The organism is Pseudomonas sp. Arb-4-2C (assembly GCF_055755015.1).
This window is the reverse complement of the sequence record NZ_CM146899.1, coordinates 3,510,811-3,624,088: the sequence shown is the minus strand read 5'-3', so window position 1 is coordinate 3,624,088 and position 113,278 is coordinate 3,510,811. Positions and strand designations below refer to the sequence as shown.

Sequence of the window (113,278 nt, the reverse complement as noted above, 5' to 3'; positions counted from 1 at the left end):
TGGAGAGCCGCGAGCGCCGTTCCGGTGGTGTGACCGCGCATCCGTACGGGTTGTATCTGGTGCAGGTCGAGTACCACGACGAGTTCCCGTTGCCCGAGCGTTTCATCGGGCCACATTTCCTTACGGGTTTCTCTGGCCTTGACGGCTGACGCCCCTGAACGCTTTTGTTACCATCCGGGACTTTCCCGGTTTTTGCCTTGAGGTTTTTATCGACATGTCAGCCGTTCGCAGCAAGATTTGCGGGATTACCCGCATAGAAGATGCGTTGGCAGCGGTCGAAGCCGGGGCCGATGCAATCGGTTTCGTGTTTTATGCAAAAAGTCCACGGGCGGTGAGCGTGCAGCAGGCGAGGGCGATCATCCGCGCCTTGCCGCCGTTTGTGACCACCGTTGGCCTGTTCGTCAATGCCAGCCGCTGCGAGTTGGGGGAAATCCTCGATGCCGTGCCGCTGGATCTGCTGCAGTTCCATGGTGATGAAAGCGCAGAAGAATGCGAGGGCTGGCATCGGCCGTACATCAAGGCGCTGCGGGTCAAGGCCGGCGACGACATCGCCGCCGCCGTCGATGCCTATCCGAGCGCCAGTGGCGTGCTGCTCGACACCTATGTCGAAGGCGTGCCTGGCGGAACCGGCGAGGCGTTCGACTGGTCATTGATTCCACAGCGGTTGAGCAAGCCGCTGATCCTGGCCGGTGGTCTCACGCCGGAAAACGTCGCTGCCGCCGTGGCGCGGGTCAAACCGTACGCGGTCGACGTCAGCGGTGGGGTGGAGGCGAGCAAGGGCATCAAGGATCATGCGAAGATCCGTGCGTTCATCGATGCCGTACGCAGTAGCTCACCGGGAGCGTCTACTTCGATGTGACGGCTGGCAGTCTGCCGCCGTCCATCAATGCACTTGCACAAAGCAGGCGAGGCTGAGGGTTTTTGGAGTTGCACGCAGGTCATGTTTCGCGCTGACCGCGGCGTTCCACCGACCATCGCCACACACATGAATTTAGCTGAAGGGCATACGCGGGGCTGCGAACCAGAGCGTTCGGGCCGCCGGTACTGGAGAAAGAAAGCATGAGCAACTGGTTAGTAGACAAACTGATCCCTTCGATCATGCGTTCGGAGGTCAAGAAGAGCTCGGTGCCTGAAGGTCTGTGGCACAAATGCCCGTCCTGCGAGGCTGTGCTGTATCGCCCTGAGCTGGAAAAGACCCTGGACGTTTGCCCCAAGTGCAACCACCACATGCGCATCGGCGCACGTGCGCGCATCGACATCTTCCTCGATGCCGAAGGCCGCAACGAACTGGGTGCCGATCTGGAGCCGGTTGACCGTCTGAAATTCCGCGACGGCAAGAAGTACAAGGACCGTCTGGTCGCAGCACAGAAGCAGACCGGCGAAAAAGACGCGCTGATTTCCGTCAGCGGCACCCTGCTGGGCATGCCGGTAGTGGTTTCGGCATTCGAATTCAGCTTCATGGGTGGTTCCATGGGCGCCATCGTCGGTGAGCGCTTCGTGCGCGCCGCCAACTACGCTCTGGAAAACCGTTGCCCGATGATCTGCTTCGCCGCTTCCGGTGGTGCGCGGATGCAGGAAGCGCTGATCTCGCTGATGCAGATGGCCAAGACGTCCGCGGTGCTGGCGCGTCTGCGTGAAGAAGGCATTCCGTTCATCTCGGTACTGACCGACCCTGTCTACGGCGGCGTTTCCGCCAGTCTGGCGATGCTTGGCGACGTGATCGTCGGTGAGCCGAAAGCACTGATCGGCTTCGCCGGTCCGCGTGTGATCGAGCAGACCGTGCGGGAAAAACTGCCGGAAGGCTTCCAGCGCAGTGAGTTCCTGCTGGAGCACGGCGCAATCGACCTGATCATCGATCGTCGTGAGCTGCGTCCACGCCTGGGCAATCTGCTGGCGCAAATGACCGGTCAGCCGACACCGACCTACATTGCCGCTCCAGTCGAGCCAATCGTCGTTCCACCGGTGCCTGCCAACGTATGACCGAGCGTACCCTTGGCGAGTGGCTCGCCTACCTTGAGCAGTTGCATCCATCGGCCATCGACATGGGGCTGGAGCGTTCGCAACAGGTAGCGTCCCGCATGGGGCTGGGCCAGCCGGCGCCTCGGGTGATTACGGTCACCGGCACCAACGGCAAGGGTTCGACCTGCGCCTTCGTGGCTTCATTGCTGCGAGCGCAGGGCCTGAGCGTTGGTGTCTACAATTCTCCGCACCTGCTGCGCTATAACGAGCGGGTGCAGCTCAATGGCGTCGAAGCCACTGATGCACAGCTGTGCGAAGCCTTCGCTGCGGTCGAGACCGGGCGCGGCGAGACCTCCCTGACTTACTTCGAAATGGGCACCCTGGCGGCGTTCTGGCTGTTTCAGCAGGCCGGGCTCGATGCGGTGGTGTTGGAAGTCGGTCTGGGCGGACGCCTGGATACGGTCAACGTGGTGGATGCCGATATCGCGCTGGTCACCAGCATTGGTGTCGACCATGCCGAATACCTGGGTGATACCCGTGAATCCGTGGCTTTCGAAAAGGCCGGGATTTTCCGCCAGGGCAAGCCTGCCTTGTGCGGCGATCTGAATCCTCCGCAGCCCTTGCTCGACAAGGCGCTTGAACTGGCGTGTCCGTTTTTCCTGCGTGGGCGTGATTTCGATCTCGGTATCACCGACCAGCATTGGCAATGGCGCGGTACTGATGCACAGGGCCAGCAGGTCGAACTGCATGATGTGCCGCTGCTGGATCTGCCGATGGAGAACGCCGCGCTGGCATTGCAGGCGTATCTGCTGCTCGATTTGCCGTGGAATGCGCCGCAGATCATCGCGGCCTTGCAGGCGACTCGCGTGGTCGGGCGTCTGGACCGTCGTTCATTCCAGTTCAATGGCAAGCGCCTGAACCTGCTGCTGGATGTGGGGCATAACCCGCACGCGGCGGAGTATCTGAAGCGACGTCTGGCCAGTCGGCCGCCGGTGGGCAAGCGCCTGGCGGTATTCGGCTTGCTCGCAGACAAGGATCTGGATGGTGTTGTCGGCGAATTGAATGCTAGTGTCCAGCATTGGGCCGTCGCGCCGCTGGATTCGCCGCGTTCGCGTCCGGTCAGTGAGTTGCACGCCGGGTTGCAGAACCTTGGCGCATCCGTCACGTCCTATGACAGTGTCGCCGCCGCGCTGGAAGGGCAGTGCGCAGTGGCCACCAGTGACGACGAGATTCTGTTGTTCGGATCATTTTATTGTGTCGCCGAGGCCCTTGAATGGCTGGCCCGGCGCTCCACGGAGGAAGCGGCAAATGGCTTTGCTGGATAAAGCGTACAAGCAGCGCATGGTTGGTGCGCTGGTGCTGGTGGCGCTGGCGGTGATTTTCCTGCCGATGCTGTTTTCCCGTCAGGACGAACAGCGCCAGGTGACGGTCGAGGCGCCCGCCGCGCCGCAAGCACCTGCTGTGCCACAAGTGCAGCTGGAGCCGGTCGCTGTGCCTGAACCGCAAACGCTGCCGCAAGAACCGGTGCCGAGCGATGACGAGGTGGCCGAGCAATCGGCGCCGTCGGCGCCGATTGCACCGGCTCCAGCGCCAGTCGCCAAACCGGTTGCTCCAGCACCGGCGCCGGCGGCCAAGCCGACAGCGGCACCAGCGCAGCCGATTGCTGCGGCCCCGGCCAAGCCTGATACCACGCAAAGCCGTGTCGATGCCAACGGTCTGTCGGTCAGCTGGTCGGTGCAACTGGCCAGCCTGTCGAGCCGCGAGGGTGCGGAGTCTCTGCAGAAAACCCTGCGCAGTCAGGGTTACAACGCCTATATCCGCTCTGCCGATGGCAAGAATCGGGTGTTTGTCGGCCCGTTGATCGAGCGTGCGGAGGCGGATCGTCTGCGTGATGTTTTGAGTCGTCAGCAGAACCTCAAGGGTTTTGTCGTGCGTTTCCAGCCTGAGCGCGGCTAAAAACTATCACCCGGATTGAAATGCACTGACAATCGCAGCTTACCGACAGCGGTGCGCTCTGCTAAAATGCGCCGCCTTATCCGTCTGTAGGCTGCACTGTGCCATTTACCCTGGTTGACTGGGCGATCGTTGCAATCATCGCCATCTCCGCTTTGATCAGTTTGAGCCGCGGCTTCGTCAAGGAAGCATTATCGCTGGTGACCTGGATCATCGCAGGAGCCGTTGCCTGGATGTTCGGTGGCTCACTGTCCGAGTACCTCGCCGGATACATCGAAACCCCATCGGCTCGCGTGATCGCGGGCTGTGCCATCATGTTTGTCGCCACACTGATCGTGGGCGCAATGATCAATTATCTTATCGGCGAGTTGGTTCGCGTTACCGGATTGTCCGGCACCGACCGATTCCTGGGCATGGCCTTTGGCGCAGCGCGTGGCGTGTTGCTGGTGGTCGTGGCAGTCGGGCTGTTGAGCCTGGGGCCGGTACAGCAGGACGGGTGGTGGAAAGAATCACAGCTCGTGCCAAAGTTTCTATTGGTCGCTGACTGGTCCAAAAACCTGATTCTCGGGTGGAGCAGTCAGTGGCTTGCCAGCGGAATCAGCGTACCCGCTGATATTCCGTTCAAGGAGCAGCTCTTGCCGTCGGCCAAAACGCCACAGTGAGTGTTGCTCAGTTCAGATCCATTAAGTAGGGGTTGCGTCGCATGTGTGGCATCGTCGGTATCGTCGGTAAGTCGAACGTCAATCAGGCGCTGTATGACGCGCTAACCGTGCTCCAGCACCGCGGCCAGGACGCTGCCGGTATCGTGACCAGCCATGATGGCCGGTTGTTCTTGCGCAAGGACAATGGTCTGGTGCGTGACGTGTTCCAGCAGCGTCACATGCAGCGTCTGGTCGGCCACATGGGTATCGGCCATGTCCGTTACCCGACCGCCGGCAGCTCGACGTCGGCCGAAGCCCAGCCGTTTTACGTCAACTCGCCTTACGGCATCACCCTGGCGCACAACGGTAACCTGACCAACGTTGAACAGTTGGCCAAAGAGATCTATGAATCCGACCTGCGCCACGTCAACACCAGTTCCGACTCGGAAGTGCTGCTGAACGTGTTCGCTCACGAACTGGCCCAGCGCGGCAAGCTGCAGCCGACCGAAGAAGACGTATTTGCCGCCGTGACCGACGTGCACAACCGTTGCGTTGGCGGTTACGCGGTGGTGGCGATGGTCACCGGTTACGGCATCGTCGGTTTCCGTGACCCGCACGGCATTCGTCCTATCGTGTTCGGTCAGCGTCACACCGACGAAGGCGTCGAGTACATGATCGCGTCCGAAAGCGTTTCGCTGGATGTGCTCGGTTTCACCCTGATTCGCGATCTGGCCCCGGGCGAAGCGGTCTACATCACCGAAGACGGCAAGCTGCATACCCGTCAGTGCGCGACCAACCCGTCCCTGACCCCGTGCATCTTCGAACACGTTTACCTGGCGCGTCCGGACTCGATCATCGACGGTGTGTCGGTGTACAAGGCTCGTCTGCGCATGGGCGAGAAGCTCGCCGAGAAGATCCTGCGCGAGCGTCCGGAGCACGACATCGACGTGGTCATCCCGATTCCGGACACCAGCCGTACCGCTGCGCTGGAGCTGGCGAACCACCTGGGCGTGAAATTCCGCGAAGGTTTCGTCAAGAACCGTTACATCGGTCGTACCTTCATCATGCCGGGCCAGGCCGCGCGCAAGAAGTCGGTGCGTCAGAAGCTCAACGCCATCGAGCTGGAATTCCGCGGCAAGAACGTGATGCTGGTCGATGACTCGATCGTGCGCGGCACCACTTGCAAGCAGATCATCCAGATGGCTCGCGAAGCTGGCGCGAAAAACGTCTACTTCTGCTCGGCGGCTCCGGCAGTGCGCTTCCCGAACGTTTACGGGATCGACATGCCGAGCGCGCACGAGCTGATCGCACACAATCGTTCGACTCAGGACGTGGCGGATCTGATCGGCGCTGACTGGCTGATCTATCAGGACCTGCCTGACTTGATCGAAGCGGTCGGTGGCGGCAAGATCAAGATCGAGAACTTCGATTGCGCGGTGTTCGACGGCAAGTACGTCACCGGCGACGTCGACGAGGCCTACCTGAACAAGATCGAGCAGGCACGCAATGATGCCTCCAAGGTCAAGACCCAGGCGGTCAGTGCGATCATCGATCTGTACAACAACTGAGTTTCTACCGGCCCTGAGGGGCCGGTTTTGTATCTGGCAAAAGACTTTTACTTATTCAGAACAGGGCAAGGAGTGACAGCATGAGTCAGGAATGGGATGCCGGTCGGCTGGACAGCGACCTTGAAGGCGTAGCGTTCGATACCCTGGCCGTACGTGCCGGTCAGCACCGTACGCCGGAAGGCGAACACGGTGATCCGATGTTCTTCACCTCCAGCTACGTGTTCCGTACTGCGGCCGACGCGGCGGCGCGGTTTGCCGGGGAAGTGCCGGGCAACGTTTACTCGCGTTACACCAACCCGACCGTGCGCGCGTTCGAAGAGCGCATTGCCGCACTGGAAGGCGCCGAGCAAGCCGTTGCCACCGCCACTGGCATGGCCGCGATCATGGCGGTGGTGATGAGCCTTTGCAGCGCCGGCGATCACGTGCTGGTGTCGCGCAGTGTGTTCGGTTCGACCATCAGCCTGTTCGAGAAATACTTCAAGCGTTTCGGCGTGGAAGTCGATTACGTGCCGCTTGCCGATCTGTCGGCGTGGGATGCGGCAATCAAGCCGAACACCAAGCTGCTGTTCGTCGAGTCGCCGTCCAACCCGCTGGCTGAATTGGTGGACATCTCTGCGCTGGCAGAAATCGCTCACGCCAAAGGCGCGATGCTGGTGGTCGACAACTGCTTCTGCACGCCTGCGCTGCAGCAGCCGCTGAAAATGGGTGCGGACATCGTCGTGCACTCGGCGACCAAGTTCATCGACGGTCAGGGCCGTTGCATGGGTGGCGTGGTGGCCGGGCGCAGCGAGCAGATGAAAGAAATTGTCGGTTTCCTGCGTACCGCCGGCCCGACCCTGAGCCCGTTCAACGCGTGGATCTTCCTCAAGGGGCTGGAAACCCTCAACCTGCGGATGAAGGCGCACTGCGCCAACGCCCAGCAACTGGCTGAATGGCTGGAGCAGCAGGACGGTATCGAGAAAGTCCATTACGCCGGTCTCAAGAGCCATCCGCAGCACGAACTGGCCCAGCGTCAGCAGAAGGGCTTCGGTGCTGTGGTGAGTTTTGAGGTCAAGGGCGGCAAAGAGGGCGCCTGGCGCTTTATCGACGCCACCCGGTTGATTTCGATCACTGCCAACCTCGGTGACAGCAAAACCACCATTACCCACCCGAGCACCACCTCCCACGGCCGTCTGGCGCCACAGGAGCGTGAGGCGGCGGGCATTCGTGACAGCCTGATCCGCATTGCGGTCGGTCTGGAAGATGTGGCGGATCTGCAGGCCGATCTGGCGCGCGGTCTGGCGGCGTTGTGATCGAGTTGTCTACGCCGGTGGCAGGCACTCATGGCCGCGTTGCGTTGGTCACCGGTGCTGCGCGCGGCATCGGTCTGGGTATCGCGGCGTGGCTGATCAGCGAAGGCTGGCAAGTGGTGCTGACGGATCTGGATCGCGCGCGCGGTTCGAAAGTGGCGAAGGTGCTGGGCGAAAATGCCTGGTTCATCGCCATGGACGTCGCGGATGAAGGCCAGGTCGCGCTCGGCGTCGCTGAAGTGCTTGGGCAGTTTGGTCGTCTGGATGCACTGGTGTGCAACGCGGCAGTGGCCGATCCGCACAACATCACCCTGGAAAGTCTCGATCTGGCGTACTGGAATCGCGTGTTGGCGGTAAACCTCAGTGGGCCAATGTTGCTGGCCAAGCACTGTGCGCCGTATCTACGCGCGCACAACGGTTCGATCGTCAACCTGGCCTCGACCCGTGCACGGCAATCGGAGGCTGATTCCGAGGCATATGCGGCGAGCAAGGGCGGCCTGTTGGCGCTGACGCATGCGCTGGCTATCAGTCTTGGGCCGGAGATTCGCGTTAATGCGGTCAGTCCGGGCTGGATCGATGCGCGGGATCCTTCTGCGCGTCGAGCCGAGCCTTTGGCCGATGCCGATCATGCTCAGCACCCAGCGGGCAGGGTAGGGACGGTCGAGGACGTCGCAGCGATGGTTGCGTGGTTGCTGTCGAGGAATGCCGGGTTTGTCACCGGGCAGGAGTTTGTCGTCGATGGCGGCATGACCAAGAAGATGATTTACAGCGAATAAACCGCATAAGTATTCGGGCTTCTGCGCTGAATATGCCGCCGTCTTCGCGAGCAAGCCCGCTCCCACATTTGGAATGCATCCCCCTGTGGGAGCGGGCTTGCTCGCGAAGGCGGTCTTGCAGGATAGAAACAATTTCGTCTTTTTCAGAAAAACTTCAATCCTGCTATTGACTTAGGTTCGCTACCTGCGTAAATTTCGCGGCCTCGGAGATGCAAACGGGTGATTAGCTCAGCTGGGAGAGCGTCTGCCTTACAAGCAGAATGTCGGCGGTTCGATCCCGTCATCACCCACCACTCCCGAGAGACTTGCGAAAGCAAGAGCGTAGGCTGAAAGTGCCTGCACCGACGCGCAGCGGTAGTTCAGTCGGTTAGAATACCGGCCTGTCACGCCGGGGGTCGCGGGTTCGAGTCCCGTCCGCTGCGCCATATTTTACGAGTCAGGCCTTGCCTGGTTCGCGATTGAAAAGCACCGAAGCTTTCAATTAAACGAGTTACTTGAGCGCAAGCTCAAAGCGATACGCAGCGGTAGTTCAGTCGGTTAGAATACCGGCCTGTCACGCCGGGGGTCGCGGGTTCGAGTCCCGTCCGCTGCGCCATATCTGTTTCAAGGACCACTGAACGCCTTGAAGCACCGAAAACAGCCTCTGGTTGATTCGGATCCGATAGCAAAGACCCTGGTCGAAAGACCGGGGTTTTTTGTGTCTGAAATTTGGCTATTCCTTCTTATTTATCTTGTCTCCCTTCTGATCGCTGGCGCTACGTTTGGCGCATATCCCTGTGGCTGCGGGCTTGCTCGCGAAAGCGCTCTTTCAGTCAATGCAAGTGTTGAATGTTCCGATGCCTTCGCGAGCAAGCCCGCTCTCACAGGGGGGGCGGTAGGTTCAGGAATCTGCTGCGGTACCACGTCGCATTGATTTTTTGATTCTTTAGTCAAATTTTTGTAACTGGTTGTTTGCTGCGAGCCCAGAAACCTTTAAAGTTAACCTTTCGGTCAGCTTTGCACTGTCATCACGCCCTTTGTTTAGCCAAGAAGGGCTTCTGCAAGACTCGAGATTCCCAGTAGATAACCAGAAGGGCGGACACATAACCGCCCAGAGGATGATCCATGTCCAACCGTGATATATCCCGGCGCTCGTTCCTCCAGGGCGGGCTGGTGGCGGGTGTGAGCGTCACGCTCGCGCCGCTCAGCAGTCAGGCGCTGGCTGCCTTGATGGAAAACAGCGTCACCGTGCCGTCCGAGAAGTGGCTCGGCAACAACGGCAAGGCGCGCCAACGTAACGATGCATTGTCCAAGGTCTGCGGCAGCAAAGTCTTTGCCCGCGACATTCGCTCCAAGGACATGCCGGGCTGGCCTGAACAACAGGGTCACGCCATGCTGCTCAAAACCATCAAGGCCGACCGTATTTATGACGGTTACGACCTGTCGTGGCTCGGCGCCGAGCTGCAGCCCGACCGCATCGTCACCGCTGCCGATCTGGACAAGGACGGTATCGTTTTCCCGGAAGAGCACGCCCCGGATCCATTGCTGCCCGAAGGCAAAGTGCCGATGTTCATCGGTCATCCGGTAGCGATCCTGATCTGGAACGATTTCGAGCGTTTCCGCCAGGCCAAGAACAAGCTCAAATTCAATGACAAGGCGATTCGTTACGGTGCACAAGTGCCGTACTACGAAGGCGACCCCTATGGCAGCTTCCGTTACGTGCGCGTGGGTGGCCCGACCTCGGCCGACGAAGACGAATTCGCCAGCCTCAAGGATTCGATCCTGTTCCCGATGCTGAAAAACCGTCGCCCGGTGTGGAATTCCCAGCCGAACCTGCACGGCAACCTGACCGAGCGTGGTCTGTTCTACGCCGACCGCATGAAGAAAGAGATCGATACGCCGCCGGACAACTGGCTGGTGTTCGACGAACGTTACAAGACCCCGTCGATTGAACCTGCCGCGATGGAGCCGGACAACGGCAACGGCTGGTACGACCCAGCAACCAAAACCCTGCACTTCGTCGTGGCCACCCAGTGCCCATTGGAAGCTGCGACCGAGACCGCGAAAATGATCGCGCCGTCGCGCTTTGGCCTGGCCAACCTGAACATGCATCCGGGTTACACCGTGGGTTACGGTTCCAAAGACCACAACATCTTCGTCTACTACGCCGCCCTTGCGGCGCTGTACGGCGCCGGTGTACCGATCCGTTTGGCCAACGACCGCTACGAGCAGTTCCAGAGCGGCATCAAGCGTCACCCGTTCGACATCCGCTACCAGTTGGCGGTGGACAAGAACGACTACAGCTTCAAGATTTTCCGCGCAGAAATGAGCGTCGACGGCGGTGGTCGTATCAACTACAGCCCGTCGGTGGCAGCAGTGGGTGCCACGGCAGCACAGTCGATCTATTACATGCCGCAGAACGATCTGCAGGTCACCGCTTACCACTCCCGTGGTGTTGAGGCGGGTTCGATGCGCGGCTACGGCACGCTGCAAAGCATGGCCTCGACCGAAATGATGGTCGACGAAATTGCCAATCGACTCGGTGTCGACGCGATTGATCTGCGCCGCAAGAACGCCTTGCGTTCGGGCATGAAAAACACCCAGGGCGCGATTCCGGCCGGTGCCCTGCGCCTGCACGAGATTCTCGACAAGGCCTCGGTGCACGAAGTCTGGAAAAATCGTGACGCGATCAAGAAACAGCGCGAAGCGGCAGATCCGGACAACTGGTACGGCGTCGGTTTCGCCATTTGCCAGAAAGACTTCGGTACCGGTTCGGAAGCGCCGATGGCCAGCATCGAATTCACCGCTGAAGGTCGCATTACCCTGCGCCACATCGGTATCGAGATCGGCACCGGCATGTCCACTTCGCAAGCGCTGGTGGTGGCTGATTTCCTCGGCAGCCCGGCGCATGACGTGAAGACTGGCGAAACCGAATGGAAGGAGATGCAACTGATCACCAGCGGCAACCCTTACATCATGAGCCAGGCCGAACAGGACAACCTGCTGCGCAACCCGCGCTGGGTCGGCAAGCTGGCCTCGGCGTCGTCCGCGACCAACTCGGCTTACTACTTCAGTCACGCTACCCGTGAAGCAGCACGCGTGCTGTTCAACAACGGTCTGTGGCCGGCGGCCATGGAAATCTGGCGTCAGGGCCCTTACGGCGGTCAAGCCAACCCTTACGTCGTGCGTCGCGAAGATGCGCATTGGGTCGATGGCAAACTCACTGCCAACGGCATGCAGCCGTTGACCTTTGAAGAGCTGGCCAAGCGTGCTCACGAGCGTGGTCTGGTAACCGGCGCCACTGTTCACGCGTTCAACCGCTGGAGCTGGGCCGAGGCCGAATACAGCATTGACGGTGTGCGCGAGCGTCTGCCGCTCGACGGTCTGGCGGTGAAGTACGGCGATGGCGCGCCGAAGGCGAAGAAAGCGCTGATGAACACGGCGGGCTTCCATCTGCTGGATCGCCAGAACATCAACTACCCGGTTGTCCAGCTGAACAATGCAGCTGTGACTTACTACAGCCCGGTGGCGACGCTGGTAGAGCTGAAAGTCAACAAAGGTTCGGCGGAAGTCGAAGTGCTCAACCACCATTCGTGGGTCGAGTGCGGCCGGGTGCTGGTCGAAGAACTGGTCAAGGGCCAGCTCGAAGGCGGGATCGCCATGGGTATCGGTCACGCGCTGATGGAAGAGATGCCGCTGTACGAAGGCGGGCCGGGGGAGGGTGACTGGAACTTCAACCGTTATCGCCTGCCGATGGCCCGCCACGTGGCTGTGTGGAAGCAGACCGCGGAGATTCTGCCGCCGCTGTCGCCAAGCGATCCATCCAAAGGCATCGCCGAAGTGGTGATGATCCCGGTGGTCGGTGCCATCGGTAACGCCGTGGCGCACGCCATCGGTAAACGTGTTCGCGATCTGCCAATCACTGCTGCGCGCATCAAGGAGGCCCTCAATGGCTAACCGTCCGCTTCAACTGACCCTCAATGGTCAATCCGTCGGCCCGGTGGACATCCCTGATGACCTGCCGATGATCGACTACCTGCACGAATACAAGAACCTCACCGGTTCGCGCCTGGGCTGCGGCCAGGGCATCTGCCACGCCTGCGTGGTGATCGTCGACAACCCGGACGGCACCAGCGAAGAAGTGCGCACCTGCATCACCGGCGCGCATTACTTCGAAGGCAAGAAAGTGCGCACCATCGAAGCTCACGCCAAACGTGACGAGCAGGGTCAGGTCACTGAGCTGAACCCGATCCAGCAACGCTTCGTCGACGAATTCGCCTTCCAGTGCAGCTACTGCGCACCGGGCTTCGTCAACGCCGCGACGGTGTTGGTGGAGAAGCTGCAGCGCCAGCCGATCGCCAAGAGCAAGCTGGAACAGGTCATTGAGGACAGCCTCGGTCATCACGTCTGCCGTTGCACCGGGTACGTGCGTTACTACAACGCCACCCGCAACGTGCTGACCGATCTCGGCCTGGTCAAGGAGGGTTGAGCATGAAGCATCTACTGACCCGCCTGACCCTGGCGGTCGGGCTGGCTGCGCCGGTGTTGTTTGCCCACGCCGACGATCAGGTCAAGCGCGGCGAATACCTCGCCCGCGCGGCCGACTGCATGGCGTGCCACACCGCGCCGGGCGGCGCGCCGTTTGCTGGCGGGCTGCCGATCGTCTCACCGTTCGGCACGATCTACGGCACCAACATCACGCCGAGCAAAGAGCACGGCATCGGCCTGTACAGCGATGATGAATTCTTCGCTGCGCTGACCGAGGGCAAGCGTCGCGACGGCGCTAATCTGTACCCGGCGATGCCGTACACCTCGTATCACCTGGTGCCGCGTGAAGATTCCGACGCGATCCACGCGTACCTGAAAACCATCGAGCCGATCGAGCGCGCCGCGCCTGTCACCAGCCTGAGCTTTCCGTTCAACGTGCGTCTGGGCCTGATGGGCTGGAACATGATGTATGGCAAAGCCCTGAAACTGGAGTCGGCCGAAGGTAAAAGTGAATCCTGGAAGCGCGGCCAATACATGGTCGAGGTGCTCGGTCATTGCGGCGAATGCCACACGCCACGCGGCCTGCCGGGCGCGATGCAGCTGGACAAGCGCCTGACTGGCGGCATCCTCAACGGTTATCTCGCGCCAAGCCTGCTCGCCACCGATCTGGCGGCGCGCGGCTGGAATCAGCAGGACTTGAGTACGTTCCTCAAGCACGGCATGAGTGCTCAGGGCACGATGTTCAACGAGATGTTCCCGGTATTCCACAACAGCACCCAGGGCCTGAACGATCAGGATCTGGCAGCGATGGCGACGTTCCTGCTCGGCGACAAACCACCAGCAGCCAAAGAACTCGTCGAGGTGCCGGTGGACAAGCTCAGTCCGAGCGCCCAGCGCGGCCGTCAGGAATATTTGAACGTCTGCGCCGGTTGCCATGCGGCCGGTGGTGAAGGCAAGCCGCACATCGCCGTGGCCATGCGTGGCAATACCACGCTGCGTCTGGAGGATCCGCGCAACCTGGTGCGGGTGATCGAGGATGGTATCGGCGAGCAGAAATTCGCCGGGTTCGAACACATGCAGCCGATGCCGGGTTTTGCCGACAAGCTCAGCGCTGAACAACTGACCGATCTGCTGAACTACCTGCGTCAAGGCTGGGGTGGTCAATCGGCAGAGCTGGCGGTCAGCGATGTGCAGAAACTGCAGGCTGAAGTCCCGGCCATCGAGCACAAGGCGCACTGACATGCAGCATCTCGATCTGCAAGTGGTACGGCGGGCGCTGGAGTGGTCGGTGGCGGGGCAGCGCATCTGGCTCTGCACCGTGCTGACCACCTACGGCTCGGCGCCGCGTGCGCCGGGTTCACTGTTGGCAGTGAACGATGGTGGGCAGTGGATCGGGTCGCTGTCCGGTGGCTGCGTCGAGGAAGACTTTCTAGAGCGCGTGGCGCAAGGCGCGTTTCTCGATGCGGTCAATGTGGTGCGTTACGGCGAAGGGGATGATCCGCGCTCGCGGGTCAGCCTGCCCTGTGGCGGCATTCTCGACGTACTGGTAGAGAAATTTGACGCCGACTGCGAGGTGCAGGCGCATCTGCGTGAGCTCGAATCGGCGTTGCTCGGACAGCGTCGTCTGATTCGCGAAGTCGATCTGGCCAGTGGTGCGCGCAGTCTGTTCGCTGATCGCGAGCAGGGTGTGCGCATTGAGCGTGAGATCGACCGGGTGCGTATTCGCATGGGAGCCGCTCAGCGTTTGTTGCTGGCCGGATACTCCAGCGTGGCACAGGCGTGCGCCGAATTTGCGGTTGGTCTGGGCTTTGAAGTGATTCTCTGCGACCCGCGTGATGAAGTGCTTGAGGGCGTGGTGTTGAATGGTGTGGAGATTCGCCGGCAACTGCCGTCGGTGTTCATTGCCGACGGTGGCTGTCACCGCGATACCGCGGTGGTGGCGTTGACCCACGATCCGCGTATCGATGACCTGGCGATGATGGAAGCGGTGCGCACCGAAGCGTTTTACATCGGTGTCATGGGCTCGCAGCAAACCTCGCAGAAACGCTTCGAGCGCTTGCGCAGGATCGGTGGGCTGGGCGAGGTCGAGCTGGCGCGGATTCATGCGCCGATCGGCTTGAACCTGGGCAGCAAGACACCGGCGGAGATCGCCTTGGCAGTGCTCGCTGACATCTTGCGGATCCGTAGCGGGATTGCTCGGGATCAACTCTGAAACAAGCTGGTAGCGTACTTTTTGTGGCGAGGGGATAAATCCCCTCGCCACATGTGTTTTTGCAGTCAGAATCCGAATTTGTCGCGCAACCCGTAATACCACGCGCCCAGCGCGGCAAACGGCGTACGCAGCAACTGCCCTCCCGGGAACGGGTAGTGCGGCAGGTCGGCAAACGCATCAAAACGCTCGGCCTGGCCGCGCAATGCTTCGGCCAGCACCTTGCCGGCCAGGTGCGTGTAGGTCACGCCGTGGCCGCTGCAGCCCTGCGAGTAATAGATGTTGTCGTCCAGGCGGCCAACCTGCGGCAAGCGCGACAGGGTCAGCAGGAAGTTGCCCGTCCACGCGTAGTCGATCTTCACATCCTTCAGTTGCGGGAAGGCCTTGAGCATTTTCGGGCGGATGATCGCTTCGATGTTCGCCGGATCGCGCGCGCCATAAACCACTCCGCCGCCGAAGATCAGGCGCTTGTCGCCCGTCAGGCGGTAGTAGTCGAGCAGGTAATTGCAGTCTTCGACGCAGTAATCCTGTGGCAGCAATGATTTCGCCAGTTCTTCGCCCAGTGGTTCGGTGGTGATCACCTGCGTGCCGCACGGCATGGACTTGGCTGCCAGTTCCGGCACCAGATTGCCGAGGTAGGCGTTGCCGGCGACGATGATGAACTTGGCCCTGACCTTGCCCTGTGGCGTGTGCACCACCGGGTTGGCGCCGCGCTCGATGCGTATGGCCGGCGATTGCTCGTAGATCGTACCGCCGAGGGATTCCACGGCGGCGGCCTCACCCAGCGCCAGGTTCAGCGGGTGGATGTGGCCGCCGCTCATGTCGAGCATGCCGCCGACGTACTGATCGCAGGCCACCACTTCGCGAATGCGGCGCTCGTCCAGCAACTCCAGTTGCGTATGGCCGAAGCGTTCCCACAGGCGCTTCTGCGATTCCAGGTGGCCCATCTGCCTGACGGAGAGGGCGGCGAACACGCCGCCGTCCTTCAGGTCGCACTGGATGTTGTACTTGGCGACGCGCTCACGAATGATCCGTCCGCCCTCGAATGCCATCTGCCCGAGCAATTGCGCCTGCTTGGGTCCGACAGTGCGTTCAATGACGTCGATGTCGCGGCTATAGCTGTTGACGATCTGCCCGCCATTACGCCCAGACGCCCCGAAACCGACCCTGGCCGCTTCCAGCACCGTCACGCGAAAACCGTTCTCCAGCAGAAACAGCGCCGAGGACAGCCCGGTATACCCGGCGCCAATCACACAGACATCCGTCTCCACATCATCCTGCAAGGCTGGACGTGGCGGTACGGCATTGGCCGACGCAGCGTAATAAGACTCTGGGTAAGGGGTGTTCGCCATCCTGCAGCCTCTGTTTAATATATTTTACGAGTGCGCCGATGCTACCCGAGTTGAAAAACCTCCGCCAGCCACCGAAAAAATCTTCTTCACTGGGCCGAAATTAAATATTTTGCATATTCATAGGGTTAGGTGAAAAAAAGGTGTTGACACCCCTCCGGAATTCCGTAGAATGCCGCCTCACAGCAGGCACGTAGCTCAGTTGGTTAGAGCACCACCTTGACATGGTGGGGGTCGTTGGTTCGAGTCCAATCGCGCCTACCAAACAAAATCCGCTCTGCTGGGCGGTCTAGAAGGGCCCACCGAAAGGTGGGCCCTTTTTTGTTGTCTGCGATTTGCAAAACCCACCCCTCAGAACGCCAGTGCGGCGTTAACCTCAATGAGTTCGCCCTGTCTTTCTATTTGCTCCAGGCGCGGGCCCGTCATCAAAAACCGGCTATTTGCCGAGACGTGCTTGATCAACTACTCAATAACAGGTGGGACAAGGCGAATGTGGCGGATCGCTTTACGGGCGCTCGAGATCCCTGGCGTCAATGATCAGGTCTGCTGCCCCTACACCTAAGTCGTGATGCCGAGGCATTGCTTGCTTCTCTCGCTGGGTTTCCAGCCGTGCTTGAGTAGTGCTTCCCGTGCAGGTAAAAAAGGCATTCCTTCCTTGATGGGAATTTCATGATGTCGGCCGACAAAAATACCGTTCGTCGCCAGCGACCTTTAAAATTGTGTGGATATTGAATGGCTTACGAGCGTTACGAACTAACCGGTTATCAAAAAAACGTTGTTACCTGGGGTGGATTTCAGTAACATTCGCCCCGCGTTCACCACCACGGTTTATGCATTTTTAAATCCCAAGCTTCCATCAGCTGCTTGGGATTTTTTTTGCCTGCGATTTGGCAAATCGCGCTTTCTGCCTCCCTGCTTCCTGCGCGAAGCTTTCTGGCCCCACGATGGTGTGTGGGCGCAACTGACTTTTTTCGACTACTACTGACTGGCGTTTTCCAGCGCTTTCTCAAAGGAGTTCGTCGAATGCTGGTTCACTGGTTTCTTGCCGCTATTCATCTATTGGCCTTTGCCTTGGGCTTCTGGGCCGTATTGACCCGTGGCACGGCGTTCTGTCAGCTGGCGGCTGGCGTCGGCGAGGCCAAGCGCGTTTTGCTTGCCGATAATCTGTGGGGGATTGCTGCGCTGGTGCTGCTGGTGACCGGTGGCATGCGCGCCTTCGGCGGCCTTGAAAAGGGCACTGACTACTATCTGCACCAGCCGTTGTTTCATTTGAAAATGACGCTGTTCGTGCTGATTCTGCTGATAGAGCTGGCGCCGATGATCACGCTGGTGAAGTGGCGGATCGCATCATCGCGAGGCAAGGCGCTCGATACCGGACGTGCAAAGCTGTATGCGCGGATCAGTCACGTCGAGGCGCTGCTGTTGGTGCTGATGGTTATTGCAGCCACTGGCATGGCGCGAGGCGTGACGTTCAGCTAACAGGGAAATTCTCTGTGTTCTCTCGGAAATGTCTGACAGCCAGGCTGGGCCGTCGCAGGTAGTATCGCGCTGCAAGAGAGAAGGGGGCGGATGAAGCGGAGGGGATGAATGTGTCAGGCGCCGTGCCCAGTGGACTGGGGAGCGGATGGCAATACGGCGCGTGAATCTCTAGCCAGTCATTACGCAGAGCAAACGAACTGGCTACTGACTGCGATGCGGCTCAGGGAGTTTGTGGCTTGTCCGGCGCGGTCAGGCCAGCCTGAATGCGCTGATAAATCTCTTCACGGTGTACGGCAACGTTTTTCGGGGCGTTGATGCCGATGCGGACTTGCTGACCGCTTACGCCGAGGATGGTGATCGTAATGTCATCACCAATGTTTATGCTTTCACCGACTTTGCGGGTGAGTATCAGCATGGTCTTCTCCTTGATTGCTTTGTAGGGCACCTGATTCAGACAGTGCAGAGGTCGGTGGTACGTATAGATTAGTGCGAAGTCTCACGGTTTGGGTGCCTCTTTCTGACGCGCAGATACGGCATTAATTCCCAGGGCGTAACTATACAGAGGCTGCAATCATCAATCTCGTTGTTTTGTGCCCATTTTGCGGGCCTCGCGAAGTATTTATGAATGTTAAGATCGCCGCTTTGAGATTTTCGAGGAAAGCGTTGTGCGCAAATTGGTCTGGATGGTCGCGGCACTGGCATTGGCAGGATGTGGTGAAGGCAAGAGTGTAGACGTGCAGAAGCCGAAAACCGCAGTGGTGGCCGCACCTGCAGCGGTGTCGGCCCCGCAGTGGGACCTCGAAGTACGCGGTGAAACGCCCCAGGCTGTCAGTGACCTGAGTGGCTGGTTGATCGAGCATGCTTTTGTGCCGACCGTGATCAAGGACAGCAGCGGCAAGACGCGGATCCTGATTGGCCCGTTCAACTCCCAGGCCGAGGCTGAAGCGCGCAAGGTACAAGTGGATGCGGCATTGGTGAAGGCCAAGAAGCAGAACGTCGAATCGGTGATTGTGGAGCATCCGCTCGCGCCGTAAGCAGCACTTTCAGCGGAGCGGCCTAAAGGACATCGCAGGCGACTCGTCTTATACGAGTCAATCACGATTTTCTGCAGGAGCTCCGCATGGCCTCCACCGCTCCCTATAAACTCTTCAATGCGGTTCTGCACCGCAAGACGCTGGTAAGTCCGCACATGATGCGGATCACGCTCGCCGACCCCTCGATCCGCGGCATGGCCACCTGGGCGCCGGACCAGCGCGTCAAACTGTTCTTCCCTTCTGAAGATGGAACCCCCGCAACGCTCGCGCAGGAGGAGGGCTGGTACGCGCGCTTTCGGTCGATGCTCGCGAGCCGTCAACCGGCGATGCGCACTTACACCATTCGTCATTTGCGCGCTGATCTAGGCGAGGTCGACATCGACTTCGTCCTGCACGGCGAGACCGGTCCTGCTTCGCGTTGGGCGTTGCATGCGCAGCCGGGCGCCTCGATGCAGATTCTCGCTCCCGACAGCGGGTTTTCGGCGCTGGAGGCCGGAGGGTTCGAATGGAAGCCGCCGCAGGTGCTCAGGCAGGTTTTGCTGGTGGCCGATGCGACGGCATTGCCGGCGGCCATGGGCATTCTCGAAGCGTTGGCCGCCATGGCCGAACCGCCCCAGGTTCAAGCGTATTTTGAAGTGGACAGCGCGCCAGACATGCTTTCGGTGCCGGACTGGCCCGGGCTGTCGGTGCAGTGGCTGGTTCGTGATCAGGCGCCGGCAGGGGTTGCTGGTGCGTTGATGGCAGACGCAGTGCAACAGGCGTTCCTGCCGGCAGATGATTCCCCGGCCGGGCAAGCTACCGAACTGGCTGAGGTCGATATCGACCAGGACATCCTCTGGGAGATTGCCAACACCGCGCCTGAAGGATTCTATGGCTGGATTGCCGGCGAAAGCGCAGCGGTCATGCGCTTGCGCAAGCATCTGATCAAGGCATGCGGCATCTCGCGTGAATCGCTCAATTTGATGGGGTACTGGCGCTACAACAAGGCTGGCAGCTAGGCACAAAAAAGGCCTCGAACACCACGTTCGAGGCCTTTTCTTTTGGGCTGGAGGATCAGCCGCAGGCTTTCAGGTTCACCGGGCCGACAAATTCATTGCCGCGCCCCATCACACACGCCACGCTCTGGTTGCGTTGGCGTTCCCAGTCTTGCACCGGGTAAGTCTTGTCCCACGCCTCGTACAGCTGTCGATCCTGTTTCGACAGACGCAAGCCGTACTGCTTGCTCATGTAGAAGTAGGTGCGAGCGATCATGCCGCGAATCGACGGGCGCGGCATGACCTTCTTGGCCTTGAAGTCGACCTGGGTCAGGCACGAGCCGTACTGGCCGGATTGCACCGGCAGCCAGCCGTAACTGAAGTTGCTGCGATCACCGTTGACCTCGCCAATGCTCGGCACCAGATTGTGCAGATCGGCTTCGGCTTTCTGATAGCTCGGGTCATAGCGCGTGCAGTTCTTGCGCCCGCCCGACTGCCAGCATTGACGCTGATGGCCGAACTCCCACGCCGGCATGATGTGCTCCCACTCGATGCGCGAGGCGCGCTTGGCATTTTTGCGCGGCACGTAGCCACAAGCCTTCAAGTCCACCTTGTTGCCGGTGTACTTGCACCCGCAGTAAAACTCGGTGGACTGCGGTGCATAGAGTTTCCAGGCGACCTTCTTGGCTTCGGTAAACGTGCGGGGCGCGCCAGCCTGGGCACCACACGCGATGAACAGCAACAGTAAAGCAAAACAGCGGACACTCATTGAATCAATCTTCCTTCGGCACAACCCAAAAAATCTGCACGCCACCATCGTCGCGATAGGCGAGTGTGACGTTGTCGTTCTCGTCGATTTCCTCGAGCAGTTGCTCCCAGGCATCCATCGGCTCGTCCGGCAGACGGAAGATCAATGCGGCTTTGGCTTTTTGTGCGGTGGGAGAATTGATGATTTTCTGAACGCGCATGCCCATGCGTTCGTAAGCGTCAGGAGCATCAGGAGAGGTGGCCACGAGGTTATCCTTGTTAAGCTGTACGTGCATACAGTATTTAACTGTAAGCATTTTCGCAACTGCTTAAAATTCAAGAAAATCCTCTGACAGCGCTTTTCCGGTTTTGGTGTAAGTGGGGTCGATTATTTTGTGCGAAAAGGCCGCGCTCGGCGTAGGTGGCAGCACCACCCGCCGCGCGGGCGAGTGGTGAGCAAGCTACCCGACCTGGAAAGGGTCAGGCGAGGGTCAATCAATATTCCCAGAACATCCGTTGCAGCTCTTTACTGTCGTTGGTTTTGGTCAGGGCGACCATGGCCAGGATGCGGGCTTTTTGCGGGTTCAGGTCGTGGGCGACAACCCAGTCGTACTTGTCGTCAGGCTGTTCGGCGTTGCGCAGGACGAAACCGCCGGCGTTGACGTGGGACGAGCGGATGATCTGCACGCCATCTTTGCGCAGGGCTTGCAGGGATGGCACGACGCGGGAGGACACCGAGCCATTGCCGGTACCGGCATGGATGATGGCCTTGGCGCCGGCCTGGGCCAGAGCCTTGTAGGCGGTGTCGTCGACGTTGCCGTAGGAGTAGGCGATTTCTACGTCAGGCAGGCTCTTGATGTTCTTGATGTCGAATTCCGAATCCATGGTGTGGCGCTTGGCTGGCAGGCGGAACCAGTAGGATTTGCCTTCAACCACCATGCCCAGCGGACCCCAAGGGCTTTTGAACGCTTCGGTCTTGATGTTGATCATCTTGCTGACGTCGCGACCGGACTGGATCTCGTCGTTCATGGTCACCAGCACGCCTTTGCCGCGCGCGTCTTTGCTGCTGGCAACGGCAACGGCGTTGTACAGGTTGAGCATGCCGTCCGCCGACATGGCGGTGCCCGGACGCATCGAGCCAACCACGATGATCGGCTTGTCGGTCTTCTCGACCAGGTTCAGGAAGTAGGCGGTTTCTTCCAGGGTGTCGGTGCCGTGGGTGATGACGATGCCGTCGACGTCCTTGCTGTCGGCCAGTTCGGACACGCGGCGGCCCAGTTGCAGCAGGTTTTCGTTGGTGATGCTTTCGGAGGCGATCTGCATGACTTGTTCGCCGCGCACATTCGCCAGTTTGTTCAACTCGGGAATGCCGGCAATCAGTTGTTCAATGCCGACCTTGGCTGCCTGATAAGTGGCGCTGTTGGCAGCGCTGGCGCCAGCACCGGCAATGGTGCCGCCGGTCGCGAGTACCACGACGTTGGCGAGTTTGGTCTGGGTTTCGACTTCTTTTGCCTGGAGAGCGGTCGGCAGGAGCAGGAGGAGGGCCAAAGCGCCCGGTACCAAGGTGTTGAAAGCAGATTTCATTATTTTTCTCTCTAGTAGTGAGACGGTGCTGATGCAGGTTCATCTAGATGCGCCCCAGGCCGATCTGAATGCCCGGGGTGCAGGCTAGGGAGCAGGATCTGTACCAGCCGTACTTTGCTTTAGAGAAATGTTTAACCTGATGATTTACATCAATATTTTGTAGATTGGAAAGTCGCGCAGCAGATCGTTTATCCGGGTTTCCGAACATTTGAAGCTTTCGCGTTCGGCTCACCGAAAGGGACTACGAGTGCTGTCGAACGAATCGTCTTGCTTTTCTGCTAAAGAAACCCATCCGCAAGCCGATGGGTGTTCAAGGAAACGCTAATTTAGGGAGTTCACATGTCACTGACGATCGGCTTTTCAAATCCCGGTGCAGTCACCATCGGCGGTAAAACCGCAGCGACGATCAACGCCATGAACCAGGCGGAGGCGGACGCTTCTGACGCGGCGCTGGGCGTTGAAAAAGAACCGAGCAATCAGGTCAGAACCGGTGGTCCCGCGCAAGAAGCCAGCAAGGCTGACAGCGCAGACAGCGGCGATAACCTGAGCGTCACGGTCAAAATGCTGTTGAAGCGGATGCAGGAATTGCAGAAGCAGCTGCAGGAGCAGCAACAGCAACTGGCGGCCGCTCAGGCTGCGAGCTATCCGACACCTGAAGCCAAGTCGCAGGCGGTGATGTCGGTGCAGGGCCAGATCGCGCAAACCAGTGGGGAACTGATGGAAGTTGCGGCGGCGCTCGTCAAGGAAATGACCAAGAACTCCACCAGCGGCAGCATGGTCAACACTACGGCCTGAGCATCGAAGGGCGAATCAGTGGATTCGCCCGGCACTCGATACCGATTTCTGAATGTTGACAAATGTCGGCGGGATTCGCATAGTTCGGTCTACGCAAACGTTTGCGCGGCTTTCTCGGTGCACTGTTGCCCGGAAGATAGCGATCCAGCTTACGCCAGCGCGAGCGTTGCTCACAATAATCATAAGATCGGAGTGAACCCATGAAGCTGCCATTTGCTGGACGTCTTCTTGCTGTCGCTATGCTGGCTGCCGCCGCCGCACTACCTGTCTCTTCGGCCTTCGCCGAGTCCCCGGAAAAACCCAAAGTCGCGCTGGTCATGAAATCCCTGGCCAACGAATTCTTCCTGACCATGGAAGACGGCGCCAAGGCCTACCAGAAAGAACACTCCGCCGATTTCGATCTGATTTCCAACGGCATCAAGGACGAGACCGATACCGCTGGCCAGACCCGCATCGTCGAGCAGATGATTCTGGCGAAGGTCAACGCGCTGGTCATCGCGCCTTCCGATTCCAAGGCCATGGTGCCGGTGATCAAGAAAGCCGTCGATGCCGGTATCACCGTGATCAACATCGATAATCAGCTTGATCCGCAAATCGTCAAAAGCAAGAACATCAGCGTGCCATTCGTAGGTCCGGACAACCGCAAGGGTGCGCGTCTGGTCGGCGAGTATCTGGCCAAGCAACTGAAGGCCGGTGACGAAGTAGGCATTATCGAAGGCGTGTCCACCACCACCAACGCCCAGCAGCGCACCGCCGGCTTCAAGGATGCGATGGACGCGGCGCAGATCAAGGTCGTCTCGCTGCAATCCGGTGACTGGGAGATCGACAAGGGCAACAAGGTTGCTGCGTCGATTCTCAGCGAATACCCGGATGTCAAAGCCTTGCTGGCGGGTAACGACAGCATGGCCGTCGGCGCCGTTTCCGCTGTGCGTGCTGCCGGCAAGGCCGGGCAGGTACAGGTTGTCGGCTACGACAATATCAACGCCATCAAACCGATGCTCAAGGACGGTCGTGTGCTGGCGACTGCCGATCAGTTCGCCGCCAAGCAGGCCGTGTTCGGTATCCAGACCGCGCTGAAAATCCTCAAGGGCGAGAAAGTCGACAGCGGCGTCAATGGCGTGATCGAAACGCCGGTCGAGCTGGTCACCAAGTAAGTCTTCTGGCGACACAACGGCGCTCGTCCGTCCGGGCGAGCGCATGGAGAGTTTTTTATGTCAGTTTCCGCCCCGAACGCTGTCCTCTCGGTCAGCGGTATCGGTAAGACCTATGCGCAGCCGGTGCTCACAGGCATCGACTTGACGCTGATGCGCGGTGAAGTGCTGGCGCTGACCGGCGAAAATGGTGCCGGTAAAAGCACGTTGTCCAAGATCATTGGTGGTCTGGTCACGCCGACCACAGGCCAGATGCAATTCCAGGGCAAGGACTACCGCCCGGGCAGCCGCACCCAAGCCGAAGAGCTGGGCGTGCGAATGGTCATGCAAGAACTCAATCTGTTGCCGACCCTGTCGGTGGCGGAAAACCTGTTTCTCGACAACCTGCCGAGCAACGGTGGCTGGATCAGTCGCAAGCAATTGCGCAAAGCTGCCATCGAAGCCATGGCTCAGGTCGGCCTCGATGCCATTGATCCGGACACCCTGGTCGGCGAGCTGGGTATCGGGCATCAGCAAATGGTCGAGATCGCGCGCAACCTGATCGGCGATTGCCATGTGCTGATTCTCGATGAGCCGACGGCCATGCTCACTGCCCGTGAAGTGGAAATGCTCTTCGAACAGATCACTCGCTTGCAGGCGCGCGGCGTCTCGATCATCTATATCTCCCACCGTCTCGAAGAACTGGCGCGGGTTGCGCAACGCATTGCCGTGCTGCGTGACGGCAATCTGGTCTGCGTCGAACCGATGGCCAATTACAACAGTGAGCAACTGGTCACCTTGATGGTCGGTCGCGAGCTGGGCGAACACATCGACATGGGGCCGCGCAAGATTGGCGCGCCGGCACTGACGGTCAAGGGCCTGACCCGTTCCGACAAGGTGCGCGATGTTTCCTTCGAAGTGCGTGCCGGCGAGATCTTCGGGATTTCCGGGCTGATCGGAGCCGGGCGCACGGAATTGCTGCGGCTGATTTTCGGCGCCGATCTGGCCGACAGCGGCACGATTGCGCTGGGTTCGCCGGCGCGGGCGGTCAGCGTGCGCTCCCCGGTTGACGCGGTGAACCATGGCATTGCCCTGATTACCGAAGACCGCAAGGGCGAAGGCCTGCTGCTCAGCCAGTCGATCAGCGCCAACATTGCGCTGGGCAACATGCCGGAAATTTCCAGGGGTGGTGTCGTCAATAACAGCGATGAAATCGCCTTGGCAAAGCGTCAGATCGACGCCATGCGCATTCGCAGTTCGAGCCCGACACAATTGGTCTCCGAGCTGTCCGGCGGCAATCAGCAGAAAGTGGTGATCGGCCGCTGGCTCGAGCGCGATTGTTCGGTGCTGTTGTTCGATGAGCCGACCCGCGGCATCGACGTCGGTGCCAAATTCGATATTTATGCCTTGCTTGGCGACCTGACTCGCCAGGGCAAAGCGCTGGTGGTGGTTTCCAGTGACCTGCGCGAGCTGATGCTGATCTGCGACCGGATCGGTGTGTTGTCGGCAGGGCGTTTGATCGACACCTTCGAGCGCGACAGCTGGACTCAGGATGATTTGCTTGCCGCCGCGTTCGCCGGCTACCAAAAACGTGATGCGTTGCTCAATGAAGCGGCGCCTAGGGAACTCCCATGAAAACTGCATCTTCTGCCGGCAAACGTAGTGGCAATTTCTACGGTCTGGGCACCTATCTGGGCCTGGCCGGTGCCTTGTTGGCGATGGTGGCGCTGTTCTCGGTGATGAGCAGCCACTTTCTGTCCTATAACACCTTCAGCACCCTGGCCAACCAGATCCCCGATCTGATGGTGCTGGCAGTGGGCATGACCTTCGTGTTGATCATCGGTGGCATCGACCTGTCGGTGGGTTCGGTGCTGGCGCTTGCCGCTTCGACGGTCAGCGTGGCGATTCTCGGTTGGGGCTGGAGCGTGTTGCCGGCGGCGTTGCTCGGCATGGCGGTGGCGGCACTGGCCGGCACGGTCACCGGGTCGATCACCGTGGCGTGGCGAATTCCGTCGTTCATCGTTTCGCTCGGCGTGCTGGAAATGGCGCGCGGTCTGGCGTACCAGATGACCGGTTCGCGTACCGCCTACATCGGTGACTCGTTTGCCTGGCTGTCGAACCCGATTGCGTTCGGCATTTCGCCATCGTTCATCATTGCCTTGCTGGTGATCTTCATTGCGCAAGCGGTTCTGACGCGCACGGTGTTCGGTCGCTATCTGATCGGTATCGGCACCAATGAAGAAGCGGTGCGTCTGGCCGGGATCAATCCCAAGCCGTACAAGATTCTGGTGTTCAGCCTGATGGGGCTGCTGGCGGGGATCGCGGCGCTGTTCCAGATCTCTCGTCTGGAAGCGGCCGATCCCAATGCCGGCTCCGGTCTGGAGTTGCAAGTGATCGCCGCCGTGGTGATCGGTGGCACCAGCCTGATGGGTGGTCGCGGTTCGGTGATCAGTACCTTCTTCGGCGTGTTGATCATCTCGGTGCTGGCCGCCGGTCTGGCGCAGATCGGTGCGACCGAGCCGACCAAGCGCATCATCACTGGTGCTGTGATCGTCATCGCGGTCGTACTCGATACCTATCGCAGTCAACGCGCCAGTCGACGGGGCTAAGTCATGGCAACGATCAAGGATGTGGCGGCGCTCGCGGGCATTTCCTACACCACCGTTTCTCATGTGGTGAACAACACGCGCCCGGTCAGCCAGGAGGTGCGGTTGAAAGTCGAGGCGGCCATCAAAAGCCTCGACTACGTGCCCAGTGCCGTGGCGCGCTCACTAAAAGCCAAGACCACTGCGACTATTGGCTTATTGGTGCCCAACAGCCTCAACCCGTATTTTGCCGAGTTGGCGCGGGGCATCGAGGATTACTGCGAGCGTAACGGTTACTGCGTGATCCTCTGCAACTCTGACGACAACCCGGAAAAACAGCGCAGCTATTTGCGTGTGCTGCTGGAAAAGCGCATCGACGGCCTGATCGTCGCGTCCGCCGGTGGCGACACCGGGCTTGCGCAAGGGCTGGCCGGCGTGAAAACGCCGATGGTCATTGTCGACCGGGGGCTCGATGGCGTGGATGCGGATCTGGTGCGCATTGACCATGAATATGGCGCCTATCTGGCGACCCGGCACCTCCTGGAACTGGGGCATCGAGACATTGCTACCATCGGCGGTCCGTCGAGCACCAGCGTGGCGCAAATGCGTCAGGCCGGTTTTTGCCGGGCATTGAAGGAGGCGGGCATCAAGGTTCGGCCAGAGCGTCTGCTGGAAAGCGATTTCACCAGCACCGGCGGCTACAACGCGGCAGCGATCCTGCTCGAAAACAATCCGCCAAGTGCGATTTTCGCCGGTAACGACATGATCGGTATTGGCGTGCTTCGCGCGGCGGCCGAGCGCAATGTGCGGGTGCCGAGCGAGCTGTCGGTGATCGGCTTCGACGATATCCAGATGAGCCGTTATGTGTACCCCGCGCTGACCACGGTCGGTCAATCGATCCTGCAGTTGGGCGAGATGGCTGCCGAAGTATTGTTGCGAAGGATTGCCACCCCGAGCCTGGACACCGATCAACGGATCGTGACTCCGAGTATTGTCTTGCGCGAATCGACTGCGCCGCTGTCCGGCGTGTTCACTGAGTACCGCTGAAACCGAATTGACGAGTAGTGATGTATGCCAGCAAATGTAGTGGTAATAGGCAGCCTGAACATGGATCTGGTGACCCGGGCGCCACGGCTGCCCGTGGGCGGTGAAACGCTGATCGGTCATTCCTTTGCCACCGTGTCCGGCGGCAAGGGCGCCAATCAGGCGGTGGCTGCTGCGCGCCTGGGTGCACGGGTTGCCATGGTTGGCTGTGTTGGCAACGATGACTACGGTGTGCAATTGCGTGACGCATTGCTGGCCGAGCAGATCGATTGCCAGGCAGTGAGCACGGTGGAGAATTCCAGTGGGGTGGCACTGATCGTGGTGGATGACAACAGTCAGAACGCCATCGTGATTGTCGCTGGCGCCAACGGTGCCATGACGCCTGCGGTGATTGACCGCTTTGATGCGGTGCTGCAGGCCGCCGATGTTGTGATCTGCCAGCTCGAGATCCCGGATGCGACGGTGGGGCATGCGCTCAAACGTGCGCGTGAGCTGGGCAAGACCGTGATTCTCAATCCGGCACCGGCCAGTCGTCCGTTGCCGGCAGACTGGTTTGCGGCAATCGACTACCTGATTCCCAACGAAAGCGAAGCCACCGCACTGAGCGGGCTGCCGGTGGATTCGCTGGACACCGCAGAAAGCGCGGCCAGCCATCTGATCGCGATGGGCGCAGGCAAGGTCATCATCACCCTCGGCGCGCAAGGTTCGCTGTTCGCCAATGGTCAGGGTTTCGAGCATTTTCCGGCCCCGAAAGTGCAGGCTGTCGATACCACGGCAGCGGGGGATACCTTTGTTGGCGGGTTTGCGGCGGCGCTCGCCAGTGGCAAGTCTGAAGCCGAAGCGATCCGTTACGGACAGATCGCGGCCGCGTTGTCTGTGACTCGGGCTGGCGCGCAACCTTCCATTCCAACCATGTCCGACGTACAGGCGTTCAAACCCGCATGAAAAAGACTCCTTTGCTCAATGTCGCGTTGTCGCGACTGATCGCCTCCCTCGGGCATGGCGACATGGTGGTCATCGGTGATGCCGGTCTGCCGGTGCCGCCGGGTGTCGAACTGATCGATCTGGCGCTGACCCACGGTGTTCCGGATTTCGTCAGCACCCTGAAAGTCGTGCTCAGCGAGATGCAGGTGGAAAGCCATGTGCTGGCCAACGAAATTCTCGACAAGCAGCCAACGGCCTTGACCACCCTGGATGAATTGCAGGAAGAAGGCGCCCTCGGTCGGCGCGACCTGCTGACTCATGAGCAATTCAAGGTGCTCAGCCGACAGGCGCGGGCGATTGTTCGTACAGGCGAATGTCAGCCGTACTGCAACATCGTGCTGGTCGCCGGCGTCACGTTTTAACCGGGTTTTCGACCCTTACATTTTCATCAGCACAAGGAATGCGCCATGCACCGCTATGCTACAAAACTGCACCAATTGCTTCGGAGTCTGCTGCTTTTGTCTTTTATCTCCGCCACCGGCGCTCAGGCCGCTGAAAAGATCGACCTGATCATCGACACCGATCCCGGTGCCGACGACGTGGTTGCGTTGCTGTTCGCCCTGGCCTCGCCGGACGAACTGAACATCCGTGCCTTGACCACCGTGGCCGGCAACGTGCGCCTCGACAAGACTTCGCGTAACGCGCGTCTGGCCCGCGAGTGGGCGGGGCGCGAGGACGTTCCGGTATACGCAGGTGCGCCGAAGCCACTGATGCGCACGCCGATCTACGCCGAGAACATCCATGGCAAGGAAGGCCTGTCGGGTGTCACCGTGCATGAGCCGAAAAAAGGCCTGGCCGAAGGCAATGCGGTCAACTACCTGATCGACACCCTGAAAAAGGCCAAACCGCACAGCATCACCATCGCCATGCTCGGTCCGCAGACCAACCTGGCGCTGGCGCTGATCCAGGAGCCGGAGATCGTTCAGGGCATCAAGGAAGTGGTGATCATGGGCGGTGCGCACTTTAATGGCGGCAACATCACCCCGGTAGCCGAGTTCAACCTGTTCGCCGACCCGCAGGCTGCAGAAGTAGTGCTCAAGAGCGGCGTGAAACTGACTTACCTGCCGCTGGATGTGACCCACAAGATCCTCACCAGCGACGCTCGCCTGAAGCAGATTGCCGCGCTCAACAACAACGCAAGCAAGATTGTTGGCGACATCCTCAATGAGTACATCAAGGGAGACATGGAGCATTACGGTATCCCGGGCGGCCCGGTGCATGACGCTACCGTCATCGCTTACCTGCTCAAGCCTGAGCTGTTTACCGGCCGTTCGGTGAACGTGGCTATCGATAGCCGTGAAGGGATCACCTTCGGTCAGACCGTCGTTGATTGGTACGACGGCCTGAAGCAACCGAAAAATGCATTCTGGGTCGAGAACGGCGACGCCCAGGGCTTCTTCGATCTGCTGACCGAGCGTCTGAAGCGCTTGAAGTAAGGCTTAAGACCCGCAGGCGCCGACCTGCGGGTTTTTACTCTCTCTCGGTGTCCTGCGTGCTTTTCTGATCATGCTGAAACCGTTCGAACACTTGAGCGATAAACGTTTGTGCGCCTTGGGTTCCCATCGTCTTGACCAGCAGATCGATGCTGATCAATGCCAGCTCCTCCGAACTGCCCGGGCTATACGAGCTGTGCCCTTTTGGCCACAGGACTTTGATGTCGGCGGTGATGCTTACGGTACTCATGAGTGCGCTCGAAAAGTCGGGAATGTCTGAGGGCGAGTTAACCACTTTGTCGGGCGTTTGGCACTGCGACTTAGGCATGAGCGTGATGCTATGCGACACTTGGTCTTTTCCGGCAGATCCAAGGAATGCGCTGTGCAGATTGATTTGAACACCCCCGATGGCCTGACAGTCGAGGCTGTGCGCCAGTTACTGGCTTCGGCCAGCGATGATGTGCACACACAATTGCGTGTGACCAAGGGTGGGATTGCCTACATTTCTTGCGGCGTGACGGGTGGTCAGGACATCGATGGCCTGCTGTTTCGGCTGGAGACCTGGGCCAAGGGTTCGGGGTATGTCGGCAACGTGGCGGCCAGCGATGAAGTCTGGGTCATGCAGATTTTCAATGCGCTCAAGGACAACTGGCCGAATCCGCCACACGATTACATCGACATCTACTGAGCTTCGTTAATATTCGGTGACGATTGTCTGAGGATGCGTTGCCCGTTCTTGAGGCAGACTCGACGTTTTTCCGGATCGTGGGGCAGGGTGATGGCACTTGCTGTGAAACCAAACGCCGGATTGGCGGTCGCACGATCTCAGCTTAACCATTTGAAAGAAGGAGGCTTCATGCCTTTGAAGTTCGCGTCTCTGGGTGCACTTATGGCCGTTGCCATGTTGGCCGGTTGCAGCACAACTTCCAGCGAGTCGGCAAAGGATCCTGTGGCGACCGATGCCGGTCATAGCCGCTGTGAAGCAACGGCAGCGGAATTTGCCATTGGTAAAAAAGCTTCGCCGCAGCTGCTGGATCAGGCGCGTGCCAAGTCTGGTGCGCAAAATGCCCGCTTTCTCAAGCCGACGGACATGATCACCCTGGAATATCGCTCCGATCGCCTGAACCTGAACACGGACGCCAATCTGGTGGTCACCCGCGTCAACTGCGGCTGATCACAGACAGCTTTTGTTGCAGGCATAAAAAACCCCGTCACATGGACGGGGTTTTTTTAGTGCGCCGAGAAATTACTCTGGGCGAACTTGTGCAGCTTGCATACCCTTTTGGCCTTTCTCAGCCACGAAGGAGACGGTCTGGCCTTCTTTCAGGCTTTTGAAACCGTCGGATTCGATAGCTTTGAAGTGTACGAACAGGTCGTCACCGCCACCTTGAGGAGTGATGAAGCCGAAGCCTTTTTCATCGTTGAACCATTTAACGGTGCCGGTTTGGCGATTAGACATGGTGTATCTCCAAGAAACATATATTTTCAGTAGTACTGTGCTGCTCAGGCCAACTGGGCACACCCGGGTATCATAGTCGAAATGTTCGCTTTGGTAGCCCCCCGGACGTGCTGTTTGCTTTCATATTGCATTCATTTCAACCTTTGAAATGTCTGCAGGCCCCGGTTTCAGAGGCTTTTGTCCGAAAATTCAGGGCGTAAAAAAAGCTATAAAACCTGCGTAAATTATCCAAATCAGGGGCTTTTTGGCGGTTTTAAGACTGCCGCAGGCCCGAAAAATCATTCGTCAGTGCTTATTTCTGCACTCGGCAAACCGAGATTTCCTTGAGTGCGCGCTGGCCCAGTTCACCACTTGGCGGAGTGTTCTTGTCCATCAACTGCGCGATTTCCTGCGTGGTGAATTTTTTCTCCAGGACATCGGCACCGCACGTGCAGTGCTGTTTTGCCACAGTTGGATTGACACTTTGGGCAGCAGCTTTGGTGCAGTCATTCATGTACTGGTCTTTGACGCCAGCAGGCCATGCCGCGTTGGCGCTCAGCGGCAGCAGCAGGGCCAGCGGGGCCGCGAAAGCAAAAAGACGGATAAGGCGCATGTCTGAAACTCCTTGGTTTGATATCGGCGACGATTCTCAGCCTATTTGAGGCAAAGCGTATATCCCAAGTTCACTTTGCGCCGCAAAAATGCACAAATCTTCATCGCTGCAAATCGTGCGAGTCGATGACCGCTCATCTGTGCTAGCATGCCGGGCTCAAGCGTTCTCAGGCTCCGGACGGCCTTCAGCCCCGGCAGCGGTCAGCGTGCGAACATTCTGATTTGAATCCCAGTCACTCTGGTTCGGTTTTCCGGTTGGCCGCAAGGCTCCTGCCGCTGTAAGGCAGGCGTTCGTCATTGAATGGCCTGGATCGGATCTTGTACTGGCTCATCCCAACCCACGTGACCTTTGGTAGGGGTCACCACTAGGAGAGGAGGCGCCATGCCAACTATTACTCTTCCCGACGGCAGTCAACGTTCATTCGATCACCCGGTTTCCGTAGCCGAGGTCGCCGCATCCATTGGTGCCGGTCTGGCCAAGGCCACCGTGGCCGGCAAGGTCAACGGCAAGCTGGTCGATGCCTGCGACATCATCGACAGCGACGCGACGCTGCAAATCATCACGCCAAAGGATGAAGAGGGGCTGGAGATCATTCGCCACTCTTGCGCGCACCTGGTTGGTCATGCGGTCAAGCAGCTGTACCCGACGGCCAGGATGGTCATCGGTCCGGTCATCGACGAAGGCTTCTATTACGACATCGCCTTCGAACGTCCTTTCACTCCGGACGACATGGCCGCCATCGAACAGCGCATGCATCAGCTGATCGACAAAGATTACGACGTCATCAAGAAAGTCACTCCGCGCGCCGAAGTGATCGAAGTGTTCAAGGCTCGCGGTGAAGACTACAAGCTGCGCCTGGTCGAGGACATGCCGAACGAACAGGCCATGGGCCTGTACTACCACGAAGAATACGTCGACATGTGCCGCGGTCCGCACGTGCCGAACACTCGCTTCCTGAAATCCTTCAAGCTGACCAAGTTGTCCGGCGCCTACTGGCGCGGCGATGCCAAAAACGAGCAGTTGCAGCGCGTTTATGGTACTGCCTGGGCTGACAAGAAGCAGCTGGCGGCTTACATCCAGCGCATTGAAGAAGCGGAAAAACGCGATCACCGCAAGATCGGCAAACGCCTGGGTCTGTTCCACACCCAGGAAGAAGCGCCGGGCATGGTGTTCTGGCACCCGAATGGCTGGACCCTGTACCAGGTGCTCGAGCAGTACATGCGCAAGGTGCAGCGTGACAACGGCTACCTCGAGATCAAGACCCCGCAAGTGGTCGATCGCAGCCTGTGGGAGAAATCCGGGCACTGGGCCAACTACGCCGACAACATGTTCACTACCGAGTCGGAAAGCCGCGACTACGCCATCAAGCCGATGAACTGCCCATGCCACGTGCAGGTGTTCAATCAGGGCCTGAAGAGCTACCGCGAGCTGCCGATGCGTCTGGCCGAATTCGGTGCCTGCCACCGTAACGAGCCGTCGGGTGCGTTGCACGGCATCATGCGTGTTCGTGCGTTCACCCAGGACGACGCCCACATCTTCTGCACCGAAGAGCAGATGCAGGCTGAGTCCGCTGCGTTCATCAAGCTGACCATGGACGTTTACCGCGACTTCGGCTTTACAGATGTCGAGATGAAACTGTCCACTCGTCCGGAAAAACGCGTGGGTTCCGACGAACTGTGGGATCGCGCTGAAGCCGCACTGGCTGCAGCCCTTGATTCTGCGGGCCTGCCTTACGACCTGCAGCCGGGTGAGGGTGCGTTCTACGGTCCGAAGATCGAGTTCTCGCTGAAAGATTGCCTCGGTCGCGTCTGGCAATGTGGTACCTTGCAGCTCGATTTTAACCTGCCTGTCCGTTTGGGCGCTGAATACGTCTCCGAAGACAACAGCCGCAAGCATCCGGTGATGTTGCACCGGGCGATCCTCGGTTCCTTCGAACGTTTCGTCGGGATTCTGATCGAGCACTACGAAGGTGCGTTCCCTGCGTGGCTTGCGCCAACCCAGGCAGTGATCATGAATATCACTGATAAACAGGCAGATTTCGTCGCCCAGGTTGAAAAAACTCTCAACGAAAGCGGATTTCGTGCCAAGTCCGACTTGAGAAATGAAAAGATCGGCTTTAAAATCCGCGAGCATACTTTGCTCAAGGTTCCCTATCTTTTGGTTATCGGAGATAAGGAAGTCGAGATGCAGACTGTCGCTGTGCGTACTCGTGAAGGTGCTGACCTGGGCTCGATGCCCGTCGCCCAGTTCGCTGAGTTTCTCGCGCAAGCGGTTTCCCGGCGTGGTCGCCCAGATTCGGAGTAATTATTATTAAGCGTGAAATGAGACAAGATAAACGAGCTGCACCGAAAGCCCCGATCAACGAGAATATCTCGGCACGCGAGGTTCGGTTAATTGGCGCTGATGGCGAGCAGATTGGCATCGTCTCGATTGATGAAGCGCTTCGTATTGCTGAAGAAGCAAAGCTTGATCTGGTAGAAATCTCTGCTGACGCAGTCCCACCGGTTTGCCGGGTGATGGACTACGGCAAATCGATCTTCGAAAAGAAGAAGCAGATTGCAGCGGCGAAGAAAAACCAGAAGCAGATTCAGGTAAAAGAAATCAAGTTTCGTCCAGGGACGGAGGAAGGGGATTACCAGGTAAAACTGCGCAACCTGGTACGTTTCCTGAGTGACGGGGACAGGGCCAAGGTATCCTTGCGATTCCGCGGCCGTGAGATGGCCCACCAGGAGCTGGGGATGGAACTCCTCAAGCGGGTTGAAGCTGACCTGCTCGAGTACGGTTCGGTCGAACAGCATCCTAAGATGGAAGGACGCCAGCTGATCATGGTCATCGCCCCGAAAAAGAAGAAGTAATCAACAGGGCACGGCAGGCCTTCTGATTATGTTTATCAACTGAATGCGGAGTATCCGAACATGCCAAAAATGAAAACCAAAAGTGGTGCTGCTAAGCGGTTTCTGAAAACTGCTAACGGTATCAAGCACAAGCACGCTTTCAAGAGCCACATCCTGACCAAAATGTCGACCAAGCGTAAGCGTCAACTGCGCGGTAGCAGCTTGCTGCATCCGTCTGACGTGGCAAAAGTCGAGCGCATGCTGCGCCTTCGTTAATTTTAGTCAAGAATAGAGGAAGTAACTCATGGCTCGTGTAAAGCGTGGCGTCATTGCCCGTAAGCGTCACAAAAAAATTCTGAAACTTGCTAAAGGCTACTACGGCGCACGCTCCCGCGTATTCCGTGTTGCCAAGCAAGCGGTAATCAAGGCAGGCCAATACGCCTACCGTGACCGTCGTCAGAAAAAACGTCAGTTCCGCGCTCTGTGGATCGCTCGTATCAACGCTGGTGCTCGTGTTAACGGTCTGTCCTACAGCCGTTTCATCGCTGGCCTGAAAAAAGCGTCCATCGAGATCGACCGTAAGGTTCTGGCTGATCTGGCAGTGAACGAAAAAGCGGCGTTTGCTGCGATTGTCGAGAAAGCTAAAGCCACCTTGGCTTAAGTACCCCCGACAGTCACCCGGCCTCACCTCTGTGGGGCCAGGTGTTAAACGTCATAAATAGGGGAAGAGCCTTCAAGCTCTTCCCCTATTTTGTATCTGGAGTCTGTACATGGAAAACCTGGATGCGCTGGTCTCTCAAGCACTAGAGGCTGTGCAAAGCGCTGAAGATATCAATGCCCTGGAGCAAATCCGGGTTCAATACCTTGGCAAAAAGGGTGAATTGACTCAGGTGATGAAGACCCTGGGGAATTTGCCGGCAGAAGAGCGTCCGCAAGTCGGTGCGCTCATCAACGTTGCCAAGGAACGTGTCACAGGCGTTCTCAATGCGCGCATGGCGCTGTTTGAAGAAGCCGAACTGGCTGCCAAACTGTCTGCCGAATCCATTGATGTGACGTTGCCGGGCCGTGGCCAGACCTCCGGTGGTCTGCATCCGGTTACCCGGACTCTGGAACGTGTCGAACAGTTCTTCACCCGCATTGGCTACGGCATCGCCGAAGGCCCTGAGGTCGAAGACGACTATCACAACTTTGAAGCGCTCAACATCCCAGGCCACCACCCGGCCCGGTCGATGCATGACACCTTCTACTTCAATGCAAACATGCTGCTGCGCACCCATACCTCGCCGGTACAGGTCCGCACCATGGAATCGAAACAGCCGCCGATCCGCATCGTCTGCCCAGGCCGCGTGTATCGCAGCGACTCCGATATTACCCACTCGCCGATGTTCCACCAGGTCGAAGGCCTGCTGGTTGATCGCGACATCAATTTTGCCGATCTCAAAGGCACCATCGAAGAGTTCCTGCGGGTGTTCTTCGAGAAAGAGCTGGCTGTTCGTTTCCGTCCTTCGTACTTCCCGTTCACCGAGCCATCCGCTGAAGTCGACATGGAATGCGTGATGTGCAGCGGTAAAGGCTGCCGCGTCTGCAAGCAGACCGGCTGGCTGGAAGTGATGGGCTGCGGCATGGTGCACCCGAATGTGCTGCGCATGTCCGGCATTGATCCGGAAGAGTTCTCCGGCTTTGCCTTCGGCATGGGCGTCGAGCGTCTGGCCATGCTCCGTTACGGCGTGAACGACTTGCGTCTGTTCTTCGACAACGACTTGCGGTTCCTCGCGCAATTTCGCTAGTCGTAACGAATTCTTAGGAGAGCAGGATGAAATTCAGTGAACAATGGCTGCGTGGCTGGGTTAGCCCGCAGGTAAATCGCGACGAGCTGGTTGCTCGCCTGTCGATGGCCGGTCTTGAGGTCGATAGCGTTACGCCGGCCGCCGGTGTATTCAGCGGCGTGGTGGTGGGTGAGGTGCTGAGCACCGAGCAACACCCTGATGCCGACAAATTGCGCGTTTGCCAGGTGAGCAATGGCGCGGAAACCTTCCAGGTCGTGTGCGGTGCGCCAAACGTGCGTCCGGGCCTGAAGATTCCGTTTGCCATGATCGGTGCCGAGTTGCCGGGCGACTTCAAGATCAAGAAGGCCAAGCTGCGTGGCGTTGAGTCCAACGGCATGCTCTGCTCGCAAGCCGAGTTGCAGGTTGGCGAGGGCAACGACGGTCTGATGGAACTGCCGGTCGATGCGCCGGTGGGCGAAGATTTCCGTGTGTACCTGGATCTGGAAGACGCCAGCATCGAGGTCGACCTGACCCCGAACCGCGGCGACTGCCTGTCCCTGGCCGGTCTGGCCCGTGAAGTCGGCGCGCTGTATGCCGCTCCGGTCACGCGTCCGGTGGTCATGGCCATTCCTGCCGTGCACGATGAAGTGCGCTCGGTAGAAGTGCTGGCTCCAGCGGCATGCCCGCGTTACCTGGGCCGTGTTGTCCGTAACGTTGACCTGTCCAAACCGACGCCGCTGTGGATGGTTGAGCGTCTGCGCCGCGCCGACGTGCGCAGCATCGACGCTGCCGTCGACATCACCAACTACGTGATGCTTGAACTTGGCCAGCCGCTGCACGCCTTCGATCTCGCCGAAATCAATGGCGGCATCCGCGTACGCATGGCGGAAGAGGGCGAGAAGCTGGTACTGCTCGACGGTCAGGAAGTCAGCCTGCGTAGCGATACGCTAGTGATTGCCGACCATACTCGCGCTCTGGCGATTGCCGGCGTGATGGGTGGCGAGCACAGCGGCGTGTCCGCGACCACTCGCGACGTGTTCCTGGAAAGCGCATTCTTCGACCAGATCGCTGTCGCTGGCAAAGCCCGTTCCTATGGCTTGCACACCGACGCATCGCACCGTTACGAGCGCGGCGTGGACTGGCAGCTGGCCCGTGAAGCCATGGAGCGCGCCACTGGCCTGCTGCTGGAAATCACGGGTGGCGAAGCCGGCCCGATCATCGAGACCGTCAGCGAGCAGCACCTGCCGTCAATCGCGCCGATCACCCTGCGTGCGCAGCGCATCACCCAGATGCTGGGTATGGAAATGGATTCGGCGCAGGTCGAGCGTCTGCTCAGCGGCTTGGGTCTGAACATTTCCGCTGACGGAGCCGGGCAGTGGCGCGTAGAAGTACCAAGCCACCGCTTCGACATCAGCCTGGAAGTCGATCTGATCGAAGAACTGGCGCGTCTGTACGGCTACAACCGCCTGCCGGTTCGTTACCCACAAGCGCGTCTGGCGCCACAAGCCAAGGCTGAAGCACGTAGCGATCTGCCTGAACTGCGTCGTCTGCTGGTGGCTCGCGGTTACCAGGAAGCGATCACTTACAGCTTCATTGATCCGAAGCAGTTCGAGCTGTTCAATCCAGGTGTCGAGCCGCTGTTGCTGGCCAACCCGATCTCCAATGACATGGCTGCCATGCGTTCCTCGCTGTGGCCGGGTCTGGTCAAGGCGCTGCAGCACAACCTGAACCGTCAACAGGATCGCGTGCGCCTGTTCGAGAGCGGTCTGCGCTTCGTCGGTCAGTTGGAAGGCCTTAAGCAAGAGCCGATGCTGTCCGGTGTGGTTTGCGGCAGCCGTCTGCCGGAAGGCTGGGCGCAAGGTCGCGACACCGTCGATTTCTTCGACGTCAAGGCTGATGTTGAAGCGGTGCTGGGCTTCGCTGGTGCACTGGAGACCTTCACTTTCGCCCCGGGCAAACACCCGGCGCTGCACCCGGGTCAAACCGCGCGCATCGAACGCGAAGGCCGTGAAGTCGGCTTTATCGGCGCGATCCACCCGGAATTGTCCAAAGCCTTGGGGCTGGATCGTCCGGTCTTCGTTTTCGAGCTGGTTCTGGCTGAAGTGGCGCTCGGTAAAATGCCGAAATTCCACGAGTTGTCGCGCTTTCCTGAAGTGCGTCGTGACCTTGCACTGATTGCGCACAAAGACGTCGCGGCCTCGGCGGTGTTGGACGTAATCCGTGAAAATGCAGGCGAATGGCTCACGGATCTCAGGCTGTTTGACGTGTATCAGGGTAAAGGTATTGATCCTGATAGAAAAAGCCTTGCAGTTGGCTTGACCTGGCAGCATCCATCGCGCACTCTTAATGACGATGAGGTGAATTCGACGACGCAAAATATCCTCACCTCGCTCGAACAAAGGTTGAACGCCACGTTAAGGAAGTGACGTATGGGGGCTTTGACGAAAGCTGAGATGGCGGAACGTCTGTATGAAGAGCTGGGCCTGAACAAGCGGGAAGCCAAGGAATTGGTTGAACTGTTTTTCGAGGAAATCAGGCACGCTCTTGAGGACAACGAGCAGGTCAAATTGTCGGGTTTCGGCAATTTCGACCTTCGGGACAAACGCCAGCGGCCTGGCCGCAACCCGAAAACGGGGGAAGAAATCCCGATCACGGCTCGCCGTGTGGTCACCTTTCGTCCAGGGCAGAAGTTGAAGGCCCGAGTTGAGGCTTATGCTGGAACCAAGTCATAACGACGAACTACCCGTCATCCCGGGCAAACGCTACTTCACCATTGGTGAAGTCAGCGAGCTGTGTGCGGTAAAACCACACGTGCTGCGCTACTGGGAGCAGGAGTTTCCTCAACTCAACCCCGTCAAACGCCGCGGAAACCGCCGGTATTATCAGCGCCAGGACGTGCTGATGATCCGGCAGATCCGCGCGCTCCTTTACGATCAGGGGTTCACCATCGGCGGCGCGCGCCTGCGTTTGTCCGGCGATGAAGCCAAAGACGACACCACCCAATACAAGCAAATGATCCGCCAGATGATTGCCGAGCTTGAAGATGTACTGGTGGTGCTCAAGAAATAAAAAGCGGCTTTTAAATACTTCCAGTTTTCAAAAGCTTGCGATATATTCTTGAGCGCTCTTCGAGACGAAGGGCAGATTTCAAACCAGTCGGGGCGTAGCGCAGTCCGGTAGCGCACTAGCATGGGGTGCTAGGGGTCGAGTGTTCGAATCACTCCGTCCCGACCATATAATTCAATGACTTAGGCCAATGTTTACGACATTGGCCTTTTTCATGCGCGTGAGTTTTGCCCGGCGGCTAAGAAGTCGCTGCGCGCAGGCAGGACTCAATGCAGAACCCTGCGACTCTCACCGATCCTGATCCGGTCCAGTGCCCGGTTCAAAGCGTCCAGTGCATCGAGAAGTGCCTTTGCTTCAGCTTCTCGGCCATCGCCCCAAAGGCGTTCCGCCATTTTGTTAAGCGCCTGGATCGAGCGTTCGATGTCTGCGGCGGTGGTCGCGGCTGAGGTTTGTGCTGGTCTTTTGGGCATTCGGTTCATCTGCAGGAAATTGAAAACTTCTCCAGCATGATCGGCGTTCACAAGCGTTCAATCCAGAGGCTATTGTTTTGGCTTGCTCTGAATGTCTTCCGAGTCGCTGGAGGTCGCCGCGTCTTTCTCGGTTTCTTTCGATGCGGCGCCGGAGTTCGAACCAGAGGCTTCTTCACCTTTCTTGTTGGCCTTTTCTTCATTGGATTCAGGCTTGTTGCTGGACTGATTGACGCCCGGAATGGCAGTAGGCGGCGCGGCGGATCCTGCCTTATCGGTTGCCAGTGAGATGCCCGAGGCCGTCAACATCAGGCTTGCCAGTACCAGGGTCGCAATCTTCTTGTTCATTTCCAGGCCTTCCGTACGAGGGATGTACCGCATTGGAGGTGCGGGCAGGGCCAAGGTGCTTTTCGTTGGACGAGCGGTAGGAAATGAAACCAGGCGGCAAATTGCTGGCCCCCAGGTTTCCCGAGACCGGGCAAACTCGCCTTTTTTCAAAAGGTTAGGTTGGCTATATGCGGACGATTGTCATAACCGTTGCAACGCTTTCCCTGGCTGCATTTGCCATGGGAGCCCAGGCAAAAGAGTTGAGCAAGAGTCATCGGTTTGCCTGTACCTGGGGTTCAGACATTGCTGCCGGTGCCCAGCAGTCGAAGCTGTCGGGGATTTCCCTGTATGGCGCGCGCAAGCAATTGCAGGTGCGCAAGTTCCAGCAGCCGTGGATGCGCATGACGGCGATGGGGATTACCGAGCAGACCTACAACAGCACGTCAAAGCTCAAGCCAGCGGCGGTCAAGCAGACCTATTACGAACAATGCGTACGGCATGAACTGGCCCAGCGATAAATCAAAAGCCCAACCCGAAGAGGTTGGGCTTTTTCATGCCTGCCGAAACGTCAGCGTCACTTGTCGCTCTCGCAATTGACCATCCACGACACGCCAAAGCGGTCCACCAGCATGCCGAAACGGGCGGCCCAGAACGTGGTTTCAAGCGGCATGTCGACGCGACCGTCCTTTGCCAGCGCATTGAACACCCGCTCGGCTTCGGCAATGCTGTCGACGTTGAGGGAGATCGAGCAACCGCTCATGCCCCCGGTTGGCCGGTCTGGCGTGGTGTCTGAGGCCATGATCATCTGGTCGCCGACTTTCAGGCAAGTGTGGATGACCAGGTGGTGATGCTCTGTCGGTACATGTTCGGCGGCAGGTGTTTCGCCGAAGGTCATCATCGCTTCGAGTTTTCCTTGCAAGGCTTGCTCGTAGAAGATGAAGGCCTCGCGGCAGTCGCCGTTGAAGATCAGGTAGGGATTGATTCTCATGGTGGTGGTCCTGGCAGTAGGCGCGGAGTGAGGCGATTTTCGCCAGGTTCCGCGAAAGGCGGTTAAAACATAGCAGAGCATTGGACGCCGGAATGGGCAGAGTTTTTCCAGATGTTTTTCTCATGAAAAGGCCCGGTTTCAGCACGGATCACACCTGCGGAGTACCATGGCAGGCTCTATCAGTTGTCGAGTTCACTGATCCATGCCTTTGATTTCCCGCTTCCACGCTTTGTTCGATCAGGCCCGGCGCGCCTTGTTGCTGGTCTGGGCGACATCTCGCGGATTGTTTCTGGGCTTGGTGCTGGCGACATTGATTGCCGGTGTACTGCCGGCGCTGGCCGCATGGCTGGGTCAGCGCATTGTCGATGCGGTGGTGACGGCGATGCAGTTACACGCACAGCACGGCGATGCGCCGCTGTGGCCGGTGTTGCGTTATGTGTTGATGGAAGCGGGAGTGTTGGCGCTGTTGTCCGGTACGCAACGGGCGTTGTCGGTCCAGCAGTCGCTGTTGCGGGTGCAATTGGGACAGAAGGTCAACACGCTGATTCTGGAAAAGGCGCAGACCCTGTCACTGGTGCAGTTCGAGAACTCCGAGTTCTACGACAAACTGGTCCGCGTGCGCCGTGAGGCCTCGACCCGGCCGCTGGCGCTGGTGATGAAGTCGCTGGGGTTGATCCAGAACCTGATCATGCTGATCAGCTTCGGTGTGTTGCTGGTGCATTTTTCGCCGTGGGCACTGGTGCTGCTGGTGGTCGGTGCGTTACCGGTATTCTTTGCCGAGGCACACTTTTCCGGCGACGCTTTCCGCCTGTTCACCCGCCGTGCGCCAGAGAGCCGGCAGCAAAGCTATATCGAAACCTTGCTGTCCCATGAGGCCTATATCAAAGAGGTCAAACTGTTCGGTTTCGCGCCGTTGCTGCTGCAACGCTACCGGGACACCTTCGCCAGGCTCTACGCTGAAGACCGGCGCCTGACCTTGCGTCGCGATGGCTGGGGTTTTGGTCTTGGATTGCTCGGCACCGGGGCTTTCTATCTAGCTTATGCCTGGGTGGTGATCGACGCGGTGCATGGCAATATCAGTCTAGGCCAGATGACCATGTACCTGGTGCTGTTCAAGCAGGGGCAAAGCGCGGTCAGCAGCAGCTTGAGCGCGATCAGCGGCTTGTATGAAGACGGTTTGTACCTGTCGAACCTTTACGAGTATCTGGCCGAACCGGTGCTGGCCGCTTCCGGTCATCTCACTGTCGGCGCGCAGCCGGGCGATGGCCTGCGCTTTGAAAACGTCGGTTTCCGTTATCCGGGAGCCAACCGTGCGGCGCTGGAAGGCATCGACCTGCATCTGGTGCCGGGCAAGAGCCTGGCGCTGGTAGGGGAGAATGGCTCAGGCAAGACCACCATGATCAAACTGCTGACCCGCCTGTATCGGCCCGATCAAGGACGTATCCTGCTCGATGGCAGTGACTTGCAGGATTGGGAAGAGACCACGTTGCGCCGGCGTATCGGCGTGATTTTCCAGGACTACATTCGCTACCAGTTCAGCGTGGGGGAGAACATCGGCGTCGGTGATACTTCAGCGTTCAATGAAGAGCCACGCTGGAAGGCTGCGGCGATCGAAGGCATGGCCGCACCGTTCATTGAAGGGCTCGACCGCGGTTACGCCACACAGTTGGGTCGCTGGTTTGCCGGTGGTCAGGAGTTGTCCGGTGGGCAATGGCAGAAGATTGCCCTGTCCCGGGCCTACATGCGCCGCGATGCCGACATCCTGATCCTCGACGAACCGACTTCGGCTCTGGATCCGGCTGCGGAAGCGGCGGTGTTCGAGCACTTCAGCCAGCACACCGAAAATCGCATGACCTTGCTGATCTCCCACCGTTTTTCCAGTGTGCGCAACGCCGATCAGATCATCGTGCTGGCGGCCGGTCGAATACTGGAGCAGGGCGATCACGAATGGCTGATCGCGGCCAACGGACACTACGCCAAACTGTTCGATCTGCAGGCCCGTGGCTATCGCTAGGAGTCCTGTGCGCTACGTGCCAATGCCGGACCGGCCACATGGGGCGCAGGTTTGGACTGGATCAGCGCATCGATCGCCTTGCGATAATTCAGCCCGCCCAGCGCCATGCTGTTGTTGTGGGTGGCACCCGGTACCAGCAGCAATCGCTTGGGCTGTTGAGCGGCGTTGAACAGTTGCTCGCTGAAGCGTGGCGGCACGAACGCGTCGGCCATGCCGTGTACGACGAGTAATGGCATGTGAATCTCGGCGATCTTGTCGATCGAGTCGAACTTCTGCGACAGCAGCCAGCGCACCGGTAACGAGGTGTTGGCCACGGCAGCCGCTACGTCGGCGAGGGAGGTAAACGTCGATTCGATCACCAGGCCCTTGACTGGCAGCGGTGTATGGTCGCGTGCGGCGTCCTGGCCGAGCTCGGCCGCCAGATCAATGGCCACGGCGCCTCCCAGGGAGTGGCCGTAGATCAGTCGTTTGCTCGGGTCGGGCTGCAGCAGTTTGAAGCGCTCCCATGCCACGCGGGCGTCTTCGTACACGCTGCTTTCAGAGGGCAGATCGCCCTTGCTCTGGCCGAAACCACGGTAGTCGATGGCCAGTACCGAGTAGCCTGCCGCGCGCAATTGCTCGATGCGGAACAACTGCCCGGTGAGGTTCCAGCGCACGCCGTGCAGATAGAGGATCGCCGGGGCGTTCGGCCGTTCCGCCGGCCACCACCAGGCATGAATATTCTGCCCGGCCTTGAAACTCCTGGGCTGCAAGTCGAGTTCCTGCACGCTGCCCGGCAAACCGTGGTACCAGCCGGCCGTGCCCGGTTCGATGCGAAACAGCAGTTTGCGCTCGGTGTGTTCGAGGACGGCACAACTCGTCGGCACGCCAATGATCAGCGCAGCCATGCAGGCAAACGCCAGACGACGGCGACGCAAACGAGTCATGAAGGAAAGGAACATTAAACGGTTCACCACAGCGCAGACGAAGAAGGCTTTTTACCAGAACCCGTGGTCTGCGCGTGGCTTTTTCGACCGCCGTGTGCCCGCAACAATTACAAAATGCTGCGGTTCAATCGACCCGCAGAACGATTTTGCCGATGTGATCACCGCTTTCCATGTGCGCGTGCGCCCGTGCCGCATCGTGCAGCGAATAGACCTTGTCGATGATCGGCAGGCAGCGCCCGGCGGCCAGCACCGGCCAGACGTATTGGCGCAGGTGGTCGGCGATTTCGGCCTTTTCCTCAGAGGTGCGCGCACGCAGCAGCGAACCGGTGATCACCGCGCGCTTGGCCATGATCGCCAGCAAGTCGATGTCGTCGGCCTTGCCACCACCGAGAAAGCCCAGCATCACCAGCCGGCCATCCATCGCCAACGCGCTGACATTAGCGTTGAGGTACGAGGCGCCCATGATGTCTAGAATCGCGTTAACGCCTTTGCCGGCGGTTTTTTCCGCGATGACGGCAGCGAAATCCTGCTCGTGATAATTGATCGGCTGCCCACCCAGCTCGCTGATCGCCGCACATTTTTCCGTACTGCCGGCGGTGGCGAAGGCTTCGATGCCGAACTCACGGCAGAGCATCAGCGCGGTCGTTCCGATGCCACTGGTGCCACCGTGAATCAGCACCCGCTGACCACGCTGGGCGCCGCCGAGGCCGAACAGGTTGGCCCACACGGTAAAGAAGGTTTCCGGGACGGCGGCAGCCTGCACCCAATCCAGCCCCTCCGGGATCGGCAGGGTTTGCCCGGCGGGCACCGTGCAGTATTCGGCGTAACCGCCACCGTTGGTCAATGCACAGACTTTGTCACCCACGGCAAACTCACTGACACCGTCCCCCAGCGCCACGACTTCGCCAGCCACTTCCAGACCGGGAATCGGGTTCATGCCGGGTTTCATCGGGTACTTGCCAGCACGTTGCAACGCGTCCGGCCGGTTGATCCCGGCGGCATGCACGCGGATCAGCACTTCGCCGGCAGCAGCGACGGGTAGCGGCACACGCTTGGGTTGCAAGACGTCGGGGCCACCGGGTTGAGTGATTTCGATGCGGGTCATTTCGCTGGGCAGTGTCATATCCGGTCCTGTTGCGTAGGGGGGCTGTAGGTGGGAGTTCAAGTGGTTGGCAATGATTCCCTTCAAAAGCCCTTCAGGCTTGAGAACAGTGGCGAGGATATCGGCTATTGTTGCTGCTTTCGCGCAGCGATTTGGCAGTACAGTGATGCAAATCTGCATCAACAGGAGAAGCGATGAATTGGGATGACGCACGGGTGTTTCTCGCGGTCTGCCGCGAGTCGACGCTGCGGGGGGCGGCGCGGGTGCTTGGCGTGGACCAGGCAACGGTCGGACGGCGGATCACCGCGCTGGAAAAGTCCCTGAGCGCGACGTTGTTCCTGCGTACCTCCGACGGTTATGCACTGACTGCGGTGGGTGAAGCAGCACTCAGGTCTGTCGAGAAAATGGAGCATTCTGCGCTTGAACTCGAGCGCCAGATCGAGGGCCTGGATGATCGCCTGACCGGCACGGTGCGGGTCAGCACCACCGATTCGCTGGCCATCGACTTCCTGATCCCGGCCATCGCCCGTTTGCACGCACAGCATCCGGACGTGCGCGTGCAACTGGATGCCTCCACGCAGATGCTCAGCCTGGCCAAGCGCGAAGCGGACATCGCCGTGCGCAATGCCCGGCCGGACAATCCGGGCCTGATCGCCCGACGCATCGCTCGCTGGCCCACCGGGCTGTTCGCCACGCAGGCTTACATTGATGCCCACGGGGTACCCGAGCAGGGTAGTGCGTTCGCGGGGCATGATCTGGTGGTCTATCAACCGTACCTGCAGAGCCACAAAGACCTGACGCTGGTGGGCGAGCCGATCAGTCGCGGGCGTATTGTCGCCAGTCTCGGCTCCAGCCTGCTGATACGGCGCTCGATTGCGGCGGGCATTGGTGTAGGAGAAATCCCGCTGTACATGGGCGAGCGCGACGGGCTGGTCAGGCTCTGGCCGCAGCGTACCCGGCCGCAGCCCTATGAAGTGTGGCTTGTGACCCATGCGGATCTGCGCCACACCGCAAGGGTGAGGGCGGTGATTGAACAGATCGTCGAGGTGTTTGCCTCGGAAAATGAGTAGCGCACACTGGCATCGGCGAGCTCACAGAGCCTGACGAAACGGCCTACGCCGATAGCAGAAACCGCTGGCTTGTAGGCCGAAGGACCGAGGGCTATCGTTTCAAAGGCTGGTGCAAGGCAGCACGCTTGCACTGGCGTGACATACCACGGACGGTATCGGTAGCCCGATAAAGGTGTCGAATTGGAAGCCAGGGAATTCAGTCACGTTCAAAGCAGTGACACAACGAGTAAAGGCCAGGGAACGCAAGTCATGGGCGCCATCAGTCGCGAAGAATTCAATGCCAGGATCGAGACCATCGAGACACGAATGGATGCTCGACTGGACGCGGTATCAATGAAAATCGACGGGTTTTTATCTGTTCAGGTAGAGCGAGACAAACGCTACGACCTGATTACGCAAGAAATGCGCAGGATTGCCGACGGCGCGCAGGACGCAGCAAGGCAAGGGGCGACCGTCAAAGCCAACGTCTGGGCAGCAACGGCCGTCCAGTTACTGGGAATAGTCGCCATCGTCGTCGGGGCCTATTACGCCAATCAAGCCAACATGTATGTCGCCATACAAACCACCCTCGCCGCAGTTCAAGCAGGCAAGGACGTTCACGCACCAAAACCGTCGATGCTGCCAACGCCTTTACCGCCACAATAAAAAACGGCCTTCAAACGAAGGCCGTTTTTGCAGGCGACAACCCCCTGCCTCATGGCATTTGCGGCAACTCCTGCGGCCGCAGATCAAACACCAGCACCTCGGCATCCACGCCATTGCCCAAGGTCAGGGCCTGTTCTTCACGCACCCGCACGCCGTCGCCCTCCTGCAACTGCACGCCGTTGAGTTCAACGCTGCCACGCGCCACATGCACGTAGGCATAACGGTTGGCCGGCAGTTCCAGTGTCGCGCTTTCCTTGCCGTCGAACAGGCCGGCGAAGACCCGTGCGTCCTGACGTACTTTCAGTGAGCCATCAGCGCCGTCTGGCGAGATGATCAGTTGCAGGCGACCGCGTTTCTTCTGCGCGCTGAAGTGCTCCTGCTGGTAGCGCGGTTTGGCCCCAGCCACTTCCGGCACGATCCAGATTTGCAGAAAGTGCACAGGCCGGGTGGCCGAATGGTTGAACTCGCTGTGGGCCACGCCGCTGCCGGCACTCATCAGTTGCACGTCACCGGGGCGAATCACCGAGCCGGTGCCGAGGGTGTCCTTGTGTTCCAGCGCGCCTTCCAGCACGTAGGAAAAGATCTCCATGTCGCGGTGCGGGTGCTGGCCGAAACCCTTGCCGGCCGCCACGCTGTCGTCGTTGATCACCAGCAGGTCGGAAAAACCCTGCTCACGCGGGTCGCGGTAGCTGGCGAAGGAAAAGGTGTGGAAGGACTTCAGCCAGCCATGATTGGCGAGGCCGCGGTCGGAAGCTTTGCGCAGAGTCAGCATGATGAAATCTCCTGGCGGGACGTTGATTCGTCCGAGTGAGGAGAAGGTTACTGTTAATCGCCCTGTGCAATAAGTAGATGGAAATTGAAATACTGTCCCTTTCAGGTTGACAGTTTTGCGTACTCGATCACGCATTCTTTTCGCTGCTCGCCACGCACTTGGCCATAATGCGAGCTCTGGCTACTTTTCCTTGATTTCAGCGATGTTCACCCATGAAAACCGTGGCAATGGTGCTGTTTCCCGAATTTTTACTGCTCGACATGGCCGGTCCCATGGAGGTGTTTTCGGTCGCCAACCGCTACTTGAAGGCCGACGATCATTACCAGTTGATCACCCTGGGCACCGAGCGCGGGATGCTCCGCGCCTCCAATGGCGTGCAAGTACAAACCGACCGCCATATCGACGACCCGATCCCGGCCTGTGACTTGCTGCTGGTACCGGGTGGCCCGGGGGCCTACAGCGAAAGGCACCCACCATTGCTTGCCTGGCTGCAACGGGCGGCGGGGCAGGCTGGCCGCTATGGTTCGATCTGCACCGGGGCCTTTGTGCTGGGCCATGCCGGTCTGCTCGATGGCTATCGCGTGACCACCCACTGGAACTACACCGAACGGCTGATCAAGGCTTTCCCCAAGGCGCAGGTGGAGACTGATCAGATCTACACCGAAGACCGCAATCTGATCACCTCGGGAGGCGTGACCGCCGGTATCGATCTGGCATTGGCGGTGGTCGCGCAGGATCACGGGAAAAAAGTCGCCCAGGACGTGGCCAAGGTTCTGCTGGTGGTGATGAAGCGTCAGGGCGGGCAAGCGCAGTTCAGCCCGTTGATGGCGGCGGTGGCCCCGCAGGAAACCGCCATTACCCGCGTGCAGAACCACGTGCTGGAACACCTCGACGAGGCGTTTACGGTCGAGCGCATGGCCGGTCTGGCGAACATGAGCACCCGGCACTTTGCGCGAGTGTTCGCGCGGGATGTGGACATGACGCCGATGGCGTTTTTACAGAACGCCCGTATCGATTGCGCGCGTAATCTTCTGGAAACCACCGAGCTGCCCTTGAAGACCGTGGCTTATAAAAGCGGTTTCGGCAGCGTGCGCCACATGCGTCTGCTGTTCGCTGAAAAGCTCGGCCTGACCCCGGCGCAATACCGCAAACAGTTCAGCTAGAGCGGTTGTGTCCGTCCGGTGCATCCGGATGTCCGTGCTGCGCCCCGCACGGAGGTTGTGCCGTCACCTGCGCCTGCCAAGATAACTGCAACGCTTGGAAGGGAGAGGCGCCGGAGGCCGGAGGCATGATGCTCACGACCGCTGGCACTGGAAAACGGCATGCACAGCCACGAAGATTTGCCCGCTGCATCGGTCCTGTATTTTGGGCCCTACGCGTTTCATCTGCGCCAACGGCTGGTCCTCGACGGTGACCGGCAGTTGCGCATGGGCGGTCGCGCCCTGGACATTCTGCAGATGCTGGTCGAACGCGCCGGTCGGGTGGTGCGCAAAGAGCAGTTGATCGCCTGGGTGTGGCCAGACAGCGTGGTCGAGGAGATCAACCTGCGGGTGCACATCGCCGCGTTGCGTCGGGCGTTGGGTGATGGCGAGAACGGTCAGCGCTACATCGTCAACGTGCCGCAATGCGGCTACTGCTTCATTGCCCCGGTGCACGCTCAAAGCGTTGCGCAAGTGGTGTTCGAAACCCTGCAAGCCCCGCAGCATAATTTACCCGCTCGCTTGACTCCGGTCATCGGCCGCGATTCGCTGGTCGGCAGCCTGGTGCGACAAATGCCGCTGTGCCGGTTGATGACGCTGACAGGCCCGGCCGGGATCGGCAAATCCACGGTGGCGCTGCGCGTGGCCGAGTTGCTGCTACAGCATTATCGCGATGGCGTCTGGTACGTCGATCTGTCCCTTGCCAATGACGCTCCATCGTTGCTCGACCACCTGCTGCACACCCTCGACACCTCGTTCGAGGCGTTAGTGTCACGTCATGCCTTGCTGGTGCTGGACAATGCTGATCGTCGTCGCGAACCGGGCCGGGCGCTGGTCGAGCGATTGCAACTGGCTGCGCCCCGGCTGGCGCTGCTGGTCACCAGTCGCGAACCGTTGCACGCCCATCTCGAGACCCTGCAACCGGTTGCGCCATTGAGTTTTCCCAAAGCGTTGGCAGTGGACAGTGTTGAAGAACTCATGGGCTATTCGGCGGTGCAATTGCTGGTCAGCCGCGCTCGCGCCCGTCAGCATGATTTCCGCCTGCGCGAGCAGGATCTGCCCACCGTGTGTGACATCTGTCGTCGGCTCGACGGTTTGCCGCTGGCCATCGAACTGGCGGCGGCGCAGATCGATTCACTGGCGCTGGTGGGGCTGCAGACACAACTGGATAACGGTCTGCGCCTGCTCAGTCATGGTCGACGCACCGCGGTAGCGCGGCTCCAGTCGATGAGCGCCGCGCTGGACTGGAGCTATCAGGACCTGAAGGCCAGCGAGCAACGGGTATTGCAGCGCCTGTCGGTGTTCAAAGCGACTTTTACCGAGGCGGCGGCGCTGCAGGTGATTGACGGTGCGCACCTGAGGGCGATGATCGAGCGTCTGGCCGCCAAGTCATGGCTGACGGTGGAGCGGGGCGCAGACCCGGTGCGCTACCGGATGCTTAACACCATTCGCTGTTATGTGCGTGAGCAGCTCGAAACCAGTGCTGAACTGAGCGACATCGTGCACCGCCATGCCCGGTACCACGGACAGAGTCGATCCGGCTCAGTCGTGCAACCGGGCGCGCAGCGTGTCGAGCAGTAAGCGCACATTACGCAGGTCCGGGGTGGCGTAACCTTCGCTGAAGCGTTGGTAGATCGGGGTCAGCAAGTCCAGTGCTTCGCGGTCACGTGATTGGCGCTGCCACAGCTGTGCCAGGGACGTTGCACTGCGCAGTTCCCAGGCCAGGGCGCCCTGGGACCGGGCGATGGCGAGGGCGTCTTGCAGAAGTTCTTCTGCCTGGTTGACGGTGCAGGCGGTGCCTGGGTGATCGCTTTCGCAAGCTGGCGGGCTCTTGTGGGAGCGAGCCTGCTCGCGAAGGCCTCCCTGCGGACAACCCGACTCATCAGCCAATAACCGCTCGGCTTCGGCCCGCAACACCTCCGCCGTGCTCCAGCCCGCCGCGCCACTGCGTGCGCGCTCCAGCAAGGCGGCATCGATGTAGCGAGCATCGAGTGTGACCATCAGCTCCTTGATCAGGCCGCTTTGCGCAGGGGCGTCGGGCTGGGCCAGACGCTCATCGATAACCTGCGCATAGTGCCGCCCCCAGCTGTAGAACAGCAGCACCGAATGCTTCTGCGCCTGCTCCAGCAGCAGTTGCAACAGCGCTCGTGCGGTCTTTGGATCGCCGTTGTAGTGCGCGATCAGGCAACTGGCCAAGGCCAGGGTGTAACAGATCGAGGTGCCGTGGTTGATCTGCACGGCGATGTCCAGCGCCTGTCGCGCGGTGCGCCACGCCTGTTCGGGAAACCCTTGCAGCCATAGCACCCGGGCGAGAATGGTCAGCGACGCCACGCTCTGGTCGTACTGCACGCCGAAGCCGTGGGTGAACCGGTTGCGATAGCCGCTGTGGGCCATGCGCTGGATCACTTGCTCGGCGCTGATCCGGGCTTGCGGTTGGTCGCCGGCAAAGTGCAGGGCCAGGACACGCAGGCGGTGAGTACTCAACGACAGCAGAGGATCGTCGTGGTCACCGAGGCTGTCGAAATGTGCGCTTTGCTGCAGTGCTGCCTGGTAATGGCCGCAACTGAGGTTGACCGCCAGGTGTCCGGATATCGCGCGCAATTGCCCGGCGACGTCGCGGTGCTGTTGCGCCAGCGCGTTGGCTTGAGTGAACGCTGCGATGGTCTCCGGCGAACCGCCCCAGGTGTGGTAGCAGGCGCTGCCGAGCGCCAGTTGCAGGGCGATTTCCAGACGTGGGCAAGGTTGTTCGGCAGCTGCGAGCAAGGTCAGCGCCTGGCGTACATGCGCGCCATACTCCTTGAGTAATGACAGCTCCTGCCACAACGCGGCCGACGTTGCCGTCAGACGGATTCCGAGTGAACGCGAGCCAGCACCCTGCAAACTCCAGTCGAGGGCGGCGCGCAGATCCTCCAACGCTCGGGCATAGCGCTCGATCCATTGCGTGGTTGGCGTGTGCTCCCAGTCGGCTTGCGCCTGTTCCATCAACGTCAGATAGCGCTCGGCGTGGCGTTCGCGCAGGGTTTCGCGTTCACCGCTGTGTTCAAGTTTTGCCAGCGCGTAATGGCGCGTGGTGTCGAGCAGGCGATAGAACACTTGTTCATCGCCGACATCCACATTGAGCAGTGATTTGGCCACCAGTTGCGTGATCGCCGCGAGTACCTGGGTGGGCTCGATGTGCTGCCCGACGATCACCGCTGCGGCCGACGCCAGGCTGAAGCTGCCGCGAAATGCCCCGAGGCGGCGCAGGCAGGTCTGCTCGCAGGGGGTGAGCAGGTTGAAACTCCAGTCCAGCGTGGCATGCAACGTCTGGTGCCGTGCATGGCGCTGGTGGTTGCCTGCCGCCAGTGGATGCAGATGATCCTGCCACTGCTGCAGCAAACCGCTCAGGCCGAGGCTTTCGACCTGCGCTGCCGCCAGTTCCAGGGCCAGCGGAATACCGTCCAGGCGCCGGCAGATTTCAATGGCCAGCGGCAACTCGGCGTCGCTCAATTCAAAGTGTTCGTGGGCGACCATGGCCCGTTCGACGAACAGTTGCAGCGCGGCAAACGCCATCGCCTGTTCGCGATCGAGACCGCTTGTCGCCGGCGGGCAGTCGAGTGAATCCAGACGCTGCACGAACTCGCCTTCAGCGCGCAGGCTTTCACGGCTGGTGGCCAGAATGTGCACGTGCGGTGCGCCGCGCAGGATGCTTTCGGCGAGCAGCGCCACGGCATCGATCAGGTGCTCGCAGTTGTCGATCACCAGCAGCATCTGCCGCTCGCGCAAAGCGCTGAGCACTGCTGCCAGCGGCTCGCCGTCGTGCACTGACAGATTGAGCAGGGTCGCCAGTTGCGAGGCGATCAGCGCCGGGTCGTTGAGCGGCGCCAGATCCAGCAGGCGGATGCCGTCGCGGTAGCGTCCGATCAGTTGTTCGGCGACACGCAGGGCGACCGTGGTCTTGCCGATCCCGCCGGGGCCGACCAGGGTGATGCAACGTTGCAGCGGCAGTTGCTGCATCAGGCTGTCGACCAGCGCCTGGCGGCCGATCATCCGGGTGTGGCGCAACGGCAGATTGTGCCGCCCCGGAGCCGCTTCGCGCAGGCGTTGTTCGCTGGACTGTACCGTCAGCGGCGCAACGAAACTGTAACCGCGCTGGGCCACGGTGACGATAAAGCGCTGGCCGGCCTGACCGTCGCCCAATGCTTTGCGCAGGGCAGCCATGTGTACCCGCAAATTGATGTCTTCGACGACGCTGTCCGGCCACACGCCGGCGAGCAACTGCTGTTTGCTCACCACTTCACCGGCATGTGCCAGCAGCATCAACAGAATATCCATGGCACGCCGGCCCAGACGCAGCGGCTGGTCGCCTTCCATGACCAGTCGCTGCCCGGTGTAGATCCGATAAGGGCCGAAGCCGATGGCCTGGTTCGGGGAAAGACTCAACAGCACACTCCTGCGGTGATGCGGCGATCCCGGCACGGGCGCGCTGCGTGAAGACGCAGCCCGTCTGGTGCAAGGTATCGCAGCATATTCCTCAGGTTTGGCCATCAGTGCAACGGCAGGCTCTCGGGTAATGCTCAAAAGCTCATGGGCCGTGTTCGGGGGTCTTTGCCTTCGCGCATGACCTGGCAGCGCCAGGCGAACGGGTTGATCCCTTCGCTGCGGGTGAACATGTGACAGAAGTGCGCTTGATCGCAGAAGCCGCATTCCAGGCTGATTTGCGTCAGGCTCAGGCCGGTGTGGCGGATCAGCAGCTTGGCGCGGGCGAGGCGCTGCTCGCGGATCCAGTCCTGCGGTGCCAGGCCTGTGCTGGCCTTGAACGCCCGGGAGAAATGGCTGCGCGACAGCGAGCAGGCACGTGCCAGCTCGGCCACTTCCAGGCTTTCTCCGAGGCGTTCGAGGATCAGTTGTTTGACCTGCCGCTCGCGTTGCGGGCTGAGGCCGCCGAGGGGCGGCTTGCGGGGTTCGCAGGCAGGGGCGAGGGCAACGGATTGCTGTAGATGAGCCATGGCCAAAGTCCGTGTCGTGGGAGGGGACACCCGCCGGGTGCGTTCCCTCAGGGCAAAAAACAACGCTGCGCAGAGGCCTTCATTGTTAAGACAGGCCGCGCAGACTGACGAGTTAATCGTTGTTAATTCGCAGACCTGACCCGGGCGCAAACCCGCGATGATCGCGTAAAGTGCACAGCACTTGCGCCTGGTCATCGAAGGAATTGGAGCCCATGAACCGTAACGATCTACGCCGCGTCGACATGAACCTGCTGGTGATTTTCGAAGCGCTGATGTTCGAAAAGAACCTGACCCGCGTCGCCGAAAAACTGTTCATGGGCCAACCGGCGGTGAGTGCCGCGCTGGGCCGTTTGCGCGATTTGTTCGACGACCCGTTGCTGCTGCGCAACGGCCGTGGCATGGAGCCGACCGCCCGAGCGCTGGCGATTCTGCAAGAGCTGCAACCGGCGATGGACGTGATTTCCGGCGCGGTCAGCCGGGCCAAGGAATTCGATCCGGCGAGCAGTTGCGACGTGTTCCGCATTGGCCTGTCGGACGACGCCGAGTTCGGCCTGTTTCCACCGCTGCTGCGCAAGCTTCAGCAAGAGGCGCCGGGGATCGTCGTCGTGGTGCGGCGCGCCAACTACCTGCTGATGCCGGCGCTGCTGGCGTCCGGGGAAATCTCCGTCGGTGTGAGCTACACCACCGATCTGCCGGCCAACGCCAAGCGCAAGAAACTGCGCGACATCCCCTGCAAGGTGCTGCGCGGCGATGACCGCCCGGGGCCGCTGACCCTCGATGAATACTGCGAGCGCCCGCATGCGATGGTGTCGTTTTCCGGTGACTTGAGCGGCAACATCGACCTGGACCTGGCCAAGCTCGGTCGCCGGCGGCGCGTGGTGCTCGGTGTGCCGCAGTTCAGTGGCTTGCGCGCCTTGCTCGCTGGCACTGAAATGATCGCCACCGTGCCGGATTACGCCGCTTGTGCGTTGGTCGAAGGTTGCACATTGCGCGCCGAAGATCCGCCGTTCCCGATCGATGCGGCGCAGCTGTCGATGGCCTGGAGCGGGGTGCATGACAACGATCCGGCGGAGCGCTGGCTGCGTTCGCGGATCAGTCAGTTCATGGCGGCGCCGCTGGACATCCCACCCGTGTGAAAACACCACAATCCCCTTGTGGGAGGCTTGCTCGCGAAAGCGATGTGTCATTCAACAATCATGCGGGTTGACCCGACGCCATCGTCGGATCACCACCCGGAGCAAGCCCGCTCCCACAGGAATCCGGCGCGTCTGAAAGAGAGCACATCCATCCAATTTCCCCCCGCCCGCACCGAGCATGATTGACCCCGATAAGAAATAAAGGGTGAGGTCATGAACGCTTTGCAACGGGATGAACAGGCGCACGACGTCGGCTTGCTGTTTCTGCGGGTCAGCGGCGGACTGTTTCTGCTGTGGGTTCACGGTTTGCCCAAGCTGTTGAACTTCAACGCGCAATTGCAGCAGATCGAAGACCCGTTCCACCTCGGTGCCCATCTGACCTTGTGTCTGGCGATTTTTGCCGAAGTCCTGTGTCCGCTACTGATCGTCGGCGGGGTGCTGGCGCGATTGGCCTGCTTGCCTATTCTCTTTGTGCTGCTGGTGGCGCTGCTGGTCGTGCATCCGCAATGGAGTGTGGCCGAGGGGCAGTTCGGCTGGTTGCTGTTGATCCTGTTCACCACTGTGTTCATCGCCGGGCCGGGACGGCTGGCGCTCAATGTTCGCCTGTCCGGAGTGCTGCGTTATGCCTGAAGCCCTGAGTCCACAAGCACCGGGGTCTGATGAGACCGTCACCCTGATCGTCAAGCACCGGGTCAAGGCCGGATTTGAACAACCCTATGAGGCATGGCTGCGCAACATCGTGCGGGTCGCCGGGCAACGCGAAGGCCACCTCGGGGTGGACGTGGTGCGCGGCAAGCTTGGCGGCCTCGACACCTACACGTGTGTACTGCGTTTTTGCTCCACCGCGGCCATGCAGCTGTGGCTGGAGTCGCCACAGCGTCAGGCGCTGGTCGATGAAGCGACGCCGATGCTTGCCGACGGTGATCAGACCGAAGTCGCGCCGATCAATGAATTCTGGTTTGCCCCGTTGGCCGATGCCGCCCGGCCACCGCCGCGCTGGAAACAAGCGGTAATCACGCTGCTGGTGATTCTGCCGCATACCTTGCTGGTGCCACTGATCTGGGCGCCGCTGCTAAAGCTGCATCCGCTGCTTTCCAACTACGTGGTTGCCACGTTTCTGATCACCCTGACCATCGTCCTGTCGGTGGTGTACGTGTTCATGCCCCGCGTGACCCGGTTGTTTGCGCCGTGGCTGGAAGCCGGTCAGGCCCATGCCCACATCGAACCGGCCAAACAGCCGTCACGCTGAACCCCATTCATTTACTCGGAAGGAACTGCGATGAACGCCGATCTGATTCTGTTCAATGGTCAATTTCATACCGTCGACCGCAGCAAACCGCTGGCCAGTGCCGTGGCGATCAAGGACGGGCGCTTTGTCGTCGTCGGTAACGACACCCAGGCCATGGCCCTGCGCGGTTCGGCCACGCAAGTGATCGACCTGCACGGCCGCTGCGTGATCCCCGGCCTCAATGACTCGCACTTGCACCTGATCCGTGGCGGCCTGAACTACAACCTCGAGCTGCGCTGGGAAGGCGTGCCGTCGCTGGCCGATGCGCTGCGCATGCTCAAGGAACAGGCCGACCGCACGCCAACCCCGCAGTGGGTGCGCGTGGTCGGTGGCTGGAACGAATTCCAGTTCGCCGAAAAACGCATGCCGACCCTCGAAGAACTCAACCAGGCCGCGCCGGATACGCCGGTGTTCGTCCTGCACCTGTATGACCGCGCGCTGCTCAACCGTGCCGCACTGCGGGTTGCCGGTTACACCCGCGACACACCAAACCCGCCGGGTGGCGAGATCGTCCGGGATACCAATGGCAACCCGACCGGGATGCTGGTGGCGCGGCCGAACGCGATGATTCTGTATTCGACACTGGCCAAGGGGCCGAAACTGCCGCTGGAATATCAGGTCAACTCGACCCGTCAGTTCATGCGTGAACTCAATCGCCTCGGCCTGACCAGTGCGATCGATGCCGGCGGTGGTTTCCAGAACTATCCGGACGACTATCAAGTGATCGAGCAACTGGCCAAGGACGACCAGTTGACCGTGCGCATCGCCTACAACCTGTTCACCCAGAAACCGAAAGAAGAACTCAGCGATTTCCAGAACTGGACCGGCAGCGTCACCCTGCACCAGGGCGACGATTACCTGCGGCACAACGGCGCCGGCGAGATGCTGGTGTTCTCCGCCGCCGACTTCGAAGACTTCCTCGAACCGCGCCCGGACCTGCCGCAGACCATGGAACAGGAGCTGGAGCCGGTGGTGCGCCACTTGGTCGAGCAGCGCTGGCCGTTCCGTTTGCACGCCACGTACAACGAGTCGATCAGCCGCATGCTCGACGTGTTCGAGAAGGTCAACCGTGACATTCCGTTCAACGGTCTGCCGTGGTTCTTCGACCACGCCGAAACCATCACCCCGCAGAACATCGAGCGGGTGAGGGCGCTGGGCGGTGGTATCGCGATTCAGGACCGCATGGCGTTCCAGGGTGAGTACTTTGTCGATCGTTACGGCAAGCAGGCCGCTGAGGCCACGCCGCCGATCAAACGCATGCTCGCCGAAGGTGTGCCAGTGGGCGCCGGCACCGACGCCACGCGGGTTTCCAGCTATAACCCGTGGACGTCGATGTACTGGATGGTCAGCGGCCGTACCGTCGGTGGCCTGGCGTTGTACGAAGAAGGTCTGCCGCGCACCACCGCGCTGGAACTGTTCACTCACGGCAGTGCGTGGTTCTCCTCCGAGCAGGGCAAGAAGGGCCAGATCAAGGTCGGGCAACTGGCGGATCTGGCGGCGCTGAGCGCGGATTTCTTCCACGTCGAGGAAGAAGCGATCAAGTGGATCGAGTCGGTGCTGACCGTGGTCGGCGGCAAGATCGTCTACGCCGCCGGCGATTTCGAAGACCTCGGCCCACGCTCGATTCCAGTGCTGCCGGACTGGTCGCCGGTGGTCAAGGTCCCGGGCCACTGGCGGCCGAATTCGCCGTTGCAGGCGCAGGTGCACCAGTGTGTCGGGGCCTGCGCGGTGCACTCGCACAGCCACGAAAAAGCGCGCCTGTCGAACGCACCGGTCAGCGACTTTGCCGGGTTCTGGGGCGCCTTCGGCTGTTCCTGTTTCGCCTTCTGACGAATACAAAAAAAGCGCCGGCCAACTGGTACGGCGCTTCCTGCAACATCCATCCCAAGGAGTTTCCCATGAGCGTTCCCTACAAGCGTCTGAACAAAGATGATGCGGTCGTGTTGCTGGTCGATCACCAGACCGGTCTGATCTCGCTGGTGCAGGATTTCACGCCCAACGAATTCAAGAACAACGTGCTGGCGCTGGGCGACATCGCCAAGTTCTTCAAACTGCCGACCATCCTCACCACCAGCTTCGACGCCGGTCCCAACGGCCCGATCGTGCCTGAGCTGCGTGAGCAGTTTCCGGATGCGCCGTTCATTCAGCGCCCAGGCCAGATCAATGCCTGGGACAACGAAGACTTCGTCAAGGCGATCAAGGCCACCGGCCGCAAGCAACTGATCATCGCCGGTGTGGTGACGGACGTCTGCGTGGCGTTCCCGACCCTGTCGGCCATCGCCGAAGGCTATGACGTGTTCGTGGTCACCGACTCGTCCGGCACCTTCAACACCACCGTGCAACAAGCCGCGTGGGCGCGGATGTCGGCCGCCGGTGCACAACTGTTGAACTGGTTCTCGGTGGCGTGCGAGCTGCAGGGCGACTGGCGCAACGACATGGAAGGCCTGGCGCACCTGCTGTCGGAACGCCTGCCGAACTATCGCAACCTGATCAACAGCTACACCAAGTTCACTGCCAAGTAAGAAAATCAAAAGATCGCAGCCTGCGGCAGCTCCCTGGAGACCGCATGGCTGCGATTTTTTGCTGTCAGCGCTTCTGCAGCCAACCGAGAAACCCACCCTTGCGCATTGGCGCCGGTTTCGCCATCAACGCGAGGCGGCTGTTCTGCTGCCGCACGGCCTGCAGTTTGTTCAGCGCCTGGCCGACTGCGCTGCGTTGCTCCATGCATTGGCGGGTCAGGGCTTTATCGAGGCGATAGATGATGCTCGACGTCAACGCCGTGAACGTGGCCTGCGACGGCGTGTCGGCGAGGATGCTCTGTTCGCCCATGACCTCGCTCGGCCCCATGCGCCCGGCTTCGGTCTGGCCATTGCCATCGGGCACGGTCGCGCTGACCACGCCAGTGGCGATCACAAACAGACTCTCGGGAACCTCATCCAGACCCAGCACCACCTGACCGGCGGCGTACTGTTGCGCGACCATCGATTCAGCAAGGCGATCGCGTTCCTCATGACTCAACGAGCGGAAGACTTTCACTTCATCGAGCAGCGCCCGGGCGCGGGTCGAAGGCTCGATCACGCCATCGGGGTGTCGGGAAATACCCGCGGCTTCGAGATGACGGTGGGCGAGGTCGAACAGTTGATTACGCACCTCGGCTTTCTTGCCCAGTTCACTGATGAAGCCGCTGGCGACGTACTCCGACGTCTCTTCACCGGCCTCTTTCAACACGGCTTTGGGCGGCGGGTTCAACAGCAGGCTGCTGCTGCCTTGCAGTGTGCGGTCGAGGGCGTCGAGCACCCGCCGTGGGCGGATATGATTCGGCACCTTGATGCTGATCGAGACGCCGTGCAGGTTGGTCGGACGACTGAGATTGACGATCTTCGCCTTGGCCGCCACCGAGTTCGGCACCACGGCCAGAGTGCCGGTGCTGGTCAGCAGGTGCGTGGCGCGCCAGTCGATGTCGAGTACCTTGCCCTCGACGCCGTCGATCACTACGAAATCGTCCACCTGATACGGCTTGGTGGTGTTGAGCACGATTCCGGAGAACACGTCGCTCAGGGTGCTTTGCAGTGCCAGGCCGACGACGATCGCCACCACCCCGGAAGTCGCCAGCAAACCCTTGACCGGCAGCTCCAGCACATAACCGGCGGCCGCGACGATCGCTGCCAGAAACACCAGCGCGCCAATCACGTCCTGCAACAGCCGACCGCTGTGGCCGATACGCCGCATCAGTGCCAGGCCGATCACTTCAGTCAATACGCGCGCGGCGTACAGCCACCAGACAATCCCCAGCGCGGTCGCGCCAAGTTGCGCGACGCGGTCATCGGCAAACACCGGCGCCACCAACGGGCTGATGCCGGCATTGATGATCAGTGCACTGAAACCAAGAAACAGCACCAGCCGCATGCCGACTCTCGGTGCGCGATGTTTGAACGGCGCGAGGTGCCAGAGCAGGGCATCGAGCAGGAGCAAGGCGGCGCTCCAGGACAGTGGATGGGTAAGGAGGAAAGACATGGCATGCTCCGGCAAGACGTGGATGGGCGGTCTGGCAAGGCAAAAGCGTGGCGAAGGCGCTTGCCCCCGTTGGGTTTTGAAACAACCCCAAAATGCCTTCGCGACTGCTGTGCAGTCGAACGGGGGCAAGCGCCCTCGCCACAGTTGAATGGATTCGCCACACAAGGTTGTGTGGCGAAGGCATCAGTTCAGATGTGTCTTCAGCTCAGCCGCCGCCTGCCGCACAGCCGCTTTGACTTCCGGAATCTGACTCAGCGGATTGAGCAAGCCAAAGTCATGAATCATCCCGTTGTACCGCACCGAGGTCACCGGCACACCCGCCGAATCCAGATGCCGCGCATAGCCTTCACCTTCATCACGCAGCACGTCGAACTCGGCGGTCTGCACCAGCGTCGCGGGCAAGCCCTTGAGCTGTTCGCTGCTGGCGTTGAGCGGCGAGGCGTGGATCTGCGCACGCTCCGCAGCGTTGGTGGTGTAGCTGTCCCAGAACCACTGCATCATGCCTTTGGTGAGGAAATGCCCTTCGGCAAACTGCTGGTACGAGCCGTCGTCGAACTGTGCGTTGGTCACGGGCCACATCAGCAGCTGGAAGCGCAGGGCCGGGGTTTTCTGTTCCTTGGCCATCAGCGCCACGACCGCCGCCATGTTGCCGCCGACGCTGTTGCCGGCCACCGCCAGACGCTTGCCATCGACGCCAATGTCCTTGCCATGTTCAGCCACCCATTGGGTCGCGGCGTAAGCCTGATTGACCGCCGTCGGGTACTGCGCTTCCGGCGATGGCGTGTAATCCACGTACACCGCGACCGCTCCAGAACCCACCACCAGATCGCGAATCAAGCGCTGGTGCGTCGGGTAATCGCCCAACACCCAACCGCCACCGTGGAAGAACATGAACACCGGCAACTCGCCTTTGACCTTGGCCGGACGCACCACTTTGAGGTTGATCACCTGGCCATCGACGGTGATCGCCTTGTCGCTGACTTCAACCCCGGACAGGTCGACTTTTACCGACGCTTGCGCACAGGTCAGCACCGCGCGGGCATCCTTCGGGCTCAGCTGTTCCAGCGGTTTGCCACCGCCGGCGGCGAGGGCTTCGAGGAACGCCTGGGTGTGGTGTTCGACACCCGGGCTGCCGGCGGCAAAAGCGTTGCCGATGGACAGGGCGAGGAGGGACGCAGTCAGGGTCTTGGTGAGGTTCATGCTCAATTCCTTTTTTCGAGAGTTTGTTGTGTGGTGGCGGGCTGTTTTCAAACCGTGAGCACAGATTAATGAGCTGTCGAAAAGTGAAAAAGCGGCTATAAAGCGTTTGACTGTCTACCAGAGAGTGACAATGAACCCGTTCGAAGACATGCGTATTTTTTGTCAGGTCATGGACTCCGGCAGCTTTACTGCGGCGGCTGATCAGTTGGGCCTGTCCAAGCAGTTCGTCAGCCGCCGTTTGATGCAGCTTGAAGAGCGTCTCGGTGTACGGCTGTTGAACCGCTCCACGCGGCGTCTCGACGTCACGCCACTGGGCCAGAGTTATTACGAATCGGCATTGCGCCTGCTGGGCGAAGTCGAGCAGGTCGAACAAGGCATCGCCGGCCAGACCGCCGAGCCACGCGGGACCATTCGCGTCAGTGCGCCGCTGTCGTTTGCCGTGGCGCATCTGGGCTGTCTGTTGCCACTGTTCCTGCAGCGCTATCGCGAGGTCACGGTGGAGGTGGATTTGAGCGACCGCCCGGTGGACCTGCTCGGCGAAGGCTACGACCTGGCGTTGCGTATCGGTGTGCTGGAGGACTCGACGCTGATTGCCCGGCGCATCGCATCCATCGAGCGGGTGTACTGCGCGAGCCCAGCGTACCTGGCCGAACGCGGCACACCGCTCAAACCCGAAGACCTGCACAGCCACGACTGCCTGCCTTACGGACACGGTCGTTCGGTGCAGTGGCGTTTCAACGCGGGGCAGGGCAAGCCGTTGCTGGTGAACGTCACCGGGCGCATGCGGGTGAACAACGGCGAGTTGCTGCGCGATGCGGCGGTGCAGGGGATGGGGATCACTTATCTGCCGACGTTCATCGTTGGCGCGGCGCTGAACGACGGGCTGCTGCTGCCGGTCCTTGATGACTACAGGCCTGAGCCGCTGACCCTGTCGGCGGTGTATCCGCAACATCGCCAGGCCTCGCGGCCGGTGCAGGCGCTTGTCGAATTCCTGCGCGAACGCCTGAATCAGATGTGACCACGCCAAAAATGTGGGAGCGAGCCTGCTCGCGAAAGCGGTGGTTCAGACGATGAAAATGTTGGCTGGACCGACGCCTTCGCGAGCAAGCCCGCTCCCACAAGATTTCAGCCAGAACGCAAGATTTGCCTACTCCACAAAACCTGTGGGAGCGGGCCTGCTCGCGAAAGCGGTGGTTCAGGCGATGAAGATGTTGGCTGTGCCGACGCCTTCGCGAGCAAGCCCGCTCCCACAAGAGTTCAGCCAGAACGCAAGATTTGCCTACTCCACAAAACCTGTGGGAGCGAGCCTGCTCGCGAACGCGGTGGTTCAGGCGATGAAGATGTTGGCTGTGCCGGCGCCTTCGCGAGCAAGCCCGCTCCCACAAGATTTCAGCCAGAACGCAAGATTTGCCTACTCCACAAAACCTGTGGGAGCGGGCCTGCTCGCGAAAGCGGTGGTTCAGGCGATGAAGATGTTGGCTGGACCGACGCCTTCGCGAGCAAGCCCGCTCCCACAAGAGTTCAGCCAGAACGCAAGATTTGCACACTCCACAAAACCTGTGGGAGCGAGCCTGCTCGCGAAAGCGGTGGTTCAGGCGATGAAGATGTTGGCTGTGCCGACGCCTTCGCGAGCAAGCCCGCTCCCACAAGAGTTCAGCCAGAACGCAAGATTTGCACACTCCACAAAACCTGTGGGAGCGAGCCTGCTCGCGAAAGCGGTGGTTCAGGCGATGAAGATGTTGGCTGTGCCGACGCCTTCGCGAGCAAGCCCGCTCCCACAAGATTTCAGCTAGACCGCAAGATTTGCATACTGCACAAAACCTGTGGGAGCGAGCCTGCTCGCGAAAACGGCGGCTCAGTCGATGAAGATGTTGGCTGTGCCGACCCCTTCGCGAGCAAGCCCGCTCCCACAAGAGTTCAGCTAGACCGCCAGATTTGCCTACTCCACAAAACCTGTGGGAGCGGGCTTGCTCGCGAAAGCGGTGGTTCAGTCGATGAAGATGTTGGCTGTGCCGACCCCTTCGCGAGCAAGCCCCCTCCCACAGGGGGCGTGCGACGGCTTACAAGTTCGTAACAACCCGCATTGTCAGGCTGATCTAGACTCGACACCGCTCAATCACGAGCAGTACCCGGAGTGCGTCATGGAAGTGCCCAACAATAAAACCGCCATCGACAGCAATCGACAGGCGTGGAACGACTCTGCTCGCCATCACCGTGAGTCGGTGGAATGGCAAGCGCTGTTGAACGACGTGTCACGGGCTGATTTTTCCTGCCTCGACGACACCTTGCGCGGCCTGCTGGAACAGGTCGGTGTGGACGGTAAAGCGGTGATTCAACTGGGTTGCAACAACGGCCGCGAAAGCCTGTCGCTGTTTGCTCTCGGCGCGCGAGCGGTGGTCGGGGTCGATCAGTCGAGTGCCTTCCTCGAACAGGCCCGCGAGTTGAATCAGCGCTCGCCGTACGACGCCGAATTTATCGAAGCCGATGTCCATCATCTGCCGGCCTCACTGCACCGCCGCTTTGACGTGGCGCTGATCACGATCGGCGTCCTCAACTGGATGCCCGATATCGGCGAGTTCTTCCGCCATGTCGCCTCGACCCTCAAGCCGGGCGGCAAACTGGTGATCTACGAAACCCATCCGTTTCTGGAAATGGTCGACCCCGACGGCGAAGACCCGTACCGCCTCGCCACTTCTTACTTCCGCGCCGAGCCGTTCGTGCAGCAAGCGCCGATCGTCTACGTCGGCAAGGTCGAGCAGCAGGCGGCCAAGTCCTACTGGTTCGTGCACACCCTCGGCGCGATCTTCAGCGGCGCCATCGCGGCCGGGCTGAACATCGCGCATTTCAAGGAATACCCGCATTCGAACCGGGAAGAGGTGTATGACCAGTACCTGAATCAGCCAGCGCAGATGCCGCTGTGCTTCACTCTGGTCGCGAGCAAGGCCTGAAGCTTTCCATCGCTCTAACCGGCCTCATCGCGAGCAGGCTCGCTCCCACAGGGATTTGTGTACGACACCGCTCCAATGTGGGAGCGAGCCTGCTCGCGATGGCGGCCGAATGGCCGTCATCGCTTTACGATTGATTCAAGCCTGCGCCGCTGCACTCACCCCCGGCCGCTCCGGTTTGCGCAGCGGTTCCAGCCGAGAGCCGTCATAGCGGCTTTCGCGGTAGAAGCGCCAGCGGCCGAACAGGCCGTAGACGTGGGTGATGCGCCCCTGTTCGTGGTAGCCCATGCGGATGTGCAGTTTCATTGCCGGGATGTTGCGGGTTTCGCAGGTGTCCACGACGGTGTGGCAGCCTTGGGCGGCCATGGCTTCCCAGAGGGCGACCTGCACGTCCACCGACAGACTGGTGCCGAAATACGGCCGGGCCATCTCGCCGCCGAACTCGAAGAATTCACCGGGTTTGACCGGGAACCAGCAGCCGTAATAGTGACGGTCGTGGTAGTCGCGAATACTGCCCCAGATGAACGCCACCGCATGACCATCGGCATCCAGGTACATGTGTCCGGTGTGGCCCTCGGCAGCGAGTTCGGCCATGGTTTCGACGCGGTCTCCGAAATGCTTGGCGAAGGCTGCGGTGTTCAACGGCGTGATATCGACTTTGCGCAAACCTTCGTACGGACGCAGTTTGTGCGGCGGCACCGGGGTCACCAGATCGCGCTCCATCCACAGCAGTTTCCAGTGGAAGAACACGTAGCGCTTCCACAGACTGGCGAAGAAATGGCGAAAGCCTTTTTGACGGATACGATCACGCAGTTTTCCGATGACGTTCATGTTGCCCTCCGTGGCCGAGGCCCGGTCTGGTGGATGTTGCTGTTGTGGGGATGAATCAATCGAGTGCCGCCGCACCCCGTAAAAAGTCCTTGTTCAGATCGGCATAGGACACCCGTGGCACACCCGTCAGCCGCTGCTCCAGCACGCGGCTCAGGGACTCTGCGGGGTTGAGGTAGGCATCACCGAAATCGCTCCCGAGCTGATTGGGGTGCGCGACGATTTCCAGCACGCCGTCGGTCGGCGCGGGGTCGTTGCGCAAGTCCACTGGCGTACAGACGTAGTCCGCCGTGGCACCGGCCAGACTCTGCAAGCGCCAGTTGAGCAAACCTTTGAACACGCGTTTGGGCAGGCCGAGGTTTTGCCCCAGGTTGCGCGCCAGGCGAATCGGCACGCCTTGGTGGGCGGCAAACCGCGCGACGATCTCGCCGATCGGCCAGATGTTGTGTACGTGCTGATGCGAGTCGATGTGGCTCGGGCGCACGCCATGCTCGACACAACGCTGCCACTGCGCCTGCAACTCTTCGCGCACCGCGTCACGATCTTCACGGTTCAGCCACAGGCTGTGGCGCGGCAGGCTGAGGTCGAACACGCCGTGGCCGTCGCAGAAGGTGCGACTGCGCAGGATCGACGCACTCAGCGGCCGGCCGTATGTCAGGTTGAAATGCAACCCGACCCGCCCCTGCAGCGACGCGTGCCGGGCCATGGCGCAGGCCGCTTCGAATGCGGGCATGTTGGCCATGGCCGTGGCACTGCTGATGACCCCGGCCTGAAACGCCGCGAAGATCACCGCGTTTTCATTCGGGCTGAGACCGAAGTCGTCAGCGTTGACTATGACTTGGCGAGGCATGATCGCCCTCCGTGGTGATGACGACAGGTTCGGGCGCCACGGCGGGTTTGGCCGCCCGCCGCGCCCGCCATTGCTGCACCGTCGGTTTCAGGCGATGCCAGAGGCGCAACCCCAGCCCCAGCAGCAGACCGCTGGGGCGCCAGGAATAGAAGCTCCAGCGCCAGTGGTCGATTTGTCCGGTCAGGCGTTCGTGCAGTTGGTGGCTGGAGTTTTCCAGGCTGACCCGCGAGGCATCGATCCAGCGCCAGTGCTCGTCCAGCCCCCAGCGAATCCATTCCTCCAGCAGCACCCGGCCGCTGCCCAGATCGGCGTATGGCGGCAGGAACGCGAGGTTGTAATCGTACAATCGGCCTTGTTCGAGCAGGCCGAGGCGATAGCTGATGCAACGCCCGTTGAGTTCCAGCGTTACCACGCGCACCAGGCCTTGGGCGGCGAGGGCGGTGAAGGCATTTTCGATGCATTGCCGGCTGCGCTCGCTGGCAAAAATTCCCACGCCTTCGTCACCTTTCCAGCTCACCGCTTCGACTTCGCCGAGTATCTTCAGCAGCGGTGGCATGCTCAACGCGTCGGGGGTGATCCGCCGCACCTCGGCGCCACACGCGGCAATCCGTTTGCGCGCGCGGCGCAGCTTGTAGCGCGGGTCACCGGAGACTTCCTGCTGATCGGCCTCGCTGATCAGGTGCACCGGCACTCGGCAACTCAAACGTCGCTCGCCGGTGGAGCTGGCAGCCATCCATTGAGTGAGCGCGCTTTCTTCCCCCGACGGCTCGGACAATTCATTGAGTTGAAGAAGCGCGTGGGGCAGCCGTTGGCGGATCAGCCGCAAGGCCTTGCGCATGTCGTTGCCATCGAGCAGCGACAGCAGCGCCAGGCGGTCGGCCAGTGGATAGCCCAGATGATGCAGGACCCGCAACGGCACCCCGGCAAAGCGCTCATGACCCGCCACCAGCGGCAGGCACAGGCGCAATTCATCCGCTTCCCAACCCAGCAGAATGTGCAACCGTTCTCCCTCGCCGAGGGTCAACTGCGCCGCACGCAACCAGCCGAGGTTGTTGAATGGCGTGTGGTCCGTCACCCGCAAGCGCAGCGCTTCATACGCTGCTGCCGGGAAGTCGGCGGCGCACAGCGAGGTGCGCCATTCGAATCGCGCCGTCATGGGCTCAGGCCGCCGTTGCTTGGATAGGTGGACGGGATGGTTTGCGCAATGCATCGAGGCGCGAGCCGCTGTAACGGCTTTCGCGGTAGAAATGCCAGCGACCGAACAGGGTATAGACGTTCATGATCCGCCCTTGCTCGGTGTAACCCATGCGCAGGTGCAGTTTGAGCGCCGGGACGTTGTGGAACTCGCAGACGTCCACGACCTTGTCGCAGCCCTGTTGCGCCATGGCTTTCCACAGCTCCAGTTGCAGGTCCACCGAGAGTTCGGTGCCCCAGTAGGCGCGGGTCAGTTCGCCGCCGAATTCGAAGAACTCGCCGGTTTTTACCGGGAACATGCAGCCGTAGTAGTGCCGGTCGAAATAGTCCCGCGCGCTGCCCCAGATGAACGCCACGGCATCGCCCTGATCGTCCAGGTGCATGTGCCCGGTGTGCCCTTCGTTGGCCAGCTCGGCCATAGTCGCGACGCGGTCGCCGAAGTAGCGGGAGAATGCGCTGGCGTTGTCGGCGCTGATCTTCACCACCCGCAGCGGCGCATAGGGTTTGAGGCTGTGCGGCGGCACCGGGCTGACCAGGTCGCGCTCCATCCACAGCAGTTCCTGATGGAAAAACACGTAGTGCTTCCACGCTTTGCCAAGGGTGGCGCGCAGGCCTTTTTGTTTGATGTGCTGGCTGAGTTTGCTGACGATACCCATGTTCTGTACTCCGGCGTTCCGGCAGACAAACTCTGTGGCAAGCCCCTTTGCCACAGAATCGGTGTTTGCCTGACGTTGCTCATGACTGATCGGGATTGGGTTCATGACGCGCTCCAGCTCAGCGCAAACAGGGTTTCCCCTGGCAAGTCGAAACTGACGCGTCCGTCGTGGCAGGCAAATGGCGCGTCGCGGCTGCGGTTATCCGCACCGAAATAACGCAACGCACCGTTGTTCAGCGGGCACTTGGCGCCGCTCAGGTCGACACGCTGCAACCGCGTGCCTTTGTTCACGCCGAGCAGGCCACGCTGGTCGTCACCGGCCATCGCCAGTACATCGACTTCAAACGCATCGTTTTCCAGCCACAACACCTGATGCAGCCAGTGCTGCGCGATGAACTGCTGGGCCAGACCGACCGGTTTCAGCGCGAAGTGGTCGTCGCCCGACACCCGTATCATGCCCTTGGGGTACTGCGGCTCGTCGGCGGCCAGAAACCAGTTGAGCATGCTCAGCAAACCGTCCTGCGAGGCGTTGATCACCACCGAGGCCCACCATAGCGAGGCGTAGTGGGTTTCCTGATCGTAGGGGCTGAGGCTGGAGCCGCTGGACAGATTGGTCTGGTCCAGCAGCAAGGCCTTGCGCGGCTGGCCGTGGGCGTCGAGACCAACCAGTTCGGCGGCGCGGCGCACGCTGTCGCGGTAGACGCGGGTGGCGAGCAGGTCGCGGATCATCCATTCGTGCCACGCCAGCGCGTCAATCTGATCGGCCGATTCGCTCAGCAGGCGCCGCGCCCAGTCGATGCCGCGCTTGTCTGCCGCGTTGTCGGCGAACGGCCCGTTGACCAGCCGCGAACTGGCCGGCATGGCGATGCGCACGCCGGCCCTGGCGTTTGCCGGATCGCTGCGCACTTGCCGGGCCATGCTGGCGAAAATCGCCCGGTATTGCTCGAAGCTCGAATAGTTGAGGTTCGGCTCGTCGGCGAAGCCAATGTAGTGGGTGCCTTTACCGCCCAATGCCCGGGTAGCGGCAAGCCAGGCATCGAGGCCGTTGTTGCTTTGCACGTCGGCGCGCAAGTCGGCCTGGCGCTGACTGCCGGCGAGCAGGGTGATGTCCTGTCGGATGCCGAAGCGATCCTGATAAACCTTGCGGAACGCGTCTTCGAAATGCGGGTTCTTCGCCGTGACATCGACAAAGCTGTAGTAACTGGCCGCCGTCGGTTTCAGTGCATCCAGCGCGGCATGGCTGGCGGAGGGCGGCAGCACGTAGGGCAGGGCGATGCCCAGGTCCGGCGTGCGCCCGAGCACTTTGTCGTGCAGGGTCAAACGGGTCTGCCCGGCGTCCTCGCGCAGGGGTTGCAGTTGCTGCGGGTTCTGCGCGAACCGGTTGGCCGTGCCGTCGAGCCAGAACGCCGCTTTGCCGCTGCCTTGCAGGCGCAGGCGCCAGACCTGTTCGCGTTCGCTGACCGGCAACGCCACTTGGTCGAACTGCCAATAGGCGCGATAGGGTTTGAGTGTCAGCGTCAGGGGTTGGTCATCGCCAACCCGCTGCGCCTGCAGGGCGTTGACCCCGCCGTGAAACTTGCCGGCCAACACCGCATGTTCCCCCGGCGCGACCTTGAAATACAACTCGTCGCCCTGCTGTGTCTGGGCGCTGAAATGCACCTTGGCCGGCTCGAACAGCGCCACGGTGTGGTCATCGTGTTCGACGCGGTAATTGCGGAAGCTGTAGCCGGGGATTTCCAGGCGATAACTGGCGGCACCCGGCAGCAGCGGCCAGCGTTGCGTGCCACGGGTTTCGCTGGCCTTGATCACGCGCTCGCCCTGCAATTTGCCCTGGCCATCGAGCAGGTACAGGTGCTCTTCGTTGGCGTCGGCCTGCCACGCGGGCGTCCAGCGCACGGTCACGGTGTCCGGGCGATCGGTTTGCAGGTACAGGCTGCCGTCGCGGATCTCGCCCCAGCGCATCGACGCGGCAAAGGCGTCCAGCGACAGGCCGAGACCGAGCATCAGGAGCAGGCGTTTCATGCGGCCTTTCGTTGCAACATCTGCCACATTGGCGCGACATCGCTGGGCAGGATGATCAGGGTTTGCCAGAACGCCACACCGCTCAAACGGCAGTACAACACCAGCATCGCAACCGTCACCGCCAGATAGGCAATCGACGAAGCCGCTGCCGCGCCGACGATGCCGTAGGCCGGAATCAATACCAGGTTCAGCGCCAGATTGAGCAGGGCACCCAGGCCCATCAACAGCGACACCGTGCCGGGACGGTTTTTCCCCAGCAGATCCAGACGCAGGATGCTTGCATAGCACAGCCCGAGCAGCCCCGGCAGCAACGCGAGCAGCGCCGGATACGCCGGTTGGTAGGCGATGCCGAACAGGGTGACGATCAGCCAGTTGCCGATCAACGCCATGCACAGGCACGCGCCGAGCATCACCGTGGCCGTCAGGCGCAGCGCCAGCGGGGTGACCTTGTCCATGCCTTCATCCTGTTGCAGCAGGCGTTTCATCAGCGGCGTGGTCACCGCTTCCGGAACGATCAGCAGCAGTTCGGCGGCGGCGCTGGCCATCGCGTAATGACCGAGCGCGGTGCTGCCGAGCAGGGCGCCGATGAACAGGTAATCCGAACGCAGAATCACTTGCTGGAACAGCAGGTCCGGATGGCTGCGGGCACTGTAGCGCAGCAGTTCGTTCTGGCTGGCGCGGTCCCATTGCAGGCGCAGTGGTTGTGCGCGTTTGAGCCAGACCCAACCGGCCAGCACCACCAGGCTGATCCCGGTCAGCCAACTGATCAGTGCCGCTTCCAGTGCGGCGCTTTTCCACATCCAGAACAGCGCAAGAAACAGCAACAGCGGTGCCAGCGATTCGGTCAGGCGCAAGGCGTTGAAGGCGACCACGCCGCCGGACGCATTGTGCAGGGTCAGCAGGCCGCTTTTCAGTACAGTCAGCGGCACCGCCAGCAGCAACAGCCAGGCCAGCAGCCCGAGTTGCACGGTCACATCCAGCTCGCTACCGAATTCGCGCACCAGCGCCACCACCAGCAAGGTCAGCAGCGCGGCGAGCAGACACCCGAACACCAGCACCTGACTCAGCAGCAGGCCCATCGGCCGTTGTTTGGCCGCCTGATAGCCGACGGCTGAATTCAGCCCGCCGCTGGTCGCGGCGCTGATCAAGTCCGGCAGGGTGCTGAGCAGCGCGAACAGCCCGCGTTCGCTGGGGCCGAGGATCCGAGCCAGCAGCACGTTGCGCAGCAAACGCAGGGCGATCATCGCCAGTTTGGTGCCCATGCTCAGCGCCAAATGCTTGAGGTAGTGGCTGCGGCTCATGGCCGGTTTCCACGAAAGATGCGCCACGACAGCAGCTCCGGATTGCGCGCGGTGCGCTGGCTGACGCCGAAACGCGGCAGGTTCAACGGATCGCCTTCGCCGCGATAGATACCGGTGGCGGTACCCAGGGCGAACGGGTAGTCGTGTTCGGCTATCTGCTTGCGTACCCGTTCGTCGTTGTTACCGTTGGGGTAGCAGTAGACCGGCAGCGGCCGATTGCAGCCGTTGTTCAAGGCATCACGGCTGCGGCTGATTTCCTCGTTCAGACGCACGTCGTCCAGCCCGGTGAGGATCGCGTGACTGGCGCCGTGCGGGCCGAAACGCACCAACCCCGAGGCTTCCAGCGCCCGCACCTGATGCCAGTCCAGTGCTTGCGGCTGCGCTTCGGGCGGGCATTCGTCGGTCAGCCGTTCGAGCATCGCCGGCTCCAGATCTTTGAGGCTTTGCAGGTAATGCAGCAGCGACAGGCTGCGCCGGTCGACATCAATGTCGTCCAGCAGTACCGGCAGCGGGTGGTGGATCACGTGCAGGCACTCGATCAAGTGCATGCGCGCTTTCTCGCCATGGCTGCCCCACAAGGTTTCGCCAAGACTTTCCCACCAGAAACGCTGGCGGCTGCCGATGAAATCGGTGGAGAGGAAAATGCTCGCCGGCACCTGGTGTTTTTGCAGCAACGGGAAGGCGTTGACCGCGTTGTCGCGCCAGCCGTCGTCGAAGGTCAGCGCTACCCGTGGGCGTTCGCTGCGCAGTGAGGTGGGTGCAAGGATGTCCATCAGCGGCACGCAGTCGAAATGCCGACGCAGCCACACCAGCAAGTGCTCGAAGGCTTTTGGCCCGACGCACAGTTCATTGCGGTGCGGCAGGTCGGCGGCGCGGTCATTGGCCAGCACCCGGTGCAACATCAGGATCACCCCGGCACCGTGCAACTGATTTCGTCCCACGGGGGAGTTGAGGTAAAGCCAGCCACTGGTGCGTTTTATTAGTTGTTTGATCGCCATGGCTTGAGTCCTCTCAACGGTTTTGTTCAGGGTTCCATTGGGCGTAACGGTGGCCGCGCAGGAACTGCCACAGGCCGATGCTCATGCCTGCCAGTGTCACCAGCAGGAAGGCCGCAAGGCGGAACGGTTTGGGTAACCGGTGTTGTGAATCCAGCAGTCCGGCAATCGCCACGGCGTAGCCGAACAGCTGTGCGATCAGGGCCAGTCGATAGAAACCGTGGTCGTCCCACAGCCAGAAGTTACTCAGCAGCAACGGCAGCAACAGGATCGGCGCCAGGCGGCGGATCAGCTTGTGGCTGATCAGCGCAATCGAATACAGGCCATGCTTGAGTGGGTTGAGCAGCTCACTGCGCTGGGCGAGGCTTTGCAGGCCACCGACGGTCACGCGTTGACGGCGGCGGAACTGTTTGTCCGCTTCGTCGACTCCGTGGTCGATCACTTGCGCCTCGGGCACATACACAATGCGCTTGAAGGCGACCGGTGCGCAGGTACTCAGAAAGAAATCGTCGTTGACCTCCGCCGGCACGCTCTGGAACAACTCGCGGCGCAGGGCGAGCAGGGCACCGTCGGCCGAGACCATGCAACCGGTGCGATTCTCGACCCGGCGCAGCCAGCCTTCGTAATGCCGGTACAGGCTGTCGCCGACGCTCAAGCCGGTGCCGGTCACCGGAATCACCATGTGTCCGGCACAGGCGCCGACGCCGGGATCGCCCAGTGGCGCCAGCAGGTAGCCGAGGGTTTCGCGCGACCATTGATTGTCGGCGTCGGTGAACACCAGGATGTCGCCGGTGGCCAGTGCCACACCGGCGTTCAGCGTCGCCGCCTTGCCCTGACGCGGCAGGTCGAGCACGGTGATCCGCGAATCAATCACCTTGCGCGCGCAGGCCACGGTGTCGTCGGTGGAGCCGTCGCTGGCGAGAATGATCTGCAACGTGGCCGGCTGATAATCCTGCGCCAGCAGTGTGCGCAACTTGTGCTCGATGTGCCGCGCCTCGTTGTGCGCAGCGATCACGATGCTGATGTTCAGCGGCGGCGCCGGGGCATGGCGCCAGGCCGGGAACAACGGCGCCAGCAGGCTCAGCAGCAGCGGGTAGCCCAGATAGGCGTACACCGGCAGCAGCAGGCACATCCAGAAAATGAATTCAGCCACGGGCAGGCCTCCTGGCGTTCCAATGACACAGATTGAGAATGAATGCCGCACCCGCGAGATGCAGGCGCACCCAGTGCAGGCCCCACAGTTGCAGGGTCAGGCTCAGGTCGTGATGGCGTGAACTCTGACGAATGCTCAGCACCAGCGCCGGTATCGTCGTCAACAGCACCATGACTGCTGCGTGATGCGGGAAACCGTTGAGCAGCGCAGAAATGGCCAGCAAGTCGAGCAGCCATGCGCCGAGCGAGAGCATCGGAAACCGCAGCAGGCGCAGGCTGAAACCGTGGGTGCGCAGCAGCTGCAGATGACTGCCCTGACGCCACATCTCCTTGCCCATCCACTCGCGCCAGTTCATTTCGTAGCCCCAGTGCAGGGCCACGTTGCTGTTCACCGCCAGCAGCCGCGCGCCTTGTTCACTCAGGCGCAGGGTGAACTCCTTGTCTTCGCCGGTGCGCAGGTGTTCGTTGAAGCCGCCGACCTTGTCGAACCAGCGCCGCCGCATCAGCAGGTTGGAGCTGGGCAGCCAGTCCACCGTGTGCGACGCCTGGCTCGACGGCCGCAGCGTGCGCCGTTGCCAGGCGGTGGCGTACCACGGCGCGGCGGCGGGGGTATGCAGGTCAAGGCCGAACACGTCGGCCTGAGCACCGGCTTCCAGTTCGAACAATGGCTTGAGCCAGTCTTCGGGCATCTCGACGTCGGCATCGATGAACGCGATCCACTGGCCGCTCGCCAGCAGTACGCCGCGATTGCGCAAGGCGCCGATCAACAAGCCCGGCAGCACCAGCACTTGCGCGCCGAACTGGCGGGCGATGTGCGGCCCGTCGTCGCTGGAACCGTTGTCGACCACAATCAACTCGCACTCGATGTTGGCGGCATGTGCGGCTTTTTGCGCGGCCAGCAGCGTGCGGGCGATGTGCCGGGCCTCGTTGTACATCGGGATGATGATGCTGATCCGATTCATGCGCGGGCCTCGGTCAGGGGTGCTTGTTCGGCTTTGAGGCGCAGGACGCTGGTCAGCGCGAGCATGATCCACACGTATTTCTGGTTGGGTGCGCTGAGGAACATCAAAAACAGGGTCAGCGACAGGAAACTCACGCCCAGGTGGGTCATCAGGTCTGCCTGCTGCCAGTCGCGCCGTTGCAGCCACGCGGCGCGTGCGCGGATCAGGTTGTACAGGCCCAGGCCGAGCATGCCGACGAACAGCAGACCGGCAGGAATCCCCAGTTCGCTGAAGATTTCCAGGTAGGTGTTGTGGGCACGGCGGTACAGGTCACCGATCTTGCGGTTGGCGGAAAACGCCTTGGCGTAACCGGTGGTTGCGTAGTGCAGCGGGAAGGTGCCGGGGCCGGAGCCGAGCAGCGGGTTCTCGCGGATCATCTGCCCGCCGACCACGATGTACGAAGCACGGCGACCGAGGGATTCATCGTCGTGGCCCTTGGCCCCGGCGCTGAGCACGCTCAGGGATTGAATGCGTGCGATGTAACCGGCAGGCATTGCGTAGATCGCCAGCGGTATCACGATGGCCGCACCCAGCATGGCAAAACCCAGGTGCCGTGGGCGGATCCGGGTCAGTTGGGCGCGGTAGTGCCAGCAGCCGATCAACAGACTCAAGGCCACCACCACCAGCCCGGAGCGCGACTCGGTCTTGGTCATGCCGCCGAGCAGCAACAGGCAGCAGGCGCCCCAGAACAAACGATGCAACAGATTCGGGCCGCGAATCACCAGCAGCAGCCCCAGCGGAATGGCGAAAGCGATCAGCAGGGCGAAGGCGTTGGGGTCTTCGAGCAGCCCGGCAGCGCGGCCTTGATCCTGAAATCTGGTCGAGAACATGGCCATGACGCAGGTGGCGCTGACGCTCAGGGTCACCAGTCTGGCGAACAGGTCGAGGTTCAGTTCGCGGCCGATCAGCAGGGTGATGACAAACAGGATCAGCCCGACGCTCAGTTCACGTAGATGCCCCAGCGACATGCCCATGTCATCGGTGTTGAGCAGGCTGAGGAAATACAGAACCAGAAACCACGCCAGAAAACGCCAGAGGTTACTGCGCAGGCGTTCGCCGGGAATCTGGTGCATGGCCAGTTGCAGCATCAGGATCACCGCCAGTGACGCGCCGATCAGTTTGCTTCCGGACAGCGTGCTGTCCTTGAAGAAACCTTCGAATGGCACCAGCGCGGCAATGCCCAGCAGGCCCCAGGTTGGCTTGCGGTACAACACCGAGAAACCCACCAGCCCCAACACCGCGCCTGGTGCCAGAAACGGATAAGGGCTGGCGAGCAGACCGATGCACACCAGGCCGAGCAGAGTGACGATCGAGAGCGGGAAAATCATGCGCGTGCCTCCCGTGCCGTGCGGATGTACAGCTGCGACCAGCGTTCGGCCAGGGCCTTGAGGTCGTAGCGATCCTGTTGTGTACGCTTTGCGTTGTCGCACAATTGCCGGGCCAGGTCTGGCTCGTTCAGCAGATTGTCGAGCTGACGGGCGAGGGCGCTGCTGTCGGCGGGGGGCGCCAGCAGGCCGTTGTGCCGGTGCTCGAGCACATCGGGAATACCGCCGACAGCGAACGCCACCACCGGCACGCCGGCCTGCATCGCTTCGAGCAGAATCATTGGCGTGCCTTCGGTGCGCGAGCTGATCACCAGCGCATCCAGTTGCTGCCACCACGCTTGCATGGCGGTCTGGTAACCGGGCAGGCGTATGCGTGGTGACAGTCCGGCGGCGTCGATCCGTGCCTGCAGGGCTTCGCGTTCCGGGCCATCGCCGAGCATCACCGCATCCAGTTGCGGATGCTGGTGACACAACGGAATCAGAGCATCGAGAAAAAGATCCGGGCCTTTTTCGCTGCTCAAGCGCCCGACGTAACCGGCCAGCCAGCGCTGGCGGTCAACGTTGCAAACCAGCGCGGCGGCGGCCGGCAAGCCGTTGGGGATCACCTGCAGCTTTGCCGCCTGCACGCTGGCCTGACGATGCAGCACGGCAATACTCTCGGCCACGCACACCACCCGATCCACTGACGCGGTGCGGCACAGCTGCAGACTCAGCCAGGTGTAGAACTTCTGTTTGCGGCTGCGCGGGGTGAAGCCGTGCTGGGTAATGACCAGCGGCAAACGCAACAGCGTCGCCCCGACCCAGCCGAACAACAGCCCCTTGAAGTTGTGGGTGTTGATCAGTGGCTGCTCGCTGCGCCGGGCGCGCAGATGGCGCAACAATTCGCCGAGCCCGGCACAACCACGACAGTCCACCCCGGCCTCGCGAAAGCGCGCGATCAACGCCGGCGGTGCATCGAGAAACAGCACTTGGTGCTGCCCCGGTGTCGCCAGGCAGTGATCGAGCAACATCCGCTCGGCCCCATAGAAGCCACCGCTGCTGAGCAAATGAATGATCGGCAGCGCGGCGTTCGGGGTGGACAGCGTGTTCAATTGCGCACCCAGTGCACGAAGCTTGGCACGGTCCAGTTCTTGTGCGGATTGCGTGGCAGCACGTTCTCGTCGTTGATCACCAGCAACACGGGCAGGCCCAGTTCGTGGGTGATTTGCGCAGGGTGTTTGAAACGGTGATCGAAGAACTCACGCACATAGACCAGGGCAATCGCCAGCAGCAGCCCGGTGAACAGCCCGAACGGGATGATCAGCAGCGGTTTGGGGAAGGCCGGCTCCGTCGGTTCAAACGGTGGGCTGAGGACCTTGGCGTTCGACAGGTCGTCGTTGAGCGAACCGGCGGTGCTGCTTTCGGCAAAGCGCTGTGCGTAGGTCGAGAACGCCGTGTGCAGCGCGTCGATTTCGGTGTCCATCTGCCGCAGCTTGCTCTGGGTCTGCTGCAGGGTATGGATGCGGTTCTTGAAGTCGGCGATGCGCGCGGTTTTCTGGTCGATCACCTGTTGCACCACGGCCAGGTCGTTGGTGCGTTCCTGAATGCGGTTGCTCACCACTTTGAGGAACTGCTGACGGGTGCGGGCAATCTGCTCGCGAGTCAGCAGCATCGGCTCGCTGCCGGGCTGGAACACCGCGAGGTCATTCATGTAGCGGCTGACCTGGGTGGTCAGTTGTTCGCCCAACTGTTTGACTTCCCGGTCCTCGAACGCCACGTTGTCGACAGTGGTGGTGAAGGTGTAGGGGAAGGTGTAGTCGTTGAGCTTGTTGGTGCTGGCAGCGGCCAGTGCGGTTTTCAGGTATTCGAGCCAGCGCTGGCTCTGCAACAGACGATCCTGGTACAGGTTCAGGGCTTGCTCTTCGGTGTTGATCGCGTTCAGGCGGAAGGTGATTTCTTCCTTCGGATCGGACGAACCGACACTTTCCAGCAACGCCTGGCGATTGCCTTCCAGCCCATCAAGGCGCACCTGATACAGGTGCTTCTTGGTTTCGTAGAAGGATTGCGGCAGGTCGATCGATTGCAACGCCTGACGGCTGACCAGATAGTTTTGCAGCAGGGAGGCGACAAACGTCGTGCCCTGGTGCGGATCCGGGAAGCTGTAAATGATCGAGATCACGTTGGAACCGGGCAGGGTCTCGATCTTCAGGCTGTCGAGGGCCTGTTGGGTGAGGCCGTCGAGCACGGTGTCACGCACCGGATCGGTTTGCAGCCCGAGCAGGTTACGCAGCGGATTGATCACGTACTGGCGCAGCGGCGAGGAGACGTAGCGCCGGAACGGGTCGCTCACCAGTTTGGCGAACACGCCCACCGGTGGGTTGTACTCGCCCTTGTCGCGCAACTCGCTGATGGTCTGGCGGATCAGCGCCGGCGACCGCAGGATGTTGCTTTCGGTTTCCATGTCCGCCAGTGACGGCGGAATGAAGGTGGCGTTATCGACCGTCAGTGACGTGGTGGCGTCACCCTGGGAAAGTTTTTTCGACTGCACGATCACCTGGGCGGTGATATCGAAGCTCTGTTTGAGCACCAGCGGCAGTACCAACGCGATGACTGCAAAGATCAGGAAGACCCGTTTCACCAATTGCTTGTTGGCGAAGAAGATCCTGAAGAACTCATGCAGGTAGTTTTCCTTTGGATTCATGATCGTTCACCTGAGAGTCAGTTACTGCTGCTGCTTTTGTTGTCGACGCGGTAGCCGAAGCTGAAGCCCACGCCCTGGAACAACACCACGTCTGCCAGTTGCCGAGCCAGATCGCCGGCACTCGCCAGTTTGGTTTTCGGCACGAACAGCATGTCGTCCGGTTGCAGGTAGGCGATCTGCGACGCGTCGCCCGCCAGGGCTTTTTCCACGTCGTAGTGCACGGCCTGCACCTGATTGCCGTTGCGGCGCATGATCACCACCGAATCCAGACGCGCCTTGACGTTGGTGCCACGGGCCAGGGTCAACGCTTCAAGCACCGAGACCGGGCGGCGGATCGGGTAGGAACCGGGCTGACCGACTTCGCCGAGCACGTAGATCTCGTTGCCGGCGGTGGATTTGAGCATCACATCGACGCTCATCTTCCCGGGCAACTGCGCGTATTTCTGGTTGAGGAAGGTTTCCAGTTGGTTGATGGTCATGCCTTGCAGCGGCACCGCGCCGATTTCCGGGAAACTCGCATAACCGTCGTTGCCCACAGTGATCTCGCGGCTCATGCCGGTGGCTGGGTGATTCAGCGCGCTTTTGAGGTTCTGTTCATTGGTCAGCGGGCTGATGACCTGCACCGTCAGCTGATTGCGGTTGGGCTGGAACAGTTGCTTGCGCTGATAGGCGCGCTGGATTTCTTCGCGCGCCTCGTCGCCGGTCAGCCCGGCGATTTTCACCGAGGTGTTGGCGCCAGGCAGGTTGATGGTGCCGTCGGGCAACACCAGTTGGTTGCCGTTGAGCTGGCTGGCCGCGGTGAAGTTCAGGCCAATCTGGTCACCCGACTGCACGCGGTAGGCGTCCGAACCGCTGGTGCTGATATGGAAGATCACATCCAGTACATCTTGCGGGCGCAGGGTCTGTTCGACCTTGGGCATGTCGGTCGCCTGGGCATTGGCCGGCGTGGCGGTGAGGATATTCACCGGCATGTTCTGGGTTTCGGGGGTGCTGGAGCAGCCTGCAAGCGGCAGCATCAGCAGAACAAGTATCTTGGCGTTCATGGCGTCATCCTTCGCGTTTGCTTACAGGTTTTTGTAAAGCCACTTGGGCATGTAGTACTTGCGCCGGTTGAACACGCTGCCGACCACTTTTGCCCCGGCCTGGGTCAGGCGTTGCACAGCGGCCTGGGCGACTTCCCAGCGGGTGTCTTCAGCACGGACCACGAACACCACACCGTCGACCTGGGTCCCGAGCACCAGCGTGTCGGCGGCGGAGTACACCGCGTCACCGTCGATCACCACAAAGCGGTACTGGCTGCCCAATTGGTCGAGCAACGGGCTCAGGCGCTCGGCGGTCAGGTGCTCCATGGTGCGGATCGGCCGGCCGTTGGGCAGGATGTGAAACGGCAAGCTCGACACCTGCACCACACAGTCCTGCAACAGCGGCGGGCTGTCGGGGTTGAACAACAGGTCGCGCAGGCCGCGCTCCTTGCTCAGGTTCAGTTGTTGCGTGAGGTTGCTGGCCGACTGGCTGGCATCGACCAGCAGCACCTGGCCGCTGCTCATCTGCGCCAGTTGGCTGGCCAGTGCCAGGGCACTGGTGGTGGTGCCCGCGCCGGGGTTGGCGGCGGTCAGAAACAGGATCCGCAGATCCAGATCCAGCACGGTCGAGATCAGGTTCGATTCGCTGGGGTTGGCAATGCTCAGGCTTTTGTTGGTTGAACCGTCCATTAGCTTGCTCCGTGGCCGCTGAATACTTTGAAGGGGGTTTTCAACAGGATCTTCAGATCAAGCAAAAGGCTTTGCTCGGCGATGTAACTGAGGTCCAACTCAACGCGCTGGTCGAAGTCGATGTTGCTGCGCCCGGAGATCTGCCACAGGCCGGTCATGCCGGGGTAGATGCTCAGGCGGGCGAGGTGGTTGTCCTTGTAGCGGTAGGCGTTGAACGAAGTCGGCCGTGGGCCGACCAGGCGCATGTCACCACTGACCACGTTGATCAGATTGGGCAGTTCGTCGAGGCTGGTGCGCCGCAGGAAACCGCCGATCCCGGTGATGCGTGGGTCCTTGTCGATCTTGAAATCGATGGCGTCGGCCCCGTGCTTGTTGAGGTGGCGCAGCGATTCCTTCAGCTCTTCGGCGTTGCAGACCATGGTGCGGAACTTGTACATGCCGAATTTGCGGCCGCGATAGCCGGTGCGTTTTTGCACGAACATCACCGGCCCCGGGCTGGTGAGCTTGATGGCCAGCGCCAGGCCCAGCAGCAGCGGTGAAAACACCACCAGAATCACCAGCGCCCCGACGCAGGCCATCACACGGTTGGTGCGTGACAGCGTCCATGGCCGGCCACCGTCGCGGCCGGTCAACCAGCCACGGCCCTGCATGTGGATGGCGGTATCGAGGCGCATTCGGTGCTCGGGGTCCATGCGCTTGTCGCGGCGCATCTGATTGATCGGTACACCTTGCTCATGTCCAGTCATGGGGTCCTCCGCTGATGTTCAGCCGCGAGCGGCGCGTGGGCGATAGACAGTGGGGTAGTAGTCGCGAAACCAGGCGATGAAACGCCCCAGTCCTTCATCCAGCTCGATCCGGGGCTGGAACCCGGTGGCCTGGGCCAGATCATCGGTCTCGGCACAGGTGTTGAGCACATCGCCCGGTTGCAGGGGCAAGAGCTCGACAATGGCTTTCTGGCCGAGGTGTTTTTCCATCAGCGCCAGATAGGTTTTCAGCTCCACCGGGTGGTGGCCGCCGATGTTGAACAGGCACCACGGCGCCATGCTGCTGCCCGCATCGGGGTGTTCGCGGTCCCACTCCGGGTGGTTATGCGGCGGGTGGTCGGTGAGACGGGCGATGCTTTCGACGATGTCGTCGATGTAGGTGAAATCGCGCTGGTGCTCGCCGTAGTTGAATAGCTTCAGCGGCGTGCCTTCGGTGATCGCCCGGGCGAACTGGATCGGCGACATGTCCGGCCGGCCCCAAGGGCCGTACACGGTAAAGAAACGCAGGCCGGTGCTGGGAATCCCGAACAGGTGGCTGTAACTGTGGGCCATCAGCTCGTTGGCTTTTTTGGTGGCGGCGTACAGCGACAGCGGGTGATTGACGCCGTCGTGCACCGAATACGGGATGTGCTGGTTGGCGCCGTACACCGAACTCGACGAGGCGTAGATCAAATGCTCGACCGGGTGATGCCGGCAGCCTTCTAGGATGTTCAAAAAGCCGCAAAGGTTGCTGTCCAGATAGGCTTTCGGGTTTTCCAGCGAGTAGCGCACCCCGGCCTGCGCCGCGAGGTGAATCACCACTTGCGGTTGCTCGCGGACAAACAGTGCTTCAATCGCGGCGGCATCGGCCAGATCAATCCGCGCCAACGGGAAATGCCCGACCTGATCGCGCACCCATTGCACGCGATCGTGTTTGAGCTGCGGGTCGTAGTAGCCGTTGAAGTTGTCCAGGCCGACCACCGCATGCCCGTCGCGCATCAGCCGCAACACACAATGGGCGCCAATGAAGCCGGCTGCGCCGGTGACCAGGATTTTCATGGGCGCAGTCCTTCCGGAGCGATATGGCGCAGGCCGATGCCGCTGTAATGCAAGCCGGCGGCGGCCACGTGTTCCGGGTTGTAGAGGTTGCGACCGTCGACAATCACCTTCGAGCGCAGCTTGCTCGCCAGCAGCTCGAAATCGACCACGCGAAAGTTCTTCCACTCGGTGCAGATCACCAGCGCATCGGCATCTTCCAGGGTGTCATCGCGGGTGGCGCACAGGTGCAGATCGTCGCGATAGCCGTACAGCCGCCGGCACTCGGACATGGCTTCCGGATCGTAGGCCTGCACGCTGGCGCCTTCGGCCCACAATGCGTCCATCAGGTAGCGGCTGGGGGCTTCGCGCATGTCATCGGTATTGGGTTTGAATGCCAGGCCCCAGATCGCGATCGACTTGCCGGCCAGGCCTTGCGGAAACTGTGCCTGGAGTTTGCTGAACAGGATGTGCCGCTGGCTGTCATTGACGTCGGTGACGCTGCGCAGCAGTTTCAGTGGCATGCCGTTGTGTTCGGCGGTGTGCAGCAGGGCGCGCAGATCCTTGGGGAAGCACGAACCGCCAAAGCCGCAACCGGGGTAGATGAAGTGGTAGCCGATGCGTGGGTCGGAGCCGATGCCTTTGCGCACGGCTTCGATGTCGGCGCCCAGCAGTTCGGTGAGGTTGGCCAGTTCGTTCATGAAGCTGATACGCGTGGCGAGCATCGCGTTGGCGGCGTACTTGGTCAGCTCGGCGCTGCGGTTGTCCATGAACATCAGTTTTTCGTGGTTGCGGCAGAACGGCGCGTACAGCTCGCTCATCTGTTCGCGGGCCGCGTCGTCACGGGTGCCGACGATGATCCGGTCCGGGCGCATGCAGTCGGCGAGGGCGCTGCCTTCCTTGAGAAACTCGGGGTTGGACACCACCCGTACCTTGAGGCTGCTGCGACCACGGCGCTGCAACTCTTCGTTGGCCTTGGCGGCCACCTGGTCCGCCGTGCCGACCGGCACCGTGGACTTGATGATCAGGGTGCGATCGGCCTCCATGTGCGAGGCGATCTGCCGGGCGACGTTGAGCACGTGGGTCAGGTCGGCAGAGCCGTCCTCATCGGCCGGGGTGCCCACGGCGATGAAAATCAGCTCGGCATGCGCCACCGCGTCACTGGCCTGGGTACTGAACAGCAAGCGGCCGGCCTTGATGTTTTCCTCCAGTGCTGCGGATAAACCGGGCTCACTAATAGGCGGAACAGCCTGTTGCAGTTGTTTAATCTTGTTCGGGTCAATGTCCACACATAAAACCCGATGTCCGACATCGGCAAGTGCGGCTGCTTGTATAAGGCCAACATAGCCCGTACCAAATACGCTCACGTCCATATTGGCGTGCCTCGTAAGACGGTGGAGGAAGATCGAAAGTGAACTGTCAAAAGGGGTATAGCGCAGGAAGGGAAAAGCGTGTCAGCAAAATGACATGTTGCATGTGTATAACACCGGGCTTTTTTCAGGCTATTGGCCATCAAGTGCTTGCTATTGCTGGATTTGTCCCGTTCTTGACGCTTTTTTCACAATTCAAAGAAAGCGATAAACGGTCGAAAGCCCTGAAATTAAAGACTTGTAGCCGCTGGAGTGTGTCAGGATTGAGTCAACAGTTTTTTGACGCTTCATGAAAAAGTCAGGCTTTTCTTGCGCTTTGATGGCCGGATGCTAGTGTCAGATTTTGACCGACAAACTATTGACCCAATGCCGTTTCGCACCACCGGAATTGCCATGTTTCGATATTTGAAAGAACTGCTTTTAATTGTTTATCTGCTGCTTTATTCCGAATATTACATTGATCGGTTAACGGCTATCGGTGTCGGTTTTGCTGTACTTCTTTTTGGCGCGATGTTTTTGGCGCTCACTTTAGCGTTATATCTAACGGCTTATATTCGTCAGGCACTGATTCGTCATTTATTCGCAATAACGCTGTTTGTTTCGGCGGTATTCTTTGATGTATATACCCGGGTTACCGCTGATTATCTGAGCTACAGCAGTTTTGTCTCGCTGGTGTACTCCGGCGGCTTCATCCAGGAAGCCGCCTACCAGTATCGCGGCGCGATCATGCATGGCGCGCTCAGTGGTTTGCTGTTGCTGTTTGGCATCGGGCTCAAGCCGCAGCATGCGTTGGCGGTGCCCAATGCATGGCGGGTGGCGGCGCCTGTGTGCGGGGTCTTGCTGCTGAGCGCGGTGTTGTTCCTGCGGGCGGGCGAGGGCGCGCGCGGCTTGCCGATCATGTACACGCCGCTGGCCTATCTGAACCTGTTTGCCTATGAAGCGCTGCACAACACCGTCGGCCCGCGTGAGCCGGTGACGCTGGCGCGCAGCACTGCGGCGGTCAATCACGACATCGTGCTGATCATCGACGAAAGCATCTCCGGCAATTACCTGGACATCAACGCGCCGTTCGGGGTGCACAGCAACCTCAAGCAGGCGCATCCAGGTGTCGGCATCTTCAATTACGGTTACGCCGCGTCCATCGCCAACTGCAGCGCCGACACCAACGTCACCCTGCGCTACGGCGGCACCCGCGCCGATTACATGCGGATCAACAGCACGCTGCCGTCGATCTGGCAGTACGCGAAAAAGGCCGGCTTGCGCACCGTCTATATTGACGCCCAGCGCACCGGCGGCAATCTGCAGAACCTGATGACCGACACCGAGAAAAAGGACATCGACGAGTTCGTCCAGTTTGACCAGACCAGCGTGCGTGATCGCGACATGGCCGCCGCTGCGAAGCTGATCGAGCTGCTCAACGACGACCAACCGGAGCTGGTGGTGATCAACAAGGTCGGCGCACATTTCCCGGTGCACGACAAATACCCCGACGCATTCATGGCCTATCGGCCGACGCTGCCTCGCGGGCAGTTCACCGAAGTGGCCGACACCGGCAAGCGCGACGGTTTCAACGGCCAGCCGGACGATTGGGTGTTGTACCGCAACGCCTACAAAAACACGGTGCTGTGGAATGTCGGCGAGTTTTTTGCCCGGGTGTTTGCCCAGGCCAATCTGAACAATGCGCTGCTGATCTACACCTCGGATCATGGCCAGGATCTGCACGAGCGCGGCAACCCCGGGCTCAATACTCACTGCGGTGGTGATCCGGTGGAGGAAGAGGGGCTGGTGCCGCTGGTGGTGATTCAGGGCGATCAGTTGCACGGCCCGGACTGGGCGCAATCGTTACCGGTGAACAAGGACCGTTCCAGCCACTACAACATTTTTCCGACCTTGCTGCAGTTGATGGGCTACGACCTGGCGGGGATCGAAGCGCTGTATGGCAAGCCGTTGACCCAGCCGACGGCGGACGACTTCACCTTCAATTACCGCTTCAATGCGCGGTTGGGGGCCAAGCCTGAGTGGAAGCACATTGATCTGAAGACCATTGTCACGCCGGGGGAGGCGGCGACCAGTGTGGCGGCCGGGGAGTGAGATTTGTGTTGGGCCAACTGGCCTCTTCGCGAGCAAGCCCGCTCCCACAGTGTTCTATGGTGAACCCAGTCTTTGTGAACAACCGCAATCCCTGTGGGAGCTTGCCTGCAAGCGGTGAGGCCCGATCAAACGCCACTGATCTGATCAGGCCGCTATCCGCTATCCTTGGCCCACACTGACCCAGCGGATGGCGGCATGCTTCAGGTTCAAGGCGTTTTCAAAAGTTACCTCACTCCCCAAGGCCCGTTACCGGTGCTGCAAGGCATCGACCTGACGCTCGAACCCGGCAGCAGCCTGGCGCTGATGGGCGAATCCGGCAGTGGCAAAAGCACTTTGCTGCACCTGATCGCTGGCCTCGACAAGGTCGACCGCGGCAGCATCCGTAGCGGCGAGCATCGGCTGGAGAGCATGAATGAAGCGCAACTGGCCGACTGGCGCCGGACCGAAATCGGTCTGGTGTTCCAGCAGTTCAACCTGATCGGCAGCCTGCGGGTCGAGGACAATCTGGCGTTTCAGGCGCGCCTGGCCGGGCGCCATGAGCCGCGTTGGCAGGCGCATCTGGTGCAGCGTCTGGGGCTGGGCGAATTGCTCAAGCGTTATCCCGAGCAGTTGTCGGGTGGTCAGCAGCAGCGAGCCGCGCTGGCCCGGGCCTTGGCGTCACGGCCGAAATTGCTGTTGGCCGACGAGCCGACCGGCAGCCTCGACGAAGCCACCAGCGATGAAGTGCTGCGCCTGTTGCTGGAACTGCTCGACGACACCCCGACCACACTGCTGATGGTCACGCACAGCCCGCGCGTTGCGGCGCGGCTGGCGCAGCGGGTGGTGTTGTCCAACGGCCGGCTGACGTGAACGTTTTCTGGCAAACCCTGCGCGCGCTGCTCAGCCATTGGCGGCGGCATCCGGTGCAGTTCTTCAGTTTGTTGACCGGGCTGTGGCTGGCCACCAGTCTGCTGACCGGCGTCGAGGCGCTGAACAGTCAGGCCCGCGACAGTTACGCCCGGGCCAGCCAGATGATCGGAGGCGAACCGCAGGCCAGCCTCGGCACAGCCAATGGCGCGACGTTTGCGCAGCAGTGGTTCATCGATCTGCGCCGTGCAGGCTGGCCGGTCTCGCCGCTGCTGCAGGGGCGACTGGTCTTGAAGGATCACGACAACCAGCGCCTGCAACTGATGGGGATCGAACCGGTGTCGCTGCCGACCGATTCCGCGGTGGCCGGGCAGGCGATGCCGATCGAACGCATCGTCGAGTTCTTCTCGCCACCGGGCAGCACGTGGATTTCCCCCGAGACATTGCAAGCGCTGGACCTCGCCGAAGGCGCCACGCCGCAGGCCGTCAACGGCCAGACGCTGCCGCCGCTGCATGCGCAAAAGGACATGGCACCGGGTGTGTTGCTGGTGGACATCGGCGTTGCGCAAACCCTGCTCGAACAACCCGGGCAACTGTCGCGGCTGTTACTGCCCAAGGATTTTCATGCCGAACTGCCGGCCGCGTTCAAAGGGCAGTTGCAACTGAAAAGCAGTGCCGAGGAAAACAATCTGGCGCGCCTGACCGAGAGCTTTCATCTGAATCTCGATGCACTGGGATTTCTCTCGTTCGTGGTCGGGTTGTTCATCGTTCACGCGGCCATTGGCCTGGCGCTGGAACAGCGTCGAGGGTTGTTGCGCACCTTGCGCGCCTGCGGGGTCAGTGCGCGGTTGCTGATCGCCAGTCTGATCGTCGAACTGGGTGTGCTGGCCCTGGTGGGCGGAGTGTTCGGGGTGATCAGCGGTTACTGGCTGGCGAGTGTGTTGCTGCCGGATGTCGCCGCCAGCCTGCGTGGTTTGTACGGCGCGGAAGTGGCGGGGCAGTTGCGCCTGAGTCCGTGGTGGTGGTTCAGCGGTGTCGGCTTGAGCCTGTTCGGCGCGCTGCTGGCCGGCGCCAACAGTCTGTTGCGCGCAGCACGCTTGCCGTTGTTGGCAGTGGCAGATCCGCAGGCCTGGCATCAGCAGCACGCACGCTGGTTGCGGCGCCAGGGTTGGCTGGCGGCGCTATTGGGCGGGACGGCGCTGATGGCGTTGGTGTGGGGCGGCAGCCTCGGCAGCGGTTTTGTGTTGATGGCCGGGCTGTTGCTCGGTGCTGCGCTGGTGTTGCCGGTGCTGCTCAGTGCGGTGCTCAATCAACTGCTCGGGCGCAGTCGCTCGGTGCTCGGTCAATGGTTTCTCGCCGACTGTCGCCAGCAACTGCCGGCGCTGAGCCTGGCGTTGATGGCGTTGCTGCTGGCGCTGGCCACCAACATCGGCGCCGGTAGCATGACCGCCGGTTTTCGCCAGACCTTCAACGATTGGCTCGAACAACGCCTGAGCGCCGAGCTTTACATCAACCCGGTGAATCCGGCGCAGTCCCGCGAGCTGTATAGCTGGCTCAAGCAACAGCCGAATGTCAGCGCCGTGCTGCCCAACTGGCAGGTGGCGGTGACCGTGCAAGGCTGGCCGGCGGATGTGTTCGGGGTGATCGATCATGCGCATTATCGACAGCACTGGCCGTTGCTTGACGCGATTGCCGGGGATCCGTGGGCGCATCTGGCGACCGACGATGCGGTCATGCTCAGCGAACAACTGGCGCGACGCCTCAAAGTGCGCGCGGGTGATCATCTGGCGTTGCCGACCCCGGGGGGGACGTGGACACCGCGCATCGTCGGGATCTACGCCGACTACGGCAATCCCAAGGGGCACGTGCTGGTCAACAGCAACCATCTGCTGCGTTTGTGGCCGTCACTGACGCCGAACCGTTTCAACCTGCGCATCGCGCCGCCAGACATTCCGCCGTTTTTGACTGCGCTGCAAACGCGCTTCCAGATCGATGACAGCCGCATCGTCGATCAGGCGCGGCTCAAGGGTTGGTCGGTGCAAGTGTTCGAGCGCACTTTCGCGGCCACGGCAGCGCTCAACAGCCTGACGCTGGCGGTCGCCGGTGTGGCGCTGTTCATCAGTCTGCTGACCCAGAGCCAGAGCCGCCTCGGACAATTGGCGCCACTGTGGACGTTAGGCGTGACGCGCCGCCAGTTGATGCTGCTCAACCTCGGCCAGACCTGGTTGCTGGCGGTGCTGACGCTGGTGCTGGCGCTGCCGCTGGGGATCGCGCTGGCGTGGTGTCTGGATGCGGTAATCAATGTGCAGGCGTTTGGTTGGCGTTTACCGCTGCGGATTTTTCCGCTGCAACTTCTGCAACTGATGGGGTTGGCACTGTTGGCGACGCTGCTCGCCTCAGCCTGGCCGCTGTATTCGTTGTACCGCACGCAACCGGCGGATCTGCTGAGGACGTTTGCCCATGAGGATTAACCTCGTTGCGCTGCTGTTCGCGCTGCTGCTGTTGGGCGGCTGCGATCAGCCTGTTTCTGAGCAGAAGGGTTTTGCCGGGCTCGGCGATCAGGCTGCTCAGTTCACTCCTGTAGTGCCGGGGCGGGTGTTCAGCTTCCCGGCGGATCATGGCGCCCACGAAGGTTTTCGTATCGAGTGGTGGTACGTCACCGCCAATCTGAAGGATCAGCAGGGCCATGATTTCGGTGTGCAGTGGACGTTATTTCGCAGCGCCTTGAAACCAACGCCGCAGCCACCGGGATGGGGCAATCAGACGCTCTGGCTTGGCCATGCGGCGGTGACCTCGGCCACCGCGCACCATGCCGCCGAGCGTTACGCCCGGGGTGGCGTAGGGCAGGCCGGAGTGAACGTGGCACCGTTCGAGGCGTGGATTGATGATTGGCGCTTTGCCAGTCAGGCGCCGGATCCGCTGACGGACCTGCAACTCAGTGCCGCAGACAAAGCCTTCAGCTATCAACTGCACCTCACGTCCAGCCGCCCGTTGGTGTTGCAGGGCGACAACGGCTTCAGCCGCAAATCTGAACAGGGCCAGGCTTCGTACTACTACAGTCAGCCGTTTTTTCAGGCCAGCGGCACCCTGCAAATCGACGGGCAGACCTACACCGTCAACGGCCCGGCCTGGCTCGACCGTGAATGGAGCAGCCAACCGCTGGCGGCCAACCAGACTGGATGGGACTGGTTTTCCCTGCACCTGGACAGCGGTGAATCGCTGATGCTGTTTCGCACCCGGCAAACCGATGGCGCGCCGTATCTGACCGGCACCTGGATCAGCACCGACGGCCAGACCCAAACCCTGACGGGCGAGCAGATCAAACTCACTCCTCAGGACACCGCGAAAGTCGCCGGCCGCACGATGCCGGTGCGCTGGTCGATCAGCATTCCCGACAAACACCTCGACATCAGCCTGTCGGCGTTGAACCCCAACGCCTGGATGAACCTGCGCATTCCCTACTGGGAAGGCCCGGTGCGGATCAGCGGCAGCCACGGCGGACGCGGCTATCTGGAAATGACCGGGTACTGACGGCCATACACAAAACCCTGTGGGAGCGGGCTTGCTCGCGAAGGCGCCCGTAAAGCCCCCACAAAGCAATTGCCCGGAACTCCGCTTCTCCCTGCTCCTTTGCGCGACCCCGTCGAGGACTTCCCCATGAGCGACGACCAGACCTGCTGGCAGCAATCCCCCGACGCAGCATCAGAAACCAAAGCCAAGCCCTGAACAGCGTCTATGCTCAGTGGCACATTCGGCGCCGAACACGCGTTGGCGCCGGGTGCTGCCATTCATCACAGGGAAAGTACCGCTTATGAAGCTCCAAGCACTGGCCAAGGCCATCACCCTCGCAACCGTATTGTCCGCCACCAGCTTCGGCGCATTGGCTGCCGATATTCCGCTGTCCGCCACCCTCGAGGCCGATCAGGTCACCACCAAAGTGCTGGCCGTCGATGCGGCCAAACATCAGGTCGTGCTCGAAGGTGCTGAAGGTCGCCAGGTCCACGTTCAACTGAGCGACAAGGCGAAAAACCTGGCCAACCTCAAGGTCGGCGACCAAGTGAACGTTGAAGTGCAGCACTCCGTGGCGGCCTACCTGGATACCGATGTGGATAAAGGTCTGCCTGGTACTGTCGAGCGCAGCGGCGAGTTGCGCAAGGCTCCGGGCAGTGAAAACCCGGGTGGCGAAGCGTATCGCCAGGTTCAGGTGCAACTGAAAATCACCAAAATTGATTTGAAGAAGAATCAGGTGACCCTGGAAAACCCGGCGGGCCAGTCGAAAATCCTCGACGTGAAAAAGCCAGAAATTCAAGCCAAGCTGAAGGATCTGAAAGAAGGGCAGAGCGTTATCGTCACTTACACAGATATATTAAAAGTGACCAGTCAGCATGAAAGCTGAGTATTAACTCTACAGGATGGTTGTTCTTGTACAGATTATTGTATGAGAACAATCATCTGAAATAAGTGATGCAGCAGGTTGAAAGTTTCGCGAAAGAATTGATCGATAAATATCTATTAACTTTTTCGTACATAATCTTTACCTTTATGAATGACGACATATGCGCCAACTTCTATTAAAATCCCTCTCGTTCGCCCAGTGTCAGGGCTCTTTACCGGTGCATGGATTGCCAGGCCATTACACTGGGCGAACACCTCTTCGGAGCGGATGTATACAATTTCAGACAAAAAAAGGGCGACTTTGAAGTCGCCCTTTTTTTGTGCCCGTGATTACGCCGATGCCTGCCCCTCAAAGCGTTTGAGGGTGGCCTCGTACATCCGGGTCCGGCGGTGATTTTTACCGTAGGTGCCGGCAGCTGCGACGGTTCCTGCCTGGATATGATCCAGATAGCGGAAGATCTTGCGCGGCGCCAACAGCTTGATGCCGTAGCCCAATGCTGTCATTCGATCCTGCAGGGTATAACCGGGCACCCGGTCATCCATGCAAAAGTGCAGTCCCAGGGACTTCATCAATTTGGCGTTCCACAACGTGCAGAAACTTTTTAGATGAGTTTCCCGATAAGGTTTCGGCTCTTTGCTGCGCAAGCCCAACGAGGTTTTGGCCCGGCGAACATAATGTTTGCAAAAGCGCGAAGTTAATCGCCAGGTGTCTCTCACAACCCCACGATTAATTTGCTCGACACACCCGATGGCGGCGATGTCCGCAGTCTTGGTGCACTCACGCAGCATCATCGCGAAGACTTCCTTGTCGTAGACAAAGGTGTCGGTGTGCAGCAGAAACAGATAGTCGGTTTCAACTTTCTCCAATGCCATGTCCAGCGCCTTGCCATGAGCAATATGCCCAGCTTCTTTGCCGGCAGAGGGACGTTCGATCAGATTGATCCAGTCCAGCGAGCGCAAATAATCCAGGCTGGCATCCGCCGAATCATTGTCCACCACCCAAACCGGAATGCGCTGCGCCTGAACGTGCTGGCGCAACAGTTCCAGGCACATCCGGGTGATGTCCGGGGTTTTGTAATTTACCAATACAAGACTGAAATTCGGCTGCGTAACGGCTGGTAAATCAAACTGGCTCATGTCGGGACGCTCATCCACGGTTGATCGGTGACAGGTGTCTGTCGGGCCGGGATGCTAGCGACGCAACCTTAGTTGAAGCTTAATTTGCCGATGAGGAAGTGGGTCGAAGTGTGTCGAGCCCAGACACCTCACACACGACTTAAGCCGGCCCACACGCTAAACTGCGCGTCCTTTTTCACGCCTCAAGGAACAAACGGCGCCCGCCGTAGACTCACGGATGAAACCACTCTCGCTCTACCACCCAGCCTTGTATTGGCTGCGCGTCTGGCAAAAAAGACTGTTCCGCCAGATCGCCTGGCACTGCTCCAGCCAACGCTACGCACACCTGGTTGCCGGCGCTGACCGCCTGCCATTTCGCTACCTGAAACACACCTCGAAACTTATCCGCAAACTCGGCGACTCTGACCTCGCCCTGCAACACAACAAAGTCATCAACCTCAAACTCGCCGTCGCCGCCATCGATGGCGTCATCATCGCCCCCGGCGAACACTTCTCCTTCTGCCGCCTCGTCGGCCGGCCAACCCGCAAACGCGGCTACGTCGAAGGCATGGAACTGTCCTTCGGCGAAGCGCGACGCGGTATCGGCGGCGGAATCTGCCAGCTGAGCAACCTGATCCACTGGATGGCGATTCACTCACCACTGGTGGTCGTTGAACGCTCCAACCACAGCTTCGATCCATTCCCGGACGAGGGGCGAGTATTGCCATTCGGTTCCGGCGCGGCGATTTTCTATAACTACGTAGATCTGGTGCTGCACAACCCGACGGATCGGACTTTTCAGTTGAAGTTGAACGTGGGGGAGACGCAGCTGGAGGGGGAATTGTTGTGCGATCGGGTGCGGGATTATCGGTATCACGTGTTTCAGGAAGGGCACCGGTTTGTGCGGGACGGGGAGCGGGTGTATCGGGAGAATGAGATCTGGCGGGAGGTGCGGGAGAAGGGGCAGGTGGGGGAATTGGTGGAGAGGGTGAGGTTGTATCGGAATCGGGTGGTGGTTAAGTATGAGGTGATGGACGAGTTGATTGGGTAGGGCACGCCAATAGCTACGATGATATTGGCGCCCACTGGTCAGTTTCTGAAATAGAGCTCATCCAGTTGGCGTTTGCGTATGGACAGATACTCTTCCCATACCTTGGGGAAGTCTTCATCTTTGGTTAGCGGGAAGGTCAGATAGATGTACCTTCCAACCACACTGATGTATTGCCTCGCACGCTTAAAAGCCGGTTGTTCGTAAGCTGCCACGCTATCGTCATAGGCTTCATGGTAGTGATGGATGCTCACTCGGTGCGGGGCGATCATGCACCGCGAAAAATCGATCACCCAGCAGCTGTCAACGGCTGTACTCAAATAACCGTAGATACCATCGCTGGATAGACGAATGCACGAATTAGCCTGGGTGCCGTCGTCATCGTTGACCAAAATGATCTGGTCCGCGAAGTATTTGATATTTCTGCCGTCAGGCCCTTGCAGGAGCAAGCTCCAGCCTTCGGCTCCCATGCGGAACTCACCGTTGTTTTCGAAGGTGGCGGTCCAGTTGTTGGCGAGTGTGATTTGATGTTTATTCATGGGTGCTCATGTAAACAGAAGGGCCACAAAGTAATGGGTATTTTGTTTTGAACTCTAATAGAGAGTTTTCATTTTCTGCGCGGATAAAAAAATACTCGTCAATCTTCTCTATTCTGATAGTGAGGCTCTCTTGAGTAGGTATGTTTTTTAAGAATAATTCCTTGACTCCGTTGCAGTTCAAGCCAATGCGGCAAGTGTTGAATCCCATCTTTATCCATTTTTCAGGTGCGGAGTCGGGGGTTTCTGGGATATCGAATTCGAAGGTTATGTTAGGTCTGTTGTTGTCGATTGTTATTTGGAATAAACTTATCGTGCTGATTTCAATAGATTTGGTGAATACTCTATTGAATAGGGAGTTGTCATAAAATTCATTCCAGGTTTTCATTTTTTTCTTTCAGCTCAAGTGGTAGCTGCTAAGTATATGCCATCCGGGACAGGTTTGTTTTCAATGCCTTTTGGGCCATCTGCGGAAAAATAAATTTGTCCTTTTTGATTGATGCGCCTGAGTTCGTCGCGTTCGGCGGTGACTCGGCTATACGGGTTATAGGGGAACGCGCGAGTGGCGCCGCCGGGCAGGGTGACTTGGGGCAGGCGATTCAGCGGCGTCTCATTGATATTGAGTAATCGCGCCAAATTCGTTTTGCCGGATGATCTGTCCGGCCAAGACATCTTAGCGGTATCTGCGTTGACCATCGTCCGGCAGACGCTCTTCCTGCAGTTGACCAAGGTTGTTCCAGCAAGATGGCTTCAGGAAAGGCGCGTTTAAAAATCGACACGGATCCACCCACCCCGTAGGGTTAGGCACGTACTGGTAGTTGTTCAATCCGCCCGCAAGCTTGATCGAATCCGGCGTCAAAAACCGTCCAGTGCTCGGATTGTAGTAGCGATGCCAGTGTAGTGTAGGCCCGCCTCGGCATCGAAATACTGACCTTGGAAGCATAGCGGGTTATCGATTTGGCTGATGTCCAGCGTTGCGAGGTTACCGTACGTTCGATACTTCGCCGACCATATGATCTCGCCGCTTTAATCCGTGAGTTCTTGCGGTGTGCCAAGCTGTTCAAACTGATAGTAGAACGGCGTAGCTTTACGTGGGCCTTCGCCATCAAGCATTGCCAATATTAAAATAGATCTGTGCCCTTTGCCCCGTCCCCTTTGTCGTCCCAAGAGGTCACGACTCCGTTGCCTGAGTATTACGAAGGCGTCTCACAAAAATTAATTTCGCCTTCGCTACTAATACAGCCAATGACTCCAAGGTCGCCTGAGAAAAAATAAGTGTGTTGAGGAATCTCCGAAAATAACCAGAAGGTTTTTTCGAGGTTGACAACGCTTATCTTGTATGCATTCTCAGTGAGCGAGTCGCCAATAAAAATTATTTCGGAGATGTTGAGATCGGTTATTTTATTGGTGATATCCATAAGGGCTTGATTCGCATCATTTCTAATGTAGCTCAATCTGTTGGGGAATGAGCCCCAAGCGATCTTTGATCCGGAAAATGGAAATGCTTTGTTGATATTTAAGACAATATTGTCGTGCGCTTCGCTTTTCAGTTTTTCGAAGTTGATATTGGAGTCCGATAGCTCTTTTTCAAACTCTTCGTCGAAATAACTAAATTTTTAAATGCCTTGCGCCATTTTTATTTTGCTCAGGGTTTTTTCTAGTACTTTATCAAGTTCTGCCCAGTTTTTCGCATTTTCGCTGTAAATGGGCGACTCCCAGTTTTGATTTGAGATTAGTGAAGTTCTAAAGGAGCCATCTTCGCTGAATTCTGGGTACCATCCAATATCTATTATTTGCTCGAGTGGCATTGATGCCTGTAAAAGATCTTCTTTCAATTCGTCGATTATAAGTGTGATGTCGGATCCAGCTAGGCTGGAGATATCATCGAGAGTTATTTTACCGCCGAGCGTGATTATCTTCTGAATGTTCATGGCTTATTTTTTCTTCTTGGTTGATTTTTTGAAGGCGTCTTCAGATATTGGATTTCCATGAATGGTGTTCGCACTCAGCTTCACCCTCGTATACCGGAGTAAAAGGGGGCGTATTTATTTTTGCGTATTTCTTCGCCGATCTGAATTGAGCGAAAAATAAATCTGTCATATTTTTTATTCTAGGGTTTTTAATTGGTCGCAGATTGAAATATAGCAAAAGGGCGAAAAATTTTTTCATTATCTTCGGGGGCAGTGGAAAATAAAGCTGTTCCCTTTAACTGCTGTCCAGAAACTGTAAGCGTCAGGCGGGCGCGGATTGCATCTATATAAGCAAAATCCGTTGAGATTTATATGTTTGAAAACTAAGTTAGGGTTTCCAAAATTTAATCCCTTCCATGTGGCGCTCAATGTCATCCATATCATCATCTCCAAGTGTCGAATCAAAATTCTTGCTTATGATTTTTCTTACTTTGGCAAGGCGTTGGGTTACTCCTTCGTTATCAATGAAATCAGTGGTGGCTTTTTGGTAGTCTTCGATTGGTTTATCGGAGTAATAGCTGCCCATCTTGTGCAGTGAAATTAATATGAACTCGATATCTGCAAGGACTTCGAGAGCATCTTCTCCGTTAAGTACTATTTTTTTGTTGGTTTCTAACATTATTTCCGCCGATTAAATGTGGGGTTTTCGAGCGTCACATTTCCTTTGATCGTAAGCTCCATTGTGCCGTATCTAGGGTTCTTGACCCATTCAAGTTGAGAGTCGGGCACATCTGTTTCGATGTAATCTCTGCCGCGCCCTCTGCCAATTTGATACTTATCTTCAGCCTCGAGTTGGCTCAAAGGCTTTTTATTGGCAGGTTCTACGTAGACACGATTGTTATCCTGCGCTTGGATTACACCATCATTCTCGATGCCAGTAGAGCCCTTTCTGTTGGTGTAATGCCGGACTCGAGTTGTGCTTTCTCCGTGTGGTGCGGGAGCAGGGGCGGTAGGTCCGCCTTCATTGGTTCTCGCTTTTTCTGTAGGGTTACCGACATTACCGATAGATTTTGATTTTTTCTTTGGGCACTCACTATTCAGCCCTAACGGATCCACCCACCCCGTAGGGTTAGGCACGTACTGGTAGTTGTTCAATCCGCCCGCAAGCTTGATCGGGTCCGGCGTCAAAAACCGCCCAGTGCTCGGATTGTAGTAGCGGTGCCGGTTGTAATGTAACCCTGTCTCGGCATCGAAATACTGACCCTGGAAGCGCAGCGGATTATCGATCTCGCTGACGTCCAGCGCAGCGAGGTTACCGTAGGCGCGGTACTTCGCGGACCACATGATCTCGCCACTGTAGTCGGTGAGTTCCTGCGGAGTGCCCAGATGATCGAGCTGGTAGTAAAACGGCGTGGCTTTGCGCGGGCCTTCGCCATCGAGCATCGCCAATGGACGGAAGCTGCCGGGCTCATAGATGTAGCTGCGGTAGCGGTTGTCGGCGCTTTCAGCGATCAGTCGTTCGCCTTGCCACAGGAACTCCGTGGTCTGGCCGTCGACGGTTTTTTCGATGCGTCGGCCGAAAGCGTCGTATTTGTAGGACGCGGTGCTGCCACCCGGCAGGCTGACGCCGATGAGACGGTGCTGGCAGTCGTATCTGTATTCGGTGACGAGTTTCTGGCCGGTGCCGCGACGTTCGCGGATCAGGTTGCCGTAGGCATCGTAGTCGTAGTGGCGGTCGCCTTGCATCAGCAGACGGTTGCCTTTGACGTTGGCGAGGTTGGCCGTGCCTTCGTTGTTCTGACCCAGCAGGTTACCCGCCGGATCGTGGGCGAAGCTTTCCGGTGTCGTGCCGCGTACGCTGACCAAGCGATCGAGCGGGTCGTAGTGGTAGCTTCGGTTGCCTTTGCGGCTGTCGTCGATACCGGCGAGATTGCCGTTAGCGTCGTAGTTGTAGCGACGCTGAAACAGGTTTTTGTCTCGCTGGCCGACGGTGTGGGCTTGCAGGCGGCCTTGTTCATCGTATTGGTATTGGCTGAGCAACAAGCCTTGCTGGCGCTGTTGTTCGCGACCGGCGCTGAACTGGTGAGCGGTCAGGCGTGAGCCGTTGAGGTCGATGCTGCTCAGGCGTCCGCCGGACAGGTGACGGTAGTCGAGCTTGCTGCCATCCGGGAGGCGGCAATGGCTTAGCTGGCCGACGCTGTCGTACTCGTAACGCAGGGTGCCCCAGCCTTGGTGTTCCTCGATGAGGCGATCTTGCAGGTCGTACTTGTAGGCGAGCGGCCAATGGCCGTCGTCGACGTTTACCAGACGACCGAGGGCGTCGTAGCTGTAGTGAATTTCTTCGTCATCGGCGAGGGTTTTTACCAGCAGACGGCCAGCGGTATCGCGCTGGTATTCGGTAACGAGTTCGCTGCCGTCATCGCCGAATTCGGTTTTCTTCAGCAACTGCCCGTTGAGGTCGTATTCGTAGGCCGTGCGACGACCGTCGAAGCCAGTTTCCTGCTGGATCAGGCCGTTCGAGTAGTAATCGAGCTGGTAATGCTCGCCGCGCTCGTTTTCGATGTCAGTGAGCAACAGACGCGAGTTGTCGTAGCGGTAGCGCAGTTGGCTGCCGTCCGGATTGATACGGCGGCTGACCAGGTGCAGGTTGTCGGCGTATTCGTAGCGGGTTATACGGCCGAGTTCGTCGCGTTCGGCGGTGACGTTGCCATAGGCGTTGTAGGTGAAGGCACGTGTTGCGCCGCCCGGCAGCGTGACTTGTGCCAGACGGTTGGCCGCATCCCACTGGTAGTGGGTGATGGCGCCGGACTCTTCCTGGCGGGTGATCTGACGACCCAGTGCGTCGTAGCGATACTTGCGTTGACCTCCGTCCGGCAGGCGCTCTTCCAGTAACTGCCCGAGGTTGTTCCAGCCGAGTTGATGGCGGCTGCCGTCGGGGTGGCGGATCTCCAGCAGGCGACCCTGGGCGTCGTAGCTGTATAGCGTGGCATTGCCGTCCGGGTCGATTTGCTGGGTGATGTCGCCCTGACGGTTGCGTTGGTACTTCCAACTGGCTTTGCCGCGATGAACATCGCTGACGAAACCATTGATGTATTCATACGTGGTGGCTTCGTCTTCCGGCGGGATGACGGCAGTCATCAGTCCGTTGTCGTCGTATCGGTATTCGGTAACGGCCCCCAACGGATCCTTTTCTGCGATCAATTGGCCTTTGTCGTTGTACGCCTTGAGATGTTCGGCGCCGTCTGGATCGATCTTGCTGATCAGCCGTGCATGGTCGTCGTGGGTGTAGACCTCTTCGCTGCCGTCGGCATTGGTTACCGTTACGCTGCCTTTATCGTCCCAGGCGTAATGCGCTTCCATCTGCGAGAAATTGGCCCAGTGACGGATGCAGCGAGACAGTTTGCCTTCGTTCTCCCACTCCCAGTAGAAGGCCGCGCCACCTGCCAGTTGCCGCTCCAGAATCACATGCTGATCGTTGTAGCGATAACGTTCGGCTTCGCCGGCTGCGTTCTTCGCTTCGATCAGACGGTGTTGTGCGTCATAGTTGTACGTCACCAGCGTTTGAACGGTGTTCCAGGCATCTTCCAGGTTGTCCGCTGGCAGGAACTGTTGATAGTCCACAGCGATAATGTGTTTGCGGTCGTAACGCAGAAGCAGGGCGCGACCGGCACCGTTATCGAGGCGCTTGATTCGACCATGAATATCGCGCGTAACGTGCAGTCGATTGCCATAGCTGTCGCTGATGGCAATCAGGGTGGCGCCTTTGCTGTTGAAGCGGAAGTGGTAGAACGATGGGCGTTTGCCTGCCTGCGCCAGAACCAGTTCTGACGGATCGTCTCCGAGAAATATCGCGGCCTTCGACAGGCTGTTGGTAATTGCCGGACGTTGTTCGCTTGGGAGGGGGAAGGGCGTTGCGCGGTTTTCGTGGTCGGTCCAGATGACTTCGTCGCCATTGACCTCGATGCGATGCGCCAGAGCATGACTCCAGCCATAGCCCAGACCACAGTCGATTTCCACCGCACTGGTTCGGTAGAGGCGTGTCCATTCAAACGGCAGCAGGCCGTCAAGTTGGCCGTCGGTCAGCGTCAACAACTCTTCACCGGTCACCATCGAAACCGGGCAACCGTTGGTACAGGTATCGGCGGCGGGCTCTGCGCTTTTATCGGCGTGAGTCTTCGCCTGTTTGGACGCATCGTCAGCTATTTTGCCATCCGCGAGTTTTGCGTTTTTCTTCCCGTCAAAACGCAACTCCGAAATACCGTTTCTAACCTTCGCCGCCACGCCTCGTGCCGCAACAGCGGTGTACTTCGCGACGTACTCCATAAAGCCATTGATGATCTTGAACAGCGACTTCACGAAACCGATGACTGCGTTGATGACCAACTCACCGTACTTCTTCAGTCGGGCGGCGAGGTAGATAACCCCGGTGCCTTCGGCCGCGATGGTCAGTACCACACCAATCACGATGTCGATCGCGATGCCGACGACCATTGCCGTGGTCGCTTTCGCTATGTCGCCAGCCATCTTCATTGGCGGCAAGCCTGCCAGCCAGATCACTGCACTGCGTACCAGCAAAAACAATGCGGCTTCGTCACTGGCCAGCAACATAGCCTTTTTCATGATGTCCGGCGAGCTTTTGGCAACCTTGATCAGCTCGTCTGCTCCGGTGCCGAGATCTTTCGCAAACTTTCCCGGATCCTGGAGGATATCGAGCACCTGATTGATGCCATCCCACACGCCCTTGATGGCCTCCCAGCCACCTTCAAGAATGCCGGTGCCAATGGCCATCGCGGTGCCCGAGGTGGAAAGGTTCGACCATTGTGGCTTGAACCCTGCCCACTCTTTACGCAGGAAACCTTCGAGGTCTGCGGTCACGCCACTGTATGCGCTGAAGAGGGTGTCAATCTGCGCTGGCGTCACTTCGTTGTGAACGCGGATCTGGTAATACTTGCCGGGGATACCTCCGGTCCACGCCGCCTTGCCTTGAGCATCGAGTTTGACTTTGCTGATTGCACCGCCTTCCACGGCGACGATTTCAACTTCGATATCACCGACAGGGATGTCGTAGACCGACTCGAATTTACTTTCGATCAGCAGCGGGCCCTGGAGCGGACACTGAGCCACGTTCGAGGAGAAATCACCGTCGGTCATGCTCACCGATTTACTGGTGTCGCCAACCTTGATCACACGCTCCATGCCTAGCAGTGAGGGCAGGTCTGCGGCTCGACTGGCCTTGTCGGCGGCTCTCGCGTACCAGGTTTTGGTTTGTTCCTGATACAACTTCAGACTGTCCTTGAAGGTGTTCAGTTGGTTGTCAACAAAGGCAACGCGATCCATCAGCCTTGCTCCAGAATCAGGTGGTTTAACAGTGCTTCTTTAAGGTTTTTCGGCGCATCCGGGCGGCGCACGAAACGGCTGACTTTCAGCTTCAGGTTGTTCTCTGGCCAAGCGTTGTAAAGGTCCGGACGTTCTTCTTCGAGCCATTGCAGGAGATTGCCAATCAGTGTCGAAGGGTTTTCCTTGGTCAAACTGTCCAGCAACGGCTTCGGCACTTCCCACCACGGCCAATCCCGCACCTTCGGCAAAACCCGTGTCCCAACCTCCAGCGTTTGCCCGTTAATCAGATACCGCTCAAACACCGGCAGTACTTCCCCAGCCTTCTCCCCAAGCCCCTTCAGAATCGGGTAGATATGCCTGCCATCCCAGAACCGGAAAAACACCTCAGTCCCGTCCGGCATCTTCACCTGCGTCAGGCTGCGCAGATGCTCAAACACACCATTCGGTTCGGCGCGTGATACTGCAAGCCAACCCCAGTCGAGGGCGTCGGTTTCGGCGATCCATGGCAAGAATGGCGAGTTGGAAGTCAGCTCGGTAACGTAGGGCATCACCGGTTGCCAGGTGGAGTAGGGCGTGCCGCCCCAGATCGGCAGGAGCCGGGCGGTGGGTTCGGTCAGGTACAGGGTTTTCAGCGCGTCGGCATCACTCGCCGCACTGATGACCAGATACAAACGCTCGCCAGTCTGCAGCGGCTGTTGTGCCAGCCAGTCCTTGGGCGTAATTCGATCAGATGGCACAGGCACCTGCCTTGCATTTTTCGCATTCTTCGCAGAACGGCGCGTTACGTTTGAGGGTGTTGATCTGGGCCGGGGTCAGGACCTGGCCGGCCTTGTCGGCGTCGGCCTGTTTGAGGATGCCGGGCATCAGCGGGGCGGCGCCGGTGCCGCTGCCGGGGCTGCCGCCGGAGTTCATGTTGATCACCGGGCCGCTCATGGTCACGCCGCCGGCGTCGATCTTGATGAAGCTGCCGCCGCCGATCAGGGTCAACTCGGCGCCGGCTTCGAGCACGACTTTCATGCCGCTGCTCAGGTGGATTTCCTGGCCGGCGTCGATGAATTGCCCAGTGCCGATCTTGATGTGCTGGTTGACGCCCACGGTCAGGTGGTCGTTGGCGCGGGCTTCGACTTTGCGGTCGGCGTAGACGGTGTGGTGTTCTTCGGCCTTGAATTCCGTGTAGCTGTTTTGCTCGACGGTGTCGTGGCGTTCGTTGCCGACGCGGATTTTCTGATCGTGCTCGATGTTCTCATCCCAGTCGCGCTGGGCGTGCAGGTAGATCTGCTCCTGACCTTTCTTGTCTTCGACGCGCAGTTCGTTGTAACCGCCGCCGCCCATCGAGCTCAGGGTCTTGAAGGTGCTGCGGGTCTTGTTCGCCGGCAGTGCGTACGGGACGGTGTTTTCCTTGTGGTACAGGCAGCCGCTGATCAGTGGTCGATCGGGGTCGCCTTCAAGGAAGGTGACCAGCACTTCCATGCCGATGCGCGGGATGGCGATGCCGCCGTATTGGGCGCCGGCCCAGGCGGAAGAGACGCGCAGCCAGCAACTGGTCTTGTCGTCGGCCTGGCCTTCGCGATCCCAGTGAAATTGCACTTTGACGCGGCCGTACTGGTCGCAGTGGATCTCTTCGCCTTTGGGGCCGGTAACCACGGCGCTCTGGCTGCCGAGGATGCGCGGTTTCGGGTGGCGCAGCGGTGGACGGTTTGGCACGTCCCACGGGGTGGCCTGAAAGCGGTTGCGATAGCCCTGATGGAAGTCGTCTTTCAATGCGGTGGTGTCGCTGGTCACCGACTCTTCGAGCACTTGCGGCTGTTTGCCTTCGTGCAGGACTTCGGTGAGCAGCCACAGGTCGTTCCACTTGGCCTTCGGGTGCTCGGTCAGGGCGAGGAAATGGCCGCTGACCAGCAGCGGCTGGTCGCTCTTGCCTTCGGCGAGCTGGAAATCGCTGCGGTGGCGTTCGAGGGCGCGTTTGGCCAGGTGCTTGCCGCGCTCGCGGTCGATGAAGCGACCCGGGTAATCGTAGTCTTCGAGGTCGGGCAGGGCGTCGCCACGGTTTTCGCTTTCCAGCGTCAGGCGTGGTTTTTCGAAGTCGTAGTCGCGGCGCGTGGTGCGGCTGGTGCGGGTTTCCAGGCGCAGGTCGAAACGCTTGATCACCGGGTTGCTGGCGACCATGCCGGAGTCTTGCTGGTAGGCCACAGGCTTGAGTTTCGGGAACACCGTCTGGTCATCGCCGAACACCAGCTTGTGCGCCGTGGCGCTGTGCTGGAAGTGGTAGTGGATACCTTCTTCCTCGCACAGACGCTGGATGAAATGCAGGTCCGATTCATCGTATTGCACGCAGTAGATGCGCTCGGGATAGATCGAACCGGTCTTGAATTCGTAGGCGTTGCTCTGGATGCCGTGCTCTTCGAGAACCATGCCGATGATTTTCGGCACCGTGAGGTTCTGGAAGATGCGTTGGTTGACGCGGTGCGCCAGGTACGACAATTGCGGGCGCAGGGTCACCGAATAACGGGTCAGGCGTTTGCCCGAGTCACCTTGCGCGGCGCGATAGATCTGGCCGTGGATGCCGCTGCCATCGGGCGACAGCTGCAGGAAGGCCGGTTTGTGCAGCAGGGTTTCGAGGTCCAGCGACGGCTGCTCACTGACCAGCTCCACCTCAAACACAAAAGGCTGGCTGATGGCTTCCCGGCCGGTCAGGGTGAATACCTGAAAATCGGCGGAGAGCCCTTCGATGGTCAGGGCAAAGTGGGTTTCATTGGCCGGCGCGAACATCCCTTGTTCCTCGTGCTGTACAGCGGCGTTCGTCGACTACCGCCAGGCGGATCAACGCACGCGAAATTCTGGAGGGGCGTAAACAACATCGACCAGCAGGGCTGGTCGATGCTTGTAACGATCAGCCGTAATTAAACGACTGGAGCACGCCAGTCATCGGAACCCGAAGTACCGGATACTTCGTGGGTCCAGGTGATTTTGCGGTAGGTGAACTGCACTTCTTCCAGGTGGGTGAAGTGCGAGTTGCCTGGATCCTGGCAGTTGTGCATTTTGTTGTTGATGGCGACGATGATCGCGTCTTCCAGTTTGGTGGTGTAGTAGTGCTCTTGAGTACCTTGAGCAGAAGTACGGTACCACTGGATAACGATTTCGCTCATGCGCTCGCCGGAGGTCAGAGCGGCTTGCAGCAGAGGCGAAGCCTTGTCGTAGACCTTGGTGATGATCACTGGCTTGTGAACGCGCTGACCGGTTGGCTGACCGGATTGTGGGTCACGCGGGATGATCACGTCGTGGCTGAAAGCCTGAACCATGACCTGGTCTTCGTGGCCTTCCTGGTAGGTGTTGCCAACGGAGTCGGCGGTGAAGGCGCCGGCAGTGATCAGGCCTTGTTTTTCGCCGGTAACCGACATGTACGCTGGTGTTGCCATGGGGTGCTCTCCTTGCGGAATAAATTTAGGGTGCCCGGGGCGGAATCGCCCGGTGGGTGCCTGACTGTTATCAAGGAGCGTGCCAGGTTTGCTGAAGGTCCCGGAAGCCGGGGGTGAAGTGGCTCTAGTCTGCGGTTGGAGCGATGTTTTTCACTGAATCGAGGTCGAAAGTGCGCAACTTCTTGCGCAGTACTGCGCAAGAAGTTGCGCACTTGGCTGCGAGTCACGCCAATCAAGGCCTGTAGCGTGATGGGTGGTCTTTTTCGCCAAACAAGTGCGCAAGAAGTTGCGCAGCAAGGCCAGGTGCCACCATCGAGCGCTTGAAACGATCCGTCTTGATCGACGGTCAATCACTCACGACCACGCCGAAGGCGTACGAACATTCCCCGCATCGAGTGAGAGCGACATGAAAATCCTGATGGTTTTAACGTCCCACGAGCAACTGGGTGATACCGGTAAGAAAACCGGTTTCTGGCTGGAAGAATTCGCCGCGCCTTACTACGTGTTCAAGGACGCCGGCGCGCAACTGACGCTGGCCTCGCCCAAGGGCGGTCAGCCACCACTGGACCCGAAGAGTGACGAGCCGGACGCACAGACCGCCGCGACCGAGCGCTTTCGCAAGGACTCCGCTGCGCAATCGGCTCTGGCCTCGACGGTCAGACTGGACGCGGTGCAGGCTGCGGACTTCGATGCCGTGTTCTATCCCGGTGGACACGGCCCGTTGTGGGACCTGGCTGAAGACCGCCATTGCATTGCCTTGATCGAAGCGTTTTACAACGCTGGCAAGCCAGTGGCGGCGGTGTGTCATGCGCCCGGCGTGCTGCGTCATGCCAAAGGTGCGGACGGTCAGCCGCTGGTCAACGGTAAGCAAGTGACGGGCTTCACCAACAGTGAAGAGGAGGCGGTAGGGCTGACCAACGTGGTGCCGTTTCTGGTGGAAGACGAGCTCAAGGCCAAGGGCGGGATCTTCTCCAAGGGTGCGGACTGGTCGAGCTACACCCGTGAGGACGGGCTGCTGCTGACCGGGCAGAATCCGGCGTCGTCGGAAGAGACGGCGTTCGCGCTGTTGTCGCGACTGCGCTGATAGCAGCACCTTATTCTGTGGTGAGGGAGCTTGCTCCCTCGCCACATTCAGATCAGTTTCAACCCCAAAAACCGGGCACACTCTTCAATCGAACGCCGCTGCGTCTCGGCATACAACCCCAGCTCATCAATGGTCGAACGCCCCAAGGCCTGTTCGAACGCCTGGCGGTTCGAGTGTTCGCCATAGTGCGTCTGCGCCGCATCACCAAGGTTCGACTGAAAAATCCCCGCCGCACTGACCGGCAGGAAATCTTCGTACACCAGCGGTTCGGCTTTCACATGCCCATCGCGCAGCAGATCTTCCAGCGACGCCGGCGACGGCGCACCCGCTGCCAGGCCTTTTTCCGTAGCGAAGTAGCGAAAGTACGCCAGATCCTGTGCGCGCATGCCTTCGACGCTGTCAGGAAATTCGCCAAAGTGTTGGGTCATCAGCGCGTTGTAACGTGCGGCGTTGCCTTCGTTGGGGAAGTCACCGAGTTCATCGCGCGCGGCATTCAGCAAGCGGTCATACAATGCCCGACCTTTAGGTGTCAGCGCCGCACCGCGTTGCTCGATCTCGCCGAAACGCGCGCTGTGGCTGCCGTGGCTGCCGTGGGTGCCGTGCTGGTCCGTGAAGGCGATCGGCTCGTCCAGCGCCTTGAAACTGGTCTGGCGCAGCAGGATCGGGCAGTGCCGGCGCGGCGGACCCTCGATCACCGCTTTGGGGGTGATGCCGTGCACCGGCATTTGCGCCTGAACGATGTCGATGTCCAGCGTGCGCGGAGTCAGGTGATTGATGTGTGGGCCTTTGAATGCCACCACATCGGCGATCAAACGGTGCTGGGCGCTGAGCGTGCGGTACTGCTCAGCGGTGACGGTTGCGCTGTGATGCCAGCGAAAGGTCTCCAGTGCCTGCAGGACAAATTCCGCCGCCTCATGCTCATTCAGGCCACCGGCCGCTTCCGCCTGATCGATCAGCCTTAGCGCCTGCGAGGTAAAGATCGAGCGCTGGCTCAACACCGACTCGGCGAACGTGCGCAACTCGGGATCTTCGATCAACTCCAGGCGCAGCAGCGAAGTGAACACCCGAAACGGACTGACCTGCAGCGCCGCTTCATGCACCGCGCGAAACGCCGTGGAGTGCACCGGTACGCCCGCCGGGGTCAGGTCGTAATAACCCACCGGTTGCATGCCCATCACCGCGAACAGGCGGGCGAGGGTCGCCAGCTCTTTGCCGGTGCCAACGCGGATCGCGCCATGGCGCTCCATGTCCAGGCGCTCGATCTCGCCGGTGCCGTGCAACTGCCGGGCGATGTGCGGCTCGCGCGCCAACACCTCGCGGTTGGTCTGCTCCACCAGTTCCATCAGTGCGCCGTACAACGGCACTTCTTCGCGGTACATGTCGGACATCGCTTTGGAGAAGCGTTGGCGGATCAGGTCGGGGCTGACGAAAGGCTGCACGGTCATGAAAAAAATTCCTGCCACGGTCATGTAAAGAATGGAGGAAAAGATCGCAGCCTTCGTCGACGGCGGCAAACGAAGAATCCTACGGACTTCATTCTGCCAACGACTGATCCACCAGTTCTATCCAGTGCGAAACCTGCGTGCGGCCGGCGCCGGCCAGATGATGCTGGCAACCGACGTTGGCGGTGACGATCAGGTCCGGGCGCCCGCTCTCCAAGGCATTGAGGCGGTTGTCGCGCAGTTGCCGGGCGAGGGTTGGTTGCGTCAGTGAATAGGTGCCGGCAGAACCGCAACACAGTTGCCCGTCCGGCACCGGCGTGAGATTAAATCCGAGGCGGGTCAGCAGCGCTTCCACCGCGCCGCCGAGTTTCAGCGCATGTTGCAGGGTACAGGGGCAGTGCACGGCGATCCGCCGTTGGCTGGCGGCACACACTTTCTCCAGTGGTTCGTGCGCGAGGATTTGCACCAGATCCAGCGTCCGTTCACTGATCTGCCGCGCCTTGTCGGCGTAGCGCGGGTCCTGCGCCAGCAAGTGCCCGTAGTCCTTGATGAACGCGCCGCAACCGCTGGCCGTCTGCACGATCGCTTCGGCGCCGTTTTCCAGGTGTGGCCACCAGGCGTCGATGTTCTGCCGGGCGCGGTCGAGGCCCTTGGCCTGGGCGTCGAGGTGATAGTCCAGCGCACCACAGCAACCGGCCTCGGCCACTGGAGTGACGCTGATCCCCAGCCGATCGAGCACCCGCGCCGTCGCGTCGTTGGTATTCGGCGACAGGCCCGGTTGCACGCAGCCTTCGAGCAGCAACACCCGGCGCGTATGGCGCGGAGCAGGGCGTGTGCCGGACACTGGCGCGCGTTGCGGCAATTTGCTTTCGAAGCTTCGCGGTAGCAGCGGCCGAAACGTTGTGCCGACCCGCAGCAATCCCTTGAACACCCCGGGGTTCGGCGCCAGTGCGCGCAAGCCCTCGCGCAACAAACGCTGGGCAGCGGGGCGCGGCACGGCCCGGTCGACCACCGCCCGGCCAATGTCGAGCAGGTTGTGATAGTCGACGCCGGAAGGGCAGGTGGTTTCGCAATTGCGGCAGGACAGGCAGCGATCCAGATGCAGTTGAGTCTGCTCGGTGGCCGGGGCGCCTTCGAGCACTTGCTTGATCAGGTAGATGCGCCCGCGCGGCCCGTCGAGTTCATCACCGAGCAATTGATACGTCGGGCAGGTCGCGTTGCAAAACCCGCAATGCACGCAGGTGCGCAGAATCTTTTCCGCCTCGGCAGCACGCGGCAGTTGTCGGGCTTGTTCGCTGAGGGTGGTCTGCATGGCTAGAACTCCGCGTACATCCGGCCGGGGTTGAACAGCCCTTGCGGGTCGAGTTGCGCCTTGAGCTGGCGGTGATAGCGCAGCAATGCCGGGGCCAGCGGCTGGAACGGTGTGTCGCTGGCGCCATGGGTGAAGCAGGTGGCGTGGCCGCCGAGTTCCTGGGCGAGGATCTGAATGTGTTCGTGCTCGGATTTCAGCCAGCGTTGCGCGCCGGCCCAGTCGATCAACTGCTGGCCGGGCAAGTCCTGCGGCCCGAGATCGTTCGGCAGCGACAGGCGCCACAGCGGCAGGCCCTCGTCAAAAAATGCCAGGCGTTGTTCGTTCAAATCACGCCAGAACACCGAGTCCAGCGGCTCGCCGCCAAGGCGTTGATGGGCGGCGGTCACCGAACCTTCGCCACCCTCCAGGCGCAGATACAGGCTTTGCCCGTCATGACAGGCGCCGCTGATCGGCAAGGGTTGCTGGCCCCATTCGGCCAGTTTGGCCAGCGCCCGGGCGCAATCGAGGTCGAGGCGGATGCTCAGGCACTGACGCGGTTTTGGCAGGACTTTCAGCGAGACTTCGGTGAGCACGCCGAGGCAACCGAAACTGCCGGTCAGCAGGCGCGAGAGGTCATAGCCGGCGACGTTTTTCATCACTTCGCCGCCGAACCGCAGGTGCTCGCCGAGGCCGGTGATCACCCGGGTGCCGAGGACAAAATCGCGCACCGAGCCGGACCATGGCCGTCGCGGCCCGGACAGTCCGGTGGCGATCATCCCGCCGACCGTGGCGCTGTCGCCGAAGGCCGGCGGCTCGCACGGCAGCATCTGCCCGGCCGCGTCGAGCGCCTCCAGCAACTCGCGCAACGGCGTACCGGCGCGCACGCTGACCACCAGTTCTGTCGGTTCATAGCGCACGATGCCGCGGTGCACACGGGTGTCGAGCACTTCACCGGCCACCTCGCGGCCAAGAAACGCCTTGCTGTTGCCGCCCTGGATTTTCAGCGGCGTAGCGTTGGCCCGGGCCTCGTTGACCTGATCGAGCAGGGCGTTGCTGGCGTCGACGTCAGCCATCAGAAACGCTCCAGCTCAGGGAACGGCAGTTGCCCGGCATGAATGTGCATCGCGCCAAATTCCGCGCAGCGATGCAGGGTCGGGATGTTCTTGCCGGGATTGAGCAGGCCTTGCGGGTCGAACGCGGCTTTTACCGCGTGGAACAGGGTCAATTCAGCGCTGTTGAATTGCGCGCACATCTGATTGATTTTCTCGCGGCCGACCCCGTGTTCGCCGGTGATGCTGCCGCCAACCTGCACGCACAGTTCCAGAATCTTGCCACCCAACGCTTCCGCGCGATGCAGTTCGCCGGGCTGGTTGGCGTCGAATAGAATCAGCGGGTGCATGTTGCCGTCGCCGGCATGAAACACGTTGGCGACGCGCAAGCCGTATTCGGCGCCGAGGCGGGCAATGACTTGCAGTACACCGGGCAACTCGCGGCGCGGAATGGTGCCGTCCATGCAGTAGTAGTCGGGTGACAAGCGGCCGATGGCTGGAAAGGCGTTTTTGCGCCCGGCCCAGAAACGTACGCGCTCGGCCTCGTCGCGGGCCTGCCGCACCTCGCTGGCGCCGGCCTGGGTCATGACCTCGCGAACTCGCAGGCAATCGTCGTGGACGTCCGCTTCGACGCCATCGAGTTCGCACAGCAGGATCGCCTCGGCATCGACCGGATAACCGGCGTGAATGAAATCTTCGGCGGCGCGGATCGCCAAGTTGTCCATCATCTCGAGGCCGCCGGGGATGATGCCCGCCGCGATGATGTCGGCCACGGCGCGGCCAGCCTTTTCCACCGAGTCGAAACTGGCCAGCAAGACCTTGGCGACTTGCGGTTTTGGCAGCAGTTTGACCGTGACTTCGGTGATGATCCCCAACAGACCTTCGGAGCCGGTGAACAGCGCGAGCAAATCGAAACCCGGCGCATCGAGGGCGTCGCTGCCCAGGGTCAGGCGTTCGCCTTCGATGGTCAGCACTTCGATCTTCAGCAGGTTGTGCACGGTCAGGCCGTACTTGAGGCAATGCACGCCACCGGCGTTTTCCGCGACGTTGCCGCCGATCGAGCAAGCGATTTGCGATGACGGGTCCGGCGCGTAATACAGGCCGAACGGTGCCGCGGCCTGGGAAATCGCCAGGTTGCGCACTCCGGGTTGAACCCGCGCGGTGCGGGCTGCCGCGTCGATGTGGAGGATGTTGTTGAACCGCGCCATCACCAGCAACAGACCTTTTTCCAGTGGCAGCGCACCGCCCGACAACCCGGTGCCGGCACCACGGGCAACCACCGGCACATTGCGTTGATGGCAGAGCTTGAGCAGGGTCTGCACCTGGTCGAGTCGCCGGGGCAGGGCGACCAGCATTGGCGTGGTGCGATAGGCCGACAGACCGTCGCACTCGTAAGGCTTGAGTTCGTCTTCGCGCCAGAGAATGTCGAGGTCGGGCACGGCGTGCTGCAAGGCCTTGAGCAATTGCGCTTTGTCGACCTCGGGGAGCGGCCCGTCGAGGCGCTCGTCATAAAGAATGTTCATCGCTGGTTGCCCAGAAACTCCCGATACAACCGCGCGGTGTTGGTCGGCTGCTCGACCATCGGCATGTGCCCGACGCCATCCCACACGTCGACCCGCAGATTGGCGATGCCCTTGCTCCAGATCGGTACGCTGCTGACGTCGATCAAGCGATCCTTGCGTCCCCACAACAGCAGCGCCGGGCATTTGATCTCGGCGAGTTTCGGCTCCATCGGCGGGCTGGCGCGAAAATCGCGGAAGATCTCTTCCAGTTCGTCGCGCTGACGCTCATAACGCTGGGCGATGGCGTCCAGAACCAGCCCGGGCACCCACGGTGGCGAGGCCATGGTCATGGCATAAAACTGGCGGAACTCTTCGCGGGAATTGATCAGGAACGGGTTATGCCCGCGGGCCAGGTGGCGCTCCATGTCGCTGGCCTGCGGTGCGGTCACGCCGGCCGGATCGATCAATGCCACCGAGGCAATCCGCTCCGGATAGGTCGCCGCCAGCCACGCTGCGATGTAGCCGCCCATCGAATTGCCGATCACGTGGACTTTCTCCACGCCGCAGACGTCGAGCAGCTGGATCATGCGCTTGGCCTGCAGCGGGATGTCGTAGCCGCCACCGGCCTTGAAGCCGGTTTCACCGTGGCCGGCCAGGTCCGGGATGATCACCCGGTACTGGCGGACAAAATGCCGGGCGAAGCGCAGCCACAGGTTCTTGTCGGCGCTGTAGCCATGCAGCATCAGGATCGCGCTGGCCGCTTCATAGGGGCCACCTTGCCACGTCGATACCGTCATTTCGGCGATCGGCACCTCGATTTTGTGCAGCTTATAGAGTTTGGCCTCGAGGGCCATGCTCAGGTCGTACAGCCAATGACCCACCGCCGGGTAACTCAACCAGCTCCAGGCCACGAAAACCGCGAGAGCGACAAACAGCAAAAGCATCGACGTCTTCCTTTTACGTGTTCAGGACAGAATGTGGTCAGCCGGTTTCAACGCCCGGGTCAACCGGTAGTAGCTGAAACTGAAGCCGGGAAAAATCGCGATCACATGACCGCTTTTGCTCTGATACCAACTGTGACAGCCGCCGGACTTCCATACCGTGCGCTCCATCTCACGGTGGATCATTGCAGTGTAGGTACGTTCCGCTTCGGGGCGTACTTCGATGCTGCGCAGGTTTTTGGCCTGCAGTGTGTGAATGCAGTCGAGGATGTAGTTCATCTGCGCCTCGATGATGAACAGCGCCGAGGTATGCCCGATGCCGGTGTTCGGTCCGGTGACGATGAACAGGTTGGGAAAGTCCGGCAGGCTGGTGCCCAGGTAGGCGCGCGGGTACTGCGCCCACACGTTCTTGAGCTGCACGCCGTGCTTGCCGGTCACCGGGTAGGAGACCACGCCGTCGGTGGCGTCGTAGCCGGTCGACCAGACAATCAGGTCAACCTCGATGTGTTGGCCGTCCGACGTGGTGATTCCGCTTTCATCGATGTCGGCGATGCCTTGCTCGCGGCTGTGCAGTGTGACATTGGGCCGGGTCAGCGCCGGGTAATAGGTGCTGGAAAGCAGGATGCGCTTGCAGCCGATGGTGAAGTCCGGGGTGAGTTTTTCGCGCAACAGCGGATCCGGCACCTGTTGCTTGAGAAAGCGCAGCGCCTGGCGCTGGACCATGTGAATCGCCGGCTTTGAATATTTGAAGGCGATCACCCGGGTTTCGAATTGCCAGTAGAGCAACCAGCGCAGCAGTTTGTGGGCCGGCTTCAAGCCCAGCAGCCAGCGCTGAAAACGTCCGAACGTACGATCGGGCCGAGGCAACACCCAATGCGGCGTACGCTGGAACACATGCAGATGTTCGACCTCGGGGGCAATCGCCGGAATCACCTGCGCAGCACTGGCGCCACTGCCGACGATGGCCACGCGTTTACCGCGGTAGTCGTAGCTGTGATCCCAGTTGTTGGTATGAAAAGTCTTGCCCTGAAAGCGATTCAGGCCAGGGAAGGGCGGTATTACCGGTTGGCTCAACGGCCCGCTGGCGTTGATCACGAATTGCGCGTGAAAGGTGCCCTTGGCGCTGGTGTACACGGCCCAGCGCTGTTGCACCTCGTCCCATTCGATACGCTCGACATTGGCCTGCAGTTCGACATGTTCGCGCAGGCCGAAGCGGTCGATGACGTGTTCGGTGTAGCGGTGCAGTTCGGCCTGCGCGGCGAACATCTGCGTCCAGCGGTATGGCGCGAAGGACAGCGAGTACAGCGGCGAGGGCACATCCACCGCAGCACCGGGGTAGGTGTTCTGGCACCAGGTGCCGCCGAAGAAGTCGCGTCTTTCCAGCAGGCGAAAATCGTCGATCCCGGCCTTGAGCAAATTGACCGCCGCACACTGGCCACCAAATCCGCTGCCGATGATCAACACTCGGTAGGTCTGCATGGGCTTCCTTCTTATAGTCGTTTTTCCGTTTTCATCCTTTCAGGTATAGCTAAATATTTGCATTGTGGGAGTGGGCTTGCTCACGAAAGCGGTGGGTCAGTCACCGATGATGTTGGCTGACCCACCGCCTTCGG

Annotated in this window: 106 protein-coding genes, 5 tRNA genes and 1 pseudogene (1 of these 112 cut by a window edge); 60 read left to right on the top strand and 52 right to left on the bottom strand. The window is 60.2% G+C overall.

What is annotated here, in order from left to right:
- The 16 genes from truA to AC0J41_RS16140 all read left to right on the top strand — a co-directional run.
- A protein-coding gene (truA, locus tag AC0J41_RS16215; RefSeq protein ID WP_025111188.1) for a tRNA pseudouridine(38-40) synthase TruA crosses the window boundary here: on the top strand, positions 1–149 show its 3' end. The gene continues 706 nt to the left of window position 1, outside the view; the window shows 149 of its 855 coding nt (coding positions 707–855); its start codon lies off the left edge, out of view; its stop codon occupies positions 147–149.
- Between the two features lie 65 nt (positions 150–214).
- Positions 215–859, top strand: a complete 645-nt coding sequence (locus AC0J41_RS16210; RefSeq protein WP_473013022.1) for a phosphoribosylanthranilate isomerase — start codon at positions 215–217, stop codon at positions 857–859.
- A 200-nt stretch (positions 860–1,059) separates the two neighbouring features.
- Positions 1,060–1,980 carry an acetyl-CoA carboxylase, carboxyltransferase subunit beta gene (accD, locus tag AC0J41_RS16205; protein ID WP_473013021.1) on the top strand — a complete coding sequence of 307 codons (921 nt, stop codon included), beginning with the start codon at positions 1,060–1,062 and terminating at the stop codon, positions 1,978–1,980.
- Positions 1,977–3,284: a bifunctional tetrahydrofolate synthase/dihydrofolate synthase gene (gene folC / locus AC0J41_RS16200; protein ID WP_473013020.1), complete on the top strand. Its 1,308-nt coding sequence runs from the start codon at positions 1,977–1,979 to the stop codon at positions 3,282–3,284. Before accD ends, folC begins: the two co-directional genes overlap by 4 nt.
- Positions 3,268–3,915 carry an SPOR domain-containing protein gene (locus tag AC0J41_RS16195; RefSeq protein WP_473013019.1) on the top strand — a complete coding sequence of 216 codons (648 nt, stop codon included), beginning with the start codon at positions 3,268–3,270 and terminating at the stop codon, positions 3,913–3,915. Before folC ends, AC0J41_RS16195 begins: the two co-directional genes overlap by 17 nt.
- 98 nt (positions 3,916–4,013) lie before the next feature.
- Complete coding sequence (locus AC0J41_RS16190) at positions 4,014–4,574, top strand: CvpA family protein (protein ID WP_007961197.1); 561 nt, start codon at positions 4,014–4,016, stop codon at positions 4,572–4,574.
- A gap of 41 nt (positions 4,575–4,615) precedes the next feature.
- Positions 4,616–6,121 (top strand): amidophosphoribosyltransferase, encoded by a 1,506-nt coding sequence (gene purF, locus AC0J41_RS16185; protein ID WP_007956466.1) that lies wholly within the window; start codon positions 4,616–4,618, stop codon positions 6,119–6,121.
- 80 nt (positions 6,122–6,201) lie between these two features.
- The gene (locus AC0J41_RS16180) at positions 6,202–7,413 is read left to right on the top strand and encodes an O-succinylhomoserine sulfhydrylase (RefSeq protein ID WP_025111193.1); all 1,212 of its coding nucleotides are present in this window, start codon (positions 6,202–6,204) and stop codon (positions 7,411–7,413) included.
- Positions 7,410–8,186 carry an SDR family oxidoreductase gene (locus AC0J41_RS16175; RefSeq protein WP_025111194.1) on the top strand — a complete coding sequence of 259 codons (777 nt, stop codon included), beginning with the start codon at positions 7,410–7,412 and terminating at the stop codon, positions 8,184–8,186. The genes AC0J41_RS16180 and AC0J41_RS16175 overlap by 4 nt, the downstream gene beginning before the upstream one ends.
- A gap of 217 nt (positions 8,187–8,403) precedes the next feature.
- Positions 8,404–8,479, top strand: a tRNA-Val gene (locus AC0J41_RS16170).
- A gap of 55 nt (positions 8,480–8,534) precedes the next feature.
- Positions 8,535–8,611: transfer RNA gene (locus AC0J41_RS16165), tRNA-Asp, on the top strand.
- A 93-nt stretch (positions 8,612–8,704) separates the two neighbouring features.
- Positions 8,705–8,781: transfer RNA gene (locus tag AC0J41_RS16160), tRNA-Asp, on the top strand.
- Positions 8,782–9,290: 509 nt separating this feature from the next.
- Positions 9,291–12,122: a xanthine dehydrogenase family protein molybdopterin-binding subunit gene (locus tag AC0J41_RS16155; protein WP_473013018.1), complete on the top strand. Its 2,832-nt coding sequence runs from the start codon at positions 9,291–9,293 to the stop codon at positions 12,120–12,122.
- On the top strand, positions 12,115–12,654 hold the full coding sequence (locus tag AC0J41_RS16150) for a (2Fe-2S)-binding protein (RefSeq protein WP_025111196.1): 540 nt from the start codon (positions 12,115–12,117) through the stop codon (positions 12,652–12,654). Before AC0J41_RS16155 ends, AC0J41_RS16150 begins: the two co-directional genes overlap by 8 nt.
- A gap of 2 nt (positions 12,655–12,656) precedes the next feature.
- Positions 12,657–13,892, top strand: a complete 1,236-nt coding sequence (locus AC0J41_RS16145) for a cytochrome c (protein ID WP_025111197.1) — start codon at positions 12,657–12,659, stop codon at positions 13,890–13,892.
- Between the two features lies 1 nt (position 13,893).
- Entirely contained in the window at positions 13,894–14,865 is a 972-nt protein-coding gene (locus AC0J41_RS16140; protein ID WP_025111198.1) for an XdhC family protein, read from the top strand.
- Between the two features lie 65 nt (positions 14,866–14,930).
- Here AC0J41_RS16140 and AC0J41_RS16135 read toward each other — a convergent pair whose 3' ends face one another.
- Entirely contained in the window at positions 14,931–16,214 is a 1,284-nt protein-coding gene (locus AC0J41_RS16135) for an NAD(P)/FAD-dependent oxidoreductase (RefSeq protein WP_473013017.1), read from the bottom strand.
- 184 nt (positions 16,215–16,398) lie between these two features.
- On the opposite strand from AC0J41_RS16135, the gene AC0J41_RS16130 reads away from it, so the two are divergent.
- Both AC0J41_RS16130 and AC0J41_RS16125 read left to right on the top strand, forming a co-directional pair.
- Positions 16,399–16,475: transfer RNA gene (locus AC0J41_RS16130), tRNA-Val, on the top strand.
- A gap of 759 nt (positions 16,476–17,234) precedes the next feature.
- Positions 17,235–17,690, top strand: a complete 456-nt coding sequence (locus tag AC0J41_RS16125; protein WP_473013016.1) for a DUF2214 family protein — start codon at positions 17,235–17,237, stop codon at positions 17,688–17,690.
- A 220-nt stretch (positions 17,691–17,910) separates the two neighbouring features.
- On the opposite strand, the gene csrA is transcribed toward AC0J41_RS16125, so the two are convergent.
- Complete coding sequence (csrA, locus tag AC0J41_RS16120; RefSeq protein ID WP_003179932.1) at positions 17,911–18,105, bottom strand: carbon storage regulator CsrA; 195 nt, start codon at positions 18,103–18,105, stop codon at positions 17,911–17,913.
- 250 nt (positions 18,106–18,355) lie between these two features.
- Between csrA and AC0J41_RS16115 the strand changes: the two genes are divergently transcribed.
- On the top strand, positions 18,356–18,724 hold the full coding sequence (locus AC0J41_RS16115; RefSeq protein ID WP_025111201.1) for an SPOR domain-containing protein: 369 nt from the start codon (positions 18,356–18,358) through the stop codon (positions 18,722–18,724).
- An 86-nt stretch (positions 18,725–18,810) separates the two neighbouring features.
- The gene (locus tag AC0J41_RS16110; RefSeq protein ID WP_473013015.1) at positions 18,811–19,722 is read left to right on the top strand and encodes a siderophore-interacting protein; all 912 of its coding nucleotides are present in this window, start codon (positions 18,811–18,813) and stop codon (positions 19,720–19,722) included.
- A 55-nt stretch (positions 19,723–19,777) separates the two neighbouring features.
- On the opposite strand, the gene AC0J41_RS16105 is transcribed toward AC0J41_RS16110, so the two are convergent.
- The 3 genes from AC0J41_RS16105 to AC0J41_RS16095 all read right to left on the bottom strand — a co-directional run bounded on the left by AC0J41_RS16105 (position 19,778) and on the right by AC0J41_RS16095 (position 22,029).
- Entirely contained in the window at positions 19,778–20,467 is a 690-nt protein-coding gene (locus AC0J41_RS16105; RefSeq protein WP_473013014.1) for an endonuclease, read from the bottom strand.
- 4 nt (positions 20,468–20,471) lie between these two features.
- Positions 20,472–20,741 carry a DUF1654 domain-containing protein gene (locus AC0J41_RS16100; RefSeq protein WP_371262577.1) on the bottom strand — a complete coding sequence of 90 codons (270 nt, stop codon included), beginning with the start codon at positions 20,739–20,741 and terminating at the stop codon, positions 20,472–20,474.
- Positions 20,742–20,940: 199 nt separating this feature from the next.
- Positions 20,941–22,029 (bottom strand): asparaginase, encoded by a 1,089-nt coding sequence (locus tag AC0J41_RS16095; RefSeq protein WP_025111204.1) that lies wholly within the window; start codon positions 22,027–22,029, stop codon positions 20,941–20,943.
- Positions 22,030–22,368: 339 nt separating this feature from the next.
- On the opposite strand from AC0J41_RS16095, the gene AC0J41_RS16090 reads away from it, so the two are divergent.
- The 8 genes from AC0J41_RS16090 (at position 22,369) to AC0J41_RS16055 (ending at position 30,003) form a co-directional block, all read left to right on the top strand.
- Positions 22,369–22,824, top strand: coding sequence for a hypothetical protein (locus AC0J41_RS16090; RefSeq protein WP_473013013.1), 456 nt, complete (start codon positions 22,369–22,371; stop codon positions 22,822–22,824).
- A 200-nt stretch (positions 22,825–23,024) separates the two neighbouring features.
- The gene (locus AC0J41_RS16085; RefSeq protein WP_473013012.1) at positions 23,025–23,978 is read left to right on the top strand and encodes a substrate-binding domain-containing protein; all 954 of its coding nucleotides are present in this window, start codon (positions 23,025–23,027) and stop codon (positions 23,976–23,978) included.
- 57 nt (positions 23,979–24,035) lie between these two features.
- On the top strand, positions 24,036–25,589 hold the full coding sequence (locus AC0J41_RS16080; protein WP_025111207.1) for a sugar ABC transporter ATP-binding protein: 1,554 nt from the start codon (positions 24,036–24,038) through the stop codon (positions 25,587–25,589).
- Entirely contained in the window at positions 25,586–26,563 is a 978-nt protein-coding gene (locus AC0J41_RS16075; protein WP_025111208.1) for an ABC transporter permease, read from the top strand. Before AC0J41_RS16080 ends, AC0J41_RS16075 begins: the two co-directional genes overlap by 4 nt.
- Positions 26,564–26,566: 3 nt before the next feature.
- Complete coding sequence (locus AC0J41_RS16070) at positions 26,567–27,586, top strand: LacI family DNA-binding transcriptional regulator (RefSeq protein ID WP_473013011.1); 1,020 nt, start codon at positions 26,567–26,569, stop codon at positions 27,584–27,586.
- A gap of 24 nt (positions 27,587–27,610) precedes the next feature.
- Entirely contained in the window at positions 27,611–28,528 is a 918-nt protein-coding gene (gene rbsK / locus AC0J41_RS16065) for a ribokinase (protein ID WP_473013010.1), read from the top strand.
- Positions 28,525–28,929 carry a D-ribose pyranase gene (rbsD, locus tag AC0J41_RS16060; protein ID WP_473013009.1) on the top strand — a complete coding sequence of 135 codons (405 nt, stop codon included), beginning with the start codon at positions 28,525–28,527 and terminating at the stop codon, positions 28,927–28,929. Before rbsK ends, rbsD begins: the two co-directional genes overlap by 4 nt.
- A gap of 45 nt (positions 28,930–28,974) precedes the next feature.
- Positions 28,975–30,003, top strand: coding sequence for a nucleoside hydrolase (locus AC0J41_RS16055; protein WP_473013008.1), 1,029 nt, complete (start codon positions 28,975–28,977; stop codon positions 30,001–30,003).
- A gap of 34 nt (positions 30,004–30,037) precedes the next feature.
- Here AC0J41_RS16055 and AC0J41_RS16050 read toward each other — a convergent pair whose 3' ends face one another.
- The gene (locus tag AC0J41_RS16050; protein WP_473013007.1) at positions 30,038–30,250 is read right to left on the bottom strand and encodes a hypothetical protein; all 213 of its coding nucleotides are present in this window, start codon (positions 30,248–30,250) and stop codon (positions 30,038–30,040) included.
- 132 nt (positions 30,251–30,382) lie between these two features.
- Between AC0J41_RS16050 and AC0J41_RS16045 the strand changes: the two genes are divergently transcribed.
- Together AC0J41_RS16045 and AC0J41_RS16040 are read left to right on the top strand one after the other, a co-directional pair.
- The gene (locus tag AC0J41_RS16045) at positions 30,383–30,688 is read left to right on the top strand and encodes a hypothetical protein (protein WP_025111214.1); all 306 of its coding nucleotides are present in this window, start codon (positions 30,383–30,385) and stop codon (positions 30,686–30,688) included.
- 168 nt (positions 30,689–30,856) lie between these two features.
- The gene (locus tag AC0J41_RS16040; protein WP_025111215.1) at positions 30,857–31,174 is read left to right on the top strand and encodes an I78 family peptidase inhibitor; all 318 of its coding nucleotides are present in this window, start codon (positions 30,857–30,859) and stop codon (positions 31,172–31,174) included.
- 72 nt (positions 31,175–31,246) lie between these two features.
- On the opposite strand, the gene AC0J41_RS16035 is transcribed toward AC0J41_RS16040, so the two are convergent.
- Together AC0J41_RS16035 and AC0J41_RS16030 are read right to left on the bottom strand one after the other, a co-directional pair.
- Positions 31,247–31,459 (bottom strand): cold-shock protein, encoded by a 213-nt coding sequence (locus AC0J41_RS16035; RefSeq protein ID WP_003179963.1) that lies wholly within the window; start codon positions 31,457–31,459, stop codon positions 31,247–31,249.
- 292 nt (positions 31,460–31,751) lie between these two features.
- Entirely contained in the window at positions 31,752–32,051 is a 300-nt protein-coding gene (locus AC0J41_RS16030; RefSeq protein WP_320328654.1) for a hypothetical protein, read from the bottom strand.
- Between the two features lie 381 nt (positions 32,052–32,432).
- On the opposite strand from AC0J41_RS16030, the gene thrS reads away from it, so the two are divergent.
- The 9 genes from thrS to AC0J41_RS15985 all read left to right on the top strand — a co-directional run bounded on the left by thrS (position 32,433) and on the right by AC0J41_RS15985 (position 39,885).
- A complete protein-coding gene (gene thrS / locus AC0J41_RS16025) occupies positions 32,433–34,355 on the top strand; it encodes a threonine--tRNA ligase (RefSeq protein ID WP_025111217.1) in 1,923 nt (640 codons plus the stop codon).
- Positions 34,355–34,906, top strand: coding sequence for a translation initiation factor IF-3 (gene infC / locus AC0J41_RS16020; RefSeq protein WP_170929410.1), 552 nt, complete (start codon positions 34,355–34,357; stop codon positions 34,904–34,906). The genes thrS and infC overlap by 1 nt, the downstream gene beginning before the upstream one ends.
- Positions 34,907–34,966: 60 nt before the next feature.
- Positions 34,967–35,161 carry a 50S ribosomal protein L35 gene (rpmI, locus tag AC0J41_RS16015; RefSeq protein ID WP_002553160.1) on the top strand — a complete coding sequence of 65 codons (195 nt, stop codon included), beginning with the start codon at positions 34,967–34,969 and terminating at the stop codon, positions 35,159–35,161.
- A 28-nt stretch (positions 35,162–35,189) separates the two neighbouring features.
- Entirely contained in the window at positions 35,190–35,546 is a 357-nt protein-coding gene (rplT, locus tag AC0J41_RS16010) for a 50S ribosomal protein L20 (RefSeq protein ID WP_002553161.1), read from the top strand.
- A gap of 109 nt (positions 35,547–35,655) precedes the next feature.
- Positions 35,656–36,672, top strand: coding sequence for a phenylalanine--tRNA ligase subunit alpha (gene pheS / locus AC0J41_RS16005; RefSeq protein ID WP_003226365.1), 1,017 nt, complete (start codon positions 35,656–35,658; stop codon positions 36,670–36,672).
- A gap of 26 nt (positions 36,673–36,698) precedes the next feature.
- Positions 36,699–39,077 (top strand): phenylalanine--tRNA ligase subunit beta, encoded by a 2,379-nt coding sequence (gene pheT / locus AC0J41_RS16000; protein WP_473013006.1) that lies wholly within the window; start codon positions 36,699–36,701, stop codon positions 39,075–39,077.
- Positions 39,078–39,080: 3 nt separating this feature from the next.
- Positions 39,081–39,383: an integration host factor subunit alpha gene (gene ihfA, locus AC0J41_RS15995; RefSeq protein WP_002553164.1), complete on the top strand. Its 303-nt coding sequence runs from the start codon at positions 39,081–39,083 to the stop codon at positions 39,381–39,383.
- The gene (locus AC0J41_RS15990) at positions 39,364–39,720 is read left to right on the top strand and encodes a MerR family transcriptional regulator (RefSeq protein ID WP_003179985.1); all 357 of its coding nucleotides are present in this window, start codon (positions 39,364–39,366) and stop codon (positions 39,718–39,720) included. Before ihfA ends, AC0J41_RS15990 begins: the two co-directional genes overlap by 20 nt.
- Before the next feature lie 88 nt (positions 39,721–39,808).
- Positions 39,809–39,885 (top strand) — tRNA-Pro (locus AC0J41_RS15985).
- 98 nt (positions 39,886–39,983) lie between these two features.
- On the opposite strand, the gene AC0J41_RS15980 is transcribed toward AC0J41_RS15985, so the two are convergent.
- Positions 39,984–40,187 carry a hypothetical protein gene (locus AC0J41_RS15980; protein ID WP_025111219.1) on the bottom strand — a complete coding sequence of 68 codons (204 nt, stop codon included), beginning with the start codon at positions 40,185–40,187 and terminating at the stop codon, positions 39,984–39,986.
- Positions 40,188–40,256: 69 nt separating this feature from the next.
- A complete protein-coding gene (locus tag AC0J41_RS15975) occupies positions 40,257–40,532 on the bottom strand; it encodes a hypothetical protein (RefSeq protein ID WP_473013005.1) in 276 nt (91 codons plus the stop codon).
- Positions 40,533–40,699: 167 nt separating this feature from the next.
- On the opposite strand from AC0J41_RS15975, the gene AC0J41_RS15970 reads away from it, so the two are divergent.
- Entirely contained in the window at positions 40,700–41,029 is a 330-nt protein-coding gene (locus AC0J41_RS15970) for a hypothetical protein (RefSeq protein ID WP_025111221.1), read from the top strand.
- A gap of 56 nt (positions 41,030–41,085) precedes the next feature.
- On the opposite strand, the gene AC0J41_RS15965 is transcribed toward AC0J41_RS15970, so the two are convergent.
- Positions 41,086–41,499, bottom strand: coding sequence for a VOC family protein (locus AC0J41_RS15965; protein WP_473013004.1), 414 nt, complete (start codon positions 41,497–41,499; stop codon positions 41,086–41,088).
- Between the two features lie 202 nt (positions 41,500–41,701).
- Here AC0J41_RS15965 and AC0J41_RS15960 point away from each other — a divergent pair, with 202 nt between their 5' ends.
- Positions 41,702–43,513, top strand: coding sequence for an ABC transporter ATP-binding protein (locus tag AC0J41_RS15960; protein ID WP_025111223.1), 1,812 nt, complete (start codon positions 41,702–41,704; stop codon positions 43,511–43,513).
- Here AC0J41_RS15960 and AC0J41_RS15955 read toward each other — a convergent pair.
- Complete coding sequence (locus tag AC0J41_RS15955) at positions 43,510–44,454, bottom strand: alpha/beta hydrolase (RefSeq protein WP_473013003.1); 945 nt, start codon at positions 44,452–44,454, stop codon at positions 43,510–43,512. The genes AC0J41_RS15960 and AC0J41_RS15955 overlap by 4 nt on opposite strands.
- A gap of 109 nt (positions 44,455–44,563) precedes the next feature.
- Positions 44,564–45,562, bottom strand: a complete 999-nt coding sequence (locus tag AC0J41_RS15950) for an NAD(P)H-quinone oxidoreductase (RefSeq protein WP_473013002.1) — start codon at positions 45,560–45,562, stop codon at positions 44,564–44,566.
- 173 nt (positions 45,563–45,735) lie between these two features.
- Here AC0J41_RS15950 and AC0J41_RS15945 point away from each other — a divergent pair, with 173 nt between their 5' ends.
- Positions 45,736–46,611: a LysR family transcriptional regulator gene (locus AC0J41_RS15945; protein WP_025111226.1), complete on the top strand. Its 876-nt coding sequence runs from the start codon at positions 45,736–45,738 to the stop codon at positions 46,609–46,611.
- A gap of 249 nt (positions 46,612–46,860) precedes the next feature.
- The gene (locus AC0J41_RS15940; protein WP_473013001.1) at positions 46,861–47,256 is read left to right on the top strand and encodes a hypothetical protein; all 396 of its coding nucleotides are present in this window, start codon (positions 46,861–46,863) and stop codon (positions 47,254–47,256) included.
- 49 nt (positions 47,257–47,305) lie between these two features.
- On the opposite strand, the gene AC0J41_RS15935 is transcribed toward AC0J41_RS15940, so the two are convergent.
- Positions 47,306–48,028 carry a pirin family protein gene (locus AC0J41_RS15935; protein ID WP_473013000.1) on the bottom strand — a complete coding sequence of 241 codons (723 nt, stop codon included), beginning with the start codon at positions 48,026–48,028 and terminating at the stop codon, positions 47,306–47,308.
- A gap of 212 nt (positions 48,029–48,240) precedes the next feature.
- Between AC0J41_RS15935 and AC0J41_RS15930 the strand changes: the two genes are divergently transcribed.
- Entirely contained in the window at positions 48,241–49,191 is a 951-nt protein-coding gene (locus AC0J41_RS15930) for a GlxA family transcriptional regulator (protein WP_025111229.1), read from the top strand.
- Positions 49,192–49,350: 159 nt separating this feature from the next.
- The gene (locus AC0J41_RS15925; RefSeq protein WP_473012999.1) at positions 49,351–50,808 is read left to right on the top strand and encodes an ATP-binding protein; all 1,458 of its coding nucleotides are present in this window, start codon (positions 49,351–49,353) and stop codon (positions 50,806–50,808) included.
- Here AC0J41_RS15925 and AC0J41_RS15920 read toward each other — a convergent pair.
- Both AC0J41_RS15920 and AC0J41_RS15915 read right to left on the bottom strand, forming a co-directional pair.
- Complete coding sequence (locus tag AC0J41_RS15920; RefSeq protein WP_473012998.1) at positions 50,770–53,649, bottom strand: ATP-binding protein; 2,880 nt, start codon at positions 53,647–53,649, stop codon at positions 50,770–50,772. The genes AC0J41_RS15925 and AC0J41_RS15920 overlap by 39 nt on opposite strands.
- A 134-nt stretch (positions 53,650–53,783) precedes the next feature.
- The gene (locus AC0J41_RS15915) at positions 53,784–54,215 is read right to left on the bottom strand and encodes a helix-turn-helix domain-containing protein (RefSeq protein ID WP_473012997.1); all 432 of its coding nucleotides are present in this window, start codon (positions 54,213–54,215) and stop codon (positions 53,784–53,786) included.
- 212 nt (positions 54,216–54,427) lie between these two features.
- Here AC0J41_RS15915 and AC0J41_RS15910 point away from each other — a divergent pair, with 212 nt between their 5' ends.
- The 5 genes from AC0J41_RS15910 (at position 54,428) to ycaC (ending at position 59,161) form a co-directional block, all read left to right on the top strand.
- The gene (locus tag AC0J41_RS15910; protein ID WP_473012996.1) at positions 54,428–55,351 is read left to right on the top strand and encodes a LysR family transcriptional regulator; all 924 of its coding nucleotides are present in this window, start codon (positions 54,428–54,430) and stop codon (positions 55,349–55,351) included.
- 213 nt (positions 55,352–55,564) lie between these two features.
- Positions 55,565–55,981 (top strand): DoxX family protein, encoded by a 417-nt coding sequence (locus AC0J41_RS15905; protein WP_473012995.1) that lies wholly within the window; start codon positions 55,565–55,567, stop codon positions 55,979–55,981.
- A complete protein-coding gene (locus tag AC0J41_RS15900; protein WP_025111235.1) occupies positions 55,974–56,600 on the top strand; it encodes an antibiotic biosynthesis monooxygenase in 627 nt (208 codons plus the stop codon). Before AC0J41_RS15905 ends, AC0J41_RS15900 begins: the two co-directional genes overlap by 8 nt.
- Before the next feature lie 30 nt (positions 56,601–56,630).
- Positions 56,631–58,469, top strand: coding sequence for an amidohydrolase (locus AC0J41_RS15895; protein ID WP_473012994.1), 1,839 nt, complete (start codon positions 56,631–56,633; stop codon positions 58,467–58,469).
- Between the two features lie 68 nt (positions 58,470–58,537).
- A complete protein-coding gene (ycaC, locus tag AC0J41_RS15890) occupies positions 58,538–59,161 on the top strand; it encodes an isochorismate family cysteine hydrolase YcaC (protein ID WP_025111237.1) in 624 nt (207 codons plus the stop codon).
- 64 nt (positions 59,162–59,225) lie between these two features.
- Here ycaC and AC0J41_RS15885 read toward each other — a convergent pair whose 3' ends face one another.
- A complete protein-coding gene (locus AC0J41_RS15885) occupies positions 59,226–60,653 on the bottom strand; it encodes a mechanosensitive ion channel family protein (protein ID WP_473012993.1) in 1,428 nt (475 codons plus the stop codon).
- A 183-nt stretch (positions 60,654–60,836) separates the two neighbouring features.
- Complete coding sequence (locus tag AC0J41_RS15880; RefSeq protein ID WP_473012992.1) at positions 60,837–61,853, bottom strand: alpha/beta hydrolase; 1,017 nt, start codon at positions 61,851–61,853, stop codon at positions 60,837–60,839.
- Positions 61,854–61,983: 130 nt separating this feature from the next.
- Here AC0J41_RS15880 and AC0J41_RS15875 point away from each other — a divergent pair, with 130 nt between their 5' ends.
- The 3 genes from AC0J41_RS15875 (at position 61,984) to AC0J41_RS15865 (ending at position 64,801) form a co-directional block, all read left to right on the top strand.
- Positions 61,984–62,871: a LysR family transcriptional regulator gene (locus AC0J41_RS15875; protein WP_473012991.1), complete on the top strand. Its 888-nt coding sequence runs from the start codon at positions 61,984–61,986 to the stop codon at positions 62,869–62,871.
- Positions 62,872–62,923: 52 nt separating this feature from the next.
- Positions 62,924–63,646, top strand: coding sequence for a hypothetical protein (locus tag AC0J41_RS15870; RefSeq protein WP_473012990.1), 723 nt, complete (start codon positions 62,924–62,926; stop codon positions 63,644–63,646).
- A gap of 348 nt (positions 63,647–63,994) precedes the next feature.
- A complete protein-coding gene (locus AC0J41_RS15865) occupies positions 63,995–64,801 on the top strand; it encodes a class I SAM-dependent methyltransferase (protein ID WP_473012989.1) in 807 nt (268 codons plus the stop codon).
- A 135-nt stretch (positions 64,802–64,936) separates the two neighbouring features.
- Here the strand turns inward: AC0J41_RS15865 and AC0J41_RS15860 are convergent, their stop codons facing one another.
- The 17 genes from AC0J41_RS15860 to AC0J41_RS15780 form a co-directional block, all read right to left on the bottom strand.
- Entirely contained in the window at positions 64,937–65,629 is a 693-nt protein-coding gene (locus tag AC0J41_RS15860; protein ID WP_473012988.1) for a GNAT family N-acetyltransferase, read from the bottom strand.
- Between the two features lie 55 nt (positions 65,630–65,684).
- The gene (locus tag AC0J41_RS15855) at positions 65,685–66,476 is read right to left on the bottom strand and encodes a ChbG/HpnK family deacetylase (RefSeq protein WP_473012987.1); all 792 of its coding nucleotides are present in this window, start codon (positions 66,474–66,476) and stop codon (positions 65,685–65,687) included.
- Positions 66,448–67,632 (bottom strand): GNAT family N-acetyltransferase, encoded by a 1,185-nt coding sequence (locus AC0J41_RS15850; RefSeq protein ID WP_473012986.1) that lies wholly within the window; start codon positions 67,630–67,632, stop codon positions 66,448–66,450. The genes AC0J41_RS15855 and AC0J41_RS15850 overlap by 29 nt, the downstream gene beginning before the upstream one ends.
- Positions 67,633–67,636: 4 nt before the next feature.
- Entirely contained in the window at positions 67,637–68,326 is a 690-nt protein-coding gene (locus AC0J41_RS15845) for a GNAT family N-acetyltransferase (protein WP_473012985.1), read from the bottom strand.
- 101 nt (positions 68,327–68,427) lie between these two features.
- Positions 68,428–70,347, bottom strand: a complete 1,920-nt coding sequence (locus tag AC0J41_RS15840) for a hypothetical protein (RefSeq protein ID WP_473012984.1) — start codon at positions 70,345–70,347, stop codon at positions 68,428–68,430.
- The gene (locus tag AC0J41_RS15835; protein WP_473012983.1) at positions 70,344–71,648 is read right to left on the bottom strand and encodes a lipopolysaccharide biosynthesis protein; all 1,305 of its coding nucleotides are present in this window, start codon (positions 71,646–71,648) and stop codon (positions 70,344–70,346) included. Before AC0J41_RS15835 ends, AC0J41_RS15840 begins: the two co-directional genes overlap by 4 nt.
- A complete protein-coding gene (locus AC0J41_RS15830; RefSeq protein WP_473012982.1) occupies positions 71,645–72,646 on the bottom strand; it encodes a polysaccharide deacetylase family protein in 1,002 nt (333 codons plus the stop codon). The genes AC0J41_RS15835 and AC0J41_RS15830 overlap by 4 nt, the downstream gene beginning before the upstream one ends.
- 13 nt (positions 72,647–72,659) lie before the next feature.
- Complete coding sequence (locus tag AC0J41_RS15825) at positions 72,660–73,796, bottom strand: glycosyltransferase (RefSeq protein WP_025109880.1); 1,137 nt, start codon at positions 73,794–73,796, stop codon at positions 72,660–72,662.
- Positions 73,789–74,757, bottom strand: a complete 969-nt coding sequence (locus tag AC0J41_RS15820) for a glycosyltransferase (protein ID WP_473012981.1) — start codon at positions 74,755–74,757, stop codon at positions 73,789–73,791. The genes AC0J41_RS15825 and AC0J41_RS15820 overlap by 8 nt, the downstream gene beginning before the upstream one ends.
- Entirely contained in the window at positions 74,754–76,124 is a 1,371-nt protein-coding gene (locus AC0J41_RS15815; RefSeq protein WP_473012980.1) for an O-antigen ligase family protein, read from the bottom strand. The genes AC0J41_RS15820 and AC0J41_RS15815 overlap by 4 nt, the downstream gene beginning before the upstream one ends.
- Entirely contained in the window at positions 76,121–77,212 is a 1,092-nt protein-coding gene (locus AC0J41_RS15810) for a glycosyltransferase family 4 protein (RefSeq protein ID WP_025109883.1), read from the bottom strand. Before AC0J41_RS15810 ends, AC0J41_RS15815 begins: the two co-directional genes overlap by 4 nt.
- Entirely contained in the window at positions 77,209–78,801 is a 1,593-nt protein-coding gene (locus AC0J41_RS15805) for a GumC family protein (protein WP_473012979.1), read from the bottom strand. The genes AC0J41_RS15810 and AC0J41_RS15805 overlap by 4 nt, the downstream gene beginning before the upstream one ends.
- Before the next feature lie 17 nt (positions 78,802–78,818).
- Positions 78,819–79,844 carry a polysaccharide biosynthesis/export family protein gene (locus tag AC0J41_RS15800; protein WP_025109885.1) on the bottom strand — a complete coding sequence of 342 codons (1,026 nt, stop codon included), beginning with the start codon at positions 79,842–79,844 and terminating at the stop codon, positions 78,819–78,821.
- Between the two features lie 21 nt (positions 79,845–79,865).
- Entirely contained in the window at positions 79,866–80,513 is a 648-nt protein-coding gene (locus AC0J41_RS15795; protein ID WP_025109886.1) for a CpsD/CapB family tyrosine-protein kinase, read from the bottom strand.
- Positions 80,513–81,259, bottom strand: a complete 747-nt coding sequence (locus AC0J41_RS15790; protein ID WP_473012978.1) for a sugar transferase — start codon at positions 81,257–81,259, stop codon at positions 80,513–80,515. Before AC0J41_RS15790 ends, AC0J41_RS15795 begins: the two co-directional genes overlap by 1 nt.
- A gap of 18 nt (positions 81,260–81,277) precedes the next feature.
- Positions 81,278–82,315: an NAD-dependent epimerase gene (locus tag AC0J41_RS15785; protein ID WP_025109888.1), complete on the bottom strand. Its 1,038-nt coding sequence runs from the start codon at positions 82,313–82,315 to the stop codon at positions 81,278–81,280.
- On the bottom strand, positions 82,312–83,664 hold the full coding sequence (locus tag AC0J41_RS15780) for a UDP-glucose dehydrogenase family protein (protein ID WP_025109889.1): 1,353 nt from the start codon (positions 83,662–83,664) through the stop codon (positions 82,312–82,314). The genes AC0J41_RS15785 and AC0J41_RS15780 overlap by 4 nt, the downstream gene beginning before the upstream one ends.
- A 390-nt stretch (positions 83,665–84,054) precedes the next feature.
- On the opposite strand from AC0J41_RS15780, the gene AC0J41_RS15775 reads away from it, so the two are divergent.
- From AC0J41_RS15775 to AC0J41_RS15755, 5 genes are all read left to right on the top strand, one after another.
- On the top strand, positions 84,055–85,752 hold the full coding sequence (locus AC0J41_RS15775; RefSeq protein WP_473012977.1) for a sulfatase-like hydrolase/transferase: 1,698 nt from the start codon (positions 84,055–84,057) through the stop codon (positions 85,750–85,752).
- 195 nt (positions 85,753–85,947) lie between these two features.
- A complete protein-coding gene (locus AC0J41_RS15770; protein ID WP_473012976.1) occupies positions 85,948–86,601 on the top strand; it encodes an ABC transporter ATP-binding protein in 654 nt (217 codons plus the stop codon).
- A complete protein-coding gene (locus AC0J41_RS15765; RefSeq protein WP_473012975.1) occupies positions 86,598–89,069 on the top strand; it encodes an ABC transporter permease in 2,472 nt (823 codons plus the stop codon). The genes AC0J41_RS15770 and AC0J41_RS15765 overlap by 4 nt, the downstream gene beginning before the upstream one ends.
- The gene (locus tag AC0J41_RS15760) at positions 89,059–90,129 is read left to right on the top strand and encodes a lipocalin-like domain-containing protein (protein WP_473012974.1); all 1,071 of its coding nucleotides are present in this window, start codon (positions 89,059–89,061) and stop codon (positions 90,127–90,129) included. Before AC0J41_RS15765 ends, AC0J41_RS15760 begins: the two co-directional genes overlap by 11 nt.
- A gap of 280 nt (positions 90,130–90,409) precedes the next feature.
- Complete coding sequence (locus AC0J41_RS15755; protein WP_473012973.1) at positions 90,410–90,994, top strand: hypothetical protein; 585 nt, start codon at positions 90,410–90,412, stop codon at positions 90,992–90,994.
- 329 nt (positions 90,995–91,323) lie between these two features.
- Here AC0J41_RS15755 and AC0J41_RS15750 read toward each other — a convergent pair whose 3' ends face one another.
- The gene (locus tag AC0J41_RS15750) at positions 91,324–92,130 is read right to left on the bottom strand and encodes a glycosyltransferase family 2 protein (RefSeq protein ID WP_473012972.1); all 807 of its coding nucleotides are present in this window, start codon (positions 92,128–92,130) and stop codon (positions 91,324–91,326) included.
- 217 nt (positions 92,131–92,347) lie between these two features.
- Here AC0J41_RS15750 and AC0J41_RS15745 point away from each other — a divergent pair, with 217 nt between their 5' ends.
- Positions 92,348–93,160 (top strand): VanW family protein, encoded by an 813-nt coding sequence (locus AC0J41_RS15745; RefSeq protein ID WP_473012971.1) that lies wholly within the window; start codon positions 92,348–92,350, stop codon positions 93,158–93,160.
- 38 nt (positions 93,161–93,198) lie between these two features.
- On the opposite strand, the gene AC0J41_RS15740 is transcribed toward AC0J41_RS15745, so the two are convergent.
- The 10 genes and pseudogenes from AC0J41_RS15740 to AC0J41_RS15695 all read right to left on the bottom strand — a co-directional run bounded on the left by AC0J41_RS15740 (position 93,199) and on the right by AC0J41_RS15695 (position 104,356).
- Positions 93,199–93,696, bottom strand: a complete 498-nt coding sequence (locus AC0J41_RS15740) for a hypothetical protein (protein ID WP_473012970.1) — start codon at positions 93,694–93,696, stop codon at positions 93,199–93,201.
- Entirely contained in the window at positions 93,689–94,081 is a 393-nt protein-coding gene (locus AC0J41_RS15735) for an Imm50 family immunity protein (RefSeq protein ID WP_473012969.1), read from the bottom strand. Before AC0J41_RS15735 ends, AC0J41_RS15740 begins: the two co-directional genes overlap by 8 nt.
- A gap of 14 nt (positions 94,082–94,095) precedes the next feature.
- A complete protein-coding gene (locus AC0J41_RS15730; RefSeq protein ID WP_473016047.1) occupies positions 94,096–94,389 on the bottom strand; it encodes a hypothetical protein in 294 nt (97 codons plus the stop codon).
- Positions 94,390–94,471: 82 nt separating this feature from the next.
- Positions 94,472–94,812 (bottom strand): annotated as a pseudogene (locus tag AC0J41_RS15725) (RHS repeat-associated core domain-containing protein); the annotation flags it as partial.
- 497 nt (positions 94,813–95,309) lie between these two features.
- Positions 95,310–95,624, bottom strand: coding sequence for a hypothetical protein (locus tag AC0J41_RS15720; protein ID WP_473012968.1), 315 nt, complete (start codon positions 95,622–95,624; stop codon positions 95,310–95,312).
- Between the two features lie 367 nt (positions 95,625–95,991).
- Positions 95,992–96,282 carry a hypothetical protein gene (locus tag AC0J41_RS15715; protein ID WP_064588107.1) on the bottom strand — a complete coding sequence of 97 codons (291 nt, stop codon included), beginning with the start codon at positions 96,280–96,282 and terminating at the stop codon, positions 95,992–95,994.
- Entirely contained in the window at positions 96,282–100,940 is a 4,659-nt protein-coding gene (locus AC0J41_RS15710; RefSeq protein ID WP_473012967.1) for an RHS repeat-associated core domain-containing protein, read from the bottom strand. Before AC0J41_RS15710 ends, AC0J41_RS15715 begins: the two co-directional genes overlap by 1 nt.
- Positions 100,940–101,677, bottom strand: a complete 738-nt coding sequence (locus AC0J41_RS15705; RefSeq protein ID WP_473012966.1) for a DUF4123 domain-containing protein — start codon at positions 101,675–101,677, stop codon at positions 100,940–100,942. The genes AC0J41_RS15710 and AC0J41_RS15705 overlap by 1 nt, the downstream gene beginning before the upstream one ends.
- Complete coding sequence (locus AC0J41_RS15700; protein ID WP_473012965.1) at positions 101,667–103,709, bottom strand: type VI secretion system Vgr family protein; 2,043 nt, start codon at positions 103,707–103,709, stop codon at positions 101,667–101,669. The genes AC0J41_RS15705 and AC0J41_RS15700 overlap by 11 nt, the downstream gene beginning before the upstream one ends.
- A gap of 131 nt (positions 103,710–103,840) precedes the next feature.
- On the bottom strand, positions 103,841–104,356 hold the full coding sequence (locus tag AC0J41_RS15695; RefSeq protein WP_003226246.1) for an Hcp family type VI secretion system effector: 516 nt from the start codon (positions 104,354–104,356) through the stop codon (positions 103,841–103,843).
- 406 nt (positions 104,357–104,762) lie between these two features.
- On the opposite strand from AC0J41_RS15695, the gene AC0J41_RS15690 reads away from it, so the two are divergent.
- The gene (locus tag AC0J41_RS15690; protein ID WP_473012964.1) at positions 104,763–105,440 is read left to right on the top strand and encodes a type 1 glutamine amidotransferase domain-containing protein; all 678 of its coding nucleotides are present in this window, start codon (positions 104,763–104,765) and stop codon (positions 105,438–105,440) included.
- A gap of 47 nt (positions 105,441–105,487) precedes the next feature.
- On the opposite strand, the gene hglS is transcribed toward AC0J41_RS15690, so the two are convergent.
- The 6 genes from hglS to AC0J41_RS15660 all read right to left on the bottom strand — a co-directional run bounded on the left by hglS (position 105,488) and on the right by AC0J41_RS15660 (position 113,144).
- Positions 105,488–106,885, bottom strand: coding sequence for a 2-oxoadipate dioxygenase/decarboxylase HglS (gene hglS / locus AC0J41_RS15685; protein WP_473012963.1), 1,398 nt, complete (start codon positions 106,883–106,885; stop codon positions 105,488–105,490).
- Positions 106,886–106,973: 88 nt separating this feature from the next.
- Positions 106,974–108,194, bottom strand: a complete 1,221-nt coding sequence (gene glcF, locus AC0J41_RS15680) for a glycolate oxidase subunit GlcF (RefSeq protein WP_473012962.1) — start codon at positions 108,192–108,194, stop codon at positions 106,974–106,976.
- A gap of 2 nt (positions 108,195–108,196) precedes the next feature.
- Entirely contained in the window at positions 108,197–109,246 is a 1,050-nt protein-coding gene (gene glcE / locus AC0J41_RS15675; protein WP_473012961.1) for a glycolate oxidase subunit GlcE, read from the bottom strand.
- Entirely contained in the window at positions 109,246–110,745 is a 1,500-nt protein-coding gene (gene glcD / locus AC0J41_RS15670) for a glycolate oxidase subunit GlcD (protein WP_473012960.1), read from the bottom strand. Before glcD ends, glcE begins: the two co-directional genes overlap by 1 nt.
- Positions 110,742–111,668: an alpha/beta fold hydrolase gene (locus tag AC0J41_RS15665; protein WP_025111246.1), complete on the bottom strand. Its 927-nt coding sequence runs from the start codon at positions 111,666–111,668 to the stop codon at positions 110,742–110,744. The genes glcD and AC0J41_RS15665 overlap by 4 nt, the downstream gene beginning before the upstream one ends.
- A gap of 21 nt (positions 111,669–111,689) precedes the next feature.
- The gene (locus AC0J41_RS15660; protein WP_473012959.1) at positions 111,690–113,144 is read right to left on the bottom strand and encodes a flavin-containing monooxygenase; all 1,455 of its coding nucleotides are present in this window, start codon (positions 113,142–113,144) and stop codon (positions 111,690–111,692) included.
- Positions 113,145–113,278 lie beyond the last annotated feature (134 nt).

Excerpts from the sequence above, each read along its gene's own strand:
- AC0J41_RS15715 (WP_064588107.1), bottom strand. The coding sequence starts at position 96,282 with ATGTTAGAAACCAACAAAAAAATAGTACTTAACGGAGAAGATGCTCTC.
- purF (WP_007956466.1), top strand. The coding sequence starts at position 4,616 with ATGTGTGGCATCGTCGGTATCGTCGGTAAGTCGAACGTCAATCAGGCG.
- AC0J41_RS15950 (WP_473013002.1), bottom strand. The coding sequence starts at position 45,562 with ATGACACTGCCCAGCGAAATGACCCGCATCGAAATCACTCAACCCGGT.
- AC0J41_RS15790 (WP_473012978.1), bottom strand. The coding sequence starts at position 81,259 with ATGACTGGACATGAGCAAGGTGTACCGATCAATCAGATGCGCCGCGAC.
- AC0J41_RS15975 (WP_473013005.1), bottom strand. The coding sequence starts at position 40,532 with ATGAACAAGAAGATTGCGACCCTGGTACTGGCAAGCCTGATGTTGACG.
- AC0J41_RS15905 (WP_473012995.1), top strand. The coding sequence starts at position 55,565 with ATGAACGCTTTGCAACGGGATGAACAGGCGCACGACGTCGGCTTGCTG.
- AC0J41_RS15925 (WP_473012999.1), top strand. The coding sequence starts at position 49,351 with ATGCACAGCCACGAAGATTTGCCCGCTGCATCGGTCCTGTATTTTGGG.
- AC0J41_RS15760 (WP_473012974.1), top strand. The coding sequence starts at position 89,059 with ATGAGGATTAACCTCGTTGCGCTGCTGTTCGCGCTGCTGCTGTTGGGC.
- AC0J41_RS15930 (WP_025111229.1), top strand. The coding sequence starts at position 48,241 with ATGAAAACCGTGGCAATGGTGCTGTTTCCCGAATTTTTACTGCTCGAC.
- AC0J41_RS15945 (WP_025111226.1), top strand. The coding sequence starts at position 45,736 with ATGAATTGGGATGACGCACGGGTGTTTCTCGCGGTCTGCCGCGAGTCG.
- AC0J41_RS15720 (WP_473012968.1), bottom strand. The coding sequence starts at position 95,624 with ATGAACATTCAGAAGATAATCACGCTCGGCGGTAAAATAACTCTCGAT.
- AC0J41_RS15665 (WP_025111246.1), bottom strand. The coding sequence starts at position 111,668 with ATGCTTTTGCTGTTTGTCGCTCTCGCGGTTTTCGTGGCCTGGAGCTGG.
- glcD (WP_473012960.1), bottom strand. The coding sequence starts at position 110,745 with ATGAACATTCTTTATGACGAGCGCCTCGACGGGCCGCTCCCCGAGGTC.
- AC0J41_RS15780 (WP_025109889.1), bottom strand. The coding sequence starts at position 83,664 with ATGGACGTGAGCGTATTTGGTACGGGCTATGTTGGCCTTATACAAGCA.
- AC0J41_RS16040 (WP_025111215.1), top strand. The coding sequence starts at position 30,857 with ATGCCTTTGAAGTTCGCGTCTCTGGGTGCACTTATGGCCGTTGCCATG.
- hglS (WP_473012963.1), bottom strand. The coding sequence starts at position 106,885 with ATGACCGTGCAGCCTTTCGTCAGCCCCGACCTGATCCGCCAACGCTTC.
- AC0J41_RS15820 (WP_473012981.1), bottom strand. The coding sequence starts at position 74,757 with ATGAATCGGATCAGCATCATCATCCCGATGTACAACGAGGCCCGGCAC.
- ycaC (WP_025111237.1), top strand. The coding sequence starts at position 58,538 with ATGAGCGTTCCCTACAAGCGTCTGAACAAAGATGATGCGGTCGTGTTG.
- AC0J41_RS16030 (WP_320328654.1), bottom strand. The coding sequence starts at position 32,051 with ATGCGCCTTATCCGTCTTTTTGCTTTCGCGGCCCCGCTGGCCCTGCTG.
- thrS (WP_025111217.1), top strand. The coding sequence starts at position 32,433 with ATGCCAACTATTACTCTTCCCGACGGCAGTCAACGTTCATTCGATCAC.
- AC0J41_RS15730 (WP_473016047.1), bottom strand. The coding sequence starts at position 94,389 with ATGGTCAACGCAGATACCGCTAAGATGTCTTGGCCGGACAGATCATCC.
- AC0J41_RS16145 (WP_025111197.1), top strand. The coding sequence starts at position 12,657 with ATGAAGCATCTACTGACCCGCCTGACCCTGGCGGTCGGGCTGGCTGCG.
- AC0J41_RS15830 (WP_473012982.1), bottom strand. The coding sequence starts at position 72,646 with ATGGCGATCAAACAACTAATAAAACGCACCAGTGGCTGGCTTTACCTC.
- AC0J41_RS16210 (WP_473013022.1), top strand. The coding sequence starts at position 215 with ATGTCAGCCGTTCGCAGCAAGATTTGCGGGATTACCCGCATAGAAGAT.
- AC0J41_RS15850 (WP_473012986.1), bottom strand. The coding sequence starts at position 67,632 with ATGACGGCGCGATTCGAATGGCGCACCTCGCTGTGCGCCGCCGACTTC.
- AC0J41_RS15990 (WP_003179985.1), top strand. The coding sequence starts at position 39,364 with ATGCTGGAACCAAGTCATAACGACGAACTACCCGTCATCCCGGGCAAA.
- rpmI (WP_002553160.1), top strand. The coding sequence starts at position 34,967 with ATGCCAAAAATGAAAACCAAAAGTGGTGCTGCTAAGCGGTTTCTGAAA.
- AC0J41_RS15885 (WP_473012993.1), bottom strand. The coding sequence starts at position 60,653 with ATGTCTTTCCTCCTTACCCATCCACTGTCCTGGAGCGCCGCCTTGCTC.
- rplT (WP_002553161.1), top strand. The coding sequence starts at position 35,190 with ATGGCTCGTGTAAAGCGTGGCGTCATTGCCCGTAAGCGTCACAAAAAA.
- AC0J41_RS16195 (WP_473013019.1), top strand. The coding sequence starts at position 3,268 with ATGGCTTTGCTGGATAAAGCGTACAAGCAGCGCATGGTTGGTGCGCTG.
- AC0J41_RS15795 (WP_025109886.1), bottom strand. The coding sequence starts at position 80,513 with ATGGACGGTTCAACCAACAAAAGCCTGAGCATTGCCAACCCCAGCGAA.
- AC0J41_RS16035 (WP_003179963.1), bottom strand. The coding sequence starts at position 31,459 with ATGTCTAATCGCCAAACCGGCACCGTTAAATGGTTCAACGATGAAAAA.
- rbsK (WP_473013010.1), top strand. The coding sequence starts at position 27,611 with ATGCCAGCAAATGTAGTGGTAATAGGCAGCCTGAACATGGATCTGGTG.
- AC0J41_RS15775 (WP_473012977.1), top strand. The coding sequence starts at position 84,055 with ATGTTTCGATATTTGAAAGAACTGCTTTTAATTGTTTATCTGCTGCTT.
- accD (WP_473013021.1), top strand. The coding sequence starts at position 1,060 with ATGAGCAACTGGTTAGTAGACAAACTGATCCCTTCGATCATGCGTTCG.
- pheS (WP_003226365.1), top strand. The coding sequence starts at position 35,656 with ATGGAAAACCTGGATGCGCTGGTCTCTCAAGCACTAGAGGCTGTGCAA.
- AC0J41_RS16090 (WP_473013013.1), top strand. The coding sequence starts at position 22,369 with ATGTCACTGACGATCGGCTTTTCAAATCCCGGTGCAGTCACCATCGGC.
- glcE (WP_473012961.1), bottom strand. The coding sequence starts at position 109,246 with ATGGCTGACGTCGACGCCAGCAACGCCCTGCTCGATCAGGTCAACGAG.
- AC0J41_RS16125 (WP_473013016.1), top strand. The coding sequence starts at position 17,235 with ATGCTGGTTCACTGGTTTCTTGCCGCTATTCATCTATTGGCCTTTGCC.
- folC (WP_473013020.1), top strand. The coding sequence starts at position 1,977 with ATGACCGAGCGTACCCTTGGCGAGTGGCTCGCCTACCTTGAGCAGTTG.
- AC0J41_RS15690 (WP_473012964.1), top strand. The coding sequence starts at position 104,763 with ATGAAAATCCTGATGGTTTTAACGTCCCACGAGCAACTGGGTGATACC.
- AC0J41_RS15700 (WP_473012965.1), bottom strand. The coding sequence starts at position 103,709 with ATGTTCGCGCCGGCCAATGAAACCCACTTTGCCCTGACCATCGAAGGG.
- AC0J41_RS15735 (WP_473012969.1), bottom strand. The coding sequence starts at position 94,081 with ATGAAAACCTGGAATGAATTTTATGACAACTCCCTATTCAATAGAGTA.
- AC0J41_RS15835 (WP_473012983.1), bottom strand. The coding sequence starts at position 71,648 with ATGAGCCGCAGCCACTACCTCAAGCATTTGGCGCTGAGCATGGGCACC.
- AC0J41_RS16135 (WP_473013017.1), bottom strand. The coding sequence starts at position 16,214 with ATGGCGAACACCCCTTACCCAGAGTCTTATTACGCTGCGTCGGCCAAT.
- AC0J41_RS15980 (WP_025111219.1), bottom strand. The coding sequence starts at position 40,187 with ATGCCCAAAAGACCAGCACAAACCTCAGCCGCGACCACCGCCGCAGAC.
- AC0J41_RS15740 (WP_473012970.1), bottom strand. The coding sequence starts at position 93,696 with ATGAATAAACATCAAATCACACTCGCCAACAACTGGACCGCCACCTTC.
- AC0J41_RS15965 (WP_473013004.1), bottom strand. The coding sequence starts at position 41,499 with ATGAGAATCAATCCCTACCTGATCTTCAACGGCGACTGCCGCGAGGCC.
- AC0J41_RS16180 (WP_025111193.1), top strand. The coding sequence starts at position 6,202 with ATGAGTCAGGAATGGGATGCCGGTCGGCTGGACAGCGACCTTGAAGGC.
- AC0J41_RS15750 (WP_473012972.1), bottom strand. The coding sequence starts at position 92,130 with ATGAGCCAGTTTGATTTACCAGCCGTTACGCAGCCGAATTTCAGTCTT.
- AC0J41_RS15915 (WP_473012997.1), bottom strand. The coding sequence starts at position 54,215 with ATGGCTCATCTACAGCAATCCGTTGCCCTCGCCCCTGCCTGCGAACCC.
- AC0J41_RS15910 (WP_473012996.1), top strand. The coding sequence starts at position 54,428 with ATGAACCGTAACGATCTACGCCGCGTCGACATGAACCTGCTGGTGATT.
- AC0J41_RS15755 (WP_473012973.1), top strand. The coding sequence starts at position 90,410 with ATGAAGCTCCAAGCACTGGCCAAGGCCATCACCCTCGCAACCGTATTG.
- AC0J41_RS15845 (WP_473012985.1), bottom strand. The coding sequence starts at position 68,326 with ATGGGTATCGTCAGCAAACTCAGCCAGCACATCAAACAAAAAGGCCTG.
- AC0J41_RS16070 (WP_473013011.1), top strand. The coding sequence starts at position 26,567 with ATGGCAACGATCAAGGATGTGGCGGCGCTCGCGGGCATTTCCTACACC.
- AC0J41_RS15745 (WP_473012971.1), top strand. The coding sequence starts at position 92,348 with ATGAAACCACTCTCGCTCTACCACCCAGCCTTGTATTGGCTGCGCGTC.
- AC0J41_RS15895 (WP_473012994.1), top strand. The coding sequence starts at position 56,631 with ATGAACGCCGATCTGATTCTGTTCAATGGTCAATTTCATACCGTCGAC.
- AC0J41_RS15955 (WP_473013003.1), bottom strand. The coding sequence starts at position 44,454 with ATGTTCCTTTCCTTCATGACTCGTTTGCGTCGCCGTCGTCTGGCGTTT.
- AC0J41_RS15870 (WP_473012990.1), top strand. The coding sequence starts at position 62,924 with ATGAAAATGTTGGCTGGACCGACGCCTTCGCGAGCAAGCCCGCTCCCA.
- AC0J41_RS15860 (WP_473012988.1), bottom strand. The coding sequence starts at position 65,629 with ATGAACGTCATCGGAAAACTGCGTGATCGTATCCGTCAAAAAGGCTTT.
- AC0J41_RS15785 (WP_025109888.1), bottom strand. The coding sequence starts at position 82,315 with ATGAAAATCCTGGTCACCGGCGCAGCCGGCTTCATTGGCGCCCATTGT.
- AC0J41_RS16095 (WP_025111204.1), bottom strand. The coding sequence starts at position 22,029 with ATGAAATCTGCTTTCAACACCTTGGTACCGGGCGCTTTGGCCCTCCTC.
- AC0J41_RS15800 (WP_025109885.1), bottom strand. The coding sequence starts at position 79,844 with ATGAACGCCAAGATACTTGTTCTGCTGATGCTGCCGCTTGCAGGCTGC.
- rbsD (WP_473013009.1), top strand. The coding sequence starts at position 28,525 with ATGAAAAAGACTCCTTTGCTCAATGTCGCGTTGTCGCGACTGATCGCC.
- AC0J41_RS16105 (WP_473013014.1), bottom strand. The coding sequence starts at position 20,467 with ATGAGTGTCCGCTGTTTTGCTTTACTGTTGCTGTTCATCGCGTGTGGT.
- AC0J41_RS16075 (WP_025111208.1), top strand. The coding sequence starts at position 25,586 with ATGAAAACTGCATCTTCTGCCGGCAAACGTAGTGGCAATTTCTACGGT.
- AC0J41_RS15900 (WP_025111235.1), top strand. The coding sequence starts at position 55,974 with ATGCCTGAAGCCCTGAGTCCACAAGCACCGGGGTCTGATGAGACCGTC.
- AC0J41_RS16100 (WP_371262577.1), bottom strand. The coding sequence starts at position 20,741 with ATGCACGTACAGCTTAACAAGGATAACCTCGTGGCCACCTCTCCTGAT.
- AC0J41_RS15935 (WP_473013000.1), bottom strand. The coding sequence starts at position 48,028 with ATGCTGACTCTGCGCAAAGCTTCCGACCGCGGCCTCGCCAATCATGGC.
- ihfA (WP_002553164.1), top strand. The coding sequence starts at position 39,081 with ATGGGGGCTTTGACGAAAGCTGAGATGGCGGAACGTCTGTATGAAGAG.
- AC0J41_RS15865 (WP_473012989.1), top strand. The coding sequence starts at position 63,995 with ATGGAAGTGCCCAACAATAAAACCGCCATCGACAGCAATCGACAGGCG.
- AC0J41_RS16155 (WP_473013018.1), top strand. The coding sequence starts at position 9,291 with ATGTCCAACCGTGATATATCCCGGCGCTCGTTCCTCCAGGGCGGGCTG.
- glcF (WP_473012962.1), bottom strand. The coding sequence starts at position 108,194 with ATGCAGACCACCCTCAGCGAACAAGCCCGACAACTGCCGCGTGCTGCC.
- AC0J41_RS15880 (WP_473012992.1), bottom strand. The coding sequence starts at position 61,853 with ATGAACCTCACCAAGACCCTGACTGCGTCCCTCCTCGCCCTGTCCATC.
- AC0J41_RS15875 (WP_473012991.1), top strand. The coding sequence starts at position 61,984 with ATGAACCCGTTCGAAGACATGCGTATTTTTTGTCAGGTCATGGACTCC.
- AC0J41_RS16085 (WP_473013012.1), top strand. The coding sequence starts at position 23,025 with ATGAAGCTGCCATTTGCTGGACGTCTTCTTGCTGTCGCTATGCTGGCT.
- AC0J41_RS15960 (WP_025111223.1), top strand. The coding sequence starts at position 41,702 with ATGCCTTTGATTTCCCGCTTCCACGCTTTGTTCGATCAGGCCCGGCGC.
- AC0J41_RS15805 (WP_473012979.1), bottom strand. The coding sequence starts at position 78,801 with ATGAATCCAAAGGAAAACTACCTGCATGAGTTCTTCAGGATCTTCTTC.
- AC0J41_RS15940 (WP_473013001.1), top strand. The coding sequence starts at position 46,861 with ATGGGCGCCATCAGTCGCGAAGAATTCAATGCCAGGATCGAGACCATC.
- AC0J41_RS15815 (WP_473012980.1), bottom strand. The coding sequence starts at position 76,124 with ATGATTTTCCCGCTCTCGATCGTCACTCTGCTCGGCCTGGTGTGCATC.
- AC0J41_RS15660 (WP_473012959.1), bottom strand. The coding sequence starts at position 113,144 with ATGCAGACCTACCGAGTGTTGATCATCGGCAGCGGATTTGGTGGCCAG.
- AC0J41_RS16080 (WP_025111207.1), top strand. The coding sequence starts at position 24,036 with ATGTCAGTTTCCGCCCCGAACGCTGTCCTCTCGGTCAGCGGTATCGGT.
- AC0J41_RS16055 (WP_473013008.1), top strand. The coding sequence starts at position 28,975 with ATGCACCGCTATGCTACAAAACTGCACCAATTGCTTCGGAGTCTGCTG.
- AC0J41_RS16110 (WP_473013015.1), top strand. The coding sequence starts at position 18,811 with ATGGCCTCCACCGCTCCCTATAAACTCTTCAATGCGGTTCTGCACCGC.
- AC0J41_RS15855 (WP_473012987.1), bottom strand. The coding sequence starts at position 66,476 with ATGCCTCGCCAAGTCATAGTCAACGCTGACGACTTCGGTCTCAGCCCG.
- AC0J41_RS15770 (WP_473012976.1), top strand. The coding sequence starts at position 85,948 with ATGCTTCAGGTTCAAGGCGTTTTCAAAAGTTACCTCACTCCCCAAGGC.
- AC0J41_RS16140 (WP_025111198.1), top strand. The coding sequence starts at position 13,894 with ATGCAGCATCTCGATCTGCAAGTGGTACGGCGGGCGCTGGAGTGGTCG.
- AC0J41_RS16050 (WP_473013007.1), bottom strand. The coding sequence starts at position 30,250 with ATGAGTACCGTAAGCATCACCGCCGACATCAAAGTCCTGTGGCCAAAA.
- AC0J41_RS15840 (WP_473012984.1), bottom strand. The coding sequence starts at position 70,347 with ATGAAACGCCTGCTCCTGATGCTCGGTCTCGGCCTGTCGCTGGACGCC.
- AC0J41_RS15970 (WP_025111221.1), top strand. The coding sequence starts at position 40,700 with ATGCGGACGATTGTCATAACCGTTGCAACGCTTTCCCTGGCTGCATTT.
- csrA (WP_003179932.1), bottom strand. The coding sequence starts at position 18,105 with ATGCTGATACTCACCCGCAAAGTCGGTGAAAGCATAAACATTGGTGAT.
- AC0J41_RS15710 (WP_473012967.1), bottom strand. The coding sequence starts at position 100,940 with ATGGATCGCGTTGCCTTTGTTGACAACCAACTGAACACCTTCAAGGAC.
- AC0J41_RS16150 (WP_025111196.1), top strand. The coding sequence starts at position 12,115 with ATGGCTAACCGTCCGCTTCAACTGACCCTCAATGGTCAATCCGTCGGC.
- pheT (WP_473013006.1), top strand. The coding sequence starts at position 36,699 with ATGAAATTCAGTGAACAATGGCTGCGTGGCTGGGTTAGCCCGCAGGTA.
- AC0J41_RS15695 (WP_003226246.1), bottom strand. The coding sequence starts at position 104,356 with ATGGCAACACCAGCGTACATGTCGGTTACCGGCGAAAAACAAGGCCTG.